Below are 112,839 nucleotides of genomic sequence, written 5' to 3'. Positions count from 1 at the left end.
TGACGAAGGCCGGGACTGAGGCCGGACAGGCTCTGGAACGGCCGGGCGGCGGGGCACGGGACCTCCTGGTCGGCAGGCGCGGTCAAGCACCCGCGGGGCGGAGCGGACAGGGGAGGAGAGCAGCCGGAGCAGCGTCCGGCAGTGTCTACGGCAAGGAGTGCGGAGGCGGGCGGGGTCGGAAGGAGCAGCGAGAAGCCGACGCGTCAGCCGGCGGCCGGTCCGGTGCGGTGCAGATCGGCCCGGAGCGTGAGCCGGTCGCCGCGTACGGAGAGGAACTCCAAGTCCACGGGGCGCCCGTCCGCGAGTCTGCTGAGGCGCTCCACCGCGAACAGGGCGGTTCCCACCGGGGCTGCCAGGATCCGGGCGGTGTGCGGATCCGCGTTCACGGCCTGGACCGTCACCTCCGCGGCGCCCAGTCGCTGTCCACTGGACTGCTCGATCAGCGCGAACACGTCCTGGTTCTCCAGATCGAGGTCGAGCAGCGGCAGTCCGATGTCGACCGGCAGATAGGTGAGGTCCAGGGACAGCGGCATGCCGTCCAGGCGCCGCAGGCGCTCAAGACGGACCACCGGTTCGCCGTCCGGAACCGACAAACGGCGGGCCACCTGAGCGGGTGGGACGACCGTGCCGCTCGCCCTGACCTCGTTGTCGACCGTGCCGTGCGACTTCAGCGTCTCGGCCAGCCCGGCCAGCCGTTCCAGCGGATGGGAGTGCTTGCGGTTGAGCAGGACCGTCCCCACGCCCCGCCGGCGTTCGACAAGGCCCTCGTCCCGCAGGATCAGCAGGGCCTGGCGGACCGTGTTGCGGGAGACGGCGAAGTCCTTCGACAGCAGGCGCTCGTCCGGCAGGAATCCGGTGGGATACAGGCCCGCGGCGGCCTGCTGCCGCAGCACCTCGGCGACGTTGCGGGCCCGGTCCGCGCGCCGTGCGGGGGAGTGGGAGGAAGGGGCCGGCGACGTGTGCTCCATGGGCGCAGCTCCTGTTCTTCCCGCGTACCGCCACCTGTGCCGCGGCCCGGCAGTGCCGTTCACCACCGGTCGCCCAAGCTACGTCCAGAAGATTTCGCCCTTGTTACGCCACCTGCTTTGACCTGCGGTGATGCCTGGACCTGGGGTGATGTCCCACGGCGTCCGGGATCCGCCACCGGGCGGCGCTCCCGGACCGCTCTCGGCCGCCGGGCCGGGTTGGCTTGTTCTGGTTCCAGCGAGAGGCGAGGGACCGTTAAGAATCAAGGCCGTATCTCTTGTAATCACTTGCCACCCGCGCATCAATGAACCACGGCATCCGACGGCCCGTCAGATGACATTGCCACCGGACCGGTGCGGCCTCGTTCGGTCATCGGCGGAGAAGGCGGTCACTCATTCCCTCCTGGAAATGACCGGGAAAGCTGTCGGGAAATCGGCGAGCACCCGGAAGGGGAGGGCGACGGGTATCGGTACACCTGAAAGGTCAACTCATCCGAAGGAAGGAAGACTTATGAGGCACGGAAGCAGAAGCAGCAGAGCCGTCCTGCGCGCGGCAGTCGCTGTGGGAGCGGCGGCCGTGGTGGGCCTCGGCTTCACCTCATCCGCGACAGCCGTGACACCGCAGTCGGCGACCGCCACGTACGACTGCGGCGTCTGGGGCGGCGGTTCGGCCACGCTGACCGCCACCCAGAGCGGCACGGCGGCGACCATCACGCTGACCGCGGCAGTGACGACCCCCGTCCACGTCAACCAGAACTCGATGGCCGCGACCCTCACCCTCGCGAAGAACGGCAGCGGGACCACCGTGTTCTCCGGCACCAAGAACCCGGATCTCCCGGCCGGCTCCGCCGTCACCATCGGCCCGCTGACCGGGAGGGTCGCCGCGGGCGACAGCCTCGACTCGTACACCGGCGGCACAGCGCTGTCGATGACCATCTTCGGCGTGGCGGTCAGCTGCAACGCCACGACGGCACAGTCGCCCGGGCCGTTCGTTTTCTGAAGCCTGAGCCCCTGATCCCCTGAGCCTCTGAGACAGGTGATCAGCGCCTGAGCGTATGAGCAGGTCCCACGCGGGAGGCCCCCGGGTCCCGCTGACCGCCTGCCATTCCGCACCGCGCTCGGTGCGTTCAGGAATACCTTTGTCGTTTCGCCGGTTTGGTCCCGCCGATGTGGACGCCGGACATTATTCCCACCGGATTGCGCACCCCACTGTCCTCTCTTGTTCTCTCCTCCCGTTTCCTGTTCTCTCCGCCCGTTGATTTCTTCCTGTGTTCGACCGAGGTGAATCCGGCACGGGCATCCGTCCTGCCGCAGGCGAAATCCCGTAGGGCTTCTCCGCACTGTCGTGGGACGGCGCGAGCCCCGCGCGGCTCCGGGTAGTACGTTTCTGTGGACCCGGTCGTCCGGGCCGGTCCGCCGTATTCGCCGCTTTCACGGAGTCCCTGTGCCCCTTCAGCTGCCCAGCCGCGCCACCGTCCTCTTCCAGGGCGACAGCATCACCGACGCGGACCGCGTGATCCACCCCACGGACGAACTCGGCCACGGATACGCCGGGATGAGCGCCGAGCTGCTGCGGACGGCCCACCCGGACAGCGACTTCACCTTCGTCAACCGCGGCGTCAGCGGAAACCGCATCGCCGACCTCCGCGCCCGCTGGCACGAGGACGGCGTCGCACTCGACCCCGACCTGGTGTCCGTCATGATCGGGGTCAACGACACCTGGCGCCGGTACGAAGGCGGCGTCCTCACCACCACCGAGGCGTACGAGGACGACTACCGCCACATCCTGACGCGGATCAGGGAGAGCAGCGGCGCCCAACTCCTCCTCATCGAACCCTTCCTGGTCCCGGTGCGCCCCGAGCAGTGGGCCTGGCGGGAGGACCTCGACCCGCGGATCCACGTGGTGCGCAGGCTCGCCGAGGAGTTCGGCGCCGAACTCCTCGCGGCCGACGGCCTGCTCAACCAGGCCGCCCGGAGCGCGGGCGGCGCCGCCCATATCGCCGGGGACGGTGTGCACCCCACGCCGTTCGGCCACCGCGTGCTGGCCGAAGCCTGGGTGGAACTGGTCTCGGGCGGAGCCGTTCCCGGGCCGGCGGACGGCGCGACGGGCGGTGTCCTGGACGGCGCGGCGGCTCGCGTCACCGCTCCCGTCCTGGACCGCTGACCGCACTGACCAAGCCGTCCGACCCACTGGCCACACCGTGCGGCAATTTCCTGACTGCGGCGACGGCTGTAGTAACGCGTGGCACGCTGGGCACCCGTAGGTCACACAGCAGACGAGGAGACGTGTCACGTGCCGCAGAACCAGCCACCGGAGGCACGGCCCGTCCCGGCCGCGCTCTCCCAGGAGCACCGGCTCCGCAAGGACCTCGGATTCTGGGGCCTGACGGCGATCGGGTTCTCCAACATCCTCGGCTCCGGCTGGCTGTTCGCCGCCATGTACGCGGCCCAGACCGCGGGACCCGCCGCGCTGCTGTCCTGGATCGCCGCAGGCGCGCTGTGCGCCCTCGTCGCGCTGGTGATGGTCGAGCTCGGGGCGACCCGGCCGGAAGGCGGCGGCACCGTGCGCTGGCCGCTGTACGCCAGCGGACGGCTGGTCGGCACGGTGATCGGCTGGTCCGTTCTGCTGTCGGTCGGCGGCACGGCCGCCGAGATCAGCGCCATCATGCAGTACGCGGCGCACTACCTGCCCGGTCTCTACGACGGAGGCAGGCTCACCGCGACCGGCCTCGCCGTGGCCGCCGCGCTGAGCGTGCTGCTGACCGTGCTGAACTGGTTCGCAGTGCGCGTGTTCGCCCGGCTGAACAATCTGGTGTCGCTGCTCAAGGTCGTCATCCCCGTCGTCACCGTGATCGCCCTCTTCCTCTCGGGCACCCACTCCGGCCGCCTCACCGACCACGGCGGCTTCGCACCGTACGGCTACGCGGCATGCCTCACCGCTCTCGCGGGCGGCGGCATCGTCTACTCCGTGAACGGCTTCCAGGCGCCCCTCGACTTCTCCGGAGAGGCGCGCAACCCGCGCAGGACCGTACCCGCCGCCGTACTCACCGGGATCGCCCTGGCCGTCCTGGTCTACCTCGCGCTCCAGCTGGCGTTCCTCTTCACCGTCCCCGACTCCCTGCTGGGCCACGGCTGGCACGGCGTCAACTTCGAATCGCCCTTCGGCCAGCTGGCCCTGGTACTGAACCTGCACTGGCTCGCGACCCTGCTCTACGCGGACGCGGTGCTCTCGCCGGGCGGCTCGGCGTACGTCGGAGTGGCCATCGACGCCCGGCACACCTACGCGCTCGCCAAGAACGGCCTGCTGCCCCGCTTCTTCATGCGGATCGACCCCCGCTCCGGGATGGCGCACCGGGCGCTGCTGCTCAATCTCGCGGTCATCATCGTCTTCATGCTGCCGTTCGGCGGCTGGCAGGACATCGTCAGCGTCATGGGCGACATGTATCTGCTCACCTACGCGGCATCGGCGGTCGCCGTCGCGGTGTTCCGGGCGCACGACCGGGAGCGGGGAGTACCGCGGGCGGACGGCCAGGTGCCCGGAGTGCGCTGGATCGCGCCGGTCAGTTTCATGGTGGCCGGCGAGTTCGTCTTCTGGTCGGGCTGGCACGACCTGCGGCTCGCGCTGCCGCTGGTGCTCGTCGGTGTGCCGCTGTTCCTGATGCTGCGGCGCGGCACCGACGGCCCGTCCCCGCGCGACGAACTGCGGCAAGGCGCCTGGCTGGTCTTCTATCTGGCCGCACTGACCCTGCTGTCCTGGCTCGGGAGTTTCGGTGGATCCGGGCGGCTGCCGGCGCCGTACGACTCGGTGGTGGTGGCCGCCGTCTCGCTGGCCGTCTTCGGGTGGGCCGTCCGCTCGGGCGCCGGCCACCTCAGGGAGCGCCCGCGCACCCAGCCCGGGGGCGCGCCCGGGCTGCCCGATCCGAGCCGTCCCTGACCTGCTCGGATCCAGGAGAACCCGGCCGTGCGATGCTGGGGGCGTACCCGGACCCGGCCGGAGAACAGGGGAGTACGGCAGCGCGATGGCAGCAACACGGCGGACACGGACCGGAACCTGGGACCGCTACGCGGCATCCGACCCGGGATTCCTGCGACTGATGGCGGGGCTGCGGACCGTCGCGGCGATCGGGCTCGCGCTCATCGTGCTCTCGCTGCTCCACACGCCCGTCACGCTCCTGGTCGCGGGGGCGATGGCGGCCATGGTCTCCACCTTCGCGATCAGGGAGAAGGAGGTGCGCGGCCAGGCCATCACACTCGGCCTCGGCCTTCCCGTCGCCCTCACGTCGATGTCGCTGGGAGCGCTGCTCAACACCCGCATCATCGCCGGTGACATCTTCTTCGTCCTGCTGATCTTCGGCGCCGTCTACTCCCGGCGCTTCGGCGACCGCGGCACCGCGCTCGGGCTGATCGGGTTCCAGGTCTACTTCGTCTCGCTGTTCGTGCACGCCACGGTCGCCACCCTGCCCCCGCTGTACCTGACGCTGACCATCGCCTTCGCGAGCAGCGCGGTCGTACGGTTCGCCGTCGTGCCGGAGACACCCGAGCGCACCCTCGGCCGGCTGCGGGAGGCCTTCAGGGCGCGGCTCGCCCAGCTGGTGGCCACCCAGGCAGAGCTGCTGGACGCCACGCCCGGACAGCTCGACAAGATCCTCGACGATCTGCGCGGGCGCACCGCACGGCTGCACCAGACGGCGCTGATGATCCAGGGCCAGCTGGAGTCCGGTACGCGTGACCCGGCAACGGCAGCGCTGGTGCAGCGCAGGATCGCGGACGCGGAGATCGCCGCGGAGCGCCTCGGGATGCTGTTGCTCAACGCCCGCAGCGCGGAACGCGCGGACACCCTCACCCTGCACCTGCCGAACGCGCCGGTGCCGGCCGCCGCGAGCACGGCACAGTCGGGCAACGGCGCCGGAGGCACCGACGGGACGGACGAGATCACGGCCCTGCTGCGCCGGGACCTGAACGCGCTGCACCTGGTGGTGACCCGGCTGGCCCCCGACGAGCGCGGCACGGCCCTGGCCCATCTGCGCAACAGGCTGCTCGGCTACCGGGACGAGGAGAACCTGCCGCGGGCCTCGCTCGCCGTGCAGGACGTGTTCCGCGGACTCGGTGAGGCCGCGCGCTCCGTGCTCGGGCTGCGGCTGGCACTGGACGGGCCGCAGGACGAGTCGGACGACACTCCGGAAACCACCCGCTCGCGCGAGGAGTTCGAGGCCGAGGACGTGGCCATCGTCCGGGCCGAGGAGACCGATGAGGACCTCACCGGTCTGCAGCGGCGCACCACCAGGGCGGCGTTCCAGGTCTCGGTCGGCTCGACCCTGGCCATCGTCGGCGGCGAGTTCCTGTCCAGCCAGCGCTGGTACTGGGCTGTACTGACCTGCTGGGTGGTCTTCCTCAACACCGCGTCCACCGGCGAGATCCTCGTCAAGGGCTACCGAAGGCTGCTCGGCACGGTCCTCGGCGTCGTGGCCGGTGTCGGTCTCGCGGGGCTCGTCGGCAACCACACCTGGACCGCGTTCGCCCTGGTCCTGCTCTTCATCTTCGGGATGTTCTTCACCGCGCCCCTGTCGTACGCGCTGATGTCCTTCTTCGTCACCGCGATGCTGGGACTGCTCTACACACTCCTCAACACCTACAGCTTGTCCGTGCTGGTGCTGCGGATCGAGGAGACGGCACTCGGTGCCGCCTGCGGGATCATCGCGGCCGTGCTGGTGCTTCCCGTGCACACCGACCGCCGTACCGACGAAGAGCTCAGTACGGTGCTGGCCCGGCTGCGGGACGTCGCATCGGCCGCCGTGTCCCAGCTCAGCGGTGGCCCGCCGGCCGACCTCCTGGACCTGGCCCGCGATCTGGACACGGCCCTGGACGACCTGCGCCGCTCCACCCAGCCGCTGACGCACCCGATCACCCCGCTGCGGGTGCGGAGGCAGACCGCCCGCTATCTGGTGGCCGTGCTGGAGACCTGCGCCTACCACGCCCGTTCGCTCGCCGCGACGGCCGAGCTGGTGCCGTACAGCAAGACCATCGCGGCCGACCCCCGGCTGGAGCGGTCCGGTGCGCGCATCGCGCACAACATCGATGTGATCGCGGCGCGGGTGGCGGACGAGGACTCCGAGGGCGAGGTCGAGTCCGGTGCCAGCATCGCCGCCATGCTGGAGAGCAGCTCATCCGAAGTGCTGCGGACGGGCACGGTCACCTACCGCGTGCTGCGCCATCTGCAGCGCCTCGACGAGGGCGTGGTCGGCGTCGCCCGCACCCTCGACGTTCCGGTCGCGGCCCGCGAGGAGCGCAAGGCGGCCTGACCGGGAGGCCCGTGCCGGGGGCCGCCGCGCAGCGCCAACCGTTCAGAGCGCGCAGCGGAACCCGCCGTGCCCGGTCGTGCTGTCGGGGGTGTTCGAGGTACGGGCGGCCACCCGGTAGCGGTTGCAGTACGAACGGTGGCAGAGGTACGAACCACCGCGCAGCACCCGGTTCTCACCGATGGGCGGCCCGGTGGGGTCGGTCCGTGTCTCCGGGCGGGCGGCGCTGTGCGAGTCGGGGCTGAAACGGTCGGCGCACCACTCCCGGACATTGCCCGACGTGTTGTGGAGCCCGTAGCCGTTGGGGGCGTACGCGGTGGCCGGGACGGTGCCGGCGGAGCCGCCCGCACACGTGTCGCGCACGGGGAAGTCGCCCTGCCAGATGTTGCAGCGGTGCCTGCCGTGCGGTGTCAGTTCGTCGCCCCACGGGAGGCGGGCTCCGGTGAGTCCGCCGCGGGCGGCCTTCTCCCACTCGGCCTCGGTGGGCAGCCGTTTGCCCGCCCAGCGGGCGTAGGCGTTCGCGTCGTTCCAGGACATGTGGACGACCGGGTGGCCCCGGCGGTCCCCGACCGATGAGCCGGGCCCCTCGGGGGCACGCCAGTACGCCCCGGCCACCGCCCGCCACCAGGGCGCTCCGGGGACGCTGCCCGGCAGCACCGCGTGACGCGCCGACGGGGCACGAAGGAGCCGAACACATAGGACCAGCCGATGAGTTCGGCCTCGGTGCGGTACCCGGTGGCCTTCACGAAGGCGGCGAACCTGCCGTTGGTGACACACGCCGCGTCGATGTGGAACGCGCCGACGGCCACCTCCCTGACCGGCCCCTCACCGTCGGCGGGGAACGCGTCGGCGTCGTCGCCGCCCATCAGGAACGGCCCGCCCGCGACGGGCACCATGCCGCGCAGTACATCGGCGGGACGGCGGTCCGGGACGGCGAAGTCCGCCGGGGGAGCGGACGGGCACGTCGTATCGGGGCCCCTGGCCGTTCCCCGCGCGGGCCCGCAGCACGGGCTCATCGGACGCCCGCCCCGTCCTCGGTGTCTGTCTCCGGGGCCGCTGCCGCGGACCGGGCGGCCCCGCTCCGGTCCTGGCCGGCCGTGCCGGGGACCGGCCGGTCGAGCAACTCGTCCGGGTCCTGGCCGGTGGTGCGCAGCAGCAGCGCCACACCGCCGAGCGCGGCCGCGTCGGCGCCGAGGGCCGAGCCGCACACGGTGATGGTGCGGGGAGCGGACGGCAGGGACAGGGTCGCCAACTGCTCCCGGATCGGGGTCAGTACCAGTGCGTCCAGGGCGGCCGGTTCGCCGTAGACCACGATGCACTCGGGGTCGACCTGAGCGGCGAGAGCGGCGAGGACCCGGCCCGCCGTGGTGGCGGCGCCACGCATCACGGCCGCCACGTCCGGCTGGCCCCCGGCGGCCTGCGCGATCAGCCCGGCGGCGTCCCCGACCGTCACACCGCGCTCCGCGCAGGCCGCCAGCAGCGCCGGAATCCGGATGACGCCCTCCAGACACCCCCGCCCGCCGCAGTGGCAGAGCGGTCCTTCGGGATCGCAGCTGGTGTGCCCGATCTCGCCGGCCGCGCCATGGGCACCGTGCACCAGTACCCCGTTCACCACGAGACCGCCACCGACCCCGTCCGACCAGGCGAGGAAGACGGTGTTGTCCTGTCCCCGGGCCGCGCCCCAGGTGACTTCGGCCAGTGCGGCGAGGCGTGAGTTGTTCTCCGTGACGACGGGAACTCCGAAGTGGCCGCCGAGCGCTGCGGCGACGTGCTGGGCGAACGGCGTCTTCCGGTGCGGGTCGCCGGACGCCGGGTTCTGGACGAATCCGGGCAGGCCGAGGCCGATTCCCTCGACCGGCGCGAGACTGATTGCCTCCCTGCGCACCAGTTCCCCGACCGCCGCGATCGCCTGCGCGGCGCGCTCGGCGGGAGTGCTGTCCAGGGGCAGCGGGGCGCTGAACCGGCCGACCACCTCATGGGCGCAGTTGGCGACGATCACATGGATCCGGTTGCGCTGGAGGTCGATACCGATCAGCTCGGCGCCGCGCGCGTTGAGTGAGATCTCCAGGGCCGGTCTGCCGCGTCCACGCGGCAGTTCGGAGTCGGCGGCGGGCTGCTCCACGACCGCCTTGCGCTCCAGCAGGTCGGAGACGATCGCGAACAGGGTGGTACGGGAGAGACCGGTCCGCGCCTTCAGCTCACCGCGGCTCAGCGCGCCAAAGCGGCGCAACTCGCCGAGGACGGCGGCTTCGTTGGCCCTGCGCAGGCGCTGCAAGGCATCGGTCGGTTCCGTCATGGACGCATGCTGCGCCGGTCAGCGAGTTTCCGTCAACGCGCCGGAAGAATTCACACGCAATTTATTCCCGAGGGTTGACGTAAAAAATTCGGCGTCCCTGCAGTTCCGGTCACTTGCCTGCCGTAGCTGGGTCCAGCGGCGCGGCTTCCTCGCGGGGGCGGCCGGACTGGCGGGGCCCGGCTCACCGAAGCGGGCCGCGAACTGGCCGGCGCACCCGAGGACCGCGTACTGCCGCCGCAGCTCCCAGTCGGGCCGGTCGGTGAGGCGGACGGCGGGGGCCAAGAACCGGCTCAACACCTATGTCCACCCGGCCGATTACCTGGGTCTCGGCGTCACCACGTACGACAGCGTACGGACCGTCCTGCGCCGCGAGGCCGTCAGACGCGGCATCCGGATCGAGACCGGCGGTCACGGCTACGACAGCTTCCTGCCGCCGGAGAAGTACCCGCAGTACTACACGTCCGGCGGCCCGCTCTTCGACATCTACAACCCCGAGGCCCTCGACACGTACATCGCCGCGGTTGTCGCCTTTCTGCGGGACCCGCCCGGAGATCACCGTCTTCGACTGCTGGCCGCCGGACGTCAGCCGGTTCCAGAAGGAGATCCTCGACCGGTACGGCAAACCGGCGAACGCCGAGTCGGTGGTCGTCAACAGGCTGGCCGAGACCCTCCGCACGGAACTGCCGGGGGTCCGCGTCGAGCGCATCGCCTACAACTCGACCATCCAGCCGCCCGACTCGGACTACGCGTCCGACCCCGCGGTCATCGTCGACTTCGCCCCGTACAGCCGCACCTACGACGGGCCGCTCGACGCCCCGGCGTAACCGCCAACGCGGGCTTCGCCAAGGCGCTGACCGCCTGGCGGACCGGCTTCCGCGGCTCGCTGGCGATGTACGAGTACTACCGGCGCTACCGCTGGCGGAGCCAGCCCGTGCACCCCCTCTCCACGATCACCGGCGATGTCCGCTTCGAGTCGCACCTCGGCGTCAACGGCATCGGCATGTACTGCGAACCCGGCGACTGGATCACCTACGAGCACGTGCAGAGCCTGTTCGCGGCGCTCGCCTGGGACAACGGGCTGGACGCCGCCTCCTACACGGACGGCTACCTCCAGGCGCGCTTCGGCCCCCGCGCGGCCGCCACCATGCGTGAGCACTACGAGCTCACCCGCACCGACCCCGACACCGTGGGCGCGGCCGAACTGCTCGACCGGTACGGCCGGGCCGGGGCACCGACGTCGCCCGCCCCGACCAGCGGATCGGACTCCTCCCGGCCGGCTCCGCCGAGCTGAACGCGGCCCGGGAGGCCTACCGGACCCTGCTCCTGGAGAACCGGTTCAACGGAGTCGTGCTGCCGAACGTCCAGACCTGCTTGCGCCGGTACGGTACGGACACCCCCTACGACAACGCGGGAGTCCGCCAGGAGGTCGTGGACAACTAAGCGTCCCCGGCAGCCGGATACGGGACTCCCGGGCTGCTGGCCCTGGAACGCGGGGGATCGGCCGTCACCTTGACGGTGGTGGCCCAGGACGTCGACTTCACCGGCCACACCGTGCGGTGGACCGCGTCGGGTCCCGACGGGCTCCGGCTGACGCCTGCGAGCGGGAGCCTGCGGGTCACCGGCACCAGGAGTGCTTCGGACCGGGTGTCCGTCGGCACCACTGCGGCCGCCTCCGCGGGGAGTCATCGGATCACTCTGGAGTTCCGGCGGGCCAACGGCACCCGGCTGACGCCGGCCCAGGTCGATCTCACCGTGGAGTGAGCAGTGGAGTGAGCAGACGGGACCGCTCGCCGTTCACCGTCGCACCGGGCCCGTTGTCAGTGGTGGCTGAGATGCTGAACCGCATGAACGGACAGACCTGGCGCCGGGTGTACGGCGCTGACCACGACGACCCCGACCCGGGCCCCCGGCCCGGCCGCGACTATCGGGAGCTGGTGGGCGGGCCGCTCGACGGTCTGCTGCTCGACGTCACCGGCTGGCCGGGCCCGCGGCTGGCGGACGGGGCGGCCCTCGCGACCGAGATCGGCTCGCACGGCCCCGGCGGCCACGCGCGGTACGGCCCGCGCGTGGCCGGGGCGCTGCTGTGGGACTGGCAGGGGGACACGCCATAGGCTGGGCAGTTATGGACCTTCTCGTACTCGGCGGTACGTCGTTCGTGGGCCGCGCCATCGTGGAGGAGGCCCTCCGCCGCGGGGCCGGAGTGACCCTGTTCGGCCGGGGGAGGACCGGGGCGGATCTCTTCCCCGGGGTGCCCCGGCTCACCGGTGACCGCGACACGGGCGACTACGCGGCGCTGCGCGACGGCCGTTGGGACGCGGTCGTGGACGTCAGCGGATATGTGCCGCGCCACGTCGGCCAGGCCATGGACGCCATCGGAGACCGGTGCGGACGGTACCTGTTCATCTCCAGCCATGCGGTGTACCAGCGGTCAGGGGTGCTGCCCGGCTCGGACGAGGACACCCCGCGCCGTGCACCGGTACGCACCGTGGACAGCACCGAGTCGCTGGACGAGGACACCTATGGGCCCGCCAAGGTCGCCTGTGAGGACGATGTCGTGGCCCGCTACGGCACCCGCGCGACGATCGTGCGCCCCGGAAAGGTCGCGGGCCCGCACGACCCGTCGGGCACGTTCACCTACTGGGTGCGCCGGGCCGCACGCGGCGGGCGCATCGCGCTGCCCGCCGACCCCGCGCAGCCCGTGCAGGTCATCGACTCCCGGGACCTGGCCGGTCTCGTGGTGCGACTGCTCCTGGACGGCCGGCCCGGTGCGTTCCACGCGGTCGGCCCCGCCGAGCCGACCACGCTCGGAGGGCTGATCGAGACCTGCGCGCGGGCCGCCGGCACCGAGGTGGAGATCGTGCGGGTGACCCCGGAGACCGAGACACGGATGTTCCCGCTGGTCCGCCCCAACTGGCCCACGCAACAGCGCAGTCCCGCCTGGGCCCGGGCCGCCGGCCTGCCCGCGACACCGCTGGAGGCCACCGCGGCGGACGTCCTGGCCTGGGATCGCGAACGCGGCGAACCGCCCATCAGTCGCGGCTACACGGCCCAGGAGGAAGAGGCACTGCTCGCCCGGACGGCCGGCGGAACCCCCGGCACCCGGTCCGGCGCCGAGCGGTAGCGCCGAAAAGGCGTTGCCCGCGGCCGTTCGTTGCGGGAGGCTTCCGGCCATGTCCGACAACGCATCCAGCGGTTCGCACGGGGTCATGGCGCTGTTCTCCCGTGGCCGCCTCACGGCGATTCCCCGCAAGGCCGCGCGCCGCGAGCAATTGCTCGGCCACCTCGCGGAGACCCTGTTCGAGCGGGACCGGGAGTACACCGAGCCCGAGGTCAACGACGCACTGCGCACCGTGCACGACGACTGCGCGGCGCTGCGCCGTTACCTCGTGGTATCGGGCCTGTTGACCCGGTCCAGGGACGGCAGCGGCTACCGGCGGGGCCGGTAGCCGCTCCCTCCCGCTCCGTACGGTCCGTCAGCCGAGCCCGACGGCGAACACATGAAGCTGCGGATTCTTCGGCAGGGTCACGCTCTTGATCTGCTTCCCTCCGGGGACTTCGAAGGGCGCGGTGGCGAAGATGCTCGCCGCGCCGCCGGTGCCGCCCGACTGGTTCCGGTACGCGGCGCGCGCCACGAGCGTGTTCCCGAAGACCGGATCCGTACCGCCGCCCGGCAGCGCCCAGTCACCGAACGAGAGGTCGGCGGTTCCCGTGCTGCCGTCGGTGAAGGTCACCTTCGCGCTGTCCTGGTGATCCCCGTTGGTGGCCGAGCCCACGAAGAGCAGCCGCTTCGCGTCCTTGGCGCTCCGGGACAGATCGAGCGTCCGGCCGTCCGCGACCACGTTGTCCGGGCGTCCCTGCGGAGCCGCGGGCCACACGAACGATGTGCCCGACGCCTCGATCCGGGCTCCGCCCTTCAGACCCGCGGCGGCGAGCGCCTGCCGTGAGTAGCTGTTGCCCGCGCCGTCGAAGTCGGCCTGCCCGTGGTCCGCGTCGTCGGAGAGACCGGTGTTGTCGTACGCGGCAGCCGGACTGCCGTCCGCCGCCACCAGCACGATCGCGGACAGCCGTACGGAATTCCCCTTCCCTGAGCCGCGTACCGTCAGCGGAACCTCGTAGTAGCCCTCGGGTGTCGTCGGGCCAGCCTCGACCGTCAGGCCGACACTCCCCGAACCGGTGGCCCTGTCCAGCTTGAGCTGCCTCGTGGCAGCGGACACCGTCAGACCCTTCGGCGGCGAGGCGGTGACGGTCAGGCCGTGGTCCCTTCCGGCGAGGCGCTGTGCGTCCACGGTGACCTCGGCGCCGTCACCGCCAGGCGCCGCGGTGACCTGGTTGGGGGTCGCGTTCGCCAGGAAGGACCGCTCACCCGTGCGGTACGAGGGCGGCGCGGCCGACGCGCCTGTCGCCCAGTGGGTGTCGGGCGTCCCGGACAGTGTGAAGTCCAGCCGGCCGCCCTGGGACACGGCCGACTCGGGCAGATAGGTGCGCTCCCAGTCACGGCCGTCGAGCTTCAGATCGTGGACGTACGGAGTACTCGCCGATGCCTTCGGAGCGCGGATGTCCAGATCACGGCCCTTGCCGGGCAGGTCGAGCACAGCCCGCTCGAACAGCGGGCTGTGTACCGCCAGATCGGGTGTGCCGGGCGTCGAGGGATAGACGCCGAGTGCGGCCCAGACGTACCAGGAGGACTGGGCGCCCAGGTCGTCATTGCCCGGCTCGCCGTCCGGAGTGGGGCTGAACAGAGTGGTGGCCACATCCCGTACGGCCTTCTGTGTCTTCCACGGCTGCCCGAGGTAGTCGTAGACCCACGGCACCCCGAAGTCGATCTCGTTGCCCGCCCACATGTACGGCTCGTTGGGGCCCGCGTTGAGCTTCGTGAAGAAGGTGTCCAGGCGCTGGGAGGCAGCGTCACGCCCGCCCATGGCGGTGATCAGGCCCGCGGTGTTCTGCGGGACGAGCCAGTTGTACTGGGCGGCGTTGCCCTCGTCGAAGCCGTCCTGGCCGAACTTGCCCTCCGGCGGCGGCTGGAAGCCCGGACCGTCGGGGAAGCGGCCGTCCTCACCGCGTGGCTGGAGGTAGTCGGTCGCGGGGTTGAGGATGTTCTGCCAGTTCTGGCTGCGGAGCGTGAACGTCCGCGCGGTCTTCCTGTCCCCGGCCGCGGTCGCGAGCTGCGCGATGGAGAAGTCGTCGATCGCCCATTCCAGCGTGACCGAACCGCCGACGCGCTGGTGGTCGCCGCGTGAGGCGTCGTTGTTCGGCGCGTACCCCCGCTCGACGTAGTTGGCGATGTCGGGGCGCTCGTGGTAGGCGCCGGGTGTGCTGTCCACCGTCGTCGCGCCCTTGACCAGGTACTTGAGTGCCGTCTTGAGATCGAAGTCCCGGGCGCCGTACGCGTAGAGATTGGCGATGAGAGCCACGGAGTTGTCGCCGGTCATCTGGCCCGTGTAGCCGTTCGCGAAGGGCCAGCGCGGCCACCAGCCGCCCTGCGTCGCGTCGTTGACCAGGGACTGCGCCATGTCGCTCGCCTCCTTGGGCCAGAGCATGGCCTGGAGCGGGGCGAGCGAGCGGTAGGTGTCCCAGTCCGAGAAGTTCGCGTACTGCGTGCGGCCCTCGGGCAGTTCGCGGACCTTGTCGTCGAAGCCGATGTAGCGGCCGTCCACGTCATTGAACGTGTTCGGATGCATCAGCGCGTGGTAGAGCGAGGTGTAGAACGTCTTCAGCTGTCCGGTGTCCCGGCCTGCGACGCGGACCTTGCGCAGCGCCGACGTCCACCGGTCCCGGGTCTGCTCGCGCAGCTTGCCGAGGCTCCAGCCGGGCACCTCGGAGGCCATGTTGGCCTTGGCGCCGTCCACGGAGACGTACGACATGGAGATCTTGGCGCGCACCGTGCTGGTCCCGGCCGTGCCGAACGTGAGGTAGGCGCCGGCCTTCGGTGCGTTCACCGTGTCGCTGCCCTTCGACACGGTCTTGCCGTCCCAGGTGCCGTGGGCGGTGAAGGGACGGTCGAAGGTGATGGCGTAGTGAACGGTGTACTCGTTGCCCTTGCCGCAGAAATTCCCGGTGGTGGCGGAGCCGGTGACCTGCCGGTCGCCGACGACGTGCATGTCGGCCCGCTTGTCGCCCGCGAGACTCGCGCCGCCCTTGACCAGGACCTGAGCCGCGTCCGCGCCCTTGGGGAAGGTGAACGCCGCGAGCCCGGTGCGGGTCGACGCGGTCAGCTCGGCGCGCACCTTCGAGTCGGCGAGGGTGACCGCGTAGTACCCCGGCTCCGCCTTCTCGTCGGTGTGCGAGAAGTGCTCGGTCCTGTCCCACGGCGCCGAGCCGATGTCACCTGTCACGGGCAGGATCGGCACATCCCCGAAGGCGGTGCAGCCGACCGAAGCGTGATCGACGCTGAACCCCCGCAGAGTGTCGCTGTGGTACTGGTACCCGGCGTACGAGCCGACCGTGTCGGGCGAGAACTGCATCATGCCGAACGGCGTGGAAGGACCGGGGAAGTTGTTGATCTCACCCACCGTGGAGCCGCCACTGCCGGTACCGATGAGCGGGTCCACGTAGTCGGCGGGGTCGGCTACGAGCCGTGCGCCCGGTGGGGCGGCGGAACTGTTGGACAACGTTGTCAAGGCGGCTGAAGCCGGAGCTGCTGTTCCGGCGAACAGCAGCGCCACGACCGCGGCGACCGCGCCGCGAGTCTTCCAACGTCTCACGTGTACCTCCTGCGAAAGGGTGGTGGGCCGGGCCCACCACACACTCAGGTAACTGACCGTGCCCGGTCAAGAGGGCGGGGGATGAACAAGCCCGCTTCCGGTGCGACGACGACGCCCCGTCATCCGCCGCTCGGGGCTGAGAGCCGGCTGTGCGGGGCCGGCCCGCAGGGCGATTGCGCCCCGGGCGGAATCAGGGGGCGGGGCCGGGCCTTCGGGGCAGGGAACGGGACGGCGGCCGCACCGGGCGGCAGTGGCAGCGCGGACATCGGAAGGAACACGCGGATGGCTCCGACGGCGGCATACGACCGGATGGCCGACTGGTACGAGCGGGAGTTCCTGGGTGCCGGCGATGCCGGAACCTCCGACGGCAACCCGCGCGCCCTGGGTGGGCTGCTGGACGGTCTCCTCGGTACGGGAAGCGGCATCTGCCTTGAGGCCGGCTGCGGCACCGGCGTTCATGCCGGCCGGGTACGGGACCTCGGCTGGACACCGGTCGGGGTGGATCTTTCGGCCGGGATGCTGGGTCACGCCCGCGGTCGGCTGCCCGTCGCGCAGGCGGACGCCGTGCGGCTGCCCGTCCTGGACGGAGCGGTTCCGGCGGCAGTCGCGGTGATGGTGCACACCGACATGCCCGACTATCCGGCGGTCCTGGGAGAGATAGCCAGGGTGCTCCGGCCCGGCGGGGTGCTCGTGCACATCGGCGTCCACCCCTGTTTCTGCGGAGGGTTCGCCGACCGGAGCGATCCGGATGCGGTGGTGCTCGGGCCCGGCTACCTCGACGGCCGGTGGACCACGGATTCCTGGACGGACCAGGGTCTGCGGGACAAGGTCGGAGCCAGACATCTGCCGCTGCCCGGCCTGCTTCAGGCCTTTCTGAACGCGGGACTCGTGCTGGAAGGGTTCACCGAGCACGGGGCGCCCACGCCAGTCGTCCTGGGCGTCAGGGCGCGCAAGCCGCTGTGAGCGCGGTCAGTCTCCGGCGGGTGCCGACCACGAGCACTCCAGCCGGGGGCCGTCCGGATGATTCGGTGCGGTGCCGTCGATGAATTCACGCCTGATCACCTCGCACTCCTGATCACCTCGCACTGAGGAAGAACGATCGCGGGGAGGGCTGACGTGGACGGCAGGGGCAGTTCCCGTGAGTGCTGGGGCGCATGGGCCGGATAGGTGTGACTCTCCATCAGGAAGACTTTCAGCCCACTGAGTGGTGTGCCGCACGCAGATCGGCATTCCTGCGGTGCTCACCCGGTGGTCCGGGCCGGAAGGAAAGCAGAACCAGCCGCGAGCCCGCCGACGTGACCGGCTCAGCCGTGCACACGCTCACCATTCCTTCGCCCAACTGTGGGTGTTGGAAAGGGCGTTGGGTGCCATCCGGAAAAGGAAGAGCCAGGAAGGGGGTTGCCTCGTACAGCGGCCCCGCGACCGGATCGCGCAGTACGCACTCCTCGATCCGGGCCAAATCCTGGTTGTCCGGGCGCTCCTGGGAGGCCCGCCGCAACTGGCCGAGCGCGAATGGCGCCCAGCTTCTCTCCCAGTCCAGCAGCAGGGCGTGCCGTTCGGGGCTGACCGCCATGAACATCAGGGCGTTCTGTGGAGCCTCCCCGCCCGGGAAGAGCTCCATGTACTCCTTGTTGCACGTGATCAGATTCCAGGCGGAGTCGACCAGATAGGCCATCACGCCGTGGATCAGCTCGACGGCCTCCCAGGCGCCCGGGACTGCCATGCCGGATGTGTTGTGCAGCGGGGCGGGCACCTCGCGGCGGGTCAGCCAGTAGAGCGTGGTCCACTCCTGCTCCGTCATCCTCAGTAACCGGGCGAGATCGCCGAGGTACGTCGGATTGGGCCGGTGCTCCGGTCCGTTGATGAGCCGTCCGTAGGTTCCCCGGGCCCGGTGTGTCAGGGTGTCTATCTGCTCCTGACTCAGTCCGTTGACCGGGCGGCCGGCTCCGCTCCGCTCGGTATAGCCCACCGTCTCGGGCGCGATGGCTGCCCGCCGGCTCTCCAGCAAGGTACGCAGAGCCGCCGCATCCTGGGCCGAGAGTGTCATATTTCCCCCGTAACTGCCCGCCGAACAGCGGGCCAACAATTATCTGCATGTCTTTTACGTGGAAAGACCGGTCGATGGCCGTGAGACTCTGAAGTGTCGCAGGTGAACAATGCAGAGTGTCTGCTGCATTCGCGAAAGGTAGGGGACTTGCAATGCCATCCCAGCGGTCCGTGCTCATCGTCGATGGTCACAGTGAGGTAAGCCAGGGGATCACCAAGGCGCTGCAAGAGTCCGGTGACCGCGTCGCCGCGACGTACTCCGGTCCGCACGCACCCGCGGGGCCGGACCTGACGGTGGCGTGTGACGTGACGGACGAGTCGCAGATCGACGGTGCGCTCGCGCTGGTCGAGGAGCGGCACGGGCCCGTCGGCATCGTCATCGCCTCCATCGATCTGTCCTGCGATCTGATGCTGAGGGACGACCGGTTCGTGTCCGTCGCCGACAACCGGATCATCGGGACCTTCCGGCTGATCCGCAGGGCCGTTCCCGCCCTCCGGGCGAGCGGACAGGGGCGCATCATCTTCCTCTGCACCTCCGCCCAGGACGGACTCTCCGCCCGGCAGTTCGGCAGTACGTCCGAAGCGGCGCTCCGCGGCTTCGTCAGCAGGATGGCTCGCGACGAGGCATTTCACGGCATCACCTGCAACGTCGTCACTCTCAACTCACCTTTGGGTCAGCGGGTTTCGGTGCGCGGCACCGCGCACCCGGCGTCCACCTGGCAGACCCGGGTCGACGCGCCACTGGTGGCCGCGGCGGCCAAGAACGTCAAGCTGCTCGCGTCGCCCGACGCCGACGGGGTCAATGGCGAATACATCGGAGTGGAAAGCCGTCTGCTCATGGTCTCCTGACTTTCTGCCCAGCCGGTGCCGTCTCTGCGAACGGCAGCGGCGTTCCGGCCCGGCGCTCCGCCGGTGAGCCGGAAAACCGCAGCGGCGCCACCGTGTTCAGGTCACGGTGGCGCCGCTGTCCGTGGGGAGCGCCCGGACGATCTGCTGTGACGGGCTGTTCGCCTCAGGCGCTCTGGGGGGTAACGGTGTTGTGGGTCTCGGCCGATATGTCCTCGTGATCGGTTGGCTGGAGATTCACGAAGATCATTCCGTACCGTATGACGCACCGGACCGGCTGTGGCGCGCCACGAGGCCGGCGCAGGCACCGGAATGCCTCGAGCTCTCCGTCGGCGGCGTTGCGGCAGACGACGACGGGCTCGCCCAGGATAGTCACCATCAGGGAATCGCCAGGCTCGGGCAGTGCGCTGAGCAAGTCGATGAGATGCCATCCAGACCTGTGGGCCACGGCCATCTCACGCCGAAACCTCCGGTCATCCGGGGGGGTTGTCATGGGCGAGACGCTATGGGCGTGGATGTGGCGTTGTCGAGATCTCCGAGGCGCTGAGCAGGGTGAACGAATAGTTTCAGACACACCTTGGGCAAAAACCGATGGTGTGGATCGGGCGTCTCGCCGCGCATCCCCCGAAAGCGAAAAAGTCCCGGCGAAACCAGTATTTTCCGCCCGGAAATCCACGCCGGGCCGGCACGGATCGGGGCCGTCCGCCATTGTCCACGACGGCTGGCGCGGCGGCGGCAGCGAGGGTCGCGACCCCTGTTCGCCCATGGCCGGGAGGCATTCCCGCAGAACAGGGGCCTGTCCCGTACGGGCCGGACGAACACAGAGTTGGCCGGTAGCTCACCCGGTGTCCTCCAGGGGGATGCCCGGCAGCGGATGTGGCCCTGAATGATCGGAGGTGTTCGAAAGATCCTTGTTGCCAACAGAAGGTTGCAGCCACATGGCCACGTTTGACCGTCGACGTTTTCTCCAGGCAGGTGGCGCGACCGCCGCGTCGGCCGCCGTACTCTCGGCCTTCCCTCCGGCGATAGGCAAGGCCATGGCCATGCCCGCCCTGTCGCGCACCCGGTCCATCAAGGATGTCGACCACGTGGTGATCCTCATGCAGGAGAACCGTTCGTTCGACCACTACTTCGGCGGCCTCCGCGGGGTACGCGGCTTCGGCGATCCGCGCCCGGCACTGCTGCCCGACGGCAGACCCGTGTGGAACCAGCCCGCCGCGGGCACGCACACCGCGCGGTACAACGCACGCGGGCTGCCGGACACCGCGACCGAGGTACTGCCCTGGTACATCGACCCCAGGAGCACCACCGAATACCAGGCGGGCACCGACCACGGCTGGAGCAGCGGGCACCTCGCCTGGAACGAGGGCCGCCACGACCAGTGGGTGAACCAGAAGCAGGACGCCCTCACCATGGGACACCTCAAGCGGCAGGACCTGCTCTACCACTACGCCCTCGCTGAGGCGTTCACCATCTGCGACTCCTACTTCTGTTCGGTGCACGCCGACACCGCGCCGAACCGGATCTATCTGTGGAGCGGGACCTGCGACCCGCGCAATGTCTACGGACGCCGGCCCAACGGCCCCGGTCTCGGCGAGCGCAACAACACGAACGGCTACACCTGGACCACGTACCCGGAACGGCTGGAGGCCGCGAAGGTCAGCTGGAAGCTGTACCAGGGCGGCACCGGCGAACCCGGCAGCCCGACGGACAACTACACCGACAACTCGCTGATGTTCTTCGAGCAGTACCAGGTGGCCGAAGGCGCCACCGGGCCGCTGGTGGAGAAGGGGGCGTCGGACCACACACTCAAGGAGCTGCGCGACGACGTCGAGCGCGGCACCCTGCCCCAGGTGTCCTGGATCGTCCCGCCCTACAAGTACTCCGAGCACCCGTCCGCCTCGCCGACCGACGGCGCCGCGTACATCAACCTGGTACTCGAAGCGCTCACCGCCGACCCCGAGGTGTGGGGGCGCACGGTCTTCATCGTCAACTACGACGAGAACGACGGCCTGTTCGACCACGTCGTCCCGCCCATGCCGCCGATCGGCAGCGCGCCGGGCGCCCGGGGCATGGTCTCCCGGGACCTGGTCCGGAGCCTCGGCGACGAGATCCTCGACCTCGGCGCCTACCCGGGGGAGATGAGCCCGCTGGTACCCGGCGCCGACCCGGGAGGTCTCCAGCCGATCGGCCTGGGCCCGAGGGTGCCGCTGCTGGTCATCTCGCCCTGGTCACGCGGCGGCTGGGTCTGTTCGGAGACCTTCGACCACACCTCGGTGCTGCGGTTCCTGGAGGCCAGATTCGGGATCCGCGAGCCGAACATCAGCGCCTGGCGCCGCTCCGTCTGCGGCGACCTGACCTCGGCGCTCGACTTCTCCGGCGCCGACTCCGCGCCCGTCTCCCTCCGGGTCCCCGCGCCGATCGCGTCGTCGGGGAAGCCGTACCAGGTGCCGCTGCCTCAGCACATGCCCAGGCAGGAGCCCGGTGTCCGCCGCGCCCGCGCGCTGCCGTACGACGTACGGGTCAATGAGGGCGGGGCGCACGGAGAGCGGTTCCAGCTGGAGTTCGCCAACCACGGGCGGACCGGCGCGGCGTTCTACGTCTACGACCGCAGGCAGCCACAGGCAGCTCCGCGCCGTTACACCGTCTCCGCCCGGGACACCCTGAGCGACTACTGGCGGACGGCCGCCACCGGCGGCGCGTACGAGCTCTCCGCCTACGGCCCCAACGGCACGCTGTGCGAGTTCGCCGGTTCGTCGGGCGACGCGCTGCACGCCTCCTGCACGCCCCAGGGCGGCGACCGCATCCGGATCAGGGTCTCCAACCGGGGCCGGACCGCGCGTACGGTCCGGGTGGCCGACGCCTACGGCCGCGGGAAGGGCACATCGCACCGGCTGCGCGCCGGTGCCGCAACCGAGGTCACCCTCTCGGTCCACGAGCACTCCGGCTGGTACGACATCTCGGTCACCGAAGCGGGACACGGCGACCACGGATTCCGCCGCCGCTGGTCGGGCCACCTGGAGAACGGGCGCCCGAGCACCAGCGATCCGGGCCCGCACCGCGCCTGACCGGCCGGATGCCCGAGCACAGCCGGGCAGCGGTGTGGGCCGGTGGCGGCCGGAAGCGGACCGGCCGCCACCGGGCGGGTCACAACGGCAGATCCCCCTGGAGCGCGCGGACGAGACCGGTCTCGGCATCTCCCGTCAGACTGCGGCGGTAGGCCTGCTCGTAGGCCGGAGCCCCGGCCGCCTCCCGGGCCCGGCGCTCCCAGACCTCACGGATCTCCCCCAGCTCCGGGGTGCCGCGGCGCGGGTGGCCGATCATGAGCCAGTAGACATGCCCCGTACCCGACGTGCGCGCGGCCTCCACACCGTCGCCCCGCGCGGCGATCGCCCCGGCGAGCAGATCGAGACCGAGGGCGATGCCGAGGCTGTCGTGGAGCTGGTGCTTGCCCGACAGCATGGAGCGCGCGTGGCTCTCCGCCTCCTGCGGCCTGCCCTGCAACAGGTGTATCAGGGCGAGTTGGTGGTCGGCGTAGGCACGGGCCCAGTACTCGCCGTAGCGCAGGCTCAGCTGCTGCAGATCCGTGGCGTCCTCGTACGCCTCGTCGAGGCGGCCCAGTGCGGAGAGCGCGAAGACTCTTATCACCCTGCACCGCATCTGCGACGGTGCGTCCAGCGGGTCGCCGGGCAGATTGCGCAGCGCGTGGTCACTGACGTCGTGTGCGGTCTGCGGGCGGCCCATCATCAGGTAGTTGAAGCTGACGGCGTGGGCCGCCGAGAGCATCGACTCCGTGTCGCGGTCGTGCCAGGCGGCGACGCTGCACCGCTCGCCGAGGCCGCGGGCGGTCTCGTGGTCGCCCTGGAGAGTGAGAGTGATCCCGAGGGCCCACAGGGCGCGGGTGCGGTGGGTGCCCCTGCCGGTCTCCAGGGCGAGGGCCCGCTCCAGGAAGTCGCGGGCCCGCTGCAGATGACCGCAGCAGCTCCAGAACAGTCCGGTGCAGCCCGCCATCTCGACGGCCCGCTCCGGGTCCTCGGCGATGAGGTGGTCGAGCGCGGCGCAGAGATCGGCGTCGGCGTCCGCGATCCTGCGGTACCAGTCGACCTGCCGCGGGCCGAGCCATCCGCTGTGGGCCCGGCCCGCCAGTTCGGCGAAGTGCGCGGCGTGCCGACGGGCCAGCGTCCGCTGCTCGCCCAGTTCCCCGAGCCACATGGCGCCGTATTCGCGCAGGGTGTCGAGCATCCGGTACCGCGTGCCGTCCCGCTGCAGTACGGACTGGGTGGCCAGCCGCTCCAGTACCGCGGGAATGTCCGCGGCGGCGAGAGGGCCACCCGAGCACACGGCCTGTACGTCGGCCTCGTCGACGGCTCCCGGGAAGACGGAGAGCCGCGCCCACAGCAGCCGTTCGGCGGGGGCGCACAGTTCGTGGCTCCAGCCGATGGCGGTACGCAGCGCCCGGTGCCGCTGCGGCCACACCTGGTCGTCCGATTCGCTGAGGAAGTCGAGCCGGGAGGCCAGTCGTTCCGCGATCTGGCCGATGCTGTTCTCCGCGAGCCGGGCGCAGGCCAGCTCGACGGCGAGGGGGATGCCCTCCAGCCGGCGGCAGATGTCGGCGGCCGCCGCCGCGGTGACCGGTGAATCGAGCGACAGGCGGGGCGCGGCCACGGCGGCGCGTTCGCGGAAGAGCCGCATGGCCTCCTCGGCGTCGCCGTCCGCGGCGAGCGGCGGCACGTCCAGGAGGTACTCGCCCGGGACCCCGAGGGGCTCACGGCTGGTGGCGAGCACGGCCAGGTTCGGTGCGGAATCGAGCAGTGCGCCCACGAGATGGCTGCAGGCGGCCAGGATCCGCTCGCAGCAGTCGAGCACCAGTAACAGATTGCGGTCGGCGAGCCGTTCGCACAGTGCTTCCACCGGGCGGGCCAGATCGTGGTCGAGGAGGCCGACGGCGTCCGAGACCGTGCCGATCAGCAGCCGGTCGTCGTAGAGGTGTGACAGGTCGGCCCACCACACCCCGTCGGAGTACCGCCCGCCTGCCCGCTCGGCAGCGCGCAGCGCCAGCCGGCTCTTGCCGACCCCGCCGCCGCCCGTCAGAGTGACCAGCCGGTGCTTCTCGAGTGCCCGTGCCGCACTGCGCAGTTCGCCGGTCCTGCCGACGAAACTGGTCGCGACGACGGGAAGGTTTCCCACCACGCGTACATCTTGGACCCGAGGCGATCCCTGGCCGATACGCGCGACGAGGAACGGCCATAATTGGCCGATAGTGAATCGTGAACAATCAGATGGTGAACCGGGGTTGGCGTGATCTGTCGGCATGGGCTCCCGGTTTGCACAGACATCCGGCAGAGTGGAGTATGCCTTCCGCGCAGCGCCGAGGGTGCGGTGCACGGAGCTGTCCCGCCGGCGGGCGTCAGGGTTCTCCTCCGGCGGGACAGCGGCTCATACGGTCAGCGGCTCACTGGCCCATGACGTACTTCACGGTGGGCCCCGTGGTCCAGCCGCCGTCCACGGCGAGCTCGGCCCCGGTGACGTACGACGCGGCGTCGGACAGCAGGAACACCACGGCGCCCGCGATCTCCGGCGGCTCGCCGACCCGGCCCATCGGGGTGTTCGGGTAGTTCCCCTCACCCTTCTCGATGCCGACCGAGGCGGTCATCGCGGTGTAGGTCATCCCCGGGTGCACGGAGTTGACCCGGATCCGCTCGGTGCCCAGCTCCACCGCCCCGATCTTCGTCAGTCCGCGTACGCCCCACTTGGAGGCGCCGTAACCCGCGGTGAGCGCCAGACCCATCAGGCCCGCGGCCGACGAGATGTTGACGATCGAGCCACTGCCGCTCGCCTTCATCGCGGGGATGACGGACTTGATCCCGATGAAGACCCCGGTGAGGTTGATGTCGAGCACCCGGCGGAAGTTCTCCACCGACTCGGTCTCCAGATACGCCCCGGTCGATATGCCGGCGTTGTTCACCAGCCCGTCGACCCCGCCGAACTCGGCGGTCGCGAAGGCGACGACCCGCGCCCAGTCCTCCTCGGACGTGACGTCGTGGTGCAGGAAGCGGGCCTGCGCGCCGAGTTCGGCGGCGGTGGCCGCGCCTTCCTCGTCCAGTACGTCGGTGATGACCACCTGGGCTCCGGCCGCGACCGCCTGGCGGGCGGCCTCGGCGCCCAGGCCACGGGCGCCGCCGGTGATGATGACGGTCTTTCCGGTGAGCTCGTTCATGACTCATTCCTTCGTTCTGCTTGTGCATCGGCTCCGTCCGGAGCTTCATGCGGTACGGGGGCCGTCAGCAGGGCGGCCGTCATCGACACGAGGTCGGCGAGGAACAGCTGCTCGCCGGTGAGGGGCTCGGCGCCGGCGAGATACTGGCGGGCGCGGTCAGCCATCGCGGCACCGATCATCGTCAGCGCCAGATCCAGGCGCTCCAGCCGGACCGGGCCGGGCAGCGCTTCCAGGCACTGCTCCAGCCGGCCGATGAGCCGCCAGTAGACGGTGCCTTCGAGCGTCGGATGCGGGATGCCGGTGCGTACGCCGCTCTCGTGGCTCAGCTGCGCGGAGACCTGCAGACAGCGCTGCCCGCGCTCGGTGCGCAGCTCGGTCGCCTCGGCGGCGACCAGGGCGCTGAGCAGCCCGCGCAGATCCTGTCCGCCGTCGCCGAGCAGCTCCGTCAGGACGTCTTCGGTACGCCGCTGGCGCCCGGCCATCACGCTGTCGAGCAGGCCGGCGCGTGAACCGAAGTGGTATTGCACGGCGGATGGATTGCTCTGTCCGGCCAGCCGGATGATGTCGCGCAGCTGTGCGCCGTCGACGCCCTGCGCGGCGAAGATCTCCTCGGCCGCGCGGATCAGTTTCTCCCGGGTCCCGGGCCCTGATGTCCTCGCCATGCGAACCATAATAATACTGGCCATTATTAATGGCGAATGGCCAGGTCAGTGTGTATGCCACGGATATTTCGGGGTCGTCGGCGGCCGGGCCGGCCCTGGTTCAGCCGGCGCGCAGCGGTCGCCCGAAGCGCACCGGGACGCCGGGGGAGTAGAGCACGCTCACCGGTTCGGCCGCCGGCGGCGTGAGCCCCGCTGCCGCGACGAGGTTCTCGGCGCACCCGGTCAGCTCCGCCCGGTACAGCGGCCAGCGGGGATGGGTGTTGGGCAGGTACAGCGGACGGCCGAGAAGGCTCGTGTGCAGCCCCCACCGCGCGGTGACGAAATGCTCGACCTCGCTGGGCTCCCGGACGGGCTCCCCGACCCGGATCCCGATCGCGCTGTGCGTGTCGTGTGGTCCGGGCAGACGCCGGCGGCTGGTGTACGTGAGGGTGTCCCCGTCACGGTGGACGGTCATCCGGGACCAGACGTAGGGCAGCCGGAAGGCCATTCGCCCGACGGCCACCGGAATCAGCCGTGCGGCGTCGAGCGAGCGGAACACCACGCCGCGCCGCCCCCGGCCGTCCACGGAGTACAGGCGCACGTTGGTCTCGGGAAAGGTGCCCAGGTACGGCAGTCCGGGCATCCGGAGCCACCCGATCCGGTGCATGCGGAACGCGACGAGCCCCACGTAGGTCACCCCGTCCAGGACGTCGGGGAACGTGCCCCGGGGCAGCAGCGGTGCCACATCCGCCGGGTCGGCCGCCCAGTGCAGGAACGCCAGATCCAGCCAGGACTGGGTGAGGAGCGGCCTGGGCTCCTCGCGGGGCGGGTCGGCCGTGATGGGTTCGGGCGCGCTCGGTCCGTACGGCACGCCGCCAGCATGGCAGACCAGGGGGAGCGCGGCGCTCGTAAGATTTTTCGCGCGACCCCGCATCCTTTGGGGCTCCTCATTCGTCTCACGTGGGAGTGGCACTCTCATGAGGCCGCACTGAAGCAGCATTTGGAGTATTCATCTTGAACATCGGCATCAAGGGCATTCGTCGCATGTCTGTGGTCGTCGTGACCGCAGGCGCTGTGTCGACGGCCGGGGCGTTCGGCGCTTCGGCTCAGGCCGCCACACCCAAAGCGCCCACGATCGTCGCCAAGGGCGGCTTCGTGATGAACAACAGCACGGCGAAGACGCTCTTCACCAAGGCCGCGGACACGCGCCGTTCCACCGGTTCCACCACCAAGATCATGACGATCCGGGTGGTGCTCGGGCAGAAGAACCTCAACCTGGATTCCAAGGTCACGGTCCAGAAGGCGTACAGCGACTACATCGTCTCCAAGAACGCCTCGTCGGCCCGGCTGATCGTCGGCGACAAGGTCACGGTCCGGCAGTTGCTGTACGGCCTGATGCTCCCGTCCGGCTGTGACGCGGCGTACGCGCTGGCCGACAAGTTCGGCAGCGGTTCGACCCGGGCCGCGCGGGTGAAGTCGTTCATCGGGAAGATGAACTCCACCGCGAAGACGCTCGGGTTGAAGAACACGCACTTCGATTCGTTCGACGGAATAGGGAGTGGTGCCAACTACTCGACCCCGCGTGACCTGACGAAGCTCGCCAGCAACGCGATGAAGTACTCCACCTTCCGCACGGTCGTGAAGACGAAGTCGACCAAGCAGAAGGTCACGACGAAGAGCGGTGGCTACCGCTACATGTCGTGGACCAACACCAACAAACTGCTCAGCAGTTACTCGGGCACCATCGGCCTCAAGACCGGGTCGGGCCCGGAGGCCAAGTACTGCCTGGTCTTCGCCGCCACCCGCGGCAGCAAGACCGTCATCGGTACGGTCCTCGCGTCCTCCTCGGAGGCGAACCGGACCGCGGACGCGAAGAAGCTGATGGACTACGCGTTCAAGAAGTAGCCCTTCGTAGGTGACACGGATGGGGCCTGTGCGTGGCCACGCGGCCGCGCGCAGGCCCCTTCTGCGTGCGCGTCAGGTGTGTACGTGTCAGGCATCCCGACCGTGAGCTCCGAGCGCTGCGGCGGACCGCCTCAGGCGCCGGCCGCAGCGTACCGCCAGAAGTCGCGCATCAGCGGGGGCGGGGTCGGCGACGTCATCGCCACCTGGCTGAGCAGGATCGTGACCGTACCGGTGGAGGGGATGATGTGCGCCGCGGTGCCGGAGCCGCCGACCCAGCCGTAGCGGCCCGGCACGTTCCACGGATCGGCGTCCGTGACATCGACCGACCCGCCGAAGCCCCACCCCTGCCCCTCCAGGAAGAGCGTGGAGGCGGCACGTTGATCGGACGTCAGGTGATCGGTGGTCATCAGGCGCACGGACTCCGGCGACAGCAGCTGCCGTCCGCCCGCGGCGCCGTCGGCGAGCAGCATCCGGGCGAAGGCGTACCAGTCGTCGGCGGTAGAGACCAGGCCGCCGGCGCCGGACGGGAACGCGGGAGGACTGCCCCACTCACCGTCGGCCGATGCGACCGGTTCGAGGCCGTCCGGGGTGGTCCGGTAGAAGCCGGTGAGCCGGTGGCGCTCGGCCGGCGGGACCTCGAATCCCGTGTCGGTCATCCCGAGGGGTCCGAAGAGCCGCTCGGCCAGGAACTCGGGGAGCGAGCGGCCGGAGACCCTGGCGATCAGCACCCCCAGAATGTCGGAACAGGTGTTGTAGAGCCAGGCGTCACCAGGCTGGTGCAGCAGGGGAATGCGGGACAGCGTCGCCACCCACTCGTCCGGCGCCGGGACCGCCTCCGACTGCGGCGGCCCCTGCCGCAGCTCGCTGAACAGGAGCCCGACCGCAGGCAGCGAGAAGTCGGACGGAAATCCGTACCCCGCGCGGAACGTGAGCAGATCCCGCACGGTGATCGCCCGTGCCGCGGGGACCACATCGTCGACCGGGCTGTCCGGTGTGCGCACGACGGAGAGCGAAGCCAGCTCGGGCAACCGGCGCCCGACCGGCTCGTCGAGGGAGATTCGGCCCTCGTCGACCAGCATCATCACCGCGGCCGCGGTGACCGGCTTGGTGATCGAGGCGATGCGGAAGATGGAATCCCTGGCCATCGGGGACGTGCCCCCGGTGTCCGAGAAGCCGGCCGTCCCGACCTCGACCCCGTCGCCGCGGGCCACCAGGGCCACCGCACCGGGGACGGTCCCAGCGTCGACGTACGTCGTGAGAAGTGCCTGCAAGTTGGTCATCGGTCCACCTTCGTGAGCGTGCGGTCATAAGGGAGACCCGGTGCGTGGCGGAAAGTCATCGGTCAAAAGGCCATCGGTCCGAAGCCATCGGCCGGACACCATGAAGTCTGCCGTGCTCCGCCGCGGCCCGCAGCGCATGTGTTTGCAACTCGTGCGCAACCCAGGCTTCGACGGCCGGTCACGGGGCAACCGGTAGGGCATGGATACCGGGACGGCTTCAGCACGTGGTCGCAGACAGGCTAAGCGAGCGGCGGACAGCACCGCTGTCGCGGCAGGGGCGCGAGCGGGATTCGCCGCGCGGGGGGTGATCTACGTCCTGGTCGGTGTGCTGGCCGCACGGATCGCGTTCTCCGACGGCGGCGGAGCGCAGGCGGACCGCGGTGGCGCCATCGCCGAGATCGCACACCGGCCGTTCGGACACGTCCTCCTCTGGGTCCTGGGCATCGCGCTGCTCGGCATGGCTGTCTGGCGGCTGTCCGAGGCGCTGTTCGGCCAGGCAGGACCGGACGGCGGCAAGCCAGGCAAACGGGCCATGGCGGCGGGCCGCTGTGTCTTCTACGGTTTCGTCTCGTACTCCGTGCTCTCCTACGCGGCCGGGGACCGGGGGAGCGGCAGCGGATCGACGGACAAGAAGTCCGAGGACGTCACCGCGACGGCACTCGGCTGGCCGGGCGGTCAGTGGATCGTCGGCATCGCGGGGGTCGTCGTGGCCGGTGCCGGGCTGTGGATCGCCGCCCGGGCCGTCATGCGCAAGTACCGCAAGCATCTCAAGATGTCCGGCATGTCGAGGAACACCCGCCGCGCCGTCGACGTCGCCGGCGTGTTCGGCGGGGCGTCCCGGGGCATCATCTTCGCTGCCGCGGGCGGGTTCGCCGTCGCCGCGGCCGTCAGCCACCAGCCCGGCAGGGCCAAGGGCATGGACGACACCCTGCGCTCGTTCACGGACACCCCGGCGGGGCCGTGGTTGCTGGTGCTGGTGGCGATCGGCCTGGCCGCCTTCGGCGCGTTCTCCATGGCGAACGCACGGTGGCGCGAGGTCTGAGGCCGGGGCACCGCCGCCGGCCCGTGGGGGCGGTGCTGCCCGCCGAAGGCCTTCTCGTGTCACGGACCTCGTGTGTTGCCGCCCCGTGAACACCCTGGAGCTCCGGGAATACGTGCAGGCAGAATGGACTTTTTCCTGGTGGAACCGCCGGCCGTGTGCAGCGCCGGTGCCCTGATCCGGAGTGAGGGAGTTCATGCCCAAGGCGTACGTATTCACCCGTAACGGTGGCTCCGAGGCGGAGGCTCAGGCCGAGCTGGAGATGCCGGTTCCGGGCCCCGGGCAACTGCTCGTCGCCGTCCGGGCGGCCGGGGTGAACCCGGTGGACTGGAAACTCCGTACGGGATACCGCAGGCCCGGCAGCGAGGAGCCGTCGTTCCCCGTGGTCTTCGGCAGCGAAGCCGCAGGGACCGTGGTGGCGACAGGCCCCGGTGTCGAAGGGTTCGAACCGGGGCAGGCCGTGTTCGGCAACCCGGTGACCGGCGGCTACGCCGAGTACACGCTGATGCCCGTCGGTGTCACGGCGCACAAGCCCGACGCACTGCCGTTCACCGAGGCCGCGGCCCTGCCGGTCGGGGCGGCCACCGCGTACGACGGTTTGCAGCAGCTGGCCCCGGTGCCCGGCTCGACCCTGCTGGTCAACGGCGCCGGCGGAGGTGTGGGGGTGGCCGCCGCGCAGATCGCACGGCATCTCGGCGTGCGGGTCATCGGTACCGCGAGCGCGGAGAAGAAGGACTTCGTGGAGGCGCTCGGCGCCGTGCACGTCCCGTCGGGCCCCGGCGTGGCGGACCGGGTGCGGGCAGCCGCCCCGGACGGTGTCGACGCCGTCTTCGATCTCGTCGGCGGCGAGGCGCTGGAGGAGGTGGCCGGACTGGTCGCAGACCGGACGAGGGTCATCAGCGCGGGCGGGAAGGAACTCGTGGTGGAGCTGGGCGGCGCGGCGGTCGTCCGCGCCCGCAACACGGCCGTCCTCGACGCCGTGGCACGCCTCGCCGTCGACGGCGCCCTGCGGGCCTGCGTCACCCGGACCTTTCCGCTGGACCGGGCGGCCGAAGCCCTGCGCGCCGTCGAGGGCGGGCACACCCGCGGCAAGATCGTGATCGAGGTGGCCGGATGAGCGTCCCGCACCCGTCCTCCGCTGAGCATCCCCTGGACGACCCGGTCCGTACCGCGCTGACCGGCACGCACGCCCACTTCGCACGGTCCCGGGGCCGCGTTCTGTGCTACCCGGACGATGTGGCGCCGTGGTTCGTCACGCCCGAGGCCCCCGACGCCGCGGACTGGTCCGACGTCGCCGCACTGGCCGGCCCCGGCGGTGCCGTCACTCTCACCGCGTTCCGCGAGCCGCCGCCGGACGACTGGGAGATCGTCTTCCACGCGCCGGGTGTCCAGCTCGTCGACGCAGGGGTGGCAGCGGCGCCCGACCCGGAGGCCGTACGGCTGGGACCCGCCGACGTGCCCGAGATGCTCGCTCTGGTCGAACGCACCCGCCCCGGTCCGTTCCTGTCACGCACGGTCGAACTCGGCACCTACCTCGGCATCCGTCACGGGGGCAGACTCGTCGCGATGGCCGGTGAGCGGATGCGTCCGCCCGGCTGGAGCGAGATCAGCGCGGTCTGCACGGACGCGTCCGTCCGCGGACAGGGTCTCGGCACCCGGCTGATACACGCTGTGGCGCACGAGATCAGAGAGCGTGGCGAGACGCCGTTCCTGCACGCGGCGGAGTCCAACACCAACGCCGTCCGGCTGTACGAGTCCCTGGGGTTCCGGCTCCGCCGCCGGACGGAGTTCCTCTCGGCGCTCGTACCGCAGCATTCGGCCGAAACCGGGACCGGAACCCAGGACGCGCGGACGACGGCGCTGCGCTGAGATCCGTACCACCTGATCCCGCACCGCCCGCTTCGCCGGCAGCGGCTCCGCACCCCGCCGGCGAAGCGGTCGGTCAGTGACCCAGAACGGCGCGCAGCGACGGCTGAAGCGCTGCGCCGTGGGCCCGCACCATGTCGTCGCACAGATCCCAGATGCGCTCGACGGGCAGGGCGGCGGCGGTCGCGGGGTCGGTCATCGCGGCCTGCCGGACATGGCGCGGCTCGTCGTGCAGAGCGGCGCGGACGACCAGGTCGTTCATGCTCAGGTACGTGCGGTTGAGCGCGGCGCACTGCGCCGGGAGCGCACCGATACGGGTGGGCTGCACGCCCAGCGCGTCGACCAGGCAGGGGACTTCGACGGTCCCCGAAGCGGGAAGGTTGTCGATCAGCCCGTGGTTGGGCACATTGCCGTAGACGGTGCGGGGCGTGCCCGTGACGATGCTGTGGATGACCTGCGGGGCGTACTCCATGGTCCCCTCGACCGGGAGCGGGGACCCGGACGCGAGGGCGGCCCGCGTCTTCTCGTACTCCGCGACGTTCTCGTCGACGATGCCCAGATAGGCGCCGACCGGCAGCCGCAGCCGCTCGATCTCGTCGGCGTGGTGCAGATACCACGGCACGTACTCCGCGGAGTGCTCGCTGGTCTCCGTCGGATAGTGGCCCAGCCGTCGGTACATGTCGACCCGGACCCGGCGGCGCAGTTGGGGGTCGTCCGCCACCAGGGCGTCGAGCCGGGGGTAGAGGTCCGTCCCGTCCTGCTCGAAACGCAGCACCCACGCCTGGTGGTTGACGCCCGCCGCCAGGTAGTTGACGTCCTCGTACGCGACGCCCACCAGGTCGGAGAGGTCCCGCATGGTCCAGTACACCGAGTGGCACAGGCCCACGACACGGGTCAGCCCGGTGGCCTGGGTGAGGTACTGGACGTTCATCGCCATCGGGTTGGTGTAGTTGAGCAGCCAGGCGTCGGGGCAGACCTCGGAGATGTCCTCGCCGAGGGCCTTGAGGAGCGGGAAGGTGCGCAGGGCACGGAAGATGCCGCCGATGCCCAGGGTGTCGCCGATGGTCTGCCGCAGGCCGTAGCGCGCGGGCACTTCGAAGTCGGTACGGGTCGCCTCGCCCATGCCGACCTGGACGATGTTGATGACGAAGTCGGCGCCGTCCAGCGCCGCACGCCGCTCCGCATGGGACGTGATCCGCGGCGCCGCGCCCCGCTCGGCCGCGATGTGGCGGGCGGCGCCGTCGGCGGTGGCGAGTCGTTCCGCGTCGATGTCGTGCAGCGCGATGTGGACGTCCGTCAGCTCGGGGAAGGCGAAGAGGTCCGCCAGCAGCCCCTGCGTGAAGACGACGCTCCCGGCGCCGATGAATGCGATCTTCGTGGTGGTCATGAGTGGTTCTCTCCGTTGTGGGTGACGGCTGCGACGGCTTCGTCCCAGGTGGGCTGCGCGGCGGTGCCGCCGTGCGCCCGGGTGGACAGAGCGCCGCAGACCGCGGCGAGTTCGAGGGCCCGGGCGGTCGGCAGACCTGCCAGTACGGCGGCGACGAAGCCGGCGTCGAAACTGTCGCCCGCGCCGACGGTGTCCACCGGCCGGACCGCGATGGCTCGGGTACGCGCGAGGCTGCCGCCGTCGTGGGCGAGAGCTCCGTCGGCCCCGTCCTTCACCACGACCAGCGGCCCGAGGGCGGCCAGCCGGGCGGCCGCGTCGGCCAGTGATCCGGCCGGGGGTCCGGCCAGCGCATGGGCTTCCCGGGCGTTCGGCAGCAGGATGTCGGTGACCGCGAGCACCTCGTCCAGAGCGGCGGACCGCCACTGCCCGGACGGATCGTCGTTGGTGTCCAGCGACGTGGTCGCGCCGTGGCCGCGTGCGGTGAGCAGCAGGCCGGGCAGCGCGGCGGCCAGTTTCGGCATCAGGAAGTACGAGGCCGCGTGCACATGGCGGCAGTCGGCGAGCAGCGCTTCGGGGATGTCGTCACCGCGGGTCGCGCTCAGGGTCCCGGGCGCGGTGAGGATGGCACGGTCGTCGCCCGCGGTCACGACCGCGGTGAGCGGCGTGGACAGTTCCGGGTCGCTGACCAGGGCGTCCGTGTTGACTCCCCGGTCAGTGAGGGCAGCCCGGACGAAGCGCCCGGCGTCGTCGTCCCCGACGCGTCCGGTGAAGGCGACGCTGAGGCCGAGCCTGGCGGCTCCGCACGCCATGATGGCGCCGGAGCCGCCGAGTGTGAGGACACCCGTGTCGACGAGTTGCTCGCGCTGCCCGAAGGCAAGGGGAGCGTCGAGGGGGCCGAGGACGATGTCGGGGTTGGCGTCCCCGATGACGAGCAGGTCGAAAGTGTGCGGCATACGGCTTCCTGGAGTCGCGGCGGGAGGGAGGTACGGAGCGATTGGGGCCCGAGCGGTCGGCGCTCAAGCGGGTGGCGGCGTACGGCGTCCGAACGCGGCTTCGGAGCGGCGGAGTTCGGATCCGCTCAGCCCTTGAGGCCGCTCGACGTGATGGACTGGATGAAGGTCTTCTGCGCCGCCAGGAACGCCAGCAGGACCGGCAGCACCGTGATCACGTTTCCTGCCATCACCGCCGCCCACTGCGTGTGGTGCTGGCCCTGGAAGGTCGTCAGACCCAGCTGCAGGGTGTACTGGGTGTCGTGGTTGATGGCGATCAGCGGCCAGGTCAGATCGTTCCAGGTGGAGAGGAACGTCAGGACGGCCACGGTGCTCAGCGCCGGCCGTGACAGCGGCAGCACGATGAGGAAGAGGACCCGCAGCCGTGAACAGCCGTCGATCCACGCGGCCTCCTCCAGCTCCCTGGGCAGCGACAGGAAGAACTGCCGCAGCAGGAACACCGCGAACGGCGTGACCAGTGACGGGACGACCAGGGCGCCGAGCGTGTCGATCAGGCCCAGGCGCTTCATCACCAGGAACGTGGGGATCATCGTCAGCTGGAACGGTATCGCCATCGTGGCCAGCATCAGCCCGAGCAGCAAACGGGAGCCCGCGAACCGCATCCGGGCGAACGCGTAACCGCCCAGTGAGCCGAACACCAGATTGGAGACGACGGCCACCGCGGACACGATCAGCGAGTTGGCGAACCAGCGCGGGAACATGGCGTTGCCCAGCACGTAGCGGTAACCGCCCAGATGGATTCCGGAGGGCCAGAGAGCGGGCGGGAACTTGTTGATCTCCGCGTTGCTCATCACGGAGCTGAGCAGCAGCCAGACCATCGGCAGCGCGAAGAGCAGAGCGAGCGGGGCCAGCAGCAGATGCCAGGCACTGAACGGCAGCCGCAGCCCCGGCCGCCGTGGCGGTGGCGGCGTCGGCACCGCCGCCGGCCGGGCGGTGCGCGGGGGCAGAGGGGAGGTGACGGTCATCGGACGGCTCCTTCGATGGCGGGTTGGCGCCGCCGGACCACGCGCATCCCTCCGGCGATCACGAGCAGGGCCAGCGCCAGGATGTACGCGGCTGCCGCTCCGTAGCCGGCGGTGAAGTTCTTGAAGGCCTGCTCCCAGATGAAGTAGACGATCACCGTGGTGGAGCCGAGCGGTCCGCCCTTCGTCGTCACGTACATCAGGTCGAAGACCTGCAGGGCGTTGATGACCTGCCACATCAGCAGGAACACGTTGACCGGAGTCAGGGTCGGCAGGACGACATGGCGGAGCAGTTGCAGCCGGCCGGCGCCGTCCAGCCGCGCGGCCTCGATGAGCGAGGGCGGAACGTCCTGGAGCGCGGCCAGATACACCACGACACAGAAACCCGTGCCGCTCCACAGCGAGATCGCCACCAGGACCAGCAGGGCCTGCCCCGGATCGGTGAGGAAGCCCTGGGGAGAGACCCCGAGGGAGTGCAGGACCGAATTGGCGACCCCGAACTGCGGGTCGAGGATGAAGGAGAACAGCACCCCCTGCGCCGTCGCCGAGATGACGAACGGTACGAAGATCAGCGTCCGGTAGAGACCGACCAGTCTGATGCGCTGGTTGAGGAGGAGGGCCAGGGCCAGTCCGAGCACCATGGACAGCGGCACGTAGAGCCCGGTGTACTCCACGGTGTTCCACACGGCCTGGCTGAAGTGCGGATCCTTGGTGAGCGCCCGGTAGTTGTCCAGACCGACCCAGCGACTCGGTGTCACCAGGTCGTCCGCCTGGAACGACAGCAGCACGGACCAGATGACCGGGACGACGCTCAGTCCCAGGATGACGAGGACAGCGGGGGAGATGAAGGCCCAGGCGGTGGCCGATTCGCTGCGGCGCCGGCGGCGCCGGGCGCGCAGCTGCTGTTTGTGGCCGGGATCGGAGAGAGTGAGCGGGGTGGGCAGACCAGGCATGGCGTGAGCCTCCTCAACGCGGTATGAGCAGGGCGGCGTTGGCGTCGTCCGCGCAGCGGCGCAGGGCCTTCGTGGGGGTGCTCCTGCCGAGCAGGACGGACACGATGGCCTCTCCCAGTGCCTGGGAGATCTGCGGGTAGGCGGGATGCGCGGGCCGCACCCGGGCGGTCTCCAGCGCCTTGGTGAACACCGCGAGCCCCTCGGTCTTCGCGGCCTTGGCCTGCCAGCGCGGCAGGCTCTGGGTGCGCCGGCTCAGCGGCAGGCTGCCCGCCTGGACGTCCCAGCGCACGTCCTGCGCGGGCTCCATCAGCCAGCTCACCAGGGTGCGTGCGGCCTCGACCCGGGCGGAGCCGTTGTTGAAGACGGTCCAGGTGTCCGGTCCGGAGATGGTGACCGGTCTGCCGCTGTAGCTCGGCAGCGGCACCACCTGGTAATCGACACCCGCCTGGATGATGTCGGGCAGCTGCCACGGACCGGTGAGGACCATCCCCATCCGGCCCGACTGGAAGACCTGGTACATCTGCTCGGTGCCCGCTTTCGGGTCGATGTAGACACTGCGGTCGCGGGCGAGCCCCGCCACCGTCCCCAGCGCCCGCACACCGGATTCGGCGAACCCGATGCTGCGCCCGTTCGCCGCGACCACCTCGCCGCCCAGGTCCCACACCAGCGGCCAGAGCCGCCACACCGTGTCCTCGTCGCCCACCCCCGGCCAGCCGGTGCCGAAGACACCCCGCTGTTTGTCGGTGAGTCGCTTGGCGGTCTCCTGGAACTCCCGCCACGTCCAGCCGGGTTCCGGCAGCGGGACACCGGCGTCGTGGAACAGCTTCTTGTTGCACACCACGGCGAGTGAGTCGAGCAGCGCGGGCGCGGCGCGCACCCGGTCGTTGACCGTGACGGCGTCGCGCGCCGGGGCCCAGAACTGGCTCCAGGGGACCGGCCCGGAGTGCACGGTGGCGGTCAGGTCCACGACCTGCGGGCTGCGTGCCACGCCCGCCAGGTCCGAGCCGAAGACGTAGGCGACGTCCGGGTACGAGCCGGAGGCCAGCGCGGCCGTCACCTTCTGGAGCATCGAGTCGGCCAGGACGCCCCCGCCGGAGTCGACGCGGATGTGCGGGTGGGCACGCTGGAAGTCGGCCACCAGTGATTCGATCGCTGTACGGCCGGTGTCGGTCTGGCCGTGCCACAGCTCGACCGTGACCCGTCCGTCCGCTCCGACGCCGTCATCGGTCTCCGCGCCGCAACCGGGCAGCATCATCGCGGCCGAAGCGGCGCACGCCAGGCCGGTGCCACGACGTAGCACGGTCCTGCGTGAAGGACTGACGGGACGTTGACGGCCGACAGCCATCCGGACCTCCAGGGGGAATCAGGGCACGCCGCGGCACGGCACGGCACCGGTGCCTGCGGGGGAGTGCTGGATACGTGCGCGCCGACGGCCGGGCCGGGAGAGGACAGGCGCGGCACAGGAAGGCGGGAAGGCTGGGAACGACCCCGGCGCGCCGCGTTCACGGGGGGCGCACCGGGGAAGCGGGACGTCAGCAGGTCTTGCGTACGTATCCCTTGCTGCCGCTGGGTGAGACGTCCAGGTCGCGCTCGACGACGCTCAGCTGGGCACCCCAGCCGGTGCACGCCTTCGACAGGCCCTTGTCCGTGTACTCGATCACGATGACGTTGCTGCCGAACGCGTCGGTGTAGTCACCGCATTCGTCCCAGGTGCCGCACTCCTCGGCGATGGCGAAGTCCAGGCCGGTCTTCGCACGGGCGCCGGACAGCTGCGAGGTGTTCTTCTGCGCGATGGCCAGGCCGCGGTCGTGCGCGTGCTGGGAGAGCAGGGTGATGTACGCCTCGGCGTTCGCCGCGCTGAGCAGTTTCGACGAGCGCGTGTAGCTGTCGTAGTTGTCGGGCTCGACGGCCTGGAATCCCTTGTCGGCACAGCCGTCGATCCAGCCGTCGACCTTCTTGGCCACCCGGCTGCGCTTGTCGGCGGTACGGAGGTCGAGCAGCGCCTCGCCCCAGTTCTTGTCGTAGACGACGTCGCCGTTGGCGTTCCGCAGCAGCAGATCCGAGTCCCAGTCCTTTTCGGCGCCCGGCTGGGCCTGGAAGGCGTTGACGTAGCAGATGTTGTACAGACCGGCGGCCGGAGCGGCCTCGTGGTCGCGGCTGACCACCTTCACCCCCGACGGAGGTGTGTACGCCCCACCGATCTGGTAGTCGAACCCGGCGTGCACGGGCGGCAGAGCGGGTGAGGAGGCCGCTGCGGCGCCGGACGGCGCGAGCAGCGGGACGGCGGCCGCAGCGGTGACCGCCGCCACGGCGGTGGCGCGCCGCACTGAGGACAGGGACAGCCGTCGGGACCGTGCGGGAGTGATGGTCATCATCGAGCTCCAGATGATGGAGGGTACGTCCCCGCCTCGGACGCTGATAGCGATCCTGGCGACTTTGTCCGGGCTTGCGGCTCGTGAGCCGCCCACCGGCTAGGCGTACCTCTGGCGCCGAATGTGTGAACTCGGCGTTGACCGCAGTAAATCGAGCAGGAATTGCCATGTCAAGAGCGCGAACATGAGCAGTTGGTGCGCATGTTCGCGCAGTCGATGGCTCGCACGGCGCTCTCCGGAGGGCGCCGGCCGGTCGGAAAGGGCTGCTGACTCGTCATTCGCGCAGAGCTATGCTCACATCATGCTGAGAACTGAGCGTCATGCGCGGATACTTGAGCATGTTTCCGTGAAGGGAAGCGTTGACGTCGGGGAGCTGACCGGTCTGCTCGGTGTCTCGGGGGCGACGGTCCGGCGTGACCTCCAGCACCTGAGCGCGCTGAACCTGCTGCGCCGTACGCATGGCGGGGCCGCGGTCGGCAGCATCGGTCTGGAGGTGCCGGTGCAGTACCGGGCGGAGCGCGGCAGGCCCGAGAAGCGCGCGATCGCCATGGCCGCGGCCGAGCTGGTGCCCCGGGGCGCGGTCGTCGGGATGACCGGGGGCACCACCGCCACCGAGATCGCCCGCCTGCTCGCCGAGCGGGGTCCCGTCACCATCGTCACCAACGCCGTGAACATCGCAGCCGAGCTCGTTCTGCACCAGCACGTCACACTGGTCGTCATCGGCGGCAACGCGCGGACCGAGAGCTATGAGCTCGTGGGTCCCATCGCCGAGAAGACGCTCGCCGACTATCACATGGACATGACGTTCCTGGGTGTGGACGGCATCAGCGCGGCTCAGGGCTGCACGACGTACGACCAGCTCGAAGCGGCGACGGACCGGGCGTTCGCCACGAACAGCGGGCGCACCGTCGTCGTCGCCGACCACTCGAAGATCGGGCGGACCACCTTCGCGAAGATCTGCCCGCTCTCCGCCGTCCATCATCTGGTCACGGACCGGGAAGCACCGGAAAGCGAGTGCGCACGGATCTCCGAGGCCGGAGTCTCCGTGACCGTCGTCTGACGCGCTCCCGCATTCCCCCTCCGCCCCGTCCCGGCTGTCAGGCGGCGCCGTCCCCGGCGGGCCGGGGCACGGACGGGAGGCCGCCCGGCTCCCGGTCGGCCTGACCGGCCAGCTCGCCCTGGACGAAGGGATCGACATCGGGATCGTAACGCCCGTCGTGATCGGCGAGCGCGTCCGTGATGCGCTCCCACTCCTCGATCTCGGCCTCGGCACGCTCCCGCTCCGGGCCGTCGCGCCGTGAGCTCTCCTCCGCCGTCTGCCGGGCCGCTTCGAGGGCCGCCTTCGCCTGGTGGTGGGTCAGCCCCTTGGCGCGCTGCTGCACCCAGTGCCAGCCCGCCCGCTGCCCGTCCGTGGGCGGCAGCGCCTCGTAGTCGCTGCCGCTTCGCGCCCTGCTGTCCTGATCAGAATTCATCCCGTTGCCCCATACCCCTCTTGACCTGGTGATCCGGGCGCATCAGCGGTTGCGGACCACGGTGGCCCCCTCGCATGGCGCACCTCAGTATGCGGTGCCGCCGTGACGGCCCGGGCCAGCAGTACACGTATCCCGGAAACCGCTGGTCATGCGCGGGCGCCTCGCGGTGACGTCCGTCCGGGGACGGGGCGGCTACGGACGGCCCTGGCGCATACGGTCACCGACGATGCCGCCGTCCGACTCCCACCACGGACGGACCCGCTCGGGCTCGGCCGGGCTCTCCCGCGCGACGGTCGCGGATGTCGCGGAGCCGTCGGATGGTACCGGTGCGGAACGGGGTGCGGCACGGACCAGTTCGGCGTCCAGGCGCCGGTCGAGAGCCACCGTCCTGGCCCGCTCGGAACGGACCCACTGCGCAAAGATCACCAGCAGGAAGGGCACCCCGACCAGTTCCGCGAGCGTGACCATCGCACCGCCGCCGATCTGCTGGTCCCGCTGCACGCCGGGCGCCCAGGCGGGGGAGTGCTGCGTGTACCAGGTGCCTGCGACGAGGGTGCCGCTGGTCATCACCACAATGCCGGGGACGGCGTCGATGAGCCCGTCGAAGAAGACCATCGCGGCCCGCACCGGATGACTGCACCAGGCGGGCAGCAGCTCCTCCTCGGTGAGGACCGGCAGCACGAAGAGACAACCGACCGCCAGGAGCTGCAGGTACATGAGCTGGTGCAGCGCGCCGTGGCGGAGCGCGGTCTCGAAGTACGGCGTGAAGTAGACGCAGAGCTCCGACACCAGGACCAGCAGCGAACTGACCAGAGGGAAGGCCAGCAACCGGGCGAACCTGCCGGTCACCGCACGGCGCACGCGCGCCGACACGCGTTCCGGCAGCGCTCGGCAGGCCAGCGACAGCGGGTCGCCCAGCGCCAGGCCGAGCGGGGCGAACAGATCGAGCAGGATGTTCTGCACGGCGGCCGGCCAGAACAGCACCTCGTCGTAGACGGCGAGTGCCGACATCGTGGCCACCACGATCGTGCCGAGACCCAGCACGGCGAAGACCGCCGTACGGCCCGCGGACCACTGCTCGCCGCGCCGCCGCAGCCGCACCACGCCCCAGCCGTAGAGCCCGCCCAGAACCAGGACCAGCAGCAGGGCAGGACCGTCGAGCTGCCACATCGCCGGGAACCGGGAAAAGGTCAGATCCGGCAGGTTCATTCCAGACATCCTTACCTCTCGCACCCGCCCGCGAGGACCGCCGTGGGGGCCGTACCACGGTAGTCCCGTGACATCGGGCGCCTCCGTCCGGGGCGCCACGCGAGGCGCACACCCGACGCCGGTCCGTACGCGGCGTCCCGCCGATGATTCCCGCTCCCTCCCGGCGGGGCCGACGCGACACCCCGGTGCGCCTGTCGGCGCGTCGGCCCCGGGCGCCGTCACACTGGCCGCTGCCGTGTCTGGACGGGCGCGACGACGCCGGGACACGGAGGCACCACCCGCGCAGGAAGGAACCGGAATGCCTGATGTGTCCGCACCCGTGATCAATCTGGTCCGACGGACCGTGGAGCCCGTCGGGGTGCAGACGCTCCGGTCCACGACCGCCGCTGTCATCGCGTACGTGGTCGCGGTGCTGGCCCTGCCGCAGCCGGCCCCCCTCACCGCACCGCTGACGGCCCTGCTCGTGGTCCAGGTCACGCTCTACGCGACGCTCACCACCGGGATCAGGCGGGTGAACGCCGTCGTCGTCGGAGTGCTCCTTGCCAGCGGCTTCAGCACACTCGTCGGACTGACGTGGTGGAGTCTCGGCCTGACGATCTTCACCGCGCTGATCGTGGGACGGTTCGTGCGCGTCTACGAGTTCGTACCCGAGGTCGCCATCAGCTCCATGCTGGTGCTCGGCGTCTCCCAGGTGGCCGCCACCGCCTGGGACCGCATCCTGGAGACGCTGATCGGTGCGGGTGTGGGACTGCTCTTCAACCTGCTGCTGGCACCGCCGGTCTGGGTCCAGACCGCCGGCAGCTCCATCGAGGAGATGGCGGAGTCGATGGGCAGGATGCTCCGGGCCATCGGCGCCGAGGCGGGCGGCCACACACCGGTCGAGCAGGCCGCCGCACGGCTGCACGAGGCGCGCAGACTCGACCACGACATCGTCGAGGTGGACGCCTCGCTCCGGCAGGCCGAGGAGAGCCTGCTGCTCAACCCCCGGGTGCGCCAGGGCCTGCTGTCGCGCGTAGTGCTGCGCACCGGCCTGGACACCCTGGAGATCTGCGCCGTGGTGCTGCGGGTGCTGACCCGGACGATGACGGACCTGGCGAAGGAGCGCACCGAGGAGTCGCTCTTTCCGGACGACGTGGCCTCGGCTCTGCACGAACTGATGGGGGACATCGCCGACGCCATCGAGAGCTTCGCCGTACTGATCACCACGCCGGTCGCGCAGAGCGCGCAGGATGCCGAGTCCCGGCTGACGGCGGCGCTGGCGGACGCCGGGGTCACCCGCGACCGGGTCGCCCATCTCCTCCTGGAGAACGTGCGGCAGCACCCCCGCCAGTGGCAGCTGCACGGCGCGCTGCTCGCCGAGATCGACCGCATCCTGGACGAACTCGACGTGGAGAAGCGCGCCGAGCGGCTCACCGAGGAACTCGACCTCCGCGCCGCGCAGCTGGGCGAACGCCATCCGCAGCTCGCGTCAGCGGCGCGCCGGCTGCGGGGGACCGCGGTGGCCCGCAGGATCCGGGCCGAGATCTGAGCGGGCGGGACAACCCGGGGCCCCGGCCCGGGGGCTGTCGGCCGGGCTACAGCCCGTCGTCCGGATGCCAGTCGTGCTGCCACCGCAGGTCCACCGGATCGCCCGAGCGCTGGTAGCGGATGTCCGTGGACAGCCGGGCCACCCCCCCGGGGTCGGTGTTGTCCAGCGCGGCGTGCACCAGATAGGCGCTGTGTACGACCATGTCGCCCGCCGCGTAGTCGGCGACCAGCCAGCGGGCGTCGTACTCGTCGGCGAGGCCGGGCAGGTCGGCGGTGAGGGAGGCCGCAGGCCTGCGCAGAACACCGGCGCGTTCCTCCTCGTACACCCGTCGGTGGCTGCCTTCCAGATAGACGAGCCCGCCCCGGGACAGCGGGCAGTCACCGAGCGGGATCCAGGAGCTGAGCACCCGCTCGGTCCCCTCGCGCAGGTACACCAGGTCGTAGTGGGCCTGGGTGGCTGTGCCGATCCCGTTCTCGCCCGCCCGCAGGTGCCTGATGATTTTTCGCCGGTGCAGATGGACGGGGGAGTCCAGGAACCACGCGTACCAGTCGCGGATCGCGGGCTGCTCGCAGAACTCCCGGTAGCGCGCGCCGGGCACGATCTCGCGGAAGAGCGTGTGACGCAGCGCCGCCCGGTCGGTCCGGCCGGGCCCCGTCTCGCGCAGACCGGTGTGTGCCAGCGCGCGGAAGTAGTGACGCCGGAAGGAGCGGACCCGCTCGGGGTCCAGGGCGCCGCGCAGGAAGAGGTAGCCGTCACGGCGCAGCCTGAGCCGGAGCGCCTCGCGGTCGTGGCGCTCGCCGTCGGGGACGGGTTCGAGCGGGCCGAGCCGTTCCGGGCGCCGGTCGAGCACGTAGCCGTTGGAGGTCAGCGGGGCGGACGGGGCCGGGACTGTGACACGTGCTGTGGTCATGGCAGCCAGGTTCGCCGAGCGGGTCCGCCTCGGGCATGGACAAAACCCCGCCGGTACGGGGACTTCCGTGCGACGGCGGGCCCTCTATGCTGGCGCGCGTGTCAGGCTGGTGCCGCTACCTCACCCCGGCCGGTCCGCACCGGCGGCTGGGGCTCGTCTGCCTCGGTACCGGTGCCCAGGACGGACCGCTCCCGCAGGTGCGCGGGCGGACCCTGGACTGTCATGCGGTGGTTCTGGTCACCGCCGGCCGGGGCAGCTGCAACGGGGAGCCGGTCGAGGCGCCCGCGCTGCTGAGACTGCCCGCCGGTCTCCCGCACTCCTACGGCCCCGACGGTGACGGCTGGACCGAGCACTGGGCGCTGTTCGACGGTTCCGCGGCCGACGGCTACGCGGACCTGGGCTATCTGCCTCCCGGCGTAGGGGCGTTGAGCGACCTGATGGCCGCCCTCCGCTCCTTCGGCCGGCTCCGCCGCTGTGTCGGCGGGGCCGATCCGGACACCGCCGCGGCGGCCGCGGTCCACGACCTGATCGTCACTCTCGGCCGCCCGGCCGCCGAGGACCCGGTGCTGGCGGCCCTGGCCCGGGAGGCAGGGCGGCCGGTGTCCGTGGCCCAGCTGGCCCGCACCCTCGGCCTGACCGGGGAAGCGCTGCGGACAGCGGTACGGACGGCTGCGGGGTGCGGTCCGAAGGAGTACGTACAGCGGGTGCGGATCAGCCGCGCCAAGGAACTGCTCGCGGAGAGCGATCTGACGGTGTCGGCGGTCGCCCGCCGGACCGGCTTCACCGACTCCGGCTATTTCACCCGGCTGTTCACCCGCCGCGTCGGGGTCCCGCCGACGGCGTTCAGGACTCAGCAGCGCCGGTTCTGAGGACGCGTCCGGCGGACACCCGGACGCGCCGGCCCTGCCATGCCACCAGCTCCCGCTGCGCTGGACGCGGTCGACCAGCAGCTTCCGCGGCACGGCCGGGTCTCCCGGCCCCGCGCAGCGACCGCCGGCAGGCTCCGGGCGGTGCGAAGATGAACCGGAGCGGAGCCGCCGTGGAGCGGCCCGGGCAGATCCGTGGAGGTGCGGTGCAGGAACCGGTCGAGACCTGGGACCCTTCGGCGGCGGGCGTACTGCGACTGCCGTCGGGCCGGCTGATCCGGGGGAGGGGGCTGAGCCGGCCGCTCCCCGCGGGCCCCACGCCCACCTTCGCCCTGTACCTCCTGGGCCGTGAACCGTCCGCCGTCGACTGGGAGTCGCGCTGGATCCGCTGGCCCGACTTCCGGCTGCCTGCCGACCGCGCCGCCGCGGCGGGCGCCCTGCGCGAGGCATGGGAACGCGCGGCGGGCGAGCGCGTCGAGGTCGCCTGCCACGGCGGCCGCGGCCGCACCGGCACGGCTCTCGCCTGTCTCGCGGTGCTGGACGGAGTGCCGGGAGCCGAGGCAGTCGGGTACGTCCGCGAGCGCTACGACCCGCACGCCGTGGAGACCCCCTGGCAGCGCCGCTTCGTCCGGCGCTTCCCGTAGTACGGTGCTCCGCCTTCGGGCCGGCTTCGCCCACAGCGTCCACCGGCCCGTCCGGGCGACAGCGCCCCGGCCGTCCTTCATGCCGTGCCCAGCCACCCCCGTGACCGCAGTTCGGCGAGGAACCGCCCGTACGAAGCGTCGAGTGCGGCCCGCTCCGCCTCCACCGGATCGACCGTCCGCCCCGCGCCCGCCATGGCTGCCACGGCTGTGGAGAGGTCCGGGTGGAGCGTGCCCGATGCGGCCAGCAGGGCCGCTCCGAAGGCTGTCTCGGCCCGTTCCGCCACGCTCAGCGGCCTGTTGAGGACGGTCGCCCGGATGCGGTTCCACACGGCGCTGCGGCTGCCGCCGCCCGCCGCGTACAGCGGGCCCCGCACCTCGATCCCCAGCGCCTGCACCCGCTCCACGGCCAGCCGCTCCAGGAAGGCCACCCCCTCCAGCACTGCCCGGTGCTCGTCCGCCTCGTCCTGCGGCGTACCGACGCGGAAGCCGCGTGCCGCGCCGGAGACGAAGGGGAACCGCTCGCCCTCGCGGCGCAGCGGGTAGACCAGACAGCCGGCCGGACCCCGTGCCTCCGCCGACGCGTCCAGACCGGGCAGCCGGGCCGCGTCCACCCCGGCGACGGCTTCGCCGCCCGTGTTCGACGCACCGCCCGGCAGCCACCAGCCGTCCGGATGGCGATGGCTGTAGACCGCGCCCGCCGGGTCGGTGACCAACTCGCGGGTCACGCCCTTGAGTACGTACGTCGTCCCCAGCACGCCGACGAACCGGCCCGGGTCGACCGCGCCGGTGGCGATCTGGCCCGCACAGCCGTCCGTCATCCCGAGCCGGACCTCGCAGCCGACGGGCAGCCCGGTGTCGGCGGCGGCCCGTGCCGACACCGCTCCGCTCCGCGTGCCGGGGGCCTGGACGACGGGCAGCAGCCGGGAGGACACATCGAACGCGTCGAAGACCTCGGTGGCCCACTCGCCCGCGCGCGGGTCGTAACCGGACTTCAGCGCATGGCTCCAGTCGGTGGCCACCGGATGGCCGGTGAGCCTGAGGCCGAGCAGGTCAGGGGTGTGCAGCACCAGCTGGCCCGGGAGGGCCCGGGCCGCGTACCCCACCAGCTTCCCCAGCGCCGCCGTCGGCCCGACGGTCAGCCCCAGCGCCCGCCAGCGGGTCGCGCCCAGCTCCTGGGCGCGGGCGTTGACGCCGGCGGCGCTCCGGTCGTCGTACATCAGGGCCGGTCCGGCCGGCTCCCCGTCAGGACCGGCCAGCACCAGGGTCCCCGAGGTGGCGGACACGGCGACGGCGGCCACCTCACGGCCACCGCCGGGCAGCGCGCCGGTCGCCTGCCGCAGGGCGGCCGCCGTCGCGGGCCACCAGGACCGGGCGTCCTGCTCGCTGCGGCCGCCCTCGCCGCGCTCCGGCGGGGCGATCGGGGCCCGCCCCTCGGCGAGGACCCGGCCATGGGCGTCGGCGCACACCACCCGCACCGCGGCGGTGGCCACATCGACGCCCGCGACGACGGGCACGGGCGCGGGCCGGGCACCTGGGGCGGAACTCATCTGCGGAGGGGGTCCTCTCTTGTGGCGAGGGCGAGGGCGAGGGCGAGGGCGAGGGCGACTGCGCGGACGCGGTCAGGTCGCGGGCGCGGTGAGCGGTTCGTCGCCGGTGGCCTCGTGCAGGGACTTGCCCTGCTGGATGGCCTCCTCCGAGGCCTTCGGCAGCCTCAGGAAGAGCGTCAGGACAGCGGCGACGACATACAGACCGGCGAAGATCAGGACCACCCCGTCCCGGCCCAGCGGGCCGAGGAAGAGCGACACGATCGCTGGACCGACGAAGGCGGCCCCGCCCGCGCCCAGGTTGAGCAGGGCCATCGCACCGCCCTTGTTCCCGGGTGCCAGCGACGGCATCAGCGCGGAGATGGGCACGAACCCGGCGAGCGTGGCGCCGTAGACCATGCCGACACCGACCGCGACCCAGTAGTTCCCGGTCAGCAGCTTCGGCACGAAGTACAGCGCGAGGACGCTCAGCGCACAGCCCACCGCACCGAACCAGCCGATGGTGGTGCGCCAGCCGATCCGGTCGCTGACCACGCCGAAGAGCAGGTTGAAGAAGATGTTGGTGGCGAACATGATCGACAGCAGCCGCAGCCAGTCGCCGTCCGTGAAGCCCATCTCGTCGGTGAAGAACGCGGGCAGGATCACCCAGAGGCCGAACTGCGGTGCGGTGTTGATGATGCGGACGACGCAGCCGATGGTGACCTTCGGATGGGTCCAGGCGATGGAGAGGCTGCGGGTCAGCGACTGGACGGGCCGGACCCCGGTTGGTGCCAGCCGCGAGAAGCCGGTCCGTTCGCGGACCCCCAGGAGACAGAAGGCCCCGCCCACCGCGATCACGCCGAGCGCGATCCACAGCGTGCCGAACTTGCCGAACAGCGGGTTGGTGACGGACGCGGTGAGTGAGCCGAGTGTCGGGAGCCCGCCCGTGAAGGCGAAGTAGAACCAGCCGACGGCCGCCCCCAGCCTGGCCACCGGCGCGGTCGCGGTCACCCACACCAGGAACGAGAAGGCGAAGAGCGGATAGCCGAAGCCGCGCAGCCCGTAGAAGACCAGCATCAGCGGGTAGTTGCCCTGCGCGGCGCCGAGCGAGAGGAACAGCACGTCGAAGACGATCCAGACGGTCAGCCCGATCTGCATCACCCGGCGCGGCCCCCACAGCTCGGACAGCGCTCCCGACAGCCAGGAGGCGAGCATGACGGTTACGCCGTAGGCCGTGATCACATAGCTCGCACGGACTTCGCTGCCGGCGCCGTTGGCCTTGATGAACGGAGCGATGAACCCGGACTCGACCCCGTCGCCGATCATGAAGATCAGAACCCCGATGAAGCCGAACAGGAGCGGCCGGGGGATACCGGCGCGGTCCCAGACCGTTCCCGTACGTGCGGGGGTGCTTGCGGCGGTGCTGCGCATAGCTCGTGCCTCCACAGTGAGGTGTCATCGGCCCACGGGCGTACCAGCCCCGACGAGAACGCATCATGACCTCTGTGAAATTAACACGCAATACTTTAATAAGCCCTGCTGTCAGCCCGTAGCCGCGACTCTGACATCCGTCCGCTCCCGCAGCGCGGCCAGCAGCTCCGCGTCCACCCGGTCGTCCACCACGAGGTGGTCGAAGTCCTCCACCGGGCCGAGCCGGTGGAGCGCAGTCCTGGCCAGCTTCGTGCGGTCCATCAGCAGGACCTTGCGGGTGCCCGAAGCCAGCATCGCCCGCTTGACCAGCACCACGTCCTGCTCCTGGTGGTACGTCATCCGGGCGTCCATCGCCGACGTGGAGACCAGCACCATGTCCACCGAGAGGGCTTCGACGGCCTCCAGACAGGCGACGCCCAGGAAGGAGTCATGAGGGTGCGAGTACTCCCCGCCCAGCGATATCAGCCGTATCCCGTCCCGGCCCGCGAACAGGTCGATGACCCGCCTCGCATTGGTCACCACCGTCAGCGGCGCCAGCTCCACCAGCAGCGCGGCCAGCGCGAGCGCGGTCGTGGAGTCGTCCAGCATCACCGACATCCCCGGTTCGACCAGCTCGGCCGCGGTCTTCGCGACGGCCTCCTTCTCGGTGGTGTTGACACCGAGCCGGTAGTCGAGACTGGACTCGAAGACGGTCGAGGGCAGCGCGGACACCCCGCCTCTGAACCGGCGCAGCACCCCGCGCCTGGCCAGCTCGTCCAGGTCCCGGTGCACGGTCATCAGGCTCACGCCCGTGAGCTCCGCCAGCTCGGCGCCGCTCGCGGTCCCGTTCGACAGGACGTGTTCCGTGATGATCTGCCTGCGGGCCTGGGCGCCGGTCGTCGTCATACGGCCAAGTCTCGCGTACCGCCCGGAGGGGCCGGCCGGGTGGGGACGTTCAGCGACCGGAGGGCGGTACGGGCGCCGCTCACCCCGATCTCCGTCACGGCCGCGTTGTCGAGCCGGGGGAACACCAGCCGGTAGCGGCCCACCGGAATGCCCAGCATCGAACAGAGGGCCATGCGGAGCAGGGTGTTGTGCGCCACCACCAGGACCGTGGCCCCCCGGTGGCGCCGGGCCAGACCGCGCAGCGCCTGCGACGCACGGGCCGCGGCGGCCGACGGCGCCTCGGAACCGGGAAAGGCCCCGGACTCCGCGTCCTCGTGGAACCGCCGCACCGCCTCGGGGTCCTCGGCCGTCATCTCCGCGATGGTGCGGCCCTCGCCCCAGCCGAAGTCCACCTCGCGGAGCTCATCGACCACCTCGGGCTCCGCGCCGAGCGCCCGCGCGGCCGGACGGGCGGTCAGGAGGGCCCGGCTGACCGGTGAGCTGGCCACCGCGTCGATGCCCCGCCGTCGCGCCCAGCCCGCGAGGTCCTCCGCCTGCTGCACCCCCTTCGCGGTCAGCGCCACATCGGAGACCCCCGCGTACCGGTTCTCCGCGTGCCACTGCGTCTCACCGTGCCGTACCAGCAGCAGTCGGGCCTCCATCGGATCTCGCTCCCTCGCAGCGGGTGCCACCGGCCCGGGACGGTGGCACCCGGGACCGTGTCGGCCCATTGATTCTTCAAAACGATGATGTTAAATCTATCAACGCCCATGATAGTGATGCAGCGGCCGGGCAGGTGCGCACCGCTGACGCACGTGCCCCCGTGACCCGAAGAAGGGCCAGCCCATGCGCATCCTCGCCGCCGGTGACCACTTCGTCCTCCCCGATCTGCTCCGTACCGCGCTGCGCGAAGAGCTCGGCGCCGGGGAGGGGCCGGGCGGCGTGCAGATCGGCGAACTCACCCTGCCCTGGCCGCACGAGCCCTTCGGTCCGGTCGGCGATGTCCACGAGGCAAGCGGCACCGAGGAGCAGATGATCGAGGCCCTCGACGGCGCAGCCCTCTGCGTCACCCAGATGGCCCCGTTCACCGAGCGGGTCTTCGCCGCCTGCCCCGAGCTGCGGATGGTGGCCGTCTCCCGGGGCGGCCCGGTCAACGTCGACCTCGGCGCCGCCACCCGGCACGGCGTGGCCGTCTCCTTCGCACCGGGACGCAACGCCCCGGCGGCAGCGGAGTTCGCCGTCGGCCTGATGCTGACCGCCATGCGCCGGATCACCACAGCCGACGCCGAGCTGAGGCGCGGCACGTGGCGCGGTGACTTCTACGCGTACGACGAAGCGGGCACCGAACTCGACGGCGCGACCGTCGGCCTCGTGGGGTACGGGGCCATCGGCCGGATCGTCGCCCGCGTCCTGCGCGCCTTCGGCGCCCACGTCCTCGTCGCCGACCCGTACACGGATCCCGTCGCAGCCCGCGCCGACGGCGTCGAACCGGTTACCCTCGACCAACTCCTCGCGCGCAGCGGTGTGGTGAGCCTGCACGCCCGGCTCACGCCCGAGACCCACCACCTCATCGACGCCGAGAAGCTCAAGCTGCTCCCCGACGGCGCGGTGCTCGTCAACTCCGCCCGCGGCGGCCTCCTCGACTACGCTCCGCTGCCCGGCCTGCTGAGGAGCGGCCGCATCGGGGCCCTCGCCCTCGACGTCTACGACATCGAACCACCGCCCGCAGACTGGCAGTTGCACACCGCACCGAACGTCGTCACCGCCCCGCACCTGGCGGGGGCGACCCGGCAGACCGCGCACCGCGCCGCCGCGATCACCGCCGCCGAGGCGGGCCGTTTCGTACGCGGCGAGAAGCTGGCCCACCCCGCCAACCCCGAGGTCCAGGAGGCCGCGCGGCCATGAGCGTGATCATCGGCGTGGACATCGGCACCTCCTTCACCAAGGCCGTCGCCTTCGACAGCGAAGGACAGCCACTGGCCACCGCGGCCCGCCGCAGCCACCTGGAACGACTGCCCGGCAGCCGGGTCGAGCAGGACCTGGACGACGTCGTCCGTACGGTCGCCGACGTCGTACGGGAGACCGCCGCCGCACTTCCCGCACCACCCACCGCGCTCGCCCTCACCGGCCAGGGCGACGGACTGTGGCTGCGCGACGGGCAGGGCCGTGCGGTCCGTCCGCCCATCTCCTGGATGGACGGCCGCGCCGCCGACCGCGTCGCGCGATGGCTGGCGGACGGCACCGTGCAGCAGGTGTACGCGCGGACCGGCTCCGGCATGTTCCCGGGCTGCCACGCCCCGCTCCTCGCCCACCTCCAGGAACACGAGCCGCAGAGCCTCCGCGACGCGGCCGTCGCGGGCTACTGCGTGGACGCCGTCGCCCAGCGCCTCACCGGCCGGATCAGTGTGGACGCGTCCGACGCGACGCTGCCGTTCCTCGACCCGGTGCACCGCACGTACGCGCACGAAGCGCTCGCCGCCTGCGGAATCGAGAGCCAGGCCCATCTGCTGGCCACCCCCGCGGAACCCGGCACCGTCCTGAGCCTCGACGTACAGGGGGCCTCGCTCCTGGACCTGCCCGTGGGACTGCCGCTCACCTCGGGCCCGTACGATCTGCCCGCCTGTGCCATCGGCAGCGGCGTACGGGAGGTGGGCGACGGCCTGCTGATCGTCGGCACCACCCTCGCCTGCCAGGTTCTCACCGACCGCGCCGGAACGGACGGTTGCGCCGAACCGGCCGGCATGTCGCTCTGCACGCCCGACCCCGGACGCTGGCTGCGTTCCATGCCCGCCATGGTCGGTACTGCCGCCCTCGAATGGATTCTCACCCTCACCGGCACGGCCACCGCCGACCTCGGGGCCCTGCTCGCCGACAGCCCGCCCGGCGCCCGCGGCGTCACGGCGCTCCCCTTCCTCTCCGACGCGGGGGAGCGCGCCCCCTTCGTCGACCCGCAGGCCCGCGGCCAGTTGAACGGACTCACCCTCGCGCACACCCGCGCCGACGCGGTCCGCGCCATGTGCGAGGCCATCGGCTACGCCGCGCGCCACTGCCTGGAGGCCGCCGGTCTCTCCGGCACGCTCGCCGCCTGCGGCGGCGGCACCCGGTCCGGCCCGTGGACCCAGCTCTTCGCCGACATCCTGGGGCGGGAGGTCCGCGTCCCGGTGGAGAGCGAGGTGGGGGCGCTCGGCGCGGTCCGGGTGGCACGCCGGTTCCTCGGCGAACCGCCCGGTACGAAGGCGCAGTTGTTCCACACCGTGGAGCCGCGGGAGGAATCCCGCGAAATCTACGAGGACGGCTACGCCGCCTACCGCACCGCACTGACTTCGGCGCGCGCACAGTGGGGCGGGACGACGGCCGTACGGCAGAAGACCGCGGCGAGCATCGCGTAGGGCCGCTGCCGTGAGTCCTGTTCCGGACCTACTCAGCCGACTTACCAGACAGTAGCCTCAACGGAGTTCTCCGCCCTCTCTGTTGGAGGCTCCATGCGCGTTTCCCTGTTCAGACCCGCCAGGCTCGCACTGACCGCGACGCTCCTCGCCGCCGTCGCGCTGCTGGGGTTCTCCGCCCCGGCCTCCGCCACTGGATCCGCCGCACCGCGCTACTACCTGGCGCTCGGTGACTCACTGGCCGCCGGATACCAGACGCTGCCCGGCGGTGGCCACGTCACCGGTCGCGGCTATGCCCAGGACATCGCCCGGACGCTGTCGGCGCGTGCCGCCGACGCCGGGCGGCCCTTCGACTTCGTCGGACTCGGGTGCCCGGGCGAGACCACCGGTTCCATGATCGACGGCCCCTGCCCGTACCCGCATCCTTACGCCGGCTCGCAGTTGGCCGAAGCCGAGAGCTTCCTCCGGCTCCACCACGACGACCAGGTGGTGGTGACCCTGGACATAGGCGCCAACGACGTCGACGGCTGCCTGACGAACGGAAACGTCGACCTCGGGTGCGCCGTGTCGGGTGTCGGGAAAGTGGGTTCGGGCCTCGACACCATCCTTGACCGGCTCAAGGCGGCGGCCGGCCCGCAGACCCGGATCGTCGGCATGAACCTCTACGACCCCTTCCTGGCAGCATGGTTGACGGGTACCCGGGGGAAGACCGCGGCGACTCTCTCCGTACCGCTGGCCGACACGCTCAACGCCACGATCGGGCTCGTCGACGCGGCTCACGGAGTTCCGACCGCCGACGTGGCATCGGCGTTCCGTACCAACTCCTTCCTCCCGCTGGCGCCACTGGACGGAAAGCAGGTACCGCTGAACGTGGCGCGCATCCTGCAGTGGACGAACATGGCGCGGGGCGACATCCATGCCAACGACACCGGTTACCAGGCCATCGCCGACACGTTCCTGAAGAAGATCTGACGCACCGCGGCGGATCCGCCGGCCCTCGGCGCACCCGCGCGCCGCGGGGCGGCCACCGCCAGGAAGGCGGCCGCCCCGCGCCGGACCGGACCGGTGCTGGGGCCCTGAGGGTCTGGAGCCCTGAGGTCCAGGGCTCCGGTTCAGGCGAACAGGCGCTCCAGGACGACCGCTATGCCGTCGTCCTCGTTCGACAGGGTCACCTCGTCAGCGGCGGCGATGAGTTCCGGATGGGCGTTGGCCATGGCCACCCCGTGTCCGGAGCGGCGGAACATCGGCAGGTCGTTGGGCATGTCGCCGAACGCGATCGTCCGTACCGGGTCATGGCCCAACACCCCGGCGGCCAGGGCGATTCCGGTGCCCTTGTCCACCCCGTACGGCGCCAGCTCCACCGTGCCGGGCCCCGCCATCGTGACGGTGACCAGATCGCCCACGACGGTTCGGGCGACGGCCGCCAGCGCGTCGTCCGACAGCAGCGGGTGACGTATGAGGACCTTGATGACCGGCCTGGACCAGAGCTCCGAGCGCTGCCCGACCCGCAGGACGGGCAGCGCGGGGTGCGGCATCAGATATCCCGGCTCTGCCAGCGTCCGGCCGTCGGCCCCGTCCTGATCCACCGCGGCGAAGACCGGTCCCGTCTCCGCCTCGATCTTGCCGAGCGCGGTGTCGGCCGATTCGCGGTCGAGGGTCACCGAACTCAGCATGCGGGCCGTCCCGGTGTCGTACAGCTGCGTGCCCTGGCCGCTGACCACGGGCCCGCGGTAGTCCAGAGCGCTGAGCAGTCCCAGGACGCCGGGGAGGGACCGTCCGGTGACGATCAGATGCCTGGCCCCGGCCGATGCGGCCAGGGCCAGCGCGGCGCGGGACCGGGGGCTCACGGTGTCACCGCGGCGCAGCAGGGTGCCGTCCAGGTCGGTGGCGACGATGTCGTATGCGGGTGTGGTGGGCATGACGTCAGCCTAGGGAGATCCTTTTCCGTCCCGACCACGCGGTGCGGCTACCCGCGCCGGGCCGGTGGCCGCGACTCAGCCGGCCGTCCAGTCGGCATTCGCGCCGCACAGCACCACGCACGGCAGCTCTCCGGGCACCCGGCCGGCCAGCCATGCGGCGAAGGACGCGGCAGCCGCGGGCTCCACGGCGATCCGGCACTCCTCCCACAGGCGGTCACGGGCCCGCAGGATCTCCTCGTCGCTGACGAGCACCGACTCCACGCCATGGGCAGAGACGATGCCGAACGCCGCCTCACCGATCTGCGAGGCACCCAGCGCCGACGAAGCGACCGAGTCCACCGGGGAGTTCACCGGCTTCCCCGCCGCGAGCGCGTCGTGCAGGGAGCGGCAGCCCTCGGGTTCGACCGCCACCACGTGCCGCCCGCCCGCAGCGAGAGCCGTACCGGCGGTGAGACCGCCGCCGCCCGCGGCGACGGCGAAAGCGTCCGTGGCGGGGACATCGGCCACCACTTCGGCCGCCAGTGTGCCCTGCCCCGCGACGACCGCCGGATCGTCGTACGGGTGAAGGAACCGGTGGCCGGGCTGCGCGGCGGCCTGCTGCGCTGCCGAGGCGGCCTCGGCGAACGTGGCGCCGTGCCGTACGAGGCGGGCGCCGGCCTCCTCGATGCGCCGGGCCTTCGCCTCCGGGGCCGTCTCGGGCAGGTAGACGGTCGCCGGGAGACCGAGCAGTGCGGCCGCGGTGGCGACCGCGAGGCCGTGATTGCCACCGGAAGCGGCGACGACGTGGTCGTCCGACGCCGAGTCCAGCATCGCGTTCACCGCCCCGCGCAGCTTGAACGAACCGCTGCGCTGGAGGTACTCCAGTTTCAGGATGACGCGGCGTCCGTCGATCTCCAGGTCCAGCAGCGGCGTACGGCGGACATGGGGGCGGATTCTGTCTGCGGCGGCAGCGACGTCGGTGGCCGAGAGCGTCGGGATCTGGTTCATGTTCCCCATCCTCGCCAGGCCGGACGGGCGACGGCAAACAGGGCTGCCGCATCCCGGGCCTTCGCCGCAGCCGGCGGGCGCCCTACGCGGTGACTGCCGGGCCCCGGTCCGTCGCGAGCTTCACGGCCAGTGCGCCGAGGACGGTCCCCATGAGATACCGCTGGACCCGCAGCCACACCGGGCGCCGGGCGAGAAAGACGGCGATGGTCCCCGCGGCCAGGGCGATGGCCAGGTTCACGGCAAGGCTGACGGCGATCTGAATGCCGCCCAGTACGAACCCCTGGAGGAGGACGTGCCCCGCGCGGAGGTCGATGAACTGCGGGATGAGCGAGAGGTACATGATGGCGATCTTCGGATTGAGCAGATTCGTCACGAGCCCCATGGTGAAGAGGCGCCGGGAGGAGTCGGGCGGCAGCTCCTGAGGAGCGAAGACCGACGTACCCCCGGGGCGCAGGGCCTTCCAGGCGAGCCATCCCAGGTAGGCGGCCCCGGCGAGTTTCACGGCCAGATACAGCTCGGGGACGGCCAGGAACACGAGGGAGAGCCCGAGGTTGGCCGCGCTGAGATAGACGAGAAAGCCGACGGCCACGCCGGCCAGCGATGTCACTCCGGCGCGGCGGCCCTGAGTGATGCTGCGGGAGACGAGGTACATCATGTTGGGGCCCGGAGTGAGCACCATGCCGAGCGACACCGCTGATACGCCGAGGACGGCGTGTGTTCCGATCATGGAGCAATAGTCGGTGGAACCGGTCTACGGCACCAGTGACCATCCTCCGATGCGCAGAGGCGGCGCGTCCGCGGCTGCCGGGCCCCACCTGTTCGTGGGGCCCGGTCATCGGAACTCCCCTGTACTGGAAGCCGGTTCAGCCCGGTGCGCTCAGCCGCCGAGGATGTCCGCGAAGGCGAGCGGGCCCTGGGTCACACCGCTGCAGGTGGGCGACGCGGCCGTGGCGACGGAGCCGCAGGACTGGTCCCGGTTGACCGACCAGTACGAGAGCCGCCCCACGCCGTTGCTGGTTGCCCAGCTCTTCACCGTCGAGGCGTCGGCCGTCGAGAAGACCGAACCGTCGTCGTTCACGCCGATCATGGGCGTGATGCCGAGATTGGTGTAGGTGTAGCCCGGGTCGACCGACTGCATCTGGGCGAGGGTGGCCTTCCCCGCGCTGATCGCGGCCTGGCCCATGTCCTGTGAGCCCTGGTAGTAGTCCATCGTCATGATGTTCACGACGTCGATCTTGACGCCCGCGTCCTTGGCGGCCTTGAGGATGTTGACGCCGTCGGCGGTGAGGCCGTTGGGCAGCACGGGCAGCGTGACCGAGAAGGTCAGGCCCGGGTTCGCCGCCTTGAGTGTCTTCATCGCGCTCATGTTGCGTGCCGCCGCAGCGGTGTCCGCGATGGCGCCGCCCTCGATGTCGAAGTCGAGTGAGCTGGGCCCGTACGAGTCGATGATCTTCTGGTACCCGGCGTTGATGGCGCTCTGGTCCGTACAGCTCCAGGCGAGCGGCAGCCCCGCGGCACCGCCCGAGGACACGATGACCGATGCGCCCTCGGACTTGGCCTTGCTGATCAGCGGGTCGGTGTACGAGTCGTCGCCCACCGGCAGCGTGTCCCCCCAGATCTGGTTGCATCCGGAGCCGATGACGAATCCGGCGGTGAACGTCTTGACGCCGTGCTGGGTGATCGCTGTGTCCAGCAGCCCTTCCTGGGAATTGGACATGTCGGTGTACGGCGCGAAGCTGCCGGCCGCCTGAACGCTCACCGGTGTCGCCGAAGCGGGACCAGCGGTCAGGGCGGCTCCGGCTGCGGCCAGCCCGGCAGCCGCGAGCACGGCGGCGGTCCGGGAGGCGGAGATCCTTCGACGTGACGTGGTGGGGGGACGTCGACGCATGGTCCGGTCCTTTCGATGACAGTGGGGGGACGTCATCAAGGTGCAGTGGGCCGGAGTAGCAAGGGGTCGGCCTGGGCGACAACTTGACGGCGTGCAGACATGAGATTGGACTAGACCAAGAGGGCTGTCAAGGCTGTACTCCGAAGTCACGGGCTGGTGCGCGGAGAAGATGGCGGGGCTTGGGTGACGTGCGTTGAAGTGCCCTCGCGGAGCGGGGCCTTGGTGCTCGCCGGGCCGTACGGCTGATGCCTGCGGGTGCCCTCTGTGTGCGCCTCGGGTCCGGAGGTCCGGGGGTGGAGCCGGCGCGGAGGGGGAGGGGGGCGGTGCTCGTCCGTGCCGGCGGGTTGGCGAACATCACACGTCGACATACCTACTCAATTCGGACAAAGTCCCCAAAGTGTCGGATGTGCAGGCCTCGGATGCCTCTACGGTTGCTGTGATCCAGGAACGGGAATCCGCGTCGGCCCGCACAGCGGGCAGGCCCCCGTCCGGCAACCTTCTCTGCAGGCCACACCCCGGATCCGGGCTGTCCGCCGCAGGTCGGACCGCCGGCGGGACTCCACCGAAGCAGCGGTAGACCGGCCTTCCGGCCCGGTTGTGCGAGGTCAGGCGAGACGGGCTTCGACTCACCGCGGGAACAGGACATACCCTCATGCACCGATCACGCATACCGGCCTGCGCGCGGCGCGGACTCGCCGCCTCCGTGGCAGCCGGGGCGCTGCTCACCCCGCTCGCCGGAGCGACCACGGCCTCCGCCAGTACCGCAGAGGCACCAAAGGGCGCCACCGGCTCCGCGAGCGCTGCCGTGGGCGGCTCGAAGGTCGTCTGCACCTCGAAGAAGCCCGGCCTGGCTCCGGAGCTGACGCACGACATAGCCGGCGCGCTCAAGGGCCGCAAGGACGCGTCGGCGCTGGCCGTCTACGACCGCACGACCAAGACCAGCTGTGAGTTCAAGGCCGGTACGCATTTCGACTCGGCGAGCGTGGTCAAGGTCACAGTGCTGGGAACGCTGCTGCGGGAGGCCGAGGAGTCGCACCGCAAGCTGACCGCGCGCGAGGTGAAACTGACCACGGCGATGATCACGAAGTCCGACAACGACGCCACCTCCGCGCTCTGGCGTCAGCTGGGAGTGACCCGCGTCAAGCACTTCCTCGCTCTCGCGAAGATGCGGCACACCGTCCCGGGCGCCGGCGGATCGTGGGGCCTCACCCAGATCACCGCGGCCGACCAGCTCACGCTGATGCAGCTCCTCTCGACGGAGAATTCCGTACTGAACCAGACCTCGCGCGGCTATGCCCTGGGTCTGATGGCAAAGGTCGAAACCGACCAGAAGTGGGGTGTGCCCGCGGGGGCACCGGCCACCGCCACGACGCATGTCAAGAACGGCTGGCTGTCCCGTGCGACCGGCGGCTGGCGGGTGCACAGTGTCGGCTTCTTCACCGGGCACGGCCACGACTACGGCATGACGGTTCTGTCCGGCGGAAACCGGACGATGGCGTACGGCATCGACACCATCGAGGGTGCTGCCCGTGTCATCCACCGCGATCTGAACGGAAAGGTCGGGGCGGCGAGCAGCTGAGCGGCCTACGTGATGGCGTCCTGCGAAGCGGCCGGGTGGAGACGGACCGGCAGGGTCTGATGACCGTTACTGATCAGTGAGGCCACTGGGGCCAATTGCCCTACGGGTACGGCGAGTTCGGCACCGGGGAAGCGGTCGAACAGCTGCTGGAGGGCGGTGGCGACCTCAAGACGGGCCAGCGGTGCGCCGAGGCAGAAGTGGACGCCATGGCCGAAGGCGAGATGCTCCGGTGAGGTACGGGTGGCGTCGAAGGTGTCGGCGTGCTCGCCGTGCCATGCGGGGTGGCGGTTGGCTGCGGCGTACGAGGCGAGGATCGCTTCGCCCCGGCCGATCGTCCGGCCGCCGGGCAGGGCGATGTCGCGTACGGCGTAACGCAGCGGCAGATGCTTGACCGCTGGTTCCATGCGCAGCGTCTCTTCGACGACGTCGGGCCAGGACGCTTTCCCGGAGCGGACATGGGCCAGCTGGGCGGGATCGGTCAGCAGTGCGGTGATGGCCTGGTCGATCAGGTTGACGGTCGTCTCGTAGCCGGCGCTGATCATCAGCAGGAGGGTGTCGCGGAGTTCCCGTTCGGAGAGCGCCGACCCGTCGCCCTCGTCGTCCCGTGCGGCGATGAGCAGGGATGTCATGTCGTCGCCCGGCTGAGCCCGTTTCGCTGCGACGAGGTCGTCCAGAACCTCGTAGAGCAGGCCGGTGTTGGCGGTGGCCTGCTCGATGGAGAGGGTGGTGTCGAAGACACCGTTCACGACCGCCCGGAACCCGTCGCTGCGATCACTGGGCAGCCCCATCAGATGGCTGATGACGCGGATGGGCAGCGGGTGGGCGAGGTGCGCGCGGAGGTCGACCGGTTGCCCGGGCTCCGTCTTCTCCGTTTCCTCCAGGGCGTCGACCAGCTCGGAGGCCAGCTCTTCGACGCGTTGCTTCAGCGCGGTGATCCGGCGGGCGCTGAACGCGGGGGCGACCAGCCGCCGCAGTCTGCGGTGCTCGCTGCCGTAGGCGGTGAACATGTTCTCGACGGCGATCCACAGGGCGAGCGGCCAGGTCCGGACGACATCGGGGAACGAAGGCCAGTGCTGCCGGGCGTCCTTGGAGACGTCAGGGCTGGTCAGTAATTTCTTCAGCAGCACGGGGTCGGTGACGGCCCACGCCGTGACGCCGAGGATGTCGACGCGGGCGGCGGCGCCCTGCGCGCGGAGCGTGCGATGTTCGGAGTGCGATGCCGCGCCGGTGGGGTCGAGGGGGATGGGCTCGGATGCGGCGGGCTCGGGCTGGGCCACGGTGGAGTTCTCCATTCAGATCGGGACAGCGTCCGCGAAGTGAAGGCCATGGGGGGGAGGGGCGAGGGGGATTGAATTCTGTACGGAGCGGCTCGGTTCGCCGCTGTCGCCGGTACGGAAGCCTGACGGTCGGCGCCCCTGGGGAAGCCGGAGGAGGCGGATGACCGCTGGTGCTTGCCCCTACCCCGGCGACGGCGTGTCGACGCCCAGGGGCCCGCACCTGTGGGTGCGTGCAGGGCAGCCGCGCGCTCCCAGGTCACTCCTGTACCACCCCGTTCGGCGTCCACTCCTTGGAGTGACTGAGGTATCACGCTGTGTGGATCCGGGCAGATCGGGATCGCACACACGCACCGTCATGAAGGGATCCCCCGTATGAAGCCTCAGCCCCGTCCGCGCCGCGCCCTGCGCCGCATCGTCACCGCCGCCCTCGGCGCGGCAGCCCTCACACTGTCCTTCTCCGGTTCGGCCTCGGCCGCGGAGGGCGACTTCCTCTACGTCTTCCATGACCCGAGCGGCGCCCCGCACATCGGAGGCCTGGCCAATCCCTCCAGCCGGGAGTGCATCACGCTTCCCGAGGTGGCCCACGAGTGGTTCACGACCCCCGCCGACAGCCCGCGCAACTTCACCGATGCCACGGCGACTGTATTCACCGGCACCGACTGCCGGGGTGACCACTTCACCCTGCGTCCCCACGGAGGGCACGCCTCGGAGCGGCTGAAGCTGCGCTCGGTCGTCTTCTCCTGAGCCGCTGAGCTGCTGAGCCGCTGCTCCGCCCGCTCGGTTCCTCGTCCCGGGGAACCGAGCGGGCGGGGGTCGTTCCCGCGCCCGGGGAGGAATCCCGGCCCGCTTAGGTATGGTGGCAGTAATACCTATAGGGCAGGTCGAACTACGCGGTACGAAGCAATCCGTATCCGGGGGTGAGTGATCATGGCGGACGAGCTGGGGCATCCGAGCCTTGAGGAGATGGACCTCGGCAAGGTCCTGACGGCCCTTTCCGACCCGTTGCGCCGACGTGTCGTGACAGAGCTGATCGCCGAACCGGGGGATCCGGAACGTACCTGCGCGTCGTTCAACCTGCCGGTCACCAAGTCGACTTGCACCCATCACTTCCGGGTGCTGCGCGAGTCGGGCCTTGTCACGGATGTGGACTACGGAAACCGCCGCGGGGTGCGACTCAGGCGCCCGGAGGTCGAGCAGAGGTTTCCCGGCCTGCTGGGACTGCTGGCCCAGGAGACCGGGACCACCCGCGCGTCGGCGTGACGCCGCAGGCTCCGCTCGACGCGGGGGCCCTGTCCCAGGTCGTGTCCGGGCCCCGCGTTCAGCGGCCGATGCTCTTCGGCGTGCGGCGGCTCAGCCACTCCGAGGGCTTGCGGCGCGGAGGCCGGGCGATGATGTCGCCGCCGCGTGACCTCCCGGACAGTTGCACGCGCAGGGTGACGGGAGCGTCCGGGCCGGACGCCGGCCGGATCTTGATGTCGCCGCTGCTGCGTTCCAAGTCGTCCGTGTCGACCACGATGCCGGGCCGGGTCACCAGGGTCAGGTTTCCCCCGATGCGCAGGTCGACATCGATGTGCAGCTGGCTGTGGGTGATCACCGCGTTGCTGAAGTCCAGCTTCGCATCACCGAACATCAACCGGATTTCCATGCGACGTGGAACCAACCAGCGCCCGGTGCGGGTGACATCACCGAAACGCTGGTCGATCCGGACCAGATCCCGGGCCTGGGGAGGCATCCCTTCCGACGGCAGATCGGCGGTCAGCTCGGCCAGTTGTCCCAGGGTGCGGGCGGACAACGCGGCGTCCAGGCGCTCATCCAGCTCGGCCGCGGTGAGCCGCCCGTCGCCCGCGGCCACCTGGAGGATCTCCACGACCTGGTCCCGCTCCCGGTCGGAAGCCCGCAGCCCGGGTGTCGCGCCGCCCCCGGAAGAGCCATCGGTAGGCCTCGGTTCACCCATCATGCCCGCATTCTGGTGGATGGCCCGGAGTCCCGCAACACTGGGTGATGGCGGGTCATGGTGGGTGATGGCGACGTCCGGCGGTGTGGCTACGGGATGATCTTCTGCTTCCGGAACTCCTCAAAGACGCGGATGAACATCTGCTCGGTCTCGACGTACTCGTGGAAGCCGGCCCGACGTGACTTCGACGTGTCGGCGAACATGTCGTACTCCAGTCCGAACACGAAATCGCCGAAGTTCCAGCAGGAGACCTCGTCGTAGGAGTGGGCGAGACCGTACCGCGCTGACATCTCGTTCCACAGGGCCTCCTTGTCCGCCATGACGGTGGAGAGCGACATCTGCAGGGGCGGGGCGACGTCCATGTCGAAGTACGCGGCGATCCTGGGCCACATCTCGTCCCACCGGAACAGATCGCCGTTGGCGATATTGAACGCCTGGCCCTCTCCGCCCGTGTCGCTCGCCGCCCAGACGGTCGCCTTCGCGAGCAGGTTGGCGTCCGTCATCTCGAAGAGGCTGGTGTAGGCGCCGGGCTTCCCCGGGAACCGCAGGGGCAGACCGAGTTCCTTCGAGATGGACGCGTACACGGCGATGACCAGGGCCAGGTTCATCGGGTTTCCGAGAGCGGAGCTCCCCACCATGGAAGGCCGGATCGCGGACCACGTCCACGACGTGCCCTGGCTGCGGCGTTCCAGGAAGGACTGCTGGTCCACGTTGAACTCCGGCGGCATGTGTCCCGCGTCGCTCTCCCGGGCCGGCGTCTTGAACGGTCCGAGGTGCGCGCCGTAGACCTTGTAGCCCTGCATCAGGCTGATGTGCCGCAGGCCGGGCGCCACCGGCTCGACGGCATCAACGGAATTCACCAGCATGGCGAGGTTCGGGGGTACGAGCTCCGCCCAGGTCGGCCGGTCCTGGAATGCCGCGTAGAAGACGTGTGTCACTTCGGTCAGCCCGCCGAGTTTCTCCCGGGCGTCATCGGCGTCGAGCAGATCCACGGCGATGTAGCGGACCCGGTCGGTGTCCGTGCCTCCGCGCCGGGAAGCGCCGATGATCTCCCAGTCGTCGAGACCGCGGAGGTGCTGGATGGTGTCGCGACCGACCACTCCGTTCGCCCCGACGACCAGGGCGACTCTGCGTTCCGGATTCATGACTCTGCTCCTGGAGGGGCTCTGCTCCTGAACGGGGCTGCTTTTGAAGGGGACTTGTGCGCACCCGATTGGTACGACTGAATTCGTACCTGCGCAGTGAATCACGACTCAAGGTATGACGCAAGACGTACCTTGGGGGGTGGCCCGGGTCGGGCTCGTGCGGTTCGGAGGGCGGCGGCCCGCACCGTCACGCCGGTGTCGAGGGTGGTGAACGGGACCTGCACCGCCATCGGCTCATCTAGAGTTCCCAGGTCAGTCCTGTCACTTGATGACCTGAGAAGGAAGCACGGATTATGCCGACTGAGACGTTCGAGTTTCAGGTGGAAGCGCGCCAGCTTCTGCAGATGATGATCCACTCGATCTACTCGAACAAGGACGTGTTCCTGCGTGAACTCGTCTCCAACGCCTCCGACGCGCTCGACAAACTTCGCATCGAAGCCCTCCGCGACGACTCCCTCGGTGCGGACGTGTCCGATCTCCACATCGCCATAGAGCCGGACGAGAAGGCTCGTACGCTCACTGTGCGCGACAACGGCATCGGGATGTCGCACGACGAAGTGGTCCAGCTCATCGGCACGATCGCGAACTCGGGCACGGCCGCGTTCCTGCAGGAGCTCAAGGAGAAGACAGCGGAGGGCATCGCCGCCGCCGACGGACTGATCGGTCAGTTCGGGGTCGGTTTCTACTCCAGTTTCATGGTGGCCGACGAGGTCACCCTGCTGACCCGACGCGCGGGCGAGAGCCACGGCACCCGCTGGGTGTCGACCGGTGAGGGTACGTACACCATCGAGACCGTCGACGACGCCCCGCAGGGCACCGCGGTCACCCTCCGGCTCAAGCCGGAGGACTCCGAGGACCGCCTGTACGACTACGCCTCCCCGTGGAAGATCAGGGAGATCGTCAAGCGCTACTCGGACTTCATCACCTGGCCCGTCCGGCTGGTCACCGACTCCGCGGCCGCCGACGCGGGTGACGGCGGGACGGAGGCAGGTGCGGAGGCGGCTGCCGACGAGGGCGCCCCCGCCGGGCCCGAGACCCTCAACTCGATGAAGGCCCTCTGGGCACGCTCGCGCGACGAGGTCACGGACGACGAGTACCACGAGCTGTACAAGCACATCAGCCACGACTGGAACAGCCCCCTCGAAACCATCAGGCTGCAGGCGGAGGGCACCTTCGAGTACCAGGCGCTGCTGTTCATCCCGGCGCACGCACCGCAGGACCTCTTCACGCAGGGGTACAAGCGCGGAATCCAGCTGTACGTGAAACGCGTCTTCATCATGGACGACTGCGAAGCGCTGATGCCGCCGTATCTGCGCTTCGTCAAGGGTGTTGTCGACGCGCAGGACCTGTCGCTCAACGTGTCGCGCGAGATCCTCCAGCAGGACCGGCAGATCCAGCTGATGCACCGCCGTCTGGCGAAGAAGGTGCTGTCGACGGTCAAGGACATGATGTCCGGCGAGCCGGAGCGCTACGCGACGTTGTGGCGGGAGTTCGGGCGCGTCCTCAAGGAAGGGCTGCTGAGCGACTTCGAGAACCGCGACGCCCTCCTCGCTGTCTCCTCCTTCGCCACCACCCACAGCGCGGACGAGCCGACCACGCTGGCGCAGTACGTGGAACGCATGAAGGACGGTCAGGAGCACATCTTCTACCTCACGGGCGAGTCCCGTCAGGCCCTGGAGAGCTCTCCGCACATGGAGGCGTTCCGGGCGAAGGGCATCGAGGTCCTCCTGCTCACCGACCCCGTCGACGAGGTGTGGGTCGAAGCGGTGCCCGAGTTCGACGGCAAGCAGCTGCGGTCCGTCGCCAAGGGTGAGGTCGACCTCGGCACCGAGGAGGAGAAGAAGGAGGCCGGGACCGAGCGCGAGAAGCAGCAGCAGGAGTTCGAGGGCCTGCTCACCTGGATGACGGACCGGCTGAGCGAGAACGTCAAGGAGGTACGCCTCTCCTCGCGTCTCACCGTCTCACCTGCCTGCATCGTGTCGGACACCCATGATGTGACGCCCGCCCTGGAGAACATGTACCGCGCCATGGGCCAGGCCGTTCCCCACGTCAAGCGCATCCTCGAACTCAATCCGGGGCACCCCCTGGTCACCGGATTGAAGAAGGCGTACGCGGAACGGACGGACGACACCGCCCTCGGCGGCCTCGAAGAGGCGGCGGAGCTGCTCCACGGCATGGCGCTGCTCGCCGAGGGCGGCGAGCTGAGCGATCCGTCGCGCTTCGTCAAGCTGCTGGCCGACCGTCTGGAGCGCACCCTCTGACCGTTCCGGATCCGGTTCCGGTTGCGGTTCCGGTTCCGGTTCCGGGGGGAGCGTCCCGCCGCACTGCGCGGGACGCTCCCCCCGCTGGCCGCCAACCAGTCGCAAGGGCAGGCGCGTTCGCGTTCCAGAGGCTCCGGCCGCCCCGCATCACGGTGTCTCGAACGCCTGGGTGACGGCGAGGCTGTCTTCGTATACGTGGTGCCGGGTGACGAGGCCGCCCTCGACCGTGAGATGTAGCGCGAACCGAGCACGGTACGCGCGCCCGGTGGACTTGGCGGTCTGTCGGATCTCCCCGAGCACGACCGCGTCGCCGCCGTCGATGAGGATGCGCTCGATCTCGGTGGCCGCCGGCCCGGGAACATGGTGCTCGGCCAGTTCGCGATAGTGCGCTGCGGCGTCGGCGCGGGTGGACCGGTGGCGGATCCACGGTGTGGCCGTGCGCCCGTGCTCGGCCTCCGGCCAGTCCAGCTTCCAGTCGCCCTTCTCGGCGTACAGCTCGGCGATCCGCTCGGGGTCGCCCGCACCGATCCGGCGCAGCAGCTCCTCCACCACGTCGCGGGTGGTCGGGGGTATGGCTGTGGGCACGTGCGGTTCCTCTCCTGTGGGTCGTCGTACGTCAATTTCCGCTTCTGCGGGATCCGCATCGCGGTGCTGCGGGGATCATCATTCTCTGGGCCGTCGCAGCTGCCCGGCAATTACCTCTCGGGTAAGCGCCCGACCACGTGCCCCTGTCCGGCCGCGGGGCGCGGACCGACCGCAGGGACGGCCGCTGCAGTCCCGTCGCCGGACGGTGCAGGTGCGAAGCCGGTCCTCTGGGGTCCGGTTTCTCGGGGGTGGTGATTGGGGTGGCGGTTTTCCGGCATCAGTTGGCAGATTATTGGAAGTGCGACAGGCGCGGGATGCCGAGCATGGAGATGTGTCCAGGAATAAGTTGATCCCTCTGTTGTCTGTCGGCCATGCCTGTGTGGATGTGTACCAAGGGGCGGTAGCGGCGCTCGTGCCGTTCTTCGTCGCCGAGCGTGCCTACAGCTATGCCGCCGTGTCCGGGATCGTCCTCGCCGCGTCCCTGCTGTCGTCGGTGGCTCAGCCTGTGTTCGGTCTGCTCACCGACAAGTGGGCGATGCCGTGGCTGCTGCCGGTGAGCACGTTGCTCGGCGGGGTCGGGATCGCGCTCAGCGGTGTGAGTGATTCCTACAAGCTGACATTGGTGTTCGTGGCGCTCTCGGGGCTCGGTGTGGCGGCCTACCACCCCGAGTCGGCCCGTGTCGCGCGGCTGGCCAGTGGCGGCAGCCACAGCGGTATGGCGTGGTTCTCCCTCGGCGGCAATCTCGGGTTCGCGGTGGCGCCGCTCATGGTGTCGGCCGTCGTGGTCACCGGTGGCCTGCGGCTCTCGCCGCTGCTGGTGATTCCGGCCGTGGTCGGCAGTGTGCTCTGTCTGCCGGCGTTGCGGGCGCTGGGCAGGGCGGGGGCGGGTCGTGCCGCCGCGGCGGCGAAGGCCGGTCCTGATGACCGCACTTCGTTCGTGAAGCTCTCGCTCGTGGTGGTCTGCCGTTCCATCGTCTTCATCGGGCTGAGCACCTTCATCTCGCTCTATGCCAAGCAGCGCATGGGGGGCAGCACATCGGCGGGCACCGCCGCACTGTTCGTGCTCTACCTGGGCGGCGCGGTGGGTTCCGTGCTGGGCGGCAACCTGGCCAACCGGTGGGACCGGGTGACGGTGGCGCGCTGGTCCTATCTCGCGACGGCGGTCGCCGTGGCGGGGATCGTGGCGGTCCCGGGCCCGGTGCTCTATCTGTTCGTGGCGCTGGCCTCCGCCGGGCTCTATGTGCCGTTCTCGCTCCAGGTCACCCTCGGCCAGGACTACTTGCCTTCCCGGGTCGGCACGGCCAGCGGGATCACCCTCGGCCTGACCGTGAGCATCGGTGGTCTCGCCAGTCCGCTCATCGGCGCCGTCGCCGACGCGACGTCCCTTCGTACCGCGCTGGCTCCGCTGGTGGTGCTGCCGGTGGTGAGCTGGTTCCTGCTGCGCACCCTGCCCGAACCGGCCCTGCCCGCGCCGTCACTGACGGTGCCACAGACGGGAGACACCAAGGATGACGAACCTCTACCCGTCCAGCCCGATCGCCGATGAGCGCCTCTGCGACTCCGATCCCTGGCCGACCGTACCGTCGGACCATGGGCAGAGCCCGGTGGGCTCCTCGTCGCAGGAGATCTGCCCCCTGACCCAGTGGGGCTGCCGGGCGGCGCTGCGGGACCCCCAGTGGCGGCTGGTCTCCCATCACACCACCTCCGACGGGGAGATCGACTACTGCCGGTGCGTGTGCGACGCGATGGTAGTGCTGCGCCGGGGTGAACTGGAGGCCTTCATCGGGCCGTCCGACGCCCCCGATCCCCAGGGGCCTCAGCCGCACGCGTAGTCACCGCTGCGGCCCCTCTCGCAGGGCGGGCACCGGGCGCCCCCCTCGCCCGGTGCCCGCCCCACCCGCCCCGGTACCCCCCCCGCCCGTCGGCCGGGGTACCGGGGTCTGCGGTTCCGCCACGGGACGTTTCCGAAAACAGCCGGAACCAATGGGGTGTCATGGCCCGGGTGCCCTGCCCGGCAGGCCGATTTCAGTCCTGCGGCTGATGAAGAGTCGATGAACCGGTTGTGGATCTGTCTGCTTTCTTCGCGGCTCGTTCTGTATGTCGTGTCTGGTGGGCGGTGTTCTGGTGTCCGTTCCGGGGCAGTCCACTGGCACATTCCGGCCATGAGGCCAGATTTCATTCTGGTTACGATCTCAATTCGGTGCCTAATGTGTGAGCGGCCGTCGACGCTCGGACATCTCGCCGGACCGGCTGAGCGGGTGCGGGCGTGACTGGCCGGACGAGGGGGAAGCGTGCGCATGAATGTGTGCCCAGCAGACCGGAACCGGACGCAGGACGCGCAATCCAGTCACGAATCAGGTCACGAATCCAGTCATGGAAAGGGGAAGGAACGGATACTTCTGCGGTGCGGACTGCTGGGCCCTTTGCGTATCACGGCGGGTGCGTCGGAGCAGACTGTCACCGCTTCTCCGAAGATCCGTACCGTCCTGGCCATGCTGCTGGTCCACAGCGACCAGGTGGTCCCGGTTCCCACACTGATGCGGGAGTTGTGGCCCGAGTGCCCTCCTGCGAGTGCTCTGCGCACGCTCCAGACGTACGTGCTGAACTCCCGTAAACAGCTGTCCCTCGTCACCGGGTCCTCCGCGTACCGGATCACGCGTGAGGTGCTCGTCACGCAGACCGGGGGATACGTGTTCAAGAACGCCGCCGGAGAGCTCGACTGGCTGGAGTTCAGGCACCTGGTCGGCCAGGGCAAGAGTGCGATCAGAGAGGGGCAGGCGCACAAGGGGATCCAGATCCTCGACCGTGCGCTGCACCTGTGGCGGGGTGACGCGTTCGCCGATGTGCTGACCGGTCCGGTGCTGCGTTCACGGCGGCTGCTGATCGAGGAGTCCCGCCTCGACGCTGTTCAGGCGCTGGTGGAGGCCAAGATCGCCGTGGGCAGGTATCAGGAGACGATCGCGGAACTCGCCTCTCTCACCAGCGAGCATCCCTTCCACGAGGGTCTGCACGCCCAGTACATGCGGACCCTGGCGCTCAACGGCCGCCGTGTCCAGGCGTTGAAGGAGTTCAGCGGGCTGCGCGACCGGCTCGTGAACGAGATGGGCATCGAGCCGGGACATCCTCTGCAACAGTTGCAGCAGACGATACTCAACTCGCACGCCGACGGGACGCACGGTGCTGTCGGGGCATCGTCACCGACAGCGGGTTTCGGCGCCGGACAGCCGGTGCCCGGCGCATCCGGTGCATACGGCTCACGCCATCCAGCTGCATGAGCCCGGTGATCCGGCGTGGCGGGGCAGGCTCCGTAATGGCCGGCGACGGCTGAAGCCGGGGGCGCCCCGGCAGTCGGCCCTTACCTGCTTCTGTCACAGTCAGTGAAGTTCACCCTCTTGCTACGGTGCTGTCGCGGCCGGGTGTCCGGTCGTCTCCGGGACCCGGGGAAACCGGTCCGCGCGCCGACACGTTCGTGCGAGTTCTGCCCCTTCGCCCCGTCGGGCCTCTGCCCGGCGGGGCGAAGTGCTGCCCGGAGCGGGGGCGGGAAGTACCTGGTGGGCGACCGGCTCCGGACCGGTTGTGCGCGTGGCCGGTGCCTGGTGCGTCGCCCCGTTCCGTGGTGCCCAGCGGTGTCTAGGCCAGATCTCGAACGCTTCTTGTGTCACCTGTTGAGCGGCGTCGGTGAGGCTTGGGCACGAAAGAACGGAAGTCACTGTGTGTGGCGTCGTTGAGCCCCACTCCGGGATTTCTGATGTGTGCCTGTGCCCACTCGCCACGACGGATCCTTCCGTGCGGGCCGTTCTCCGGCCCCGGCTGGAAGCAGATCCGCCGGCGTCGGCTGCGGCGCCGGACCGACGACCACCGGTCCGCGATCCGAACCGGGCCTGTTCGACCACCACGCCTCGCCCAGCACGGACCATCCACGGTCCGTGTGGATGAACGGAAGTGAACACAGCGCATGACCGTCATCACCGCGGCTCACGAACTACTCGACAGCGATATCTACATCGATCTGCGTTCCAGCCTCGATATTCCTCTGCATCTCAAATGTGAAGGATTCAACTTCGCAGGCTCGATCAAGATGCAGCCCGCCGCGCGGATGGTCGGCACGGCGGAACAGGACAACGTCATCACCCGCGACTCCACTCTGATCGAGTCCTCTTCGGGGAATCTCGGTGTGGCGCTGGCTGTCATCGCGGCATCCAAAGGGCTGAAATTCGTCTGCGTCACCGACCCGAACTGCAATCCGACCACGGTGGATCTCATCCGCGTGCTGGGCGCCGAAGTCGTCATTGTCGATGAACCCGACAGCTCGGGCGGGTACCTGGCGGCCCGTAAGGAATACGTGAGGCGGCGCTGCCAGGAGGATCCCACCTGCGTATGGCTCAACCAGTACGAGAATCCGGCGAATTGGATGGCGCACTACGAGAGCACCGCCGCGTTGATCGCCAAGGACTTTCCCGACCTGGACACCCTGTTCATCGGAACCGGTACCGGGGGCACGCTCATGGGCTGCGCCCGCTACTTCCGTGAACACCGGCCGCAGGTGCGCATCATCGCCGTGGACAGCGTCGGCTCGGTCAGCTTCGCCGGAACCCGTGGGCCGCGGCACATACCCGGGCTCGGTGCCAGTGCTCCCATGCCGCTGATCGACCCCGGGATCGTCGACGATGTGATCCGTATCCACGAGATCGACACCATCCACACCTGCCGCAGGCTCGCCGCCCGCGGGATTCTCCTCGGCGGCTCGTCGGGAACGGTGGTCACCGCCGCCTCGCAGTGGTTCGCGCAGCGTCTCGGCACCCCGCGTACAGCGGTGGCCATCGCCCCCGACCTCGGGGAGCGCTACATCAACACCATCTACAACGACACCTGGGTCACCCAGCACTACGGCCACAGCGACCTCACGACCATTCTGGAGACGTTTTGAGCAGCGAGGCCTCCACACCCGATTTCTGCGTCGTCCCCGGCAGCACCGTGCACCGGATGCTCGACGGCCGGCAGAGCGAGTTGCTCGAACTGGTCGAGAAGGGCTACCGCCTGCACGGTGACGGGCAGACGGTCAACCCGCCCTCGTACTTCCTGCGCTTCGCCGACCGGCCCACCGCCCGCATCATCGCTCTGCCCGCCTCGGTCGGCGGGAGCCGTCCGGTCGACGGCCTCAAGTGGATCTCCAGCTTCCCGGCCAACCTCGACCGGGGCCTGCCGCGCGCGTCCGCGGTCCTGATCCTCAACGACCCGGTGACCGGCTACCCATACGCCTGCCTGGAGAGCTCGATCATCAGCGCCGTGCGCACCGCCGCTTCGGCCGCGGTCGCCGCACGCGCCCTCAGCGCGGGGCGCCCCGCCCCCCGGAGGGTGGGCTACCTGGGCACCGGCCTCATCGCCCGCTATCTGCACTCCTACCTCGGCGCCCTGGACTGGCGGCCGGAGGAGTACGCCGTCCACGACCTGTCACCGCAGTACGCCCAGGGCTTCGCCGAACACCTCACCGAGGTCACCGACGGCACCCCGGTCCGCGTGCACGACTCCGCCGAGGAACTGGTCCGGTCCTGCGACGTGATCGTCTGTGCCACCACGGCGGCGGCTCCGCACCTCACGGACACATCCTGGTTCGCGCACCACCCCCTGGTCCTGCACGTCTCCCTGCGCGACCTCGGAACCGACGTCATCCTCGACGGATTCAACGTCGTCGACGACGTCGAGCACGTACTGAAGGCCAACACCTCGGTCCACCTCGCCGAACAGCTCACCGGGGGACGGGAGTTCCTGAACGGCACGCTGTACGACGTCCTCACCGGCGCCCTGAGCGTGCCCGCCGACCGGACCGTGGTGTTCTCCCCGTTCGGCCTCGGAGTCCTCGACCTGACGGTCGGCGCCCACGTGTACGCCCGGGCCCTCGACGCGGGCGAACTCCAGCCCGTGCACGGGTTCTTCCACGACCTCGACCGGCACAGCGCTCCGGGGACGGTGACGCGGTGACCACGACATCGCAGCCCGCCGGAACCACGACCGAAGTGAGCGCCGAACTCCCGCTGGCCCGGGGCGCGGTGGACCGGGCAGGCGCTCTCGCCCTGCGCCACACCCTGGCGACCGACTGGGCCACCGCCGTCATCGATCACGTCATGGATCACGCGAAGCGGGAACCGGACCGCCCCGCCGTGGCCGACGGCGAGCGGACGCTGACCTATCGGGCCCTGCTGGGACAGGTCGCCGCCGTACGCAAGGCTCTGCTGGACGCCGGTGTACGGGCAGGGCAGGCGGTGGCCGCCGTCGGCCACCGCAGTTCCGACACCCCGGTGGTCTTTCTGGCGCTCGAAAGCCTGGGCGCCTCGTATCTGCCCATCGACCCGAGCTGGCCGCAGATCCGGGTCCGGGACGTACTGGAACGCAGCCGCGCCGCCCTGCTGCTCGACTACTGCCCCGCGGAGGAGCCGGCCCATGCCGCCCGCTCGGCCGCCACGGCCGCCCGGGTCGGTGTCCTTGCGCTGGCGGAGCACCGTACCGACGAGGGTCCGGACCACCGGGCGCACGGCGAACTCCCGGACACCGGGCCGGCCGAACTCCAGGACACCCGAGGAGCCGACCGCTCCCGCGAAGTCCGCTACACCATCTTCACCTCGGGCACCACCGGCCGGCCCAAGGGCGCCACCATCGAGCACAGCGGCATGCTGAACCACCTGTGGGCCAAGATCACCGACCTGTCGCTGGGGCCGGACGACGCGGTGGCGTTCACCGCACCTCTCGTCTTCGACATCGCGATCTGGCAGATGCTCTGCCCGCTGCTGGTCGGCGGCCGCCTGGTGGTCCTGCGCGACGCCACGATGCGGCTGCCGCACTGGCTCAACGACGCCCTCGAAACCACGGGTGTCACCGTCGTCGAACTGGTGCCGACCGTCGTCGGCTGGCTCGTCGGCGACGTCAAGCGCCGGAACACCGGCGGACTGCGCACACTGCGCTGGCTGCTCTCCACCGGTGAGGAGCTGTACCCCGCCGTCGCGGAACGCGTCCTGACCACGCTTCCGCACGTGTCCGTGGTCAACGCCTACGGCCCCACCGAGTGCTCCGACGACGTCACCCACCACGTCGTGACGCACGCCGACCTAGGCCGGCCCCGTCTGCCGATCGGCTCCCCGGTCGCCAACACCGCGCTGTACCTGCTCACCCAGGGCCCGGACGGCAGGTGGCGCGCGGCCGAGCCCGAGGAGAGCGGCGAGCTGTTCGTCGGCGGGGCAGGGGTGGGGCGGGGATATCTGAACGACCCCGACACCACCGGCCAGGCGTTCTTCCTGGACCCCTTCGATCCGTCCTCGCCGACCGGACGGCTCTACCGCACCGGTGACCTCGCCCGCTTCGAAGAGGGGCTGGTGTACTACCTGGGCCGCGCGGACCGGCAGGTCAAGGTCGCGGGCGTACGAATGGAACTCGACGAGATCGAAGCCGTCCTGAGCCGGCACCCCGCCGTCCAGCAGTGCGCCGTCATCGTCGCCGGAGAGGGCGAGCGCACCGAACTGAGTGCCCACTACAGCCTGCACACCCCGGTGGACGAGAAGGAGCTGCGGCAGGCGCTCAGCGAGGCGCTCCCCGCCGCGATGGTGCCGCGCCGCTGGCGCAAGTGGGACGCACTGCCCCTGACCCACAACGGAAAGGTGAACCACCACAGCCTGCGGATGGATCCCCCTCGTACCAAGAAGGAGGCGTGATGAACGCGGCAACCGGCAGCACACCAGCCACCGCCACCCCGACAGCACCGCACCCGGGCCGGGAGCCCCGGACCGGCGGCGACACCACCCCGCTCGCCCTGGCCGCCGAGGTGGCCCGTACCGCCGAGGAGCACCTCCAGGACACCGAACGGGACGCGGTGTTCCCCGTGGACGCCCTCACGCGGATGCGCACCACGGGCCTGCTCGGTCTGCTCGTACCGAAGGCCGACGGCGGACTCGGAGGCACGGTCACCGACCTGGTCGACGTCAGCATGCTCCTGGGACGCACCGACATGTCCGTGGCGATGATCTTCGCGATGCACTGCCAGCAGTCCGAGGCGGTCGTGCGGTACGCGAAGTCCCCGCTGCGCGAGGAACTGCTGCCACTGCTGGCTTCCGGGGAGCTGTACCTGGCATCGGTGACCACCGAGACGGGCAAGGGCGGCCACCTGTTCAGGTCCTACGCCCCGCTGCACGAGACCGGCGGAACGCTGGACATCGAGCGCAGCGCGCCGATCGTGACCGGCGGGACCGTCGCGGACGGCTTCCTCATCACCATGCGCAGCCCGGAGGCGACCGCCGACCACCAGGTCTCCCTCGTCTACGCCCACCGGAGCCAGCTGAAGGTGGAGGCCGAAGGGGAGTGGTGCCCCATGGGAATGCGGGCCAGCCACAGCCTGCCGGTGAAACTCACCGGCAGCGTCCCGTCCCATCAACTTCTCGGCGAGCACGGGGGGTTCCACCACATCGCCCAGTCGGTCTTCGGACCGCTCGCCCACCTCGGCTGGTCCGCCGCATGGCTGGGCACCGCGAGCGGCGCGCTGTCCCGGGTCCTGCGGCTGCTGCGCGACCCCGTCAGCCGCGCCCGGTTCGACCTGCACTCCGAACTGCTCATGACCCGGCTGTCGCGGTCCCGCCAGCGCCTCGACACGGTCCATGCCCTGCTGCGCCGTACCGAGGCCCTGATCGCCGGCGGCGAGGACCTGTCGGGCACCGGCAGCCAGCTGCTGCTGAACAATCTGAAGATCACCGCAGCCGAGCAGTGCCACGCCGCCGTCGAGGACCTGGTCGACGCCGTCGGACTCCGGCACGGCTATCTCCAGGACTCACCGACCCGCCTGGAGAAGTGTCTGCGCGATCTGCGCTCGGCCCCGCTGAACTACAGCAACGACCGCCTGCACCTCGCGGACGGACAGCTGTGCCTGCTCGACCCCGACGTGCGGCTGGCCTGAACCCCCTTGCCCAACCGTCTGCCTGAGCACCCGCCCGAGCTCCCTGCCTGAACAGCCCGGGGAGTGCGAGGCGCCCCGTACCGGCCAGCCGCACATCTAGCCCGGGCACCGTGGCGATCAGCACTGCCCCGGCCGCCACACCGCCATCCGTCTCCTTCCTGCGAGGACCCGTCATGCCCGACAAGAGTTCCGAGAACATGAACACCGCGCTGCGCTACATCGCCGGCCGCAAGGCCGCGGAGGAGGCACTCGGATTCCTCGCCCACGTCAGTGCCACCGTGCAGAAGACGACGGCGCTCAAGGACGTCGTCCCGGCCGTGGCCAAGGCGTGCGTACCCTTCCTCGCCTCCGGGGCCTCGCTGGGAGCCCTGGCGACGCACTCCCAGCTGGTGGTGCAGTCGCCCACCGAGTTCTCCGCCGCCCTTGAGGAACTGCGCGCCCTGGCCGAGGAACGCGGCGCGGAGCCGCTCGTCATCAGCACGCACGAGGCGCTCGTCAAGAAGGCAGACCCCCACCATCTGGATCTGCTGCGCCAGTGGAACGCGGGCTCGGCGCTCGCCCTCCCGCTCGACTACCGGGGTGTGCGCGGCGGCCACCTCGTCCTCGTACGCGGGGACAAGCACCGCCGGGGCGCCTTCAGCCCCGGCGACGTGGCGCTCACCACCGAAGTGGCCGACAAGGTTGCGGCGTTCAACGCCTTCGCCACCCACCGCGAGGAGGGGTGATGGGTGCGACGTGGGAAGACGTACGGTCCTGGATCCTGGAGCGCAATCCGGAGCTGACCGAGCTGGACCCCGAGACCGACATCATCGAGTCGCGCATCGTCGACTCGCTCCAGTTCGTGGAGCTCGTCCTCCATGTCGAGGACCTGCGCGGGCAGATGCTGGAGTCCGACGCTGTCGACCTCGACTCCTTCCGGACCCTCAAGGACATCGAGAAGAACTTCCTTCTCCAGTAACCGGACCACTGTGAACCTTCAGTAACCGGACCACCGTCAACCGGGCCACCGTGCGGAAGGCCGTGACGCACCATGTCTGCTGGCAACACGTCTCCTCGAAACACGACTCCTGACCCGTCTCCTGACGACACGTCAATCCGCAACTCGGCTCCGGACGGCGCGACATCGAGTGTCCTCGTACGGGGCGATCCGCGCGGGGCCGACGACATCGTGGTCTTCCTGCCCCCGGCGGGCAGCGTCACCACGCCGTACCTCCCGGTGGCGTCATGCCTGCCGGACAGCGTGGCGGCGGTCCACTGCGAGATGCCCGGCCGCGGGCGGCTGGCCCACGACACGGCGCCCACCGCCGTGGCGGCCTGCGTGGACCGCTGGGACGCCGACCTCCTCGCCCTGTCGCTCGAAGGCCGGCTGCACTTCTTCGGACACAGCCTCGGCGCCCTGTTCGCCCACGAACTCGTCGCCCGCTGCGAGGCCCGCGCCTCGCCCCGGGTCGCGAGCCTGTGCGTCTCCGCCGCCCGCCAGCCGGGCAGCGCCCCCCGGATGCTCATCGCGAACGCCTTCGAGGCGCTGCGCGGCGAGCAGGGCGGTGCGGGCCGCGCGGAGGACAAGGACGCCTGGCTGACCGACGACCTGCGGATGAGACGCCGGCACCGTGTCGTACCGCAGCCGGTCCGTGCGCCCCTCGCACTTTTCTGCCCGAGCGCCGACCCCTTCGCACGCCCCCACGAAATGGAGGACTGGAAGAACCACACCAGCGGCCCCTGCCTGGAGACCTTCACCTTCCGCGGCGGCCACGACTACTACCGCTCCGCTCCCGATGAGGTCGCGGCGGCGATCGGCCACATCGTGGAACGCACCAGAGAACCGCACCACGCCCAGCATCACGACGACACGGGAGTATGACATGACAGCGGACCAGCACAACGCCCCCTCGATCGAGCAGCTGATCGACGTCATCGGCAACAGTTCCGTGGGAATCACGGTGACCGACGGATCCGGCACCGTTCTCCTGCACAACAAGGCGCAGTCCGTTCTCATGGGCGGTGAGGCCGGCCACCTGCGCGACCGGATCCTCGTCGACGGGACGAAGGACGGTCTCACCGCACTCCTGGCCCGCCTGGACAAGGAGGACCGCTTCGAGCACGTCGCCGTCACCTACCAGGGAACCGGCGGGCGCGCCGCCCGGGTCAACGCCGTGGCCACCGGCAGCGGCGACACCCGGCGCATCCACTGGGTGAGCCGCCCCGACATCGGCGAGCGCCTGCCGATCGCCGACACCAGCACCGAGGACCCGACCTCCGACGCGAAGCAGTGGATCAGCGCGGTGGACACCCAGCCGCACCCGGGCCTGGCACCCACCGCCGAACGGGAGGACATCCTGCGGGAGTTCTACGAGGTCGCCCCGGTGGCCATCCACCTGATCGGCGTCGACGGACAGGTCATGCAGGCCAACCCGGCCGACGTGGCGCTCGTGGAGTACAGCGCGCAACCCTCCGAGTACGTCGGCGGCCACATCCGCCGGATCTACGAGAACCAGGGCCTGCTGGACGACTTCCTCTCCCGCTGGGACGAGGACTCGCCGATCATCAACTTCCGGGCCAACTTCGTGACCCGGGAGGGCACACCCAAGCCGGTCGTGATCTTCTCGACCGCACAGGCCGAGGGCGGCAGCGTCAGCAACACCCGGTGCTTCGTCTTCAACGACCCCGAGCCGCAGCGCGAGCGCGACGTGGTCAGCTCCTTCGGCTGGCCGGCCTGAGCACGGGCGGAGTCCGCGCCCCGGCCGGACTCCGCCCCTCTGCTCCGCCGTCCCACGCACGGCCCCACGGCTGCCCGCACACCGGGCGGCCGTCGGGGCCGGGCGGCCCCGACGCCATCCCAACCCTCCCGAGGGGGGCCCGTGTCCAACGTGCTGGTGATCTCCGGCAGCCCATCCCCGACCTCCAAGACCGAACTCGTGGGCGACCTCGTGGCGCGCCGGCTCGCCGAGCGCGAGTGGCACGTCGAGCACCTGAAGGTCCGTACGCTGCCCCCCGCTCCGCTGCTGCACGCCGACATCACCGACCCGGCCATCGCCCGGGCGCTGGCACAGGTGGCCCACGCCGATGGCATCGTGCTGGCCACACCGACGTACAAGGCGAGCTTCTCCGGCCTGCTCAAGACCTTCCTCGATGTGCTGCCGCAGTACGGCTTCGCCCACAAAGCCGTACTGCCGCTGGCCACCGGCGGCAGCACCGCGCATGTCCTGGTCCTCGACTACGCCCTGCGCCCGGTGGTGCACTCACTGGGCGCCCGCCATGTCGTGCAGAGCTTCTTCCTCCTCGACAAGCACCTCGAAACCGGTGACGGACATCCGCGCATCGACCCGCGGAGCACCGAGCTGCTGGACAGCGTGATCGAGGAGTTCCGCAAGGCCCTGGTCGCAGCCGCCTGAGCCCCGCGCCTGCCGCGCACCCCCGGCCCACCACGCCACCGACGCGTCCCACGAGCCGGTCTTCGCTCCGCCCGTGCGCCGATGCGACCCGAACGGACCGCACCTCGCTCACACCCCCAACACATCGGAGTACCAGCGAAGATGGTGGACAAAGCAGTGCAGAAGAAGTGGCTCACGGACTGGCATCCGGAGGACACCGAGGCCTGGGAACGCGACGGCCGCCGACTCGCCCGGCGCAACCTCATCGCATCCGTCATCACCGAGCACGTGGGCTTCTCGGTCTGGACCCTGTGGTCCGTACTCGTGCTGTTCATGTCCCCGCGGACCGGCTTCGGCCTGGACGCGGGGGAGAAGTTCCTGCTGGTCGCGGTCCCCACCGTGGTCGGCGCGCTGCTCCGGCTGCCCTACGGCCACGCCGTCACCCGCTACGGCGGCCGCGACTGGACCGTGTTCGCCACTCTCATCCTGCTCGTCCCGGCCGGTCTGGCCCTGTACTTCGTGGGCCGCCCCGGCACACCCCTGTGGGTGTACCTGCTCATCGGAGCCACCGCGGGCGTGGGCGGCGGCACCTTCGCGTCCTCGATGACGAACATCACCGCCCTCTACCCGCGGCGCCACCAGGGCTGGGCCCTCGGACTCAACGCCGGGGGCGGCAACCTGGGAGTCGCCGCGGTCCAGCTCGTCGGGCTGGCCGTCATCGCGGCGGCGGGCATGGACCATCCCGCCTACGTCGCCGCCGTCTACGTGCCGCTCATCGCGGCCGCCGCCTGGCTGGCGGGGCGCACCATGGACAACGTCGCCGCCGTGCGCGGCGCGGCCGGTGCCCACCGGCAGGCGGTCCGCGACCGCGACACCTGGTACCTCTGCCTTCTGTACATCGGCACTTTCGGGTCGTTCATCGGCTACGGATTCGCCTTCGGCCTCGTCCTGCAGAGCGAGTTCGGCGCCACCCCTGTCGAGGCCGTCGGATACACCTTCCTCGGTCCGCTCCTCGGCTCCTGCTCCCGGCCGCTCGGTGGCCGCCTCGCCGACCTGCTGGGCGGCGCCCGGGTCACCTTCTGGAACTTCCTGGGCATGGCGGCGGGCACACTCGGGCTCGTCCTCGCCGCCCACGCCAAGTCGTTCCCGCTGTTCGTCGCCTGCTTCATCGTTCTGTTCGTACTCAGCGGCCTCGGCAACGGCTCCACGTACAAGATGATCCCGGCGCTCTTCGCCGCCAAGGCCGAGAAGCAGATCACCGACGGGCTCGACGCCACCCGGGCCTTCGCCCGGGCCCGCAGGCTCTCCGGCTCGGTCATCGCGATCGCCGGCGCCGCCGGTGCGCTGGGCGGCGCGGCCATCAACCTCGCGTTCAAGGTGTCCTACTCCGGTGACTCCGGCTCGGGGACCCCCGCCTTCCTCACCTTCCTCTGCTACTACGCCCTGTGCATGGTCGTGCTCCGTGCGGTGTATCTGCGCAGGAGCTCCCCGCACGAGCGGCCGTCCCCGGCCGACCGCACCAGGGAGACCAGGCGTGTCTGAGGAACCGGCCGGCCTGCCGCAGGTGGAGACGCACTGCCCGTACTGCGCCCTGCAGTGCGGTACGCGTCTCACCGGCGGCGAGGCCGCGGCCGTCGAGGTGGCGCCCACCGGCTTCCCGGTCAACAGGGGAAAGCTGTGCCGCAAGGGCTGGACCGCCCCGCAACTGCTGACCACCACCGACCGCCTGACCCGGCCCCTGGTACGACGCCCGGACGGCGAACTGACCGGAGCGTCCTGGCCGACCGCACTCGACGCCGTGGCCGCCCGGCTGCGGGAGTTGCGCGCCGAGCACGGCCCGGACGCGGTGGCCGTGTTCGGCGGGGGCGGCCTGACCAACGAGAAGGCGTATCTGCTGGGCAAGTTCGCCCGGCTCGCACTGGGCACCAGCCAGATCGACTACAACGGCCGGTTCTGCATGTCCTCCGCCGCGGTGGCGGGCAACGCCGCCTTCGGTATCGACCGGGGGCTGCCCTTCCCCGTCACGGACCTGCGACAGGCCCGGACCGTGCTGCTGGCCGGCGCGAACGTCGCCGAGACCATGCCCCCGCTCATGCAGCACCTCGAATCGGCCGACCTCGTCGTCGTCGACCCCCGGCGGACCGCCACCGCGCAGCGCGCCGCGCTCCATCTCCAGCCCGTCCCCGGCACCGATCTGCCGCTGGCCCTCGGACTGCTGCACATCGCGATCGTGGACGCACGGATCGACCGGGACTACATACGCCTTCGCACCCAGGGCTTCGAAGCCGTCGCCCGGCAGGCCATGGCCTGGTGGCCGGAGCGGGTCGAGAGCGTCACGGGCGTACCCGCCGAAACGCTGCGCGAGGCGGTGCGGCTGCTGGCCGCGGCACCGAACACCTATGTACTGACCGGGCGCGGGGTCGAACAGCACCGGCAGGGCACCGACACGGCCGCCGCGTTCATCAACCTCGCCCTGGCCCTCGGCCTGCCCGGCACCCCGCACAGCGGGTACGGCTGCCTGACCGGCCAGGGCAACGGCCAGGGCGGCCGGGAACACGGCCAGAAGGCCGACCAGCTCCCCGGATACAGGTCACTGACCGACCCCGCCGCGCGCGCCCACGTCGCCGGAGTCTGGGGCGTGCGCCCGCAGGATCTGCCAGGCCCCGGGCGCACCGCCTACACCCTGCTCGACGCACTGGGCCGGGACGACGGACCGCGGGCGCTGCTCGTCTTCGGCTCCAACCCGGCCGTTTCGGCGCCGCACTCCTCGCACATCGCCCAACGCCTGCGCTCACTCGACCTGTTGGTGGTCGCCGACTTCGTGCCTTCCGAGACGGCCCGCATGGCCGACGTCGTCCTGCCCGTCACCCAGTGGGCCGAGGAGGAGGGCACCATGACCAGCCTGGAGGGCCGTGTCCTGCGCCGTCGCGCCCTGCTGAAACCTCCGGCACAGGTGCGCAGCGACCTGGACGTGCTCCACGGACTCGCCGTGCGACTGGGCGAGCCCTTCCACCGCTACCCGACCGAGCCCCGCGAGGTGTTCGAGGAACTGCGCCGCGCCTCACAGGGCGGTCCTGCCGACTACTCCGGCATCTCCTACGAGCGCCTCGACTCCGGGGAGGCACTGCACTGGCCCTGCCCGGAGACCGGGACCCCGCACCCCGGCACACCCCGGCTCTTCCTGGAACGCTTCGCCCACCCCGACCACCGCGCCCGGTTCACCGAGGCACAGCAGCACGAACCCGTCCGCGAAAGCCGGTCCGAGTACCCGCTGCACGCCACCACCGGCCGCGTCCTGCCCCACTACCAGTCGGGAGCGCAGACCCGCCGGGTCGCGGACCTCAACGACACCGTGCCCGAGGCATTCGTCCAGGTCCACCCGGACACCGCGAAGCGCTGCGGGCTCGCCGACCGCTGCCTCGCCCGGGTCACATCGGCCCGGGGAAGCACAACGGTCCGGGTCACACTCGACCCCACGATGCGTACCGACACCGTCTTCGTGCCCTTCCACTTCGCCGGTGACGCGAGCGCCAACCTCTTCACCCACCCCACCCTCGACCCGCGCAGCGGAATGCCCGAGTTCAAGACAAGCGCTGTCCGGCTCGAATTCCTCCCGGAGTGACACCGTGAGCGGCATCCTCGTCATCGGCAACGGCCCGGCGTCCCACCGGCTCGTGGAGCGCCTGCACCACCACGGTCACCCCGGCCCGGTCACCGTCCTGGGCGCCGAACACCACCCCGTCCGCCACCGGCCCCTGCTGACCTCCGTACTCGCGGGCCGGCTGCCCCCGGAAGCCCTGAGCACCCCGGGCCCGCCGGGCGCAACCGCCGTGCACGGCGCGGTCGTCACCCGCATCGACCGCCACACCCGCCGCGTACGGGCAAGAGCGGACGGGGCGGAGACCACCCACGCGTACGACACTCTGGTACTGGCCACCGGCGCCGCTCCCGTCGTCCCCGCCATCCCCGGTGTGCGAGGTCCCGGCGGGGGCCCGGGACCAGGGGTGACCACCCTGCGCACCATGGAGGACCACACGTCGATCACCGGCGGCAGCGTCGTGGTGCTCGGCGGCGGGCCCCTGGGAGTCGAGGCCGCGAGCGCGCTGGCGCTGCGCGGCATCCGCACCACACTGGTCTGCGCCACCCCGCACCCACTCGCCGGACGCCTGGGCGAGGAGTGCGGCCTGCTCCTCACCGAGCGGCTCCGGCAGGCCGGTGTCGCGGTCGTCGGCGGCCGCACCGTCGTACGCAGGTCCGCCGGGCACGTGCTCCTGGACGACGGCGGTTCGCTGCCCGCGGACACACTCGTACTGTGCACCGGGGCCGTCCCCGAGGTGGCGCCGGCCCGCGGGGCCGGACTCGCCGTACACGAGGGGGTCGTCGTCGACGACCGGTTGCGCACCAGCGATCCGCACATCCACGCCATCGGTGACTGCGCCGAGTACGCGGGGCGCACGGTGGCCGGGATCGAGGCCGCCTGGGAGCAGGCCGACACCCTGGCAGGGCTGCTCACCGGCCTGCGCACTCCCTACCGGCCCACCCCCGGCGTGTTCCGGCTGCGCGCCCATGTCATGGATGTGTGCTGCGTCGGCCCGTCCGCGGCCTTCGACGCCCCCGGAGTACGGACGGTCGACCTGGCCGACCGGGCCGGTGGCCGCCGCGCCCGTCTCGCGCTGCGCGACGACCGGCTCCTGGCCGCCGTACTCCTCGGCCTGCCGGACGCCATCGCCACCGTCGCGATGCTGTACCGGCAGGGCCGGCCACTGCCGTCGGACCGACTGGCCGTGCTGCTGGGAACCGCCTCGGGACCGCCGTCGACGGCTCTGCCGCGCGACGACGCCCCGGTCTGCCTCTGCAACAACGTGGCGCGCCGGGCCCTCGCCGACGCCTGGCGGGCGGGCGCCCGCACGACGGAGAAGCTGGCGGCTGCGACGGGCGCCACCACCAGCTGCGGGAGCTGCCGGGCCGACGTGGCGGAACTGTGCACCGCGTGGCAGCACCAAGGCCCCAGGGAACCGGAGCCCGCACGATGACCCGCACACTCGTGATCGTCGGACACGGCATGACAGGCCACCGCCTCGCGGCACGCGTACGCGAACTGGATACCGGGGACCACTGGCACATCGTCGTCCTGGCCGAGGAGCCCGACCCCGCCTACGACCGGGTCGCCCTGTCCGGATACCTGGCGGGCCGCACCCGGCAGAGCCTCCGCCTCAGCGGCGCCGAATTCCTCCAGGACGACCGCACGGACCTCCACCTGGGATGCCCGGTCGCCGCCGTCGACCGGACCGCGCGCAAGGTGATGACCGCCTACCAGGGGGCGATCTCCTACGACGCGCTGGTCCTGGCCACCGGATCGCGCCCCTTCGTACCCCCCGTGCCCGGGCACGAACTGGCGAACTGCTTCGTCTACCGGACCTTCGGCGACCTGGACGCGCTGCGTGCGGCGGCCCGCCCCGGTGCTCCCGGCGTGGTGGTCGGCGGCGGTCTCCTCGGCCTGGAGGCGGCCAACGCCCTGCGCCTGCTGGGCATGCGGCCGCATGTGATCGAGACGGCGCCCCATGTGATGCCGGCGCAACTGGACGCGGGTGCGGCGCGGGTGCTGCACCGGGGCGCCGAGGACCTGGGCCTGCGTCTGCACTGCGACACGGCCGTCGGGTCGCTCGACGGCGACTCCAGCGGCAGGGTCCGGGCGGTCACCCTCAAGGACGGCGCCGTACTGGACGCCGCCCTGGTGGTCTTCGCCGCGGGGATACGCCCCCGGGACGAACTGGCCCCCGGCTCCGGTCTTCAGCGTGCGGAGCGCGGCGGCTTCCTGGTGGACGCGTACTGCCGGACCGCCGACCCGCGTGTCTGGGCCGTGGGGGAGTGCGCCGCCGTCGAGGGCCGCTGCTACGGCCTGGTCGCCCCCGGCCACCGCATGGCCGAGAGCGTGGCCCGCCAGCTGACGGGCCTGCCCGCCGAACCCTTCGACGGCTCCGACACCTCTACGGCCCTGAAACTCCTCGACGTGCACGTCGCCACGTTCGGAAGCACGTCCGACACCGACCCCACCCTCGAACTCGTCTTCGCCGAGGGCACCTCGCGCTACGCCAAGGTCTTCCTCGACCCGGACGGCTCCCGGCTGCGGGGCGGCATCCTCGCCGGTGACACAGGCGCGCGCACCACGCTCAGCGCCTTCGTCGGACGCCGGCCCCCGGCGGACCTGGAACAGCTCCTGCTGCCGCCACGAGCTGCGAACGCCTGACGGTGCGGACCAAGCCCCGCGGTGCGGTGGTGTGTTGGGCGATCGGAGGGTCACCCGACCGACTTCTTCGGGTCATCCGCCAGTACGGCGCCCCGGGCCGGCCGGAGGAGACTCGTTGCCACGGCCGCGACCCGGCGGACTGGTGAAGCCGCAGGGCCGGCGCGGCCGTGTACAGGACGTACCAGCAGGAGGGGGAAGCACGTGAGCATGGAGCAGTACGACGAGATCGGCGAGGCATTCGAGGGGTTCAAGTCCCTGCCACTGATGCGTTACGGGGAGGTGCCGAGCTTCCTTTCCATGGTCGGGGATGTGAGCGGCAAGTCGGTTCTCGACGTGGCGTGCGGTACCGGTTTCTACAGCAGGGAGTTCAAGCGCCGCGCTGCGGCGGATGTGTTCGGTGTCGACATCTCCGTCGAGATGATCGCCGTCGCGCGGGAGTTCGAGGAGAGCGACCCGCTGGGTGTGCGGTACGAGGTCGGTGATGTGGCCGAACTGACGCCTGGAGGGAGGCGTTTCGACATCGCGGTGGGGGTGCAGTGCCTCAACTACGCCGAGAACCTCGCTGCCATGCGGCGGATGTGCGCCAACATCCACCGGAGCCTGGTTGCGGGCGGAGAGTTCTTCGTACTCGCCCAGAAGCCCGACTACCGGTTCGACTGTCCGTCCCTGGAGAGGTACGGGTTCCGCTGCGAGCCGACCGGGGAGGAAGCCGAGACGGGGCCGCGGGCACGGGTCACCGCCCTCCTCGACCCGCAGCCGATCAGTATCGTCAGCGCGGTCCCGCGCCGCGAGGTGTACGAGGAGTGCCTGCGGGCTGCCGGGTTCAGTGCGGTGGAGTGGGTTCCGCTGAAGGTGTCCGAGGCCGGTATCCGCGAGTTCGGCGAGGACTTCTGGGCGGACCTCCTGGCGAGCCCGCCGCTGGAGATGCTGCGCTGCCACGCCTGACCGGCTGACGCCGGGAGCCCACGGGAACGTACGTGCGGCGACGGCGCCGTGCAGCAGATGAAGACCCGTTTGCTGCACGGCGCCGCTCCGTGTCCCGGCACTCTGCGGGTGACACTTTCGGCATCGGGCATCGGGCCGATTAGCGCCTGCTTTGATCCCAGCACGTTCTCATATGCTCGGTGTCGGCTTATCGCCTGTTTCAGGAGGTTCCATGCCACCGTCCACGATGTACTGCTTCACCTGCGACTCCGACGAACAGCACCGTCCCCTGACCGGGAACGAGAAGGTCTGGCTCAAGAACCGCACCGGCCGGAGAACGGTCGACGAGTTCTTCATGTGCAAGGCGCCGAGCTGCCGCAACGTACGCAGCGGTTTCAACAAGCGCCCGTTCGAGCCCGTCATCCGCGTGCCCCTGCCCGACTGACGCTCCTGAACCCTGGACGGCCACGGCCGGATCCAGCTCGCGATGTTCCTCACGCCGGAGGCGGCGAGCACGCTGGGAATCCTGGCCGAACAGCTCAGCTGAACGCTGCCGAGAGGGACTGTGCGCCCAGCGGATCGTCCGGCTCCCGCCTCTGGCAGCTGACAGGGCAGGAGCGAGGCGGACGGGGCGGGGCTCAGCAGGAGCTGCGGACGGCGACGGCGTCGATCCTTCTGCCGAAGTTGGTGTCGTAGGCCTTGGCGTAGTCGCCGATGTTGACGGCGCGGAAGTCACGCGGCTTGTAGTCGATGAAGCAAGCGCGAACGTTGGCGTAGAAGGAGTACACGTGGTCGTGCAGGTTGGGCGGCATGTCGCGGTAGCCGTTGGAGGGCATCCACCGCCAGGGAGCACCAGAAAAGTTCCTGTCGTGCCAGAAGCAGATCTCCCCGGCCCCGCACTGATCGGCTGCCAGTCGCAGGGCGGCGGCGCTCGCGGTGTGTCCGGATGAGGGGGCACTGGCCCGGCCGCCGGCCTGGGGAGAACTCGCCGCACCGGTCAGGGCAAGACAGGTGGCCGCCACAACGATGGCCAGACTCATACGAACACGCATAGGGAACTTCCTTCTGCTCAGCGGCCTCTGCCAGGCAAAGTGCCTGACCCGCCAACCACATCACCCCCATGCCGCAGTACCGCCGCATTGACTGCGAAAACGACCGAACGGGCGACGTCACAGGGGGTGCAGGGGCGCGCGGAGCGCGGAACTCGGCACCCCGCAATGCGCTCCCCACCTTCGCGCCTCTGCACCTCCGCGCCCGCAGATGGGGTACGGGTCCAGGACGGCCAGCTCGGCCGTGAAGACCTGATCGCCTACGCCGCCGGGCTGCCGAACGGCTGACCACTGCCGGGGACACCGCCCGTCGCGCGGCCCTTTACGGCGCGTACGCGGAACTGTGGACCCAGCTCGCGGCCGTCTCCGACATTACCCGCCGTCCGGGGCTACCTGTCACTGCGTTGCGTAATGGTCCGCTCAGTGGTGACCAGCAGATCGGTGCGCTGGTCACGCAGGGGCAGATCGACCTGCTCGTTTTCTTCTTCGACCCGCTCAGTTCCCACCCGCATGGGGATGATGTGCCGGCTTTGATTCGTCCTGCGGTCCTGGCTGATGTCCGTCTTGCTCTTAATGCTGCGAGTGCGGATGCCATGGTTGCTTCGTCGGGTCCCCCTGCCGTCCCGGTTCAGGTGGTGGTCGCTGTTCCGTGAAGAGGCTGTCGGCGGGGGCTGGGACAGGTTCACCCGTGAACCTGTTCCGGCCCCCGCCAGGACCTGAGTCCTGCCGCTCCTGGAGGAGTCAGCCGTCCCACGGACTCAGGTGGTCGTGGGGTGTGTGGTCAGTCCGCTGGATCGGTTGGATCAGTAGGCGGAGTTGACGTTGTCCATCGAGCCGTATTTGTCGGCGGCGTAGTTGGCTGCGGCGACGATGTTGGCGACGGGGTCGGTGAGGCTGTTCTTGGTGCCCTTGACGTGGTAGGTGTCGAAGGTGGGCTGGATGACCTGGAGGAGTCCCTTGGAGGGGATGCCGTTCTGGGCGTTGACGTCCCAGTTGTTCTGGGCGTGGGGGTTGCCGCTGGATTCGCGCATGATGTTGCGGTGCAGGCCGTCGTAGCTGCCGGGGATGTGCTTGGCCTTCATGATGGCCAGCGATTCCTTGATCCAGCCGTCGAGGTTGTTGCTGTACTTGGGGCTCTTGACGATCGCGGCGACAGTGTCGAGGTGCTTGGCCTTGGGGGCCTTCTTCGCCTTGGCGGCCTTGGCGTGGGCGGCCTTTTCGGCGTGGTGGGCCTGCTGGGTGATCTGGGCGGTGGTGACGGCGGCGGCGGAGACGGGTGTGGCGGTGGGCTCGGCGGCGTGGGCGGGGTGCGGGGCCAGGGACAGGGCGCAGGCGGCGGCGCCGGCGGCGGCGATGCCGGCCACGGAGGTCTTGCGGGGGCTGAGGGTGCGGCGGGTGGTGGCAGTCATGGGGGTACCTCTCCAGTGGGGGACGTCGTGGGGAGGCCGACTGGGGGGTCGGCGACACGGGTGGGGCGCTGGGGCCGTGGTGCGTGTCGTGGGGCCGGTGTCTGGATGGCGGGCGGTGTGTTCTGCCCGGTCCGGCGCTCGGCTCCCCGGTACGTCAATCACCTTGCGAGAGGGTCGGGGTCGATGGCAATTATGTGACCTACGACGATATTTAGTTACAAATCGGACAGGTGTGGGGTGGGGCCCGCAGGGAAGGGGCAAACCCTGCCGCGGACCTACTAGGTGTCGTCCTGTGTGACGTGGCCCCTATGCCCGGGCTCACAGATCACCGGCCCTGAGGCCCCGGTTTCTCACTCCGTGTCACGGCCCGTACACAGCAAATCCCGTCCTGGCGGGGGTTGCCCGAGTACCCCCGTGGTCACTTCGGTGGCTGTGGGTGACGTGGTGTCCACGGTCGTGTACTGGCATCGCGGGATGCCGGAGCCAGCGGTGGTCTTCGAGGAGCGCTGTGCCGCCGGACTCGGTCACCTGCTTCGCGTAGCCGGCTATCAACCGGGTTTTCCACCGCCGCCGCTGGCCGTACCGCTGCTGAGGGATCACGCGGGCGTCGCGCGCACGGTCAGTGCCGATGGAACGAACTCCGGCACGCACCCGCCAGAGGTTGACGAAGTTCGCCGTCGCCCGGAGGTTCCGGCGGACCGGGGGTTCCGGTGGCCGGGGCGCGGTGGTCCAGCACCACCAAGGCCTCGGCAGGCCCCGCCGTCCCTCAGGAGAGCGGGGGACCAGTGTCGGTTCAACCACTCGCCCCGGGCCAGGACGGCAACCTCGCCCATCACCGGTTCTGTCCTTCGCCGCATGCGACGACTCCAAAGCACCAGGCACCGGCCACTGAGCGCCGGGCGCCTTGGTACCGACCGCCGGGCCCCGGCCGCCGGCCGCTTGGTATCAGGCGGTTGGAGGCGCCACCCCGGGGGCGGGCCGGATCCACTCCCGGCACACACGTCACACGGCGGAACCATCCACGGCCCCGGTCACCGGCGCTTGCAGGTGCAGACCCGGGCTCAGCCGGGTTCCGGCCCGATAGCCGTAATACTGCGCCCCCACCGCTTCCACTTCGTACGGTTACCCCTCTGGTCTTGTCCGTAGCGGAGCACGACCGCTCGCCGCTCACGATCTAGCGTCTGCGGCACTACCTGGAGCGAGGAGCGGCACGTGAACTGGCTCATCCATGACTACCGCGAGGACGATCTGGCGGCGGTTGTCCATCTCATCGACAGCACAGCAGATCTCGGCCAGGAGTCCGTCTTCTCCTTGGCCGAGTGCATCAGCGCCCTGACATCCCGCCAGCCCGCGGTGGTCGCAGTCCACCGGGGCGAACCGATCGGCGCGGCGCTTGCCCATGTGTCCGGCGGACGGGCCTGGGTGATGCGTATCGCTATCGCGCCGGCCTGGCGTGGCCGGGGGCTGGCGAGCGCGCTTCTGATGGAACTCGAACGCCGGCTGGTCGAGGCACGGGTACGCCGTATCGCTTACGTACTGGCCGAGTAGGAGATGCTCGGCGAGGGGCTGAGCAAAGCCGGTTACACGCGGCGACCCGCTGTCGCGTACTTCGAGAAGACCGAGCCCGCCACCGGCACCACGGCCAACCTCCTGGAGGAGTTGGGGGGCCGGCTCCTCCCGGGTGACCTGTGGGGCAAGGTGGCCGGGATGGAGGCGGAGAAGAACCTGATCGAGCGGCGTATCGTCCTGCCCCTGGCCGAACCGGAGCGAGCCGCCCGGCACGATGTCATCCCGCCCCGCGCCATCACCCTTTTCGGGCCGCCCGGGACCGGCAAGACCACCTTCGCCCGTGCTATCGCCTCCCGTCTGGGATGGCCCTTCGTCGAGCTGCTGCCGTCGCGCCTGGCGGACGAGGGCAACCTCGCCGCGGCCCTGCGCACGGCATTCGCCCGGATCTCCGAGCTGGAGAGGGTCCTGGTCTTCATCGACGAGGTCGAGGAGATCGCACCGGTACGCAGCACAGGCACGGAATCCGCGATGTCCGCGATGTACGGGGTCACCAACGAGCTCCTCAAACTCATCCCCGGCTTTCGCGAGCGTGACGAACGGCTGCTGGTCTGTGCCACGAACTCCATCCGTTCCCTCGACCCGGCGTTCCTGCGCCCGGGCCGGTTCGACTACCTGATCCCGATCGGCACTCCGGACGCGACCGCCCGGGCGGCGATCTGGTCGCGCTATTCCGCCCGGCGCGACGACGTCGATCTGGATGCACTGGTCGAGGCGAGCGAGCTGTTCACCCCGGCCGACATCGAACACGCGGCCCGGATCGCCGCCCAGGCCGCCTTCGAACGCAACGCCGCCGAAGCGGGCGCACACACCGACGACTACCTGACCGCTCTTCGCCAGTGCCGCCCGACGGTGACTCCGGCTGCCATCACCGAGTTCACCGCAGACATCACCACACACGCCCGGGCCTGATTCCGCGTCGGGCCGAACCCGGCCGACAGGGGAGCCCCTCCGAAGCCCAACGAGCCCGAACCAAATCCGAACCAAACCCAAAACCAAGTCCAACGGGCCCAGGCCAGGGGGTAGTTCGATGGCATGGCCGCTGCCTCCGCAGAGCGGGAATGCCTGGAGCCCGGTCCATACGAGGGACCGTTCCGGCGCCGGAGGCGGTGGGCAGCAGGGCGGTGATCCCGCCCTGCTCCGGGCGGACGACAACAGCTCGGTGCCACGTTCAACGAGCGCGCCCAGCCCGGCGGCGTACTCCTGGAGGATGCGCCCGGTCTCTTACTGCGGCATCGAGGCGAACCCGTACGGCACCTCGGGCGGCAGCCAAGGTCTGTCCGTGCCTGTTCCCGGCCAATGACGTAACTCAGCTGACCGTGCAGCACAACGGCGCCTTTCCACGGCGGTGAGGGCCAGGCCCGTCCGATCCCGGATCTCCGGGGTACGCGGCACGATACCGACTGCCCTGGCGTACGGAAGGCGGGCCGGTAACCGGTCGACCAGGCGGCAGCGCACCCCAGGGCGGCGGAGCCCGGCAGCCGCACTGGGCCCGACCGGGCGCCCGCCCGCGATCAGTACACCGGTCGTGCGGATGCGACGGCGTCGGCGATCCTCCACCGCCTCCTGGAGACTCAGAACGACACGGTGAGGGCGATGACGACGATGTTGGCGATGAGGTACAAGGCCGTCGCGATGGCGAAAGTGCGGTTGTTGAAGCGCCTCGCCGCCGGTTCGGCCATGGGATCGGTCAACAGCTTCATGATGTAGGTGGTGTTGGCGACACCGACCAGTACGTAGAGCAGGCTCATGAAGTGGATCTCTTCGACCAGCGTCACGTTCAGGAAGGTGCCCAGCGCCTCGTCGACCGCCCGCAGGTTGAGCATGATCGTGAAGAGCGCGGTACCGAGAATCCCGAGCCGTGCGACCATGGCGACCTCGTTGTCCTTCGACCAGATCAGAAACGAGATCAGGGCGACCAGGAGAGCCACATACACCGGCAGGATCTGCTTGCCGAAACTCGTGAGGTCCACTCGGGTGAGCTGGAACTCGATCACCAGCTGGGAGTAGTGACTGCTGCCTCCTTGCGTGAGCCGGGGATCGCCGAAGCTCGTCCTGTAGGGCGCGTCACCGACACCGATCCGGAATCGCGTGATCTTGAAGTCGCCGGGATGGATACTGGGGTTGTACGTGGAGTTCTTCGCGTCCGCCCGGTAGACGAACCGTGACTTGTCCAGTTTGTTTTCCTCAACCCGGATCCGGACGACCTGTTTGTCGAACGGGAAGTCCGTCAGGTTCAGGGTCTGCCGGAAGGTCCCGGCTACTTTGACCTGAGTCCAGTACTCGTTGTCCACCTTCTCGCTGGAAGGCGCGGTCAGTATCGTCTTCGTCGCGTTGGTGAATTCGAGACGCTGGACAGCGGCAAGGTCCTTGCGTGGGCATACGCTCCACAGCCACAGGTCCGCGTTCACGGTGCTCTCGACCGGATCCACCGCGTAGAGGTCGGTGACGTAAGCCCCGACCCTGCAACTGGGCACGGCCGCAGCAGTGGGCGTGGCCGCAGCAGCGGGCGTGGCGATGATCAGCGTGCTCAGCACCGCAGCGACCGCTGCGAGCAGCGCGGCCGCTCCCGACGGGAGCCCGGCCAGGCAGTTACGTCGGCCGTTCGCTGGCCCGCCGTATGAACGGGGCATACCTACGAGCCTCCAAGGACGCCGGCGGGAGGAGCAGGAACTGCCTCAGGGGAGCGTTTCCACGCGGACCTTAACCCGGCGGCCGAGGCAAGATCGCGATCGGAGCGGCCCACCCTGCAGACCGGCTCAGATGCACCCGTTCGGCCCATGCCCAGGGCCGCGGCGCGGCTGTCGACCACGCAGGCGGCATGCCCATGACCGCCCAAGCGGTGCCCTTTGTGTGGACAGGGACCGCGCCGACTGTGCTGCCGCCCGCCCGTCCGGTGGCGAGGTCGACGTCCGCCGGCCCGATGGTGGTAACCCCGGCGGCCGGACGGAGCCGGGCGTTGGGCCCCACGCGCCGTAGACCTCGCCGGTCTCATCCAGCACCCAGCCCAGTCGTACCGGATCGGTCAGGGTGAGGGGGGCCTCCTCAGCGGCTTCATGGTGCAGGGGGCCTGCTCGGGCGTCGCGTCGCTGCTCTCCACCGTTCCGCCGGGCAGCATTGGCGGCGCACCCCGCGGGCCAGGGTCAGCGACCGGGACGAGGCGGCAGTCGGGTACAGAGCACCACGACCAGGCTTGTTGCACGGGCAGCCGGTCGGGGACGGGGCCGCGGTGCAGAGGGCTTTCCCACAAGGGCCGTTAGCGGACGTGGACGTTGTGCCGGTCCAGGGCCGGTGCGTCGAGGATGTGCCGCCCGTCGGCGAGGTGAGCGGTGGCGGTGTGTCCGAGCCGGGCGCGGTAGGCGGCGAGCATGATCCACGCGTCCACACGGCGCAGCCGCCCGTAGAAGGCCGGTTTTTTCCAGTGTCAGCCGGGCTCACACCCCAGCGGAGCGCAGAAAGTCCGATTCATCTCGCAGGTCAAGTAAATGCATCCTGTCCTGCGAAAACGTCGTTCGGTTGACGCGGCGTCGAGGGCACCCCGGGCAGGACTCGAACCACCGCGGGTCAGCGGGGCCCGCCGACGGACTGGTCGGGCTGCACCTGGGCGCCTGCTGTCCGCTGGCCTCCAGTCTGGGCGTTTGGTGGGGAACCCTTCACCCGTCCAGGTCAACTGTCTTACATGCAACTGTCGTTATGGGCCAGGTGGCAGGACATTGGCGTGTATGCAGCAATCAGAAGAGAGAGCAAGAACAGCCCTGTGGCGTATCGGCGGCCGGCGGGGCCTGATCGCGTTGGTGGTGGGCGCACTGTGTGCGGCCTTCCTGCTGACCGGCGGGGGAACCGCGTCAGCGGCGCCGCCGGACAGTAACCGGATGGCGACCTGGAACATGCAGCGAGCCTCCGGCCGCTGGACCTACGCGCTGGGCCTCTCGGACAACGCGAGCGTCGTGGCCCTGCAGGAGGCATCGATCACGCCACCGTCCGGGGCCGTGTCGCTGGGCCGTATCGGCCGCAACATCCGCGCCTACCGCATCCCCGCCACCCGCACCCGCGGCGAGCGCTACCTCTACATCCTCCACCAGGGCGCCAACCCGGCTCGGGGCGTGAACCCGGCCATGATCACCTCGTTCCGACCCAACCGCGTGGAAGAGATCGCCGGCGTCTACCGGTCCGCCCTCGGCGTCGTACGGCAGGCCGACAACACCCTGTTCGCCTCCATCCACGCCAGCGCCAGCGGCGGCACCGACGCCGCCTCCCTCGTACGCCGCGTCGCCACCCGCAGCAGGCAGCTCGCCCTGGGAAACTGGGTGGTCCTGGGAGACTTCAACCGCGCCCCGCGCTCCCTGCCCGTCGGCGGAACCACCGGCATCCCCGCCAACTCTCACATCTACGAGAACGGCGGCCCCACCCAGCTCAGCGGCGGTCGCCTGGATTACGCCGTCTCCAACGTCCTGACCCAGAACTGGCAGGCCGCCCGCGGCAACCCTCGCGGCAGCGACCACTGGCCCATCACCTTCTCCTCCTTGCGCGCCGGCGCCGGCCCCGCCCGCTTCACGCTCGGCGACAACGGAGGCAACGGCAGCGTCCTTGACGTCTACCAGGCCCGCAGAACCAACGGGACGCACCTCATCCTCTATCACCCCGACAACGGCACCAACCAGCAGTGGACCCTGCGCCCCGACGGCTTCCAGCACAGGTCGGACCGGATTGTCAGCGTGAACAGCGGCAAGTGCGTGGACGTCGACAACGGCACCGCCAGTAAAGAGGGCTCCCGGATGAACATCTGGGACTGCCACCGGCACGGCCCCACCACTGACACCCAGAACTTCGTCCTGGAACACCCCCTCCCGCTGTTCCCGAACCTGACGACCATCACCAACGAGAGGACCGAGTACCTGCTGAACGTCGCGGGCAACGGCACCGCCGACGGCACCCCCGTCATCCAGTACGAGCAGCAGTACGGCCCCCTGCCCTTCCCGGCCGACAACGAAGCCTTCTACCTTCACCCCACCAGCTGACAGCACCCACAACCTCTCCGTGCCCGGCCGACGAGCCGAGCACGGAGACCTGAGCCCCCGCTCGCCACCAACGGCCTCGACTGTCCGAACGACTGAGCTGCGTCGGGGCCTGTGACGGTAACTCCGAGCTGCTGAAGCCCCTCTGGGAAGCAGCTGCGGGCGTGAAGCCGACCGCTACCGACCCCGTCCGCGACCTTCGTACCTACCTGTGGGCTCTTCAGTACGCGGCTGGAGAACCGAGGACCAAGGCGATCCTCGCCTCCGCGCAGCACATCATCACCCCGGACGAGCTGGACCAGGCGCTCGACGGCCCCGGCGTCCCTGCCTGGCCGGTCGTCAAACGGCTCACGATCGCTCTGCGGAGCCTGCCCGATGTCGCCCGGCCGCTATGGCGCCAAGCGCACTCCACCCTGGAGACCCGGCCCGCAGCCTCTTGGCCGGAGCCTTCGGCTGACCACGACCGGCAAGAGAGCGACCATGAACCCCGCCCCGCCCACCATCCTCACCAACGCCTTCTACGCCTTCACGCCTTCTACGATCTGCACCGCCCGGCCTACCACGCCTACGCGGCAGCCCATCTCTCCCCGGAGGAAGCGCAGTTAGCCGTATCTCACCTCTTCAACCTCGTTGCCGACAACTGGACCACCGTTGTCTGCGAACGGCACCCCGCCGCCTGGGCGTGGGGAAAGCACGCCCGCACTGTCGCCCACCGCAGTGGTCGCGTGCTCACCGCCGTCGAGGACGCATTCCTCCTCCACGACCAGCTGCTGCTGAGCATCGACCAGATCGCCACCATGACCGGCACCGAACTCGCGGCGGTTTCCGCACTCCTGGCCGCCGCCCACCGGACCGTCCGTACCGGAACGTCCCGCCCGCGACCCCGGACAGCCATGGCCACATCCACGACGTCCAACGGCAGACACCAGGCTGGCACCCGAGCTGCCTCTCCCGCTCCTCACCCCCTGCGGCGGCCGACGCGCCGAGCTCCGTCCTGCCCACATCCCGAAGGGAACCCCCGTGACCGACACCGACACCCCGCGTTCACGGCCTGCCCGGCCCGGCCGTACGATCCGTATTTACCGCTGGATCCATGCCCAGCGCCGCGCGATAGCAGGGCACATGCTGCGAGGCCTGTGCTAGGGAGCCGGGACCGGCGCAGCCGGCCTGCTGACTCTCTGGGCCGAACACCACCTGTAGAGGCGATGCGACCGAGCGGCCGCGGGCGGTGACGTGCGCTTCGGCTGATGCTCCTATTAGCAGTCAAGGGGGCCCGAGAGCCTGGTGGTGGTCCGGTCAGGTTTGGTAGGGATGAAGGGCGACGCTCTCTGGTCCGACGTTGATCTCAACCCAGGACTCGTCCGGGCCGGTGGGGATCGGTGCTGCCAGATCGAACAGCACTGACCAAGGGCCCATCTTGAGATGGGCGGCGCCGTCTTCCGTGAGGTGGAGGAGGCCGCGCATGATCACCCGGTTGCCTTCCTGTCGGAGTTCCGCCTTGGCGGAAGAGGCCGGCCGAGTGTTCTGGCCCCAGTGGACGTCGTCGTCGACGGTCCATTCGACGAGGTGCTGGCCGTCTGCCTCTTGCGGGTCACCGCCCCAGAGCACCACGACGGACCCGATGGGGGTGTGAACCCGAACTGTCATGGGCCGCTGTGAGGTCTGTGGCAGGCTCTGCGTGCGGACGAACATCGCCTCATCATCCATGACGTGGCGTCTCAGGGGAGAGGAGTTGTTGGGTGGCCGAGGTTAAGCGGCGGTGAGCCAGTCGCGGTAGGCGTATGCGAGGTCGTCGTCGCGGGGTGTGCCGCGTTCGAGGCACGAGATCACCGCAGGCCAGACGCCGAAGTGTTCTGCGACGGTGGTGAGGGTGCCCAAGTCCACCGCGGTCACTTCTGCCCAGGCCGCAGCCGACTTACCGTGAAGTCTTCTCAGCAACTCGGCGGGTATCGCGTTCGTCATCGGTTCACGGGCTGACCCGCTCGGAAGACTGCCCTGACCTTCTGTATCGCCGTGATGTCATGCACTGGGTTTCCGCTGACGGCCAGCATGTCCGCGTCGTAGTCGGCTGCGATCCGTCCCTTCCTGTGCCCCAGGCCGCAGGCGTCGGCCGCGAGGGAGGTAACGGAGGCCAGGGCAGCACTGTTCGGAGCGGCCTGCGAGGCGAAGTAGGCGACGTCACTGGGGAGGATGTCATGTGGCTTGTGGGGGTTGATTCCCGCATCCGTGCAGCAGACCACGCGCACGCCACGCGCGTGCATGGCTGCCTGGCTCTGCCAGTAGGGCTCGATGGTGGCCAGTACCTCAGCGGGCATGCCTACGCGCGGCCTGACCACGGTGCAGCCGACGAACACGCCGGCGGCCGCGATGGCATCCACGATCTGCCCGTCCGGCTGGACTCCGTCGAGAGTGATGAAAGTGCAGTGCTCCACACCGTCTGCACCGGCCGCGACAGCCGCGGCGATTCCGCTCGTTCCGTGGGCGTGCGCCGTGATGGGCAGGCCCAGTTCGTGTGCGGTCTGTACCGCTGTCCGGAGCTCGGCCACGGTGTACTGAGCAGCTCCGGGGTCAGAGCCGACAGTCGACATGCCGCCCGTCGCCATGATCTTGATCAGGTCAACTCCGTGGCGAGCCCGGTCAGCCACGGCCGCAGCGATTTCCTTTAGCCCGTCCGCCTCGCCGCCAAGGTAGAAGCAGTGGCCACCGGTGCGGGTTATGGGAGGGCCTGACGCAACGATATGCGGAAGTTCCTGGCGCTCCTGCCGGAGCTGTAGAGCCAGGTACCCGCGGTCACCAAGATCGCGCACAGTGGTGACACCTGCTTGGAGGGCCTGCTGCGCGTGCTTCCGCATACGGGCCAGGACCTTCGCGTCGTCGTCGCCCAGCATCTGGGTCTCGGTGTGGCCTTGCGGATCGAAGGCGAGGTGCGTGTGGGCATCGACCAGGCCGGGCAGCAGCGTGGCATCACCCAGGTCAGTCACAGATACACCGTCAGGAGGCGCGGCGCCCGTCCGATCGACATCGGTGATCTTTCCGTCATCCACCAGGACCATGACCGGCCCCTCCCACAAGGTGCCGCCGTCGAACAGGCGGTTGGCGCGGATGGCTGATCGGAGATCATTCATGCGCAGCCACGGTAGATGCTCAAGCCTGTGATCGCGAGCGCCCCTTCGCGGCACAGGCTGGATGAATCGGACGAAGAAGTCATCTCATTTGGGGCCGGGATCCGGGAGCGCTTCGGCCGCGGTCTGGCCCTGGTCGGCCAGGACAACCTCCGCCGGATCGTCCTGCGCGGTTGGTCGAGGCGCAGCGGGCGTATGACGTGACGTGCCGCACGCCGGGGGCGTAGACCACTGGCACACGCCTGCGTCAATTGTGCTTTGCGCGCTCTTCCTGTGCTCCTGGGGCTGGACGATCATTTCAAAGGAAGCGATGAACCATCAGGGGCGGGTCTGCCTGACCACGGAGCCGTGCCGCTAGTAGGGCTGGTGCCACATGGCCGCCGTCGCAACTCCTGTTCCCATCCTGCCGTTGCCGGCCGCAGTCCCGCCGCGCCGTGTGATGTCGCACAGGTCCGGGCACTCCGCGCCGGCGCGGAGTGCCCGGGTCTTCCCCGTAAAGAGGATGTCGGCGGCGGTGCGGCATCCGGGGCCGCTCCTGGACGTGGTGGAGTCCACGGTTGCGCCGCCGCCGCGCTTGGTCCTGCCGCGGGACGGCGCGTGCCCGCCGACCCGCGGCCGAGGACGACATCCGTACGGGTTTTCTGGGCAGTGCGATGGGGCGGACTCTCGAGTACCACGCGGTCCCCCTGCAAATCCCTGCACCGGACATTCATCTCGCACGGTGAACCCCGCCCCAGCACTCGCGGGCCGGGGCGGCATCACTCGCTGACCGTCACCTCGGTCCTGCGTGCCCGTGCCGGCGAACCGAGCTTGACTCTGCATCTTCGACGGGAGTGCGGTATGACCGCAGTCGACCTGCCCCAGCCGACCTGCCCCAGCCGACCATCCCCCCGCCCATGCCCACCCCGCCGGCGCTACGCCGCCGCCCCACCCGCCAGGTGAGGGTCGGCGATGTCCTTGTCGGCGGTGGCGCACCGGTGACCGTCCAGTCCATGACTACCGCCCCCACCTCCGATGTCGATGCCACCTTGCGGCAGATCGCGGAGCTCACCGCCGCCGGGTGCGACATCGTCCGGGTCGCCGTGCCCTCTCAGGACGATGCCGACGCTCTCAGCCGGATCACCGCGAAGTCGAAGCTTCCGGTGATCGCGGACATCCACTTCCAGCCCAAATTCGTCTTCCAGGCGATTGACGCGGGATGCGCGGCGGTTCGCGTGAACCCCGGCAACATCCGGAAGTTCGACGACAGGGTCCGTGAGATCGCCGACGCCGCCTCGGTTGCGGGGATTCCGATCCGGATCGGCGTCAACGCCGGCTCTCTCGACCAGCGGCTGCTGGACAAGCACGGCGCGGCCACCCCGCAGGCCCTTGCCGAGTCGGCGTTGTGGGAGTGCGCGCTGTTCGAGGAGCACGGATTCACCGACCTCAAGATCAGCGTGAAGCACCACGACCCCCTGACCATGATCGCCGCCTACCAGCTGCTCGCGGCCCGCTGCGACTACCCCCTCCACCTGGGGGTGACGGAGGCCGGGCCGCCGCCGCAGGGCACCATCAAGTCCGCCACCGCCTTCGCGATCCTCCTGCACGAGGGAATCGGCGACACCATCCGCGTCTCCCTGACCGCGCCGCCCGTCGAGGAGGTCAAAGCCGGCGCGCAGATCTTGCAGGCCCTCGGCCTGCGCCCCCGTCAACTGGAGATCGTCTCCTGCCCCTCCTGCGGCCGTGCCCAGGTCGACGTCTACCGGCTCACCGCCAAGGTCCAGGCCGCCTTCGAAGGTTTTCCCCACCCGCTGCGCGTCGCCGTCATGGGGTGCGTCGTGAACGGCCCCGGCGAAGCCCGCGCAGCAGACCTCGGGGTCTCCTGCGGCAACGGGAAGGGCCAGATCTTCATCCGGGGCCAAGTCGTAAGAACGGTGCCGGAATCACAGATCGTGGACGCGCTCCTCGAAGAAGCCCTCAGTCTCGCCGACCCCGCCTGCGCCCCGGGAGACACCTCGTGACCGCTACTGCCGCCACCCCTGCCGCCCTGCTGGACCCGGACGGCGTTCGCGCGTCCGTCGACGCCGTCCTGTACGCCTTCCTCGACGAGCAGGAACGAGCGGCTACCGATCTCCCCGAGATCGGCCTGTTCACCAAGATGCTCCGCACCATGCTCGGCGCTGGCGGCAAGCGCATCCGCCCATTCCTCTGCGTCACCGGCTGGGCGGCGATCACCGACCGGACGCCGCCTCCCGCTGTCTGGCGGGTGGCCGCTTCCCTGGAGCTGTTCCACGCCTTCGCCCTCATCCACGACGACATCATGGACAAGTCCGACACCCGGCGCGGCCGGCCCACCGCGCACCGCGCCCTGGCCGCCCGACACGCACACCACCCCGACGCCGACATTCTGGGGGTGAACACCGCGATCCTGCTCGGGGATCTCGCTCTCGGCTGGTCCTACGAACTCCTGCATGCCGACGACCGACGGATCCACCGGACGTGGAAGCTGCTGAACGCGCTGCGTACCGAAACACTCATCGGCCAGTACCTCGACCTGACCGCGACCGGCGACCTGACGGCCGGCACGGACACGGCGTGGCGCATCATCCGCTACAAGACAGGCAAGTACACCATCGAGCGGCCCCTGCATCTGGGCGCGGCCCCGGCCGACGCCGATCCCGCCCAACTGCGGTCCCTGTCCGCCTACGCGATCCCCGTCGGTGAGGCGTTCCAACTGCGCGACGATCTTCTCGGCGTCTATGGCGACCCCGCCCGGACCGGCAAGTCCACCCTCGACGACCTGCGGGAGGGCAAGCACACCGTGCTGGTCACCACCGCCCTCGAACAAGCGACCCCCGTCCAGCGGCGCACGCTGCGCAGCGCTCTGGGCGACCCGTCTCTCGACCAGACCGCGGCAGAAGCGGTGAGAGCGGTTCTGACCGCCACGGGGGCAGCAGCCGCCGTCGAGCAGATGATCACCGACCGGCTCCGCGCAGCCGAACGAGCGCTGGAAGGCAGCACTCTGCGCGAGCCTGCCACCACGGCACTGAACCGTCTCGCCGCCGCCACGGCCCACCGCGCCTCCTGACCCGTCGGCCGCCCGCGCACAGAGCTTCCCCGGCACCTTGTACCCGGGGAGGCCACAGGGGCCGCCACGCTGCCGCCCCCTCATCACCCACTCCACGCCCCTAAGGAGCAAGCCATGCCCACGATCTCGCAGACGATCGCCCCGCAACCGCTGTCCCTGCCGCCCCTGTACTGCCCCATCGAAGCAGCCGTCCACCCGGAACTCGACAGCATTGAGCGCGACTCCGAGGCATGGCTCGACCGCTTCCGCCTCTACACCAGCGACATCGACCGGGCCTGGGTCATCGCACGCCACTACGCGGAGGCGATGGGGCGGATCTACCCCAAGGGCATCACCGACCGCGTCGCGCTCACCGCCCGGTGGCTGCACTGGATCTTCTACGTCGACGACGTCCGCATGGAAACCGCCCTCACCCCCACCAAACTCGCGTCAGCGATCGGCCTCACCAGCCACCTTCTTCGCGTCATGGAGTCTCCGGCCACCGAACCGGCGGCGGATCAGACCGGCCCGGTCGCCGCGCTGCAGTCACTCATGTCCTCGGCGCAAGCTGTCGCCACCCCCACCCAGCTCCACCGGCTCGTCGACGCCCACCGCAAGTGGTTCCACGCCATCCTGTGGGGGATGTCCGGCCCCACCCCCGCCGACCTGGACGCGTTCCTGCATTTGCGGATGCTGAACGCCGGCGGCGCAGCCAGCCTGTCGTGGTCGGAAATCGCTGCGGGGGAGGAAATCCCCGGCGCCGAATTCCACTCGCCCGCCATGCGCGCGCTGCAGGAATCGTCCTTCCTGATGATGGCCCTCGACAACGACCTGCTCTCCTACAACCGCGAACTGCTCATCGACAAGACCAGCCTGAACATCGTGATGGTGCTCGGCCGGCTGAACAACTGCCCGGCCGAGGAGGCCCTTCGCCAGGCGGTGGCCATGCGGGACCGTCTGACGACGCTGTTCCTGCGGCTGCGGGCGCAGGAACAGCCGAAACTGAGCGCTGCCGGGAGGGCGTACGTCGCCGACCTCGGCTACGCGATCCGCTCCAATCTCGACTGGGGTGCGCACTCCGCCCGCTACACCGCCGTGACCACCCGCACCCAGCTCCCCCCTACGAATCCCGCTCCCATTCCGCTGACACTCAACGACCACCCCAGCGACCTCAGCACCGAACCCCTGTCCTGCCCCTCGATCGCATGGTGGTGGCAGCAACTGCGCGGGTGACCGCTCTGCCCGGCCCGCACGAAACCGGCCAGCTCCACGGTGCCGAGACGAACGCGGGGAGCAGGACGGGGCCGTCGGCCGCCGATCGTGACTCAGCCCGCGCGGCGCAGGCCAGGAGCAACGGGCGCGGCGTGCTCCGTGGCCGACGGCAGCCGCGACACCGCTCCTGTTCCTGCGGCCCCGCGAGCGGGGCCGCCACGGAACCCGAAGTGCCGTCCCCTCCGCCACCGACGAACAGCAGCGTTTCAAGGCCGTCGTGGACGCCCGACCCGAACAGAAGGAGAACCTCTCATGAGCAAGACCTGGCCGCGTCACGGCATCATCAAATTCGCCGGCACCGTCATGGACGGCGCCGTGGAGGGCGCCAACGGCTTCCTCGACTGCCTCGCGAGCGTGGAGGGCAAAGCCCGGGAGGCCTCCCTCGACCTCCTGGAGGAAGAAACCGGCAAGAAGAACACCACCCCCGAAACCGCCCCGCACGCAACGGACCAGGACGAAGAGCTCGTCCGCCTGCGGGAAGAGCTGGCCGCGCTGCAGAAAAAGCTCGACAAGCTGGCCAAGCACCGGCCGCGGACCGGGCCGACCGATGACCAGCCCCCGGCGACACGTGGATGACTGCGCGGGCCCATGTCCGTACGGGCGAGGAGCGCCTTCTCGTCCGTACGGAAAGAGGGCTGCTGTTCGACGCACGCACCCGTCAGTCCGTCACGTTGGACGAGCTGGCCGCCGACGTCCGGGCCGGACGCCGTTTCCGGGCCACAGAGGACAGGGGCGGCGGTGAGTGCACCTACCAGGTCCTGGCCCAGGTGCTCCTCGCCGCTCTCGCGCCGACCGCACCCGGAGCGATGCGGGAATGCGGGACGTCGGAGCCGCTGGTGGACGCCGTCGACGAGGTTCCGTTTTCCGGACCGGCGGTGTGACCCGGGGCTGCGAACGGCGTCCCGCGTGGCGCCCGGGCTGGATGATGCCGAGATCCGCCGGTCCGTGAAAGTGCCTTGGGAGGTTGTGTGTCCACTCGCGCCCGATATGTAGCCGGTGTGCTGGGCCGTCTACTCAAGGAGGAAGCACGCCGGTCCAGACACGGAGACGAGGCGGACAGCCAGGAAGTGGGGCGGCAGCGCGCGCGGGCGGTACGCGAGGCGCTGCAGTCACTCGGGCCGTTCTACATCAAGGCCGGACAGATGCTCTCCACCCGGCCCGATTTCGTGCCGCCGGCGATGATCGAAGAGTTCGGCCGCCTCCACGACCAGGTCACCCCGGTGCCGTTCCACGTCATGGAGCCGGTCCTGGCCGAGGAGTTCGGAGCCCACTGGCCGCGGCTCTTCCGCGAGATCGACACCGATACGCCGCTGGGGGCCGCCTCGCTCGCCCAGGTCTACCGGGCCGTACTGACCGACGGCACACCTGCCGCGGTGAAGATCCAACGTCCCGGCGTCGAACTCGTCATGGCGCAGGACATGGCCGTCCTGCGCCGGACGGCCGGTCTGGTCCGCAGGAGCGCGCCCCGGTTCACCGCCGTGATCGACCTGCCGGCCATGCTGGGAGTGCTCTTCGACGCAATGGAGGGCGAGAGCGACTTCCGTAAGGAGGCCGCCCACATGCGCACGGCCATCGGCCTCACCGAGGGCTTCAAGCACCTGACCGTCCCCCTCGTCCTACTCGATCCCACCCGGCGGGTCCTGGTGCAGTCCCTCGCGCCCGGCACCTCGATCCACACCGCCGACCCCGGCGAGCTCACTGCCGACGAGCGCACCGGCATCGGACGAGACCTGATGACGCTCATGTTCCGGGGCTTCTTCCTCGACCGCTACTTCCACGCGGACCCCCACCCGGGAAACATCTTCGTCGCCCCCGGACACCCGGCCCACCTGATCGACTGGGGCATGGTGGGCCGCGTGGAGTCCAACGTCAGCAGAAGCCTCGTCCTGGCCCTCCTCAACGTGGCCGCCAACGACGGCACCGGCCTGGCGAAAACCTGGACCGAGATGGGACACCCCACCCCCTGGGCCGATCTGGCCGGCTTCCGGACCGACATGGCCGCCCTCGTCCCCAAGGCCACTTCAGCTTCCCTGGAGGAACTCAACTTCGGTGTCACCCTCACCGCCGTCCTGACCCACGCCACCCGCCGCGGCATCCAGTCCAGTCCCGTCATCGCCCTTCTCGGGAAGTCCTTCGCCAACCTCGAAGGATCCATCCGGCACCTGTGCCCCGAACTGTCCATCACCGAAATCTTCGGGGAGAACCTGCGCACCATCATGTTCGGCCTCGCCCAGGAAACCCTCTCCGAGCAGCAGGCCGCCCGCACCGCCCTCGAACTCATGATCGCCGCTCCCGGAAGCCTCCAGCAGGGACGCGAGATCCTGCGCAACCTCGCAGACCCCCCCTCCACCCGGCGAACCGAAGGAAACACGACAGTGTCCGGCAACAGTCGGCCATCGGTCCGCGCGGCACTCGTCCTGGCCGCCGCCATCATCTGGAGCAGACGCGGAAAGTAGCCCGGGCATGGTTCAGAGCGGGATCGGCCGTCAGCGTCCTCCATCAAGGCCGGACCAGCGAACCGAGGCCGGGCTACGCGAAAAGTCGGCATGCCACCACGGAGCGCGGGGCAAAACGAAGCCCCCTCGGCAGCGGGCGCGCGGATCCGCTTTCACGGTGCCTGTCTGCGCGGACTACGACACCGATGCACCAACACCTCCCGCCGCTGTGCACCCTCAGGGCCGACATGGAACGAGTGCAGACCGCCGACCGTCAGGTCGAAGACCTCCTGCGGTGCCAGCCCGGGCCGGCTGGACCCAAGTATCGGGTCTGAGCACAGGCGTACGACTTCGCACCCAGGACGGAACGGTGCAGACGGTGACCGGGCTCCACGACACCACGTGGTTCTTACTGACAAGCCGATGGCGGATGACGCCATCGGCAAGGGGATCGCAACGAGGTGGAACGACGAGGCGACAGCCGCACAATCCGTCGATGAGGCCATCCAGGCTTGGATCAAGACACCGAAAAACGCGAAACGGCTGGAGAGCTGGAAGATCAAGCAGTCCCACAACAAGTCTTCCGACCCGCGCAAGGACTTGCTACTGGTCGAATGGACTCTCCGGGACAAGGGATCACTCGGACGCAGGTGGGTCAAGGGCGGTGCGCAGGGAGAAGCGACTGGAAATAAGGTCGTCATCCAATTTCGGTATGCAGGGAAGCACAAACCGACCAAATTCGTCGTGTACACGTCCTACCCGGAGTGAGGGAGAATCCCGATGGAGCAGGGCATGAAGCAGGGCGAAGAGAGCGATGCGGAGGGGTACGAAGAGTTCATCCTGGATATCGGGCTGAGCTGGATGGCGTCGAAGTCCGAGTACCCGGCGTGGCTTTCCGAGGAGGACTTCAACCGGTCTGTCCCCAAGAGTGGGCCGGTAGACGTACAACTCAGCATCGTGGACGAATCCATTACCGAGTTCGAACGCACGGCTGGCATGCAGATCGGCGAGGACGTACGGCGGCTGCTGGACTCGGCATTGCCGGATGAGGTGATCCGCACTGTGTGGCTCGGCGTCACGAAGTCGTACTTCGACCCCGCGAAGCATGGGATGACCGGACGAGACTGGATGCGCCGGATCGAATTGGTATGGACCGCCAGTGCGCGCCGGCTGGACGCGGCGTTCGTCCCGCCCCCACCGCACCCGGTGACTGATGCCGGTCTACGAAGCGCTGTTCTGGACCAGATCCGTCCTGTCGCGGATGAGCTGGAGCAGGCGGCCTCGAAGCGCTCTGTGCCGGGTGTGGTGCATGCGCTGCAACAGGTCGTCAGCGAAGCCTGCGCGGACCTCGGATACCGGCTGTTCCTGAGGGCTATGAAGGCGTACTCCGTGGAGATCAGCGAAGAACGCGGCGAGAAGTTCCTCGCTCTTGGTGAACGTTTCGGGTACCCGGAATTCCTCGTCGACGACAATCTCAACGTCAGAGTCGACTGAGCTCTACAACAGGCCCTGCTGAAGCTGTTTTGTGCACAATCCAGCTTCGGCGGCGCCTGTTCAGCTCGCACTCTTACGAGTTGGTGTGTGATGGCGGGTGAGGTGTCGTGACTGGCCGGTGGCATGATCCGGTTGTGGCGATCACGGTCAATCGGGCGGTGCTGGCGCATCGGCTGTTCACGGGGATCTCTCGGCGTCATCTCGCGCGTCTAATCGAGGAGTTGGCCGTGCCGTGGCAGGCCGGTCTCGAGGGCCGCCGTCATGCTGCGCGAGGCGGGGCCAGGAAGCGGGCCGCGGGTGCCGGCGCCTGCCACCAGCTGGTGTTCGTCGACAGGCTGGTGGCCACGCTGACCCATCTGCGCCACGACCTGCCACACACGGTGCTGGGGCTGTTGTTCGGTGTCGACCGCTCCACGATCACCCGCGCAATCGCAGAAGTACGCACACTCCTGGCCGAACGGGGATGCGCGGTCCCCGACCATCCCGACCTGCGGCTTCGGACGCTGACGGATGTGTTCGCCCACGCCCAGGCCGAGGGCATCGAGCTGCGGCTGGACGCCACCGAGATCCAGGTCCGCCGGCCACCGGCTGGTCGCGACGGACGACGGGCGTTCGTCTCGGACAAGAAGAGGCAGAACACGATGAAGGCCACCGTGATCGCCGACTGGCGGGGCCACACGTTATGGACCGATGCCCTGCGGCCTGGCCGGATGCACGACGCCACGGCCGTCCGCAACGAAGGCATCGCCATCTGCTTCCAGTACTTCCCCGACGTCGAGGTCCTCCTGGATGACGGCTACCTCGGCCTGAGTCGCGACCACCGCGGGCAAGCGATCACACCTCCCAGAAAGCCACGTCCAGGAGCACTGCCCGGCAGAGTCGAACAGTGGGAAGGCGACCGCCACGGATACTCATCCGACCGCATCAGGGTGTAGCGATGCTGGTGAAGGCCAGGAAGTGGTCTGCCCGAGCGGCAGCCGGTCCAGGAGCATGCCCACCGTGGCGGTGATCGCCCGCCCCGCCTCCGGGCGGACTGAGGATGCCGACCGCTTCGACTGCCTGGGCCCGCGCCGGGTCGGGTGGTTCTCCCCGCCGCAGCGGTGCGGCGGATGCCCCAGATGTAGGGAGGCGTGCCCGGCAGGCGCGGGAGGCGGCCCGCATCTGGCCGGAACAGCCCTGCCGGCTTCACCGCAGTCGGTGGCGTCCTGCCCGCCGGATGCGAGGCAACCAGGTCTGCCGTGCGCGCCACGCCCAGCCCATCAGGGCGACGGCGGCAGCGCCGCCAGCTCCGCCCAGCACCCAGCACCAGCCGATGAGGAAGCCGGCCACGAGCACCGCTCCCAGTACGAGCCCGACCATCAGCACGCCGGCACAAGCAGCCAAGATCTCGTCGTTGGCGCTTGTGCCCCCAGCCGCATAACAAAATTGCGGATCGCTGCGGGCGTTTTCACTGACGACGGTCCGCGCGTGCCCGGATCGTGGCTGGGCGGCAGCCGAGTTGTTCGGCGACGATCTCGCTGTGACCCCACTCTTCGAGGTAGCGCAGATAGGCAACTTCCTGGTGGCGCTGCTGCGGCATCCGCTGGATGAGCCCGACAACCTCCCGCGCCGCGAGGAGATCCTCCGTGCTGGCGGACGGAGCGAGGATGCTCCAGGTGACGGTTCCCTCTTCGGTGTGATCGCTCGGATCTCCCTCAGCCCGCCGCGCAGCCGCGGGGATGCAACGACCGAGGCAGCGCATGGCCACGGTGGAGAGCCAGGCACGGGGGACCTCGATCGTGTCCTGGACGAGCGCCTCGACATCAACGTCCCGCTCGGACAATCCCCAGACCGCGGCCCGCTGACGCACCGACCGGACCAGCGCACCGTAATACAGCGCGTAAGCCCTCGCAACGGTCATCGTGTCCGTGGCCCCACAACCGGCTCCGCTCTTCTCACGGCTCACTGCGCGCCACCGGCGGCCCTGTCCGCCGACACCCGTACGGCCTTGGCCCGGGCCAGATCAGCGCGGGCGCGCAACAGCACCCTCTGGGCGAGAGCATCGGCGACCCTCAGCACCGCAGGCGCTGCGCCGAACAGCATCACAGTCACGGGATCCATCATGGTGGCGTACCTTCCAGCTCGTCCCGCCCTCAGCGGATCCCTTCGGGATGCCTTGGCGGCTACCAGTTGGTGGCGCCTGCGGGCTCAAACGTTTACTGCCCGGACCATGATTTTTTTTGGGCCTCTGAGCATCGTGGACGCTCCGGCTGGCTTTGTGCACGTTCATCGACAGCGTTTGTCGATGGGTTGGGGAGGCAGGCAGTGGCGGAGGAGCCGGAAGATGTTCGTCAGTTTTGAAGGCAGCAGGCGGTTGCCGCATCTGCTCTCAGCTTCCGGCCGTTGTCAGTGGCTGCTGGCAGGATCACCGGCATGACACCGTTGCTTCTCACCGACATCGAACGAGCCGTTCGCAGCAGCTGGAGTGCCGAGACGTGCACGCCTGAGTTCCGGTCGCGCTGGACCAAGGACAACCCGGCCCGGGATCAGTGCGGGGTGACTGCCATGGTGCTCAACGACTTGCTGGGAGGCGAGGTGATCCGGGGAGAGGTCCACGTCAACGGAGAGCGAGTGGACTACCACTGGTGGAACCGTCTGGGCATGGGTATCGAGATCGACCTCACCCGCGAGCAGTTTCGGCCGGAGGAGATCGTCACCGGAGGCATCGTGATTCCCCGTCCGCCCGTGACTGAATGGCGCAGACTCCGGCAAGAGTACGAGCTTCTCCGCGACCTCGTCTTGGAGAAGCTCAATCGGCAGCGGGCGGCGGCCTCTGCGGCCGGGTCTCGTCAGCTGGCTTGAACCCGTTCGGCTCGGGCTCGGGTGGTGAGGCGGTAGGAGTCGGTGCCGGTCTCGATGATGGTGCCGCTGAAGGTGAGGCGGTCAAACGATGGCCGCGCCGAGGCGGGGGTCGGTGAAGGTCTTGGTCCAGCCGCCGAAGGATTCGTTGGAGGCGACGGCGACGCTGTTCTCTTCCTCGCGTTCGGTCAGGACCTGGAAGAGGGGTTCGGCTCCGTGGCAATCGAGTTCCATGTAGCCGAGCTCGTCGATGCAGAGCACGTCGACGCTACCGTAGCGGGCGATGGCCTTGTTGAACTGATTCTCGTCGGCCGCCTCGACCAGCTCGTTCACCAGCCTCGTGGCCAGCGTGTAGCGGACCCGGTAGCACTTCATCGCCGCCTCGGTGCCCAGGGCGATGAGCATGTGGGACTTGCCGGTGCCGGTGCCGGAGCCGCAGATCAGACAGAGCAGCTGACTCTTCTTGATCCATTCACAACTGGACAGCATGTGGACGTAGCCGCGTCGATATTCGGGCTGGCCTCGAAGTCGAAGACACGCAGGGACTTCTCCCGAGAGAAGCCCGCCGCCTCGATCCACCTCTCCGAGCAGCGGCGCGACCGATCGTCGCACTCGGCCATCAGTAGCTCGGCAAGGAAGCCCCGGTAGGTCCCATGTCAGGCGCCGTCGGGCTCAAGTGCTTCGACCACATCGGTGTGCCGGCTTCAGGCAAGTGGAAGCGACCCCGCGACGGTGACCAAGCCGGTCCACCAGTCTGGTCGATTCGGATGGCTGCCAGAGGACGTCGAGCCGACAGTGGGTGGGTTCCTCCGCCTTCTCAACCAGAGCCGCTTGCGCGATGTCCGGCGCGGAGGAGCGGCGAGCGAGCCGTCGGCGATGCCGGTCGGCCCGGTGAAGTGGACGGCGTACCTCCAGCCGTCCGGGGTCCGGTACAGGACGAGGCTGATCGGCGTCCCGAGAGTGCGCCAGCGTGACCGCCGTTTGCTCGTCATACCGGCACGGTACTGCGGACTCAACGCCCATGCGGCGCGTCCGGTCACCCCCAGGACGCACGCGTCCCCGACCGTCCGCATAAACGGATGGCCGGGGACGCGCGTGACGCGGCACGATGCTCCGCATGACATTGCCCACCCCCGATCTGCACACCGCCCACCTGCGACTACGACCCTTCACCAACGCCGACGCGACGCCGCTCTACGCGCTGCACAGCAACGCCCACGTGCTGCGCTACTAGGCTGTGTGTCGAAAGTGGATCTTGAGCGTTGGATGATCACGGTTCATGGGGCGGGGAGATCTCACGGACGAAGAGTGGGCGGTGCTGGAGCCGTTGTTGCCGAAGGGGAGGAAGCCGGGGCGACCGCCTGTCTGGCCTCGGCGACGGCTGATCGACGGCATACGGTTCAGAGTCCGGACCGGTGTTCCGTGGCGGGACGTGCCCGTCGAGTACGGACCGTGGGGTCGGATCTATGACCTGTTCCGCCGGTGGCAGCGGGACGGCATCTGTGGCACAGGATCTTCACGCGGCTCCAGTCTCTGGCGGACGCGAAGGGTGCGCTCACGTGGGACCTGAGCGTCGACTCCACAGTGTGCCGCGCTCATCAGCATGCGGCCGGGGCCCGCAAGCAGGGTGATCTGCAGAAGGAACCGCCGGGCGGTGTGTTCACCGAGCCCGGAGATCACGGACTGGGACGCTCGCGCGGCGGGTTCACCAACAAGCTGCACCTGGCCGTCGAGCAAGGTCAGCGGCCCATGTCGATCGTGATTACGGCCGGGCAGCGCGGGGACTCGCCGCAGTTCGAACCCGTGCTGGAGAAGGTCCGCGTGCCCCGCATCGGGCCGGGTCGGCCACGCGTCCGCCCCAACCGAGTCCGCGCGGACAAGGCGTACGCCTCCCGCAGAAACCGCGCCTACCTGCGCCGCCGCGGAATCCGCTGCACCATCCCCGACAAGGCCGACCAGGCACGTAACCGCCAGAAGCTGGGCTCCCGCGGCGACCGTCCGCCGCATTTCGACCCGGTCGACTACCGCGAGCGCCATGCGGTCGAGTGCGGGATCAACCGGCTGAAGCGTCATCGGGCCGTGGCCACTCGCTACGAAAGGCTCGCAGTCCGCTATGAGGCCACTGTCCTCGTAGCCGCCATCAACGAGTGGCTGTGATCAGCGCGTGTCCCTAGAGTTCATAGTCCTGGGCCAGCTCGTCCCAGCGAATGCTGCGAAGAGCAGGATCAGTATCCTGGCCCGACGGAATCTCCGGGGTGGCCTGGAACCAGGCCACGATGAGAGCGGAGCGGTGCAGCACTGCGTCGAGTTCGGGGTCGACCGCTGTCGAGCCGAAGACACCGATGCAAGCCACGGAAGGCAGCACCTCAACGGGGCCGAAGGCGCCGGCGGTCTGGTCCGGGTACTCGCGGGAGGGCGGAACGAGATGAACTGGCGCGAAGGAGAACGCATGCTCAGCCTGTCGCAGGAGGCCGCTGACCTTCATGTCGTTGATGCGCTGGCACGGATAGCCCTCCAGCGTCCCCCCGTAGGTCGTAGACATCCGCAGCTCGGTGAGTTCGATCGAACGACCGGACGAGAGGGCTATGTGGCTCAGCGACATGCCGACACCCTATGCGCATGATCCGCTTCCGATACACGCCCTAGGGACTCCCCGCCATGGACCGAACCGCCCCGCGCCCAGCGCTTTATCGCGACCTGCCGCACGATCGAGGAGGAAGGCACGGGAGCGCGGGTGGCCGTCGACCGTGTCTCCGACACGGCATGTTCATCGGCTGATGCGGACTGACCGGCTGGAACCCGGACTTCCGCAGTGCGTCGTTGGGCTATGTCTTCGATGCCGCCGCGTGGGGCGACGGCTACGCTATAAAGACCGCGCATGCCGTCCTGCGGTGGGCGTTCGTCTCTCTGGATCTGACCCGCGTTCAGGCCGAGACCGACACCCGCAAGGTGATGTCCGCCCGGGTCCTGGAGAAGCTCGGCTTCGTCCGCGAAGGTGCCCTTCGCGAGGACTGCGTCGTCAATGGCGACGTCTCCGACTCCTGGGTCTTCGGCCCTTCTTCGCCGTGAGTGGCACCCGGCTGCCACGCCGTCGGCCGGCCCCTGGGGCCGAGACCTGCCCGCCACGCCGTGCCGCATCTGACTGACTTCGCCGGAGACTTCCGCTTACGCCCGCCACTGCCAGCCCGGTCCGATCCGAAGCGGGATACATAACGCAAACTATCTGTAACGCTCCAAGTGCAGTGGTATGACGGCTTCCTGGGTCCCAGGTTCGGGGCTGTCAGCTATCAGCAGTGGCTGTGCTCGACTGTGTGGTCGCCCACTTGCGGGTCTGAGTAATGGGTGGCGTTGGGGTTGTAGCAGGTGTTGTCGGATAGCTGTGGGTGTCTGGCCTGGGGGTTGGCTGGTGATGTCATCGAGATGATGCGTTGTTGGTGACTCCACCGTGTGTCTGTCCTGGACGGCGTGGTGCAGATCGGACCTGGCCTGTCGTCACGTCGTCCCGCTTCGGTAGGGAATAGTCAGTGGACTAGACCACTTGATGGTATATCAAGTGTGCTCATCGCGGCTTCGCTGCCCGGTCGAGGGGAGTCTTGTCTCGGGTATAGATCGACTGCATAATGTGACGGTAGGGTAGTTGAAGAGCGGCCACGGAGTGGACGTCGGCCAACACCGGCAACCTGCACCCATGGAGACGAGGCCACTGAAACCCCCAACTCCCCACACAAACACACCTCCTGAGCCACCGTCACACATAGCCAGCCAGGTTCGGCCGGAGGCCGGACCTTTCGGGCCGGAGGCCCGGTGTCACCGAAGGTGACAACGCTTCAAGCGCCGAAGGCGCCAAGGGCGCGGAGCGCCCGGCATCTTTGACGGCCCGTAGGGCCGTCGCGTCGTGTCTCCGGG

General features: G+C 69.9%; 104 protein-coding genes and 5 pseudogenes. 63 read left to right on the top strand and 46 right to left on the bottom strand.

The genetic code is table 11. From position 1 onward, the window contains the following. Nucleotides 1–203: 203 nt before the first annotated feature. A complete protein-coding gene (locus OG285_RS00545) occupies nt 204–968 on the bottom strand; it encodes a GntR family transcriptional regulator (protein WP_356832940.1) in 765 nt (254 codons plus the stop codon). Between the two features lie 508 nt (nt 969–1,476). On the opposite strand from OG285_RS00545, the gene OG285_RS00540 reads away from it, so the two are divergent. From OG285_RS00540 to OG285_RS00525, 4 genes are all read left to right on the top strand, one after another. Then, complete coding sequence (locus tag OG285_RS00540) at nt 1,477–1,965, top strand: hypothetical protein (protein WP_356832942.1); 489 nt, start codon at nt 1,477–1,479, stop codon at nt 1,963–1,965. A 444-nt stretch (nt 1,966–2,409) separates the two neighbouring features. Further along, entirely contained in the window at nt 2,410–3,129 is a 720-nt protein-coding gene (locus OG285_RS00535; protein WP_356832944.1) for an SGNH/GDSL hydrolase family protein, read from the top strand. Between the two features lie 129 nt (nt 3,130–3,258). After that, on the top strand, nt 3,259–4,899 hold the full coding sequence (locus OG285_RS00530) for an APC family permease (protein ID WP_356832946.1): 1,641 nt from the start codon (nt 3,259–3,261) through the stop codon (nt 4,897–4,899). An 85-nt stretch (nt 4,900–4,984) separates the two neighbouring features. Then, a complete protein-coding gene (locus OG285_RS00525) occupies nt 4,985–7,264 on the top strand; it encodes an FUSC family protein (protein WP_356832948.1) in 2,280 nt (759 codons plus the stop codon). 42 nt (nt 7,265–7,306) lie between these two features. Here the strand turns inward: OG285_RS00525 and OG285_RS00520 are convergent. Then, nucleotides 7,307–8,277, bottom strand: a pseudogene (locus tag OG285_RS00520) (formylglycine-generating enzyme family protein). Further along, nucleotides 8,274–9,557, bottom strand: coding sequence for an ROK family transcriptional regulator (locus tag OG285_RS00515; protein WP_371789781.1), 1,284 nt, complete (start codon nt 9,555–9,557; stop codon nt 8,274–8,276). The pseudogene OG285_RS00520 and the gene OG285_RS00515 overlap by 4 nt, the downstream one beginning before the upstream one ends. Nucleotides 9,558–10,078: 521 nt before the next feature. On the opposite strand from OG285_RS00515, the gene OG285_RS00510 reads away from it, so the two are divergent. The 6 genes from OG285_RS00510 to OG285_RS00485 all read left to right on the top strand — a co-directional run bounded on the left by OG285_RS00510 (nt 10,079) and on the right by OG285_RS00485 (nt 13,003). Beyond that, on the top strand, nt 10,079–10,381 hold the full coding sequence (locus OG285_RS00510) for a hypothetical protein (protein WP_371789780.1): 303 nt from the start codon (nt 10,079–10,081) through the stop codon (nt 10,379–10,381). 65 nt (nt 10,382–10,446) lie between these two features. Beyond that, the gene (locus tag OG285_RS00505) at nt 10,447–10,848 is read left to right on the top strand and encodes a hypothetical protein (RefSeq protein ID WP_371789779.1); all 402 of its coding nucleotides are present in this window, start codon (nt 10,447–10,449) and stop codon (nt 10,846–10,848) included. Between the two features lie 227 nt (nt 10,849–11,075). After that, a complete protein-coding gene (locus tag OG285_RS00500) occupies nt 11,076–11,318 on the top strand; it encodes a hypothetical protein (RefSeq protein WP_371789778.1) in 243 nt (80 codons plus the stop codon). Between the two features lie 83 nt (nt 11,319–11,401). Next, a complete protein-coding gene (locus tag OG285_RS00495; RefSeq protein WP_356832952.1) occupies nt 11,402–11,668 on the top strand; it encodes a hypothetical protein in 267 nt (88 codons plus the stop codon). Between the two features lie 11 nt (nt 11,669–11,679). After that, nucleotides 11,680–12,678 carry an NAD-dependent epimerase/dehydratase family protein gene (locus OG285_RS00490; protein ID WP_371789777.1) on the top strand — a complete coding sequence of 333 codons (999 nt, stop codon included), beginning with the start codon at nt 11,680–11,682 and terminating at the stop codon, nt 12,676–12,678. 49 nt (nt 12,679–12,727) lie between these two features. Further along, on the top strand, nt 12,728–13,003 hold the full coding sequence (locus tag OG285_RS00485) for a DUF2087 domain-containing protein (protein WP_356832958.1): 276 nt from the start codon (nt 12,728–12,730) through the stop codon (nt 13,001–13,003). A 27-nt stretch (nt 13,004–13,030) separates the two neighbouring features. Here OG285_RS00485 and OG285_RS00480 read toward each other — a convergent pair whose 3' ends face one another. Further along, complete coding sequence (locus OG285_RS00480; RefSeq protein WP_371789776.1) at nt 13,031–16,261, bottom strand: GH92 family glycosyl hydrolase; 3,231 nt, start codon at nt 16,259–16,261, stop codon at nt 13,031–13,033. Between the two features lie 282 nt (nt 16,262–16,543). Here OG285_RS00480 and OG285_RS00475 point away from each other — a divergent pair, with 282 nt between their 5' ends. Continuing rightward, nucleotides 16,544–17,224, top strand: coding sequence for a class I SAM-dependent methyltransferase (locus OG285_RS00475; RefSeq protein ID WP_371789775.1), 681 nt, complete (start codon nt 16,544–16,546; stop codon nt 17,222–17,224). 229 nt (nt 17,225–17,453) lie between these two features. On the opposite strand, the gene OG285_RS00470 is transcribed toward OG285_RS00475, so the two are convergent. Next, nucleotides 17,454–18,308: a helix-turn-helix domain-containing protein gene (locus tag OG285_RS00470; protein ID WP_371789774.1), complete on the bottom strand. Its 855-nt coding sequence runs from the start codon at nt 18,306–18,308 to the stop codon at nt 17,454–17,456. A 152-nt stretch (nt 18,309–18,460) separates the two neighbouring features. Here OG285_RS00470 and OG285_RS00465 point away from each other — a divergent pair, with 152 nt between their 5' ends. Beyond that, complete coding sequence (locus OG285_RS00465) at nt 18,461–19,156, top strand: SDR family oxidoreductase (protein ID WP_356832966.1); 696 nt, start codon at nt 18,461–18,463, stop codon at nt 19,154–19,156. A 163-nt stretch (nt 19,157–19,319) separates the two neighbouring features. Here OG285_RS00465 and OG285_RS00460 read toward each other — a convergent pair whose 3' ends face one another. Then, nucleotides 19,320–19,646, bottom strand: a complete 327-nt coding sequence (locus OG285_RS00460; protein ID WP_356832968.1) for a (2Fe-2S)-binding protein — start codon at nt 19,644–19,646, stop codon at nt 19,320–19,322. A 445-nt stretch (nt 19,647–20,091) separates the two neighbouring features. Between OG285_RS00460 and OG285_RS00455 the strand changes: the two genes are divergently transcribed. After that, nucleotides 20,092–22,221, top strand: a complete 2,130-nt coding sequence (locus OG285_RS00455) for a phosphocholine-specific phospholipase C (protein WP_356832970.1) — start codon at nt 20,092–20,094, stop codon at nt 22,219–22,221. A 79-nt stretch (nt 22,222–22,300) separates the two neighbouring features. Here OG285_RS00455 and OG285_RS00450 read toward each other — a convergent pair whose 3' ends face one another. The 4 genes from OG285_RS00450 to OG285_RS00435 all read right to left on the bottom strand — a co-directional run bounded on the left by OG285_RS00450 (nt 22,301) and on the right by OG285_RS00435 (nt 26,882). Next, a complete protein-coding gene (locus OG285_RS00450) occupies nt 22,301–24,340 on the bottom strand; it encodes an NB-ARC domain-containing protein (protein WP_371793423.1) in 2,040 nt (679 codons plus the stop codon). A gap of 265 nt (nt 24,341–24,605) precedes the next feature. Continuing rightward, complete coding sequence (locus OG285_RS00445) at nt 24,606–25,370, bottom strand: glucose 1-dehydrogenase (RefSeq protein WP_356832972.1); 765 nt, start codon at nt 25,368–25,370, stop codon at nt 24,606–24,608. Next, complete coding sequence (locus OG285_RS00440; RefSeq protein ID WP_356832974.1) at nt 25,367–26,032, bottom strand: TetR family transcriptional regulator; 666 nt, start codon at nt 26,030–26,032, stop codon at nt 25,367–25,369. Before OG285_RS00440 ends, OG285_RS00445 begins: the two co-directional genes overlap by 4 nt. 100 nt (nt 26,033–26,132) lie before the next feature. Further along, nucleotides 26,133–26,882: a YqjF family protein gene (locus OG285_RS00435; protein WP_371789773.1), complete on the bottom strand. Its 750-nt coding sequence runs from the start codon at nt 26,880–26,882 to the stop codon at nt 26,133–26,135. Nucleotides 26,883–27,025: 143 nt separating this feature from the next. On the opposite strand from OG285_RS00435, the gene OG285_RS00430 reads away from it, so the two are divergent. Beyond that, nucleotides 27,026–27,916, top strand: coding sequence for a D-alanyl-D-alanine carboxypeptidase family protein (locus OG285_RS00430; RefSeq protein ID WP_371789772.1), 891 nt, complete (start codon nt 27,026–27,028; stop codon nt 27,914–27,916). Between the two features lie 131 nt (nt 27,917–28,047). On the opposite strand, the gene OG285_RS00425 is transcribed toward OG285_RS00430, so the two are convergent. Beyond that, complete coding sequence (locus tag OG285_RS00425; RefSeq protein ID WP_356832980.1) at nt 28,048–29,196, bottom strand: serine hydrolase domain-containing protein; 1,149 nt, start codon at nt 29,194–29,196, stop codon at nt 28,048–28,050. 199 nt (nt 29,197–29,395) lie between these two features. On the opposite strand from OG285_RS00425, the gene OG285_RS00420 reads away from it, so the two are divergent. The 3 genes from OG285_RS00420 (at nt 29,396) to OG285_RS00410 (ending at nt 32,104) form a co-directional block, all read left to right on the top strand. Next, a complete protein-coding gene (locus OG285_RS00420; RefSeq protein WP_356832982.1) occupies nt 29,396–30,238 on the top strand; it encodes a DUF1206 domain-containing protein in 843 nt (280 codons plus the stop codon). Between the two features lie 193 nt (nt 30,239–30,431). Further along, nucleotides 30,432–31,352, top strand: a complete 921-nt coding sequence (locus tag OG285_RS00415; protein WP_371789771.1) for an NADP-dependent oxidoreductase — start codon at nt 30,432–30,434, stop codon at nt 31,350–31,352. Further along, nucleotides 31,349–32,104, top strand: a complete 756-nt coding sequence (locus OG285_RS00410; RefSeq protein WP_371789770.1) for a GNAT family N-acetyltransferase — start codon at nt 31,349–31,351, stop codon at nt 32,102–32,104. The genes OG285_RS00415 and OG285_RS00410 overlap by 4 nt, the downstream gene beginning before the upstream one ends. 73 nt (nt 32,105–32,177) lie before the next feature. Here OG285_RS00410 and OG285_RS00405 read toward each other — a convergent pair whose 3' ends face one another. From OG285_RS00405 to OG285_RS00380, 6 genes are all read right to left on the bottom strand, one after another. Next, complete coding sequence (locus OG285_RS00405) at nt 32,178–33,488, bottom strand: alpha-glucosidase/alpha-galactosidase (RefSeq protein ID WP_371789769.1); 1,311 nt, start codon at nt 33,486–33,488, stop codon at nt 32,178–32,180. Beyond that, the gene (locus OG285_RS00400) at nt 33,485–34,441 is read right to left on the bottom strand and encodes a carbohydrate kinase family protein (RefSeq protein ID WP_371789768.1); all 957 of its coding nucleotides are present in this window, start codon (nt 34,439–34,441) and stop codon (nt 33,485–33,487) included. Before OG285_RS00400 ends, OG285_RS00405 begins: the two co-directional genes overlap by 4 nt. A 125-nt stretch (nt 34,442–34,566) precedes the next feature. After that, nucleotides 34,567–35,463: a carbohydrate ABC transporter permease gene (locus OG285_RS00395; RefSeq protein ID WP_356832992.1), complete on the bottom strand. Its 897-nt coding sequence runs from the start codon at nt 35,461–35,463 to the stop codon at nt 34,567–34,569. Next, nucleotides 35,460–36,413: a sugar ABC transporter permease gene (locus OG285_RS00390; protein ID WP_356832994.1), complete on the bottom strand. Its 954-nt coding sequence runs from the start codon at nt 36,411–36,413 to the stop codon at nt 35,460–35,462. Before OG285_RS00390 ends, OG285_RS00395 begins: the two co-directional genes overlap by 4 nt. A 13-nt stretch (nt 36,414–36,426) precedes the next feature. Then, the gene (locus tag OG285_RS00385) at nt 36,427–37,758 is read right to left on the bottom strand and encodes an ABC transporter substrate-binding protein (protein ID WP_371789767.1); all 1,332 of its coding nucleotides are present in this window, start codon (nt 37,756–37,758) and stop codon (nt 36,427–36,429) included. A 187-nt stretch (nt 37,759–37,945) separates the two neighbouring features. Continuing rightward, on the bottom strand, nt 37,946–38,788 hold the full coding sequence (locus OG285_RS00380) for an endo alpha-1,4 polygalactosaminidase (RefSeq protein WP_371789766.1): 843 nt from the start codon (nt 38,786–38,788) through the stop codon (nt 37,946–37,948). A gap of 298 nt (nt 38,789–39,086) precedes the next feature. Between OG285_RS00380 and OG285_RS00375 the strand changes: the two genes are divergently transcribed. Further along, nucleotides 39,087–39,845: a DeoR/GlpR family DNA-binding transcription regulator gene (locus OG285_RS00375; RefSeq protein ID WP_371789765.1), complete on the top strand. Its 759-nt coding sequence runs from the start codon at nt 39,087–39,089 to the stop codon at nt 39,843–39,845. A gap of 37 nt (nt 39,846–39,882) precedes the next feature. On the opposite strand, the gene OG285_RS00370 is transcribed toward OG285_RS00375, so the two are convergent. Together OG285_RS00370 and OG285_RS00365 are read right to left on the bottom strand one after the other, a co-directional pair. Beyond that, nucleotides 39,883–40,257 (bottom strand): hypothetical protein, encoded by a 375-nt coding sequence (locus tag OG285_RS00370; protein ID WP_371789764.1) that lies wholly within the window; start codon nt 40,255–40,257, stop codon nt 39,883–39,885. A gap of 192 nt (nt 40,258–40,449) precedes the next feature. Further along, the gene (locus OG285_RS00365) at nt 40,450–41,475 is read right to left on the bottom strand and encodes a cytochrome c oxidase assembly protein (protein WP_371789763.1); all 1,026 of its coding nucleotides are present in this window, start codon (nt 41,473–41,475) and stop codon (nt 40,450–40,452) included. Between the two features lie 289 nt (nt 41,476–41,764). Here OG285_RS00365 and OG285_RS00360 point away from each other — a divergent pair, with 289 nt between their 5' ends. After that, a complete protein-coding gene (locus tag OG285_RS00360) occupies nt 41,765–42,994 on the top strand; it encodes an aromatic acid exporter family protein (protein ID WP_356833004.1) in 1,230 nt (409 codons plus the stop codon). Between the two features lie 46 nt (nt 42,995–43,040). On the opposite strand, the gene OG285_RS00355 is transcribed toward OG285_RS00360, so the two are convergent. Continuing rightward, complete coding sequence (locus OG285_RS00355; RefSeq protein ID WP_356833006.1) at nt 43,041–43,904, bottom strand: phytanoyl-CoA dioxygenase family protein; 864 nt, start codon at nt 43,902–43,904, stop codon at nt 43,041–43,043. Nucleotides 43,905–44,002: 98 nt separating this feature from the next. Here OG285_RS00355 and OG285_RS00350 point away from each other — a divergent pair, with 98 nt between their 5' ends. Further along, nucleotides 44,003–44,773 (top strand): AraC family transcriptional regulator, encoded by a 771-nt coding sequence (locus tag OG285_RS00350; protein WP_356833008.1) that lies wholly within the window; start codon nt 44,003–44,005, stop codon nt 44,771–44,773. Nucleotides 44,774–44,922: 149 nt separating this feature from the next. Further along, entirely contained in the window at nt 44,923–45,414 is a 492-nt protein-coding gene (locus OG285_RS00345; RefSeq protein WP_371789762.1) for a protein phosphatase, read from the top strand. Nucleotides 45,415–45,491: 77 nt separating this feature from the next. On the opposite strand, the gene OG285_RS00340 is transcribed toward OG285_RS00345, so the two are convergent. The 4 genes from OG285_RS00340 to OG285_RS00325 all read right to left on the bottom strand — a co-directional run bounded on the left by OG285_RS00340 (nt 45,492) and on the right by OG285_RS00325 (nt 49,894). Further along, nucleotides 45,492–46,961, bottom strand: a complete 1,470-nt coding sequence (locus OG285_RS00340; RefSeq protein ID WP_371789761.1) for an FGGY-family carbohydrate kinase — start codon at nt 46,959–46,961, stop codon at nt 45,492–45,494. Nucleotides 46,962–47,033: 72 nt separating this feature from the next. After that, complete coding sequence (locus tag OG285_RS00335) at nt 47,034–48,368, bottom strand: MFS transporter (RefSeq protein WP_356833014.1); 1,335 nt, start codon at nt 48,366–48,368, stop codon at nt 47,034–47,036. 111 nt (nt 48,369–48,479) lie between these two features. Continuing rightward, nucleotides 48,480–49,253, bottom strand: coding sequence for a DeoR/GlpR family DNA-binding transcription regulator (locus OG285_RS00330; protein ID WP_356833017.1), 774 nt, complete (start codon nt 49,251–49,253; stop codon nt 48,480–48,482). Then, nucleotides 49,250–49,894 (bottom strand): histidine phosphatase family protein, encoded by a 645-nt coding sequence (locus tag OG285_RS00325; protein WP_371789760.1) that lies wholly within the window; start codon nt 49,892–49,894, stop codon nt 49,250–49,252. Before OG285_RS00325 ends, OG285_RS00330 begins: the two co-directional genes overlap by 4 nt. 184 nt (nt 49,895–50,078) lie before the next feature. On the opposite strand from OG285_RS00325, the gene OG285_RS00320 reads away from it, so the two are divergent. The 3 genes from OG285_RS00320 (at nt 50,079) to OG285_RS00310 (ending at nt 53,590) form a co-directional block, all read left to right on the top strand. Next, on the top strand, nt 50,079–51,137 hold the full coding sequence (locus OG285_RS00320) for a 2-hydroxyacid dehydrogenase (protein WP_356833021.1): 1,059 nt from the start codon (nt 50,079–50,081) through the stop codon (nt 51,135–51,137). Beyond that, nucleotides 51,134–52,621 carry an FGGY family carbohydrate kinase gene (locus OG285_RS00315; protein ID WP_371789759.1) on the top strand — a complete coding sequence of 496 codons (1,488 nt, stop codon included), beginning with the start codon at nt 51,134–51,136 and terminating at the stop codon, nt 52,619–52,621. Before OG285_RS00320 ends, OG285_RS00315 begins: the two co-directional genes overlap by 4 nt. A gap of 93 nt (nt 52,622–52,714) precedes the next feature. Then, a complete protein-coding gene (locus tag OG285_RS00310; RefSeq protein WP_371789758.1) occupies nt 52,715–53,590 on the top strand; it encodes an SGNH/GDSL hydrolase family protein in 876 nt (291 codons plus the stop codon). A 140-nt stretch (nt 53,591–53,730) separates the two neighbouring features. On the opposite strand, the gene OG285_RS00305 is transcribed toward OG285_RS00310, so the two are convergent. The 4 genes from OG285_RS00305 to OG285_RS00290 form a co-directional block, all read right to left on the bottom strand. After that, nucleotides 53,731–54,537 carry an HAD family hydrolase gene (locus OG285_RS00305; protein WP_371789757.1) on the bottom strand — a complete coding sequence of 269 codons (807 nt, stop codon included), beginning with the start codon at nt 54,535–54,537 and terminating at the stop codon, nt 53,731–53,733. Between the two features lie 75 nt (nt 54,538–54,612). Continuing rightward, nucleotides 54,613–55,524, bottom strand: coding sequence for a serine/threonine dehydratase (locus OG285_RS00300; protein WP_371789756.1), 912 nt, complete (start codon nt 55,522–55,524; stop codon nt 54,613–54,615). An 82-nt stretch (nt 55,525–55,606) separates the two neighbouring features. Beyond that, complete coding sequence (locus tag OG285_RS00295) at nt 55,607–56,251, bottom strand: LysE family translocator (protein WP_371789755.1); 645 nt, start codon at nt 56,249–56,251, stop codon at nt 55,607–55,609. 150 nt (nt 56,252–56,401) lie between these two features. Beyond that, nucleotides 56,402–57,412 carry a chitinase gene (locus OG285_RS00290; RefSeq protein ID WP_371789754.1) on the bottom strand — a complete coding sequence of 337 codons (1,011 nt, stop codon included), beginning with the start codon at nt 57,410–57,412 and terminating at the stop codon, nt 56,402–56,404. Nucleotides 57,413–58,064: 652 nt separating this feature from the next. Between OG285_RS00290 and OG285_RS00285 the strand changes: the two genes are divergently transcribed. Next, nucleotides 58,065–58,991, top strand: a complete 927-nt coding sequence (locus OG285_RS00285) for a serine hydrolase (protein ID WP_371789753.1) — start codon at nt 58,065–58,067, stop codon at nt 58,989–58,991. A 5-nt stretch (nt 58,992–58,996) separates the two neighbouring features. Here the strand turns inward: OG285_RS00285 and OG285_RS00280 are convergent, their stop codons facing one another. Then, a complete protein-coding gene (locus OG285_RS00280; RefSeq protein WP_371789752.1) occupies nt 58,997–60,283 on the bottom strand; it encodes a cytochrome P450 in 1,287 nt (428 codons plus the stop codon). A 357-nt stretch (nt 60,284–60,640) separates the two neighbouring features. On the opposite strand from OG285_RS00280, the gene OG285_RS00275 reads away from it, so the two are divergent. Together OG285_RS00275 and OG285_RS00270 are read left to right on the top strand one after the other, a co-directional pair. Beyond that, entirely contained in the window at nt 60,641–61,012 is a 372-nt protein-coding gene (locus OG285_RS00275; RefSeq protein ID WP_356833039.1) for a hypothetical protein, read from the top strand. 183 nt (nt 61,013–61,195) lie between these two features. Further along, on the top strand, nt 61,196–61,528 hold the full coding sequence (locus tag OG285_RS00270) for a helix-turn-helix domain-containing protein (protein ID WP_356833041.1): 333 nt from the start codon (nt 61,196–61,198) through the stop codon (nt 61,526–61,528). Nucleotides 61,529–61,586: 58 nt separating this feature from the next. Here OG285_RS00270 and OG285_RS00265 read toward each other — a convergent pair whose 3' ends face one another. Together OG285_RS00265 and OG285_RS00260 are read right to left on the bottom strand one after the other, a co-directional pair. After that, entirely contained in the window at nt 61,587–62,222 is a 636-nt protein-coding gene (locus OG285_RS00265; protein ID WP_371793422.1) for a DUF1707 domain-containing protein, read from the bottom strand. 89 nt (nt 62,223–62,311) lie between these two features. Further along, nucleotides 62,312–63,367, bottom strand: a complete 1,056-nt coding sequence (locus OG285_RS00260; RefSeq protein ID WP_371789751.1) for an SDR family oxidoreductase — start codon at nt 63,365–63,367, stop codon at nt 62,312–62,314. A gap of 293 nt (nt 63,368–63,660) precedes the next feature. Here OG285_RS00260 and htpG point away from each other — a divergent pair, with 293 nt between their 5' ends. Then, entirely contained in the window at nt 63,661–65,628 is a 1,968-nt protein-coding gene (htpG, locus tag OG285_RS00255) for a molecular chaperone HtpG (protein ID WP_371789750.1), read from the top strand. Between the two features lie 147 nt (nt 65,629–65,775). Here htpG and OG285_RS00250 read toward each other — a convergent pair whose 3' ends face one another. Continuing rightward, the gene (locus OG285_RS00250; protein WP_356833093.1) at nt 65,776–66,201 is read right to left on the bottom strand and encodes a nuclear transport factor 2 family protein; all 426 of its coding nucleotides are present in this window, start codon (nt 66,199–66,201) and stop codon (nt 65,776–65,778) included. A 343-nt stretch (nt 66,202–66,544) separates the two neighbouring features. Here OG285_RS00250 and OG285_RS00245 point away from each other — a divergent pair, with 343 nt between their 5' ends. The 18 genes from OG285_RS00245 (at nt 66,545) to OG285_RS00160 (ending at nt 86,132) form a co-directional block, all read left to right on the top strand. Next, nucleotides 66,545–67,759, top strand: coding sequence for an MFS transporter (locus OG285_RS00245; protein ID WP_371789749.1), 1,215 nt, complete (start codon nt 66,545–66,547; stop codon nt 67,757–67,759). Further along, entirely contained in the window at nt 67,722–68,045 is a 324-nt protein-coding gene (locus OG285_RS00240) for a hypothetical protein (RefSeq protein ID WP_356833051.1), read from the top strand. Before OG285_RS00245 ends, OG285_RS00240 begins: the two co-directional genes overlap by 38 nt. A gap of 591 nt (nt 68,046–68,636) precedes the next feature. After that, on the top strand, nt 68,637–69,488 hold the full coding sequence (locus OG285_RS00235; RefSeq protein ID WP_371789748.1) for a BTAD domain-containing putative transcriptional regulator: 852 nt from the start codon (nt 68,637–68,639) through the stop codon (nt 69,486–69,488). A gap of 680 nt (nt 69,489–70,168) precedes the next feature. Then, entirely contained in the window at nt 70,169–71,140 is a 972-nt protein-coding gene (gene sbnA / locus OG285_RS00230) for a 2,3-diaminopropionate biosynthesis protein SbnA (RefSeq protein WP_356833053.1), read from the top strand. After that, complete coding sequence (sbnB, locus tag OG285_RS00225) at nt 71,137–72,192, top strand: 2,3-diaminopropionate biosynthesis protein SbnB (protein ID WP_371789747.1); 1,056 nt, start codon at nt 71,137–71,139, stop codon at nt 72,190–72,192. The genes sbnA and sbnB overlap by 4 nt, the downstream gene beginning before the upstream one ends. Continuing rightward, the gene (locus OG285_RS00220) at nt 72,189–73,913 is read left to right on the top strand and encodes an amino acid adenylation domain-containing protein (RefSeq protein WP_371789746.1); all 1,725 of its coding nucleotides are present in this window, start codon (nt 72,189–72,191) and stop codon (nt 73,911–73,913) included. Before sbnB ends, OG285_RS00220 begins: the two co-directional genes overlap by 4 nt. Further along, nucleotides 73,913–75,145, top strand: coding sequence for an acyl-CoA dehydrogenase family protein (locus OG285_RS00215; protein ID WP_371789745.1), 1,233 nt, complete (start codon nt 73,913–73,915; stop codon nt 75,143–75,145). The genes OG285_RS00220 and OG285_RS00215 overlap by 1 nt, the downstream gene beginning before the upstream one ends. A gap of 173 nt (nt 75,146–75,318) precedes the next feature. Beyond that, entirely contained in the window at nt 75,319–75,870 is a 552-nt protein-coding gene (locus tag OG285_RS00210; protein ID WP_356833059.1) for a GAF domain-containing protein, read from the top strand. Further along, nucleotides 75,870–76,103 (top strand): acyl carrier protein, encoded by a 234-nt coding sequence (locus OG285_RS00205; protein WP_356833061.1) that lies wholly within the window; start codon nt 75,870–75,872, stop codon nt 76,101–76,103. The genes OG285_RS00210 and OG285_RS00205 overlap by 1 nt, the downstream gene beginning before the upstream one ends. Before the next feature lie 72 nt (nt 76,104–76,175). Further along, a complete protein-coding gene (locus OG285_RS00200) occupies nt 76,176–77,006 on the top strand; it encodes a thioesterase II family protein (protein WP_371789744.1) in 831 nt (276 codons plus the stop codon). Nucleotide 77,007: 1 nt separating this feature from the next. Next, nucleotides 77,008–77,862: a hypothetical protein gene (locus OG285_RS00195; RefSeq protein WP_356833065.1), complete on the top strand. Its 855-nt coding sequence runs from the start codon at nt 77,008–77,010 to the stop codon at nt 77,860–77,862. Between the two features lie 141 nt (nt 77,863–78,003). Beyond that, entirely contained in the window at nt 78,004–78,537 is a 534-nt protein-coding gene (ssuE, locus tag OG285_RS00190; protein WP_356833067.1) for an NADPH-dependent FMN reductase, read from the top strand. 141 nt (nt 78,538–78,678) lie between these two features. Then, nucleotides 78,679–80,058 carry an MFS transporter gene (locus tag OG285_RS00185; protein ID WP_371789743.1) on the top strand — a complete coding sequence of 460 codons (1,380 nt, stop codon included), beginning with the start codon at nt 78,679–78,681 and terminating at the stop codon, nt 80,056–80,058. Beyond that, nucleotides 80,051–82,138: a molybdopterin oxidoreductase family protein gene (locus OG285_RS00180; protein WP_371789742.1), complete on the top strand. Its 2,088-nt coding sequence runs from the start codon at nt 80,051–80,053 to the stop codon at nt 82,136–82,138. Before OG285_RS00185 ends, OG285_RS00180 begins: the two co-directional genes overlap by 8 nt. A 4-nt stretch (nt 82,139–82,142) precedes the next feature. Then, nucleotides 82,143–83,549: an FAD-dependent oxidoreductase gene (locus OG285_RS00175; protein WP_371789741.1), complete on the top strand. Its 1,407-nt coding sequence runs from the start codon at nt 82,143–82,145 to the stop codon at nt 83,547–83,549. Further along, nucleotides 83,546–84,763, top strand: coding sequence for an NAD(P)/FAD-dependent oxidoreductase (locus tag OG285_RS00170; protein WP_371789740.1), 1,218 nt, complete (start codon nt 83,546–83,548; stop codon nt 84,761–84,763). Before OG285_RS00175 ends, OG285_RS00170 begins: the two co-directional genes overlap by 4 nt. A gap of 201 nt (nt 84,764–84,964) precedes the next feature. Next, a complete protein-coding gene (locus OG285_RS00165; protein ID WP_371789739.1) occupies nt 84,965–85,708 on the top strand; it encodes a class I SAM-dependent methyltransferase in 744 nt (247 codons plus the stop codon). Nucleotides 85,709–85,919: 211 nt separating this feature from the next. After that, nucleotides 85,920–86,132 carry a hypothetical protein gene (locus tag OG285_RS00160; protein WP_356833079.1) on the top strand — a complete coding sequence of 71 codons (213 nt, stop codon included), beginning with the start codon at nt 85,920–85,922 and terminating at the stop codon, nt 86,130–86,132. Between the two features lie 193 nt (nt 86,133–86,325). On the opposite strand, the gene OG285_RS00155 is transcribed toward OG285_RS00160, so the two are convergent. Further along, on the bottom strand, nt 86,326–86,739 hold the full coding sequence (locus OG285_RS00155; RefSeq protein WP_371789738.1) for a peptidase inhibitor family I36 protein: 414 nt from the start codon (nt 86,737–86,739) through the stop codon (nt 86,326–86,328). A gap of 401 nt (nt 86,740–87,140) precedes the next feature. Here OG285_RS00155 and OG285_RS00150 point away from each other — a divergent pair, with 401 nt between their 5' ends. Next, nucleotides 87,141–87,389 carry a hypothetical protein gene (locus tag OG285_RS00150; protein ID WP_371789737.1) on the top strand — a complete coding sequence of 83 codons (249 nt, stop codon included), beginning with the start codon at nt 87,141–87,143 and terminating at the stop codon, nt 87,387–87,389. Between the two features lie 150 nt (nt 87,390–87,539). Here OG285_RS00150 and OG285_RS00145 read toward each other — a convergent pair whose 3' ends face one another. Then, nucleotides 87,540–88,145, bottom strand: coding sequence for a transglycosylase SLT domain-containing protein (locus OG285_RS00145; protein ID WP_371789736.1), 606 nt, complete (start codon nt 88,143–88,145; stop codon nt 87,540–87,542). A gap of 1,212 nt (nt 88,146–89,357) precedes the next feature. On the opposite strand from OG285_RS00145, the pseudogene OG285_RS00140 reads away from it, so the two are divergent. Then, nucleotides 89,358–90,623, top strand: a pseudogene (locus tag OG285_RS00140) (ATP-binding protein). A gap of 312 nt (nt 90,624–90,935) precedes the next feature. Here OG285_RS00140 and OG285_RS00135 read toward each other — a convergent pair. From OG285_RS00135 to OG285_RS00125, 3 genes are all read right to left on the bottom strand, one after another. Then, nucleotides 90,936–91,271 carry an FAD-dependent monooxygenase gene (locus OG285_RS00135; RefSeq protein ID WP_371789735.1) on the bottom strand — a complete coding sequence of 112 codons (336 nt, stop codon included), beginning with the start codon at nt 91,269–91,271 and terminating at the stop codon, nt 90,936–90,938. A gap of 14 nt (nt 91,272–91,285) precedes the next feature. Then, complete coding sequence (locus OG285_RS00130; protein ID WP_371789734.1) at nt 91,286–92,344, bottom strand: hypothetical protein; 1,059 nt, start codon at nt 92,342–92,344, stop codon at nt 91,286–91,288. 623 nt (nt 92,345–92,967) lie between these two features. Continuing rightward, nucleotides 92,968–93,096, bottom strand: coding sequence for a hypothetical protein (locus tag OG285_RS00125; RefSeq protein WP_356837159.1), 129 nt, complete (start codon nt 93,094–93,096; stop codon nt 92,968–92,970). Nucleotides 93,097–93,433: 337 nt separating this feature from the next. Here OG285_RS00125 and OG285_RS00120 point away from each other — a divergent pair, with 337 nt between their 5' ends. Next, nucleotides 93,434–94,729, top strand: coding sequence for an RICIN domain-containing protein (locus OG285_RS00120; RefSeq protein WP_371789733.1), 1,296 nt, complete (start codon nt 93,434–93,436; stop codon nt 94,727–94,729). A gap of 599 nt (nt 94,730–95,328) precedes the next feature. Here the strand turns inward: OG285_RS00120 and OG285_RS00115 are convergent. The 4 genes from OG285_RS00115 to OG285_RS00100 all read right to left on the bottom strand — a co-directional run bounded on the left by OG285_RS00115 (nt 95,329) and on the right by OG285_RS00100 (nt 97,851). Further along, complete coding sequence (locus tag OG285_RS00115; RefSeq protein ID WP_371789732.1) at nt 95,329–95,574, bottom strand: hypothetical protein; 246 nt, start codon at nt 95,572–95,574, stop codon at nt 95,329–95,331. Nucleotides 95,575–96,022: 448 nt separating this feature from the next. Then, complete coding sequence (locus tag OG285_RS00110) at nt 96,023–96,433, bottom strand: hypothetical protein (protein ID WP_371789731.1); 411 nt, start codon at nt 96,431–96,433, stop codon at nt 96,023–96,025. A gap of 42 nt (nt 96,434–96,475) precedes the next feature. Beyond that, entirely contained in the window at nt 96,476–96,688 is a 213-nt protein-coding gene (locus tag OG285_RS00105) for a hypothetical protein (protein ID WP_371789730.1), read from the bottom strand. Then, nucleotides 96,685–97,851, bottom strand: coding sequence for an amidohydrolase family protein (locus tag OG285_RS00100; protein ID WP_371789729.1), 1,167 nt, complete (start codon nt 97,849–97,851; stop codon nt 96,685–96,687). Before OG285_RS00100 ends, OG285_RS00105 begins: the two co-directional genes overlap by 4 nt. 15 nt (nt 97,852–97,866) lie before the next feature. Between OG285_RS00100 and OG285_RS00095 the strand changes: the two genes are divergently transcribed. The 10 genes from OG285_RS00095 (at nt 97,867) to OG285_RS00050 (ending at nt 107,030) form a co-directional block, all read left to right on the top strand. Beyond that, entirely contained in the window at nt 97,867–98,052 is a 186-nt protein-coding gene (locus OG285_RS00095) for a hypothetical protein (protein ID WP_371793688.1), read from the top strand. A gap of 692 nt (nt 98,053–98,744) precedes the next feature. Continuing rightward, a complete protein-coding gene (gene ispG, locus OG285_RS00090; RefSeq protein ID WP_371789728.1) occupies nt 98,745–99,848 on the top strand; it encodes a flavodoxin-dependent (E)-4-hydroxy-3-methylbut-2-enyl-diphosphate synthase in 1,104 nt (367 codons plus the stop codon). Beyond that, nucleotides 99,845–100,915, top strand: coding sequence for a polyprenyl synthetase family protein (locus tag OG285_RS00085; protein WP_371789727.1), 1,071 nt, complete (start codon nt 99,845–99,847; stop codon nt 100,913–100,915). The genes ispG and OG285_RS00085 overlap by 4 nt, the downstream gene beginning before the upstream one ends. A gap of 114 nt (nt 100,916–101,029) precedes the next feature. Beyond that, complete coding sequence (locus OG285_RS00080) at nt 101,030–102,127, top strand: hypothetical protein (protein ID WP_356836795.1); 1,098 nt, start codon at nt 101,030–101,032, stop codon at nt 102,125–102,127. Between the two features lie 291 nt (nt 102,128–102,418). Beyond that, nucleotides 102,419–102,742, top strand: a complete 324-nt coding sequence (locus OG285_RS00075) for a hypothetical protein (protein ID WP_356836793.1) — start codon at nt 102,419–102,421, stop codon at nt 102,740–102,742. Further along, a complete protein-coding gene (locus OG285_RS00070) occupies nt 102,739–103,047 on the top strand; it encodes a polyhydroxyalkanoate synthesis regulator DNA-binding domain-containing protein (RefSeq protein ID WP_356836791.1) in 309 nt (102 codons plus the stop codon). Before OG285_RS00075 ends, OG285_RS00070 begins: the two co-directional genes overlap by 4 nt. Before the next feature lie 117 nt (nt 103,048–103,164). Beyond that, nucleotides 103,165–104,622 (top strand): ABC1 kinase family protein, encoded by a 1,458-nt coding sequence (locus tag OG285_RS00065; RefSeq protein WP_371789726.1) that lies wholly within the window; start codon nt 103,165–103,167, stop codon nt 104,620–104,622. A 90-nt stretch (nt 104,623–104,712) separates the two neighbouring features. After that, nucleotides 104,713–105,369, top strand: coding sequence for an RNase A-like domain-containing protein (locus tag OG285_RS00060; protein WP_371789725.1), 657 nt, complete (start codon nt 104,713–104,715; stop codon nt 105,367–105,369). A 12-nt stretch (nt 105,370–105,381) separates the two neighbouring features. Next, entirely contained in the window at nt 105,382–106,095 is a 714-nt protein-coding gene (locus OG285_RS00055; RefSeq protein ID WP_371789724.1) for a hypothetical protein, read from the top strand. 134 nt (nt 106,096–106,229) lie between these two features. Continuing rightward, nucleotides 106,230–107,030, top strand: coding sequence for a transposase family protein (locus OG285_RS00050; RefSeq protein WP_371789723.1), 801 nt, complete (start codon nt 106,230–106,232; stop codon nt 107,028–107,030). Nucleotides 107,031–107,280: 250 nt separating this feature from the next. Here OG285_RS00050 and OG285_RS00045 read toward each other — a convergent pair whose 3' ends face one another. From OG285_RS00045 to OG285_RS00035, 3 genes are all read right to left on the bottom strand, one after another. Further along, nucleotides 107,281–107,478 (bottom strand): hypothetical protein, encoded by a 198-nt coding sequence (locus OG285_RS00045; protein ID WP_371789722.1) that lies wholly within the window; start codon nt 107,476–107,478, stop codon nt 107,281–107,283. A gap of 64 nt (nt 107,479–107,542) precedes the next feature. Next, nucleotides 107,543–107,995, bottom strand: coding sequence for an RNA polymerase sigma factor (locus OG285_RS00040; protein ID WP_371789721.1), 453 nt, complete (start codon nt 107,993–107,995; stop codon nt 107,543–107,545). A gap of 41 nt (nt 107,996–108,036) precedes the next feature. Further along, complete coding sequence (locus tag OG285_RS00035) at nt 108,037–108,186, bottom strand: hypothetical protein (RefSeq protein WP_371789720.1); 150 nt, start codon at nt 108,184–108,186, stop codon at nt 108,037–108,039. Nucleotides 108,187–108,507: 321 nt separating this feature from the next. On the opposite strand from OG285_RS00035, the gene OG285_RS00030 reads away from it, so the two are divergent. Further along, nucleotides 108,508–108,936 carry a hypothetical protein gene (locus OG285_RS00030; RefSeq protein WP_371789719.1) on the top strand — a complete coding sequence of 143 codons (429 nt, stop codon included), beginning with the start codon at nt 108,508–108,510 and terminating at the stop codon, nt 108,934–108,936. Here OG285_RS00030 and istB read toward each other — a convergent pair. After that, a pseudogene (gene istB, locus OG285_RS00025) lies at nt 108,924–109,583 on the bottom strand (IS21-like element helper ATPase IstB); the annotation flags it as partial. The gene OG285_RS00030 and the pseudogene istB sit on opposite strands and share 13 nt — an antisense overlap. A 467-nt stretch (nt 109,584–110,050) precedes the next feature. Between istB and OG285_RS00020 the strand changes: the two are divergent. After that, nucleotides 110,051–110,164 (top strand): annotated as a pseudogene (locus OG285_RS00020) (GNAT family N-acetyltransferase); the annotation flags it as partial. Nucleotides 110,165–110,212: 48 nt separating this feature from the next. Beyond that, nucleotides 110,213–111,090, top strand: a protein-coding gene (locus OG285_RS00015) for an IS5 family transposase (RefSeq protein ID WP_371789718.1) whose coding sequence is annotated in 2 segments (ribosomal slippage) — nt 110,213–110,431 and nt 110,434–111,090 — 876 coding nt in all. Because the reading frame shifts where the segments join, the coding sequence is not laid out codon by codon here. A gap of 13 nt (nt 111,091–111,103) precedes the next feature. Here OG285_RS00015 and OG285_RS00010 read toward each other — a convergent pair. Then, nucleotides 111,104–111,535 carry a hypothetical protein gene (locus OG285_RS00010; RefSeq protein WP_371789717.1) on the bottom strand — a complete coding sequence of 144 codons (432 nt, stop codon included), beginning with the start codon at nt 111,533–111,535 and terminating at the stop codon, nt 111,104–111,106. A gap of 45 nt (nt 111,536–111,580) precedes the next feature. On the opposite strand from OG285_RS00010, the pseudogene OG285_RS00005 reads away from it, so the two are divergent. Then, a pseudogene (locus OG285_RS00005) lies at nt 111,581–112,075 on the top strand (GNAT family N-acetyltransferase); the annotation flags it as partial. Nucleotides 112,076–112,839: the final 764 nt, after the last annotated feature.

The organism is Streptomyces sp. NBC_01471 (genome assembly GCF_041438865.1).
In the GTDB taxonomy this organism is placed as follows: domain Bacteria; phylum Actinomycetota; class Actinomycetes; order Streptomycetales; family Streptomycetaceae; genus Streptomyces.
The sequence above is the reverse complement of the archived record's forward strand: the minus strand, read 5'-3'. Positions and strand labels throughout refer to the sequence as shown.

What these genes read in the sequence shown, in the direction of transcription:
- OG285_RS00545 (WP_356832940.1), bottom strand. Translation starts at nt 968, where the DNA reads ATGGAGCACACGTCGCCGGCCCCTTCCTCCCACTCCCCCGCACGGCGC.
- OG285_RS00540 (WP_356832942.1), top strand. Translation starts at nt 1,477, where the DNA reads ATGAGGCACGGAAGCAGAAGCAGCAGAGCCGTCCTGCGCGCGGCAGTC.
- OG285_RS00525 (WP_356832948.1), top strand. Translation starts at nt 4,985, where the DNA reads ATGGCAGCAACACGGCGGACACGGACCGGAACCTGGGACCGCTACGCG.
- OG285_RS00515 (WP_371789781.1), bottom strand. Translation starts at nt 9,557, where the DNA reads ATGACGGAACCGACCGATGCCTTGCAGCGCCTGCGCAGGGCCAACGAA.
- OG285_RS00505 (WP_371789779.1), top strand. Translation starts at nt 10,447, where the DNA reads ATGTACGAGTACTACCGGCGCTACCGCTGGCGGAGCCAGCCCGTGCAC.
- OG285_RS00495 (WP_356832952.1), top strand. Translation starts at nt 11,402, where the DNA reads ATGAACGGACAGACCTGGCGCCGGGTGTACGGCGCTGACCACGACGAC.
- OG285_RS00490 (WP_371789777.1), top strand. Translation starts at nt 11,680, where the DNA reads ATGGACCTTCTCGTACTCGGCGGTACGTCGTTCGTGGGCCGCGCCATC.
- OG285_RS00485 (WP_356832958.1), top strand. Translation starts at nt 12,728, where the DNA reads ATGTCCGACAACGCATCCAGCGGTTCGCACGGGGTCATGGCGCTGTTC.
- OG285_RS00475 (WP_371789775.1), top strand. Translation starts at nt 16,544, where the DNA reads ATGGCTCCGACGGCGGCATACGACCGGATGGCCGACTGGTACGAGCGG.
- OG285_RS00470 (WP_371789774.1), bottom strand. Translation starts at nt 18,308, where the DNA reads ATGACACTCTCGGCCCAGGATGCGGCGGCTCTGCGTACCTTGCTGGAG.
- OG285_RS00465 (WP_356832966.1), top strand. Translation starts at nt 18,461, where the DNA reads ATGCCATCCCAGCGGTCCGTGCTCATCGTCGATGGTCACAGTGAGGTA.
- OG285_RS00460 (WP_356832968.1), bottom strand. Translation starts at nt 19,646, where the DNA reads ATGACAACCCCCCCGGATGACCGGAGGTTTCGGCGTGAGATGGCCGTG.
- OG285_RS00455 (WP_356832970.1), top strand. Translation starts at nt 20,092, where the DNA reads ATGGCCACGTTTGACCGTCGACGTTTTCTCCAGGCAGGTGGCGCGACC.
- OG285_RS00445 (WP_356832972.1), bottom strand. Translation starts at nt 25,370, where the DNA reads ATGAACGAGCTCACCGGAAAGACCGTCATCATCACCGGCGGCGCCCGT.
- OG285_RS00440 (WP_356832974.1), bottom strand. Translation starts at nt 26,032, where the DNA reads ATGGCGAGGACATCAGGGCCCGGGACCCGGGAGAAACTGATCCGCGCG.
- OG285_RS00425 (WP_356832980.1), bottom strand. Translation starts at nt 29,196, where the DNA reads ATGACCAACTTGCAGGCACTTCTCACGACGTACGTCGACGCTGGGACC.
- OG285_RS00420 (WP_356832982.1), top strand. Translation starts at nt 29,396, where the DNA reads ATGGATACCGGGACGGCTTCAGCACGTGGTCGCAGACAGGCTAAGCGA.
- OG285_RS00415 (WP_371789771.1), top strand. Translation starts at nt 30,432, where the DNA reads ATGCCCAAGGCGTACGTATTCACCCGTAACGGTGGCTCCGAGGCGGAG.
- OG285_RS00410 (WP_371789770.1), top strand. Translation starts at nt 31,349, where the DNA reads ATGAGCGTCCCGCACCCGTCCTCCGCTGAGCATCCCCTGGACGACCCG.
- OG285_RS00405 (WP_371789769.1), bottom strand. Translation starts at nt 33,488, where the DNA reads ATGACCACCACGAAGATCGCATTCATCGGCGCCGGGAGCGTCGTCTTC.
- OG285_RS00400 (WP_371789768.1), bottom strand. Translation starts at nt 34,441, where the DNA reads ATGCCGCACACTTTCGACCTGCTCGTCATCGGGGACGCCAACCCCGAC.
- OG285_RS00395 (WP_356832992.1), bottom strand. Translation starts at nt 35,463, where the DNA reads ATGACCGTCACCTCCCCTCTGCCCCCGCGCACCGCCCGGCCGGCGGCG.
- OG285_RS00390 (WP_356832994.1), bottom strand. Translation starts at nt 36,413, where the DNA reads ATGCCTGGTCTGCCCACCCCGCTCACTCTCTCCGATCCCGGCCACAAA.
- OG285_RS00385 (WP_371789767.1), bottom strand. Translation starts at nt 37,758, where the DNA reads ATGGCTGTCGGCCGTCAACGTCCCGTCAGTCCTTCACGCAGGACCGTG.
- OG285_RS00380 (WP_371789766.1), bottom strand. Translation starts at nt 38,788, where the DNA reads ATGATGACCATCACTCCCGCACGGTCCCGACGGCTGTCCCTGTCCTCA.
- OG285_RS00375 (WP_371789765.1), top strand. Translation starts at nt 39,087, where the DNA reads ATGCTGAGAACTGAGCGTCATGCGCGGATACTTGAGCATGTTTCCGTG.
- OG285_RS00370 (WP_371789764.1), bottom strand. Translation starts at nt 40,257, where the DNA reads ATGAATTCTGATCAGGACAGCAGGGCGCGAAGCGGCAGCGACTACGAG.
- OG285_RS00365 (WP_371789763.1), bottom strand. Translation starts at nt 41,475, where the DNA reads ATGTCTGGAATGAACCTGCCGGATCTGACCTTTTCCCGGTTCCCGGCG.
- OG285_RS00360 (WP_356833004.1), top strand. Translation starts at nt 41,765, where the DNA reads ATGCCTGATGTGTCCGCACCCGTGATCAATCTGGTCCGACGGACCGTG.
- OG285_RS00355 (WP_356833006.1), bottom strand. Translation starts at nt 43,904, where the DNA reads ATGACCACAGCACGTGTCACAGTCCCGGCCCCGTCCGCCCCGCTGACC.
- OG285_RS00345 (WP_371789762.1), top strand. Translation starts at nt 44,923, where the DNA reads ATGAACCGGAGCGGAGCCGCCGTGGAGCGGCCCGGGCAGATCCGTGGA.
- OG285_RS00340 (WP_371789761.1), bottom strand. Translation starts at nt 46,961, where the DNA reads ATGAGTTCCGCCCCAGGTGCCCGGCCCGCGCCCGTGCCCGTCGTCGCG.
- OG285_RS00335 (WP_356833014.1), bottom strand. Translation starts at nt 48,368, where the DNA reads ATGCGCAGCACCGCCGCAAGCACCCCCGCACGTACGGGAACGGTCTGG.
- OG285_RS00330 (WP_356833017.1), bottom strand. Translation starts at nt 49,253, where the DNA reads ATGACGACGACCGGCGCCCAGGCCCGCAGGCAGATCATCACGGAACAC.
- OG285_RS00325 (WP_371789760.1), bottom strand. Translation starts at nt 49,894, where the DNA reads ATGGAGGCCCGACTGCTGCTGGTACGGCACGGTGAGACGCAGTGGCAC.
- OG285_RS00320 (WP_356833021.1), top strand. Translation starts at nt 50,079, where the DNA reads ATGCGCATCCTCGCCGCCGGTGACCACTTCGTCCTCCCCGATCTGCTC.
- OG285_RS00315 (WP_371789759.1), top strand. Translation starts at nt 51,134, where the DNA reads ATGAGCGTGATCATCGGCGTGGACATCGGCACCTCCTTCACCAAGGCC.
- OG285_RS00310 (WP_371789758.1), top strand. Translation starts at nt 52,715, where the DNA reads ATGCGCGTTTCCCTGTTCAGACCCGCCAGGCTCGCACTGACCGCGACG.
- OG285_RS00305 (WP_371789757.1), bottom strand. Translation starts at nt 54,537, where the DNA reads ATGCCCACCACACCCGCATACGACATCGTCGCCACCGACCTGGACGGC.
- OG285_RS00300 (WP_371789756.1), bottom strand. Translation starts at nt 55,524, where the DNA reads ATGAACCAGATCCCGACGCTCTCGGCCACCGACGTCGCTGCCGCCGCA.
- OG285_RS00295 (WP_371789755.1), bottom strand. Translation starts at nt 56,251, where the DNA reads ATGATCGGAACACACGCCGTCCTCGGCGTATCAGCGGTGTCGCTCGGC.
- OG285_RS00290 (WP_371789754.1), bottom strand. Translation starts at nt 57,412, where the DNA reads ATGCGTCGACGTCCCCCCACCACGTCACGTCGAAGGATCTCCGCCTCC.
- OG285_RS00285 (WP_371789753.1), top strand. Translation starts at nt 58,065, where the DNA reads ATGCACCGATCACGCATACCGGCCTGCGCGCGGCGCGGACTCGCCGCC.
- OG285_RS00280 (WP_371789752.1), bottom strand. Translation starts at nt 60,283, where the DNA reads ATGGAGAACTCCACCGTGGCCCAGCCCGAGCCCGCCGCATCCGAGCCC.
- OG285_RS00275 (WP_356833039.1), top strand. Translation starts at nt 60,641, where the DNA reads ATGAAGCCTCAGCCCCGTCCGCGCCGCGCCCTGCGCCGCATCGTCACC.
- OG285_RS00270 (WP_356833041.1), top strand. Translation starts at nt 61,196, where the DNA reads ATGGCGGACGAGCTGGGGCATCCGAGCCTTGAGGAGATGGACCTCGGC.
- OG285_RS00265 (WP_371793422.1), bottom strand. Translation starts at nt 62,222, where the DNA reads ATGGGTGAACCGAGGCCTACCGATGGCTCTTCCGGGGGCGGCGCGACA.
- OG285_RS00260 (WP_371789751.1), bottom strand. Translation starts at nt 63,367, where the DNA reads ATGAATCCGGAACGCAGAGTCGCCCTGGTCGTCGGGGCGAACGGAGTG.
- htpG (WP_371789750.1), top strand. Translation starts at nt 63,661, where the DNA reads ATGCCGACTGAGACGTTCGAGTTTCAGGTGGAAGCGCGCCAGCTTCTG.
- OG285_RS00240 (WP_356833051.1), top strand. Translation starts at nt 67,722, where the DNA reads ATGACGAACCTCTACCCGTCCAGCCCGATCGCCGATGAGCGCCTCTGC.
- sbnA (WP_356833053.1), top strand. Translation starts at nt 70,169, where the DNA reads ATGACCGTCATCACCGCGGCTCACGAACTACTCGACAGCGATATCTAC.
- OG285_RS00215 (WP_371789745.1), top strand. Translation starts at nt 73,913, where the DNA reads ATGAACGCGGCAACCGGCAGCACACCAGCCACCGCCACCCCGACAGCA.
- OG285_RS00210 (WP_356833059.1), top strand. Translation starts at nt 75,319, where the DNA reads ATGCCCGACAAGAGTTCCGAGAACATGAACACCGCGCTGCGCTACATC.
- OG285_RS00205 (WP_356833061.1), top strand. Translation starts at nt 75,870, where the DNA reads ATGGGTGCGACGTGGGAAGACGTACGGTCCTGGATCCTGGAGCGCAAT.
- OG285_RS00200 (WP_371789744.1), top strand. Translation starts at nt 76,176, where the DNA reads ATGTCTGCTGGCAACACGTCTCCTCGAAACACGACTCCTGACCCGTCT.
- OG285_RS00195 (WP_356833065.1), top strand. Translation starts at nt 77,008, where the DNA reads ATGACAGCGGACCAGCACAACGCCCCCTCGATCGAGCAGCTGATCGAC.
- OG285_RS00185 (WP_371789743.1), top strand. Translation starts at nt 78,679, where the DNA reads ATGGTGGACAAAGCAGTGCAGAAGAAGTGGCTCACGGACTGGCATCCG.
- OG285_RS00170 (WP_371789740.1), top strand. Translation starts at nt 83,546, where the DNA reads ATGACCCGCACACTCGTGATCGTCGGACACGGCATGACAGGCCACCGC.
- OG285_RS00160 (WP_356833079.1), top strand. Translation starts at nt 85,920, where the DNA reads ATGCCACCGTCCACGATGTACTGCTTCACCTGCGACTCCGACGAACAG.
- OG285_RS00155 (WP_371789738.1), bottom strand. Translation starts at nt 86,739, where the DNA reads ATGCGTGTTCGTATGAGTCTGGCCATCGTTGTGGCGGCCACCTGTCTT.
- OG285_RS00145 (WP_371789736.1), bottom strand. Translation starts at nt 88,145, where the DNA reads ATGACTGCCACCACCCGCCGCACCCTCAGCCCCCGCAAGACCTCCGTG.
- OG285_RS00130 (WP_371789734.1), bottom strand. Translation starts at nt 92,344, where the DNA reads ATGCCCCGTTCATACGGCGGGCCAGCGAACGGCCGACGTAACTGCCTG.
- OG285_RS00120 (WP_371789733.1), top strand. Translation starts at nt 93,434, where the DNA reads ATGCAGCAATCAGAAGAGAGAGCAAGAACAGCCCTGTGGCGTATCGGC.
- OG285_RS00110 (WP_371789731.1), bottom strand. Translation starts at nt 96,433, where the DNA reads ATGGATGATGAGGCGATGTTCGTCCGCACGCAGAGCCTGCCACAGACC.
- OG285_RS00105 (WP_371789730.1), bottom strand. Translation starts at nt 96,688, where the DNA reads ATGACGAACGCGATACCCGCCGAGTTGCTGAGAAGACTTCACGGTAAG.
- OG285_RS00100 (WP_371789729.1), bottom strand. Translation starts at nt 97,851, where the DNA reads ATGAATGATCTCCGATCAGCCATCCGCGCCAACCGCCTGTTCGACGGC.
- OG285_RS00095 (WP_371793688.1), top strand. Translation starts at nt 97,867, where the DNA reads ATGCTCAAGCCTGTGATCGCGAGCGCCCCTTCGCGGCACAGGCTGGAT.
- ispG (WP_371789728.1), top strand. Translation starts at nt 98,745, where the DNA reads ATGCCCACCCCGCCGGCGCTACGCCGCCGCCCCACCCGCCAGGTGAGG.
- OG285_RS00080 (WP_356836795.1), top strand. Translation starts at nt 101,030, where the DNA reads ATGCCCACGATCTCGCAGACGATCGCCCCGCAACCGCTGTCCCTGCCG.
- OG285_RS00075 (WP_356836793.1), top strand. Translation starts at nt 102,419, where the DNA reads ATGAGCAAGACCTGGCCGCGTCACGGCATCATCAAATTCGCCGGCACC.
- OG285_RS00070 (WP_356836791.1), top strand. Translation starts at nt 102,739, where the DNA reads ATGACTGCGCGGGCCCATGTCCGTACGGGCGAGGAGCGCCTTCTCGTC.
- OG285_RS00060 (WP_371789725.1), top strand. Translation starts at nt 104,713, where the DNA reads ATGCCACCACGGAGCGCGGGGCAAAACGAAGCCCCCTCGGCAGCGGGC.
- OG285_RS00055 (WP_371789724.1), top strand. Translation starts at nt 105,382, where the DNA reads ATGGAGCAGGGCATGAAGCAGGGCGAAGAGAGCGATGCGGAGGGGTAC.
- OG285_RS00040 (WP_371789721.1), bottom strand. Translation starts at nt 107,995, where the DNA reads ATGACCGTTGCGAGGGCTTACGCGCTGTATTACGGTGCGCTGGTCCGG.
- OG285_RS00030 (WP_371789719.1), top strand. Translation starts at nt 108,508, where the DNA reads ATGACACCGTTGCTTCTCACCGACATCGAACGAGCCGTTCGCAGCAGC.
- OG285_RS00010 (WP_371789717.1), bottom strand. Translation starts at nt 111,535, where the DNA reads ATGTCGCTGAGCCACATAGCCCTCTCGTCCGGTCGTTCGATCGAACTC.